The following is a 115,343-nucleotide window of genomic DNA, read 5'->3' as shown; positions in this document are numbered from 1 at the left end:
TCGTTAATAGAGTGTCATAAAAAGAGGCATACTTGAAAGACATGATATTTAACATAGTTTGAGCATGCTCACAGTCACATCGGGAAAGACTTAACTGTGTTAAGTTATAGCTAATTACTCCAGAGGAGTTTTTATAATGTTTACAACTTGTGAAAGAGGTGTGTAATTGAAACTTCCAACAATCCAATTCGGACATATTAAATCCAGAGTTCCTGTTATTCAAGGTGGAATGGGCGTAGGCATATCCTTAAGTGGACTAGCCGCTGCTGTAGCCAATGCAGGCGGGATCGGCACCATCTCTGGTACAGGGATCACTACTGAAGAGCTGAGAATGCATATTCGCAAAACAAGAGAACTCTCTAAAGGGATTGGCTATATCGGTGTGAATGTACTATTCGCAGTAAAGGATTTTGCCGAAAAAATGAAGGTTGCTTTGGAAGAAAAGGTTGACTTTATTATTTCTGGAGCCGGAATTTCTAGAGATATTTATGCTTGGGGTAAAGAATATGGTACTCCTGTGGTAACTATTGTTTCATCCGCCAAATTAGCCAGAATTTCCGAAAGACTTGGTGCCTCCGCAGTCGTTGTGGAAGGGTTCGAAGCTGGGGGCCATTTAGGTACAGACAGATCCATGTTTGATATCCTTCCTGAAGTCTTAGAGGCCGTTTCGATTCCGGTTATTGCTGCGGGTGGGATTCTGACAGGCGATGATATCGCAAAAGCCCTTCGGATTGGCGCATCTGGTGTTCAAATGGGTACCCGCTTTGTGGCTAGCCATGAGTGTGATGCTCCCTTAGCCTTCAAGCAAAAGTATGTAGATGCTCAGCAAGGAGATACTGTCCTCATCAAGTCTACAGTGGGTCTAGAAGGTAGAGCAATTCGGAATGAATTTACAGACCGGATCAGTGATAATGCCAAAATAAAGATAGTCAAATGCTATGATTGTCTAAAGGTTTGTTCACATCGCTTCTGTACAATGGAATCTCTGCTTACTTCCCTTAGAGGAGATGTTAAGAACGGTTTGGTTTTTGCTGGGTCCAGAGTCCATGAGATTAAAGAGATTTTGTCCGTCCAGCAGATTATCGACAATTTAATGAATGAGTATCAAGGGGCATTGAATCCGACAACTTAAGGTTGTTATAAGATATAAAAGCACGATTAACCACTTAAGCTTGGGATTTCCGAGCCTAAGTGGTTTTTTATTTCGCTTGATAACCGTGCCTGGCTCTAATGGGACTATGTTCATGTCTTCTGACATCGGAGGATAAGAACTTAGTTCCTTAGCCGATACCTGCTAATTATCTGCCATAAAAGCCCTTTTCAGAAATCGTTCTAATTACGTATATGCCCATGAAAAAAAGACAGCTAAACCAGATCGGTTCAACTGTCCAATGCTTTTCACAGGGGCGTGGTTAACTACTTCAGCGAATGTCGCTTTTGTTACCTGGTTGGACGCAAATCTTAGTGCAGAACTTAAATTACGCCATCTCCTCCAATAGCTGTCGCAGTAAATACTACTGGTCCAACTATAGTGATGAAGGTAGTGCCCGGATTCGAATTTTCAATACCCAATTGATAGTTTATAACGCCCAAAGGGGCACCATCAACCCATAGAACATTTATTTGCTTAATTTCAGGATTTGCTGTACCCACAAGTCGAATATGAGAGCGATATATTACTGTCCCAGCTCTGAGAATTACAACATTGAAATTATCAGGAGTTACAATCTGGTCAATGTTAATACTTCCTTTTAACTCAACTCTATTTGAGAAAGAAGCAGGATTTTCCGGAGGAATAACTACTGAGGTATCAAGTATCCCAATATTTTGCCCCGGTGGAATTGTTAATGCAACAGCTCCTAATGGATTTAACGCCTTTGAACCATAACTTATAATTGTTGCCATCTATCATTTCCCCTTCCAAGTTTTATACGTTATTATACGTAGAACCGAAATGAACGCTTGGACTTCATTCCTGGTAGTTATACACATTTTTGAGTTGAGCATTTGGCATAATTCATTTTCGAAGAATGCCTTGCTGCCTGATTCATTCGGCACTGGGTGGGGGCAATTCATTAACAACTAGGATAGGAACTATGACAAAAAATACCACAATACGGGTGGCTGTCTCGTATTGTGGTATTGAACGACTGGTTACACAAAATAATTGACAGACCTCAAAAATATTAACAAACGCTTATGTCATTTTATTACTCAATAAATTAGGAAGAGATTACCTTCTATACTCACCATCTATAAAAAATCTTCTTCATAAGGGTGATTCAATAGTGCTAGGTTTTCTTTTGTCATATACCATGTTCGGTAATCTAAATTACTATTAATAATCAAGTGCCCTTTAACTCTTTTCAATAGAGGGTACGTGGTGTGATCCTCAACAACCAAATCCAGATTGTTTAACTGCAATAATTTACCGATTTTTTCAAGTAGCTTTAACCATCCTATATCAAATGTACGCGTTATAAATTGAATACTAATAAAAACATTTGTATCTACACCATACGATTCAAGATTCGCCTTCCGATAACGTTCTGTATAGTCAACCTCATCATCTAAATTAATGCTCATAGAAAAATAAGGGCAGCCGATGCTCACATATTGAGTATCAGATTGATCCCTTACCTCTGCCTCATAATCAATTAATTGTACAAATAATACCTCGCATATCATATTGTAGAGCAAATTCCCCAATTTTTCTTTAGGCAAATTAGAACCAATATACAATGAAAACCTCCAGTACTCTCTAGTTACTTGACGACCTACAATGACTAATAGTTCATCTAAATGTTTTAAATCCTTGTGAGTTGGACTTAATATAAACTCAATAAGTTCAGACCTTTCTCCAACAGGATAATCATTTAAATTTAACACTATTCTTCTAGCTTGACCCGTAGTTTTATCTCTGAGCATTTTAAGAATGTTCGATAATTCACTGCTGTTTCATCCTCCCTATCAGAGCGGTGTATTCTACAGTTGCGAGTGAATTTGAAAAAACGCAAGAAAACGAAAATAACAAAAAAACAGATCAATCATGGTAACATCTAACCATAATCAAACTGTTCATTGTAACGGAATAGCGTTATTTAGGTTATACTTTTCAAGCATTTGATGTGCGTACAACCGAAATGGGGAAATCTTTATACGGGTATTACATGGGTTAGATGTGTTATTGGTTGAATGATGGGTTCATTCGTCACTGGGTGGGGTCTTTGATAGAGAGCCGCCCATATAGTGGCGGATAATTAAAGAACCACAACACGGCGGTTAGGTCGCATTGTGGCGTTGTTTGTATTGTAAGTTGTTTTATAATCCGAACAAATCCATAAATTAATCAACATGTCCATTGTCAAGTGCATCCAAGGTTTCATCACTTATATCAAGAGGTTCCCTTTTAACTCGATTTGCAAGCGAAAGAAAATCAGTAGCACCAGCTACATTCAAATAACCTGACCTAATAAAGAAATGGCCACCTCTTTCATATAGCTTTATTGCTGGCTCAAACAAATCTTTATTATCAATAGCTATTTGATTTCCTTCATCAATGAGTACGTTTAACTCTAAATAACTGGTAGCAATTTCTCTAACATAACTATTGTCAATCTCCATTAGTATTTGTAATTCATCAACACTCATTTGTGACTTAGTTATCGAATTTGAAATGATAATAAAAGGATACCTACAAGGACCAGGATAATATTGGAAAAATATTGATGCTCTTCTTAAGTATTCTTTACTCAAATAAACATGTGATCTTGCTTGCTTGTTTCCAATACAACTCCAATCTATTGCAGAAATACGCTTAATTGCCTGATTAAAATTTTCCATCAATTATTTCGCTCCATCTTCTCTATTTTTATTGCCCAAGAACTTTTTTCGAATAATATTCTTATGCTCCAGGGAGTTCAAATGAAAGTTGATCAGAAGCTACATCATGTGCACCAGGAGGATCTGAACCAAAATCATCACTATCTTTTTGATACGAACCAGGATTTTTATATGGGTAGCCTTGTTTCGTTTTTTCACTTTCAGTTAATTCATGTTTAGCTAACTCTTGAAACCACTTTTTTTTGTTTTGGATCCAGCTCACCTTTTTGTGCTTATTACCATATAAACCCAACTTCTAAATCAGGAGTAAAGTGGCCAACTCTATAACTTTGATTATCTAAAGGGATTTTACGTGTATCAAAAAACATGTGTTGTTTCATAGCCCTAATTTCTTCTATAGTCATACCAGTATTTTTTGCAACCTGTTCAATATCAGTCATACCAACACTTCTAATATCATCATAATCCTTTGATGCAGCTTTATATTATTTTTCTTGAAATTCATCCATAAATGTGGGTTTATAAACATCTACACGCTAGTATTCATTCAAATCAACCTTTTTAAGGGTAGGTATTGATTCAGGAACATTACCCGTCCCCTAAGTTGTAATCTGAAACTTGGGAATAAAGAAGGTGGCAACTGGATTACCAATTACCACCCATTATATCAACTTACTTGACGCTCTGTTAGAGTTACCGCCCGATACTCTGTCTTGTGCTTCATCATGCTGTAGATAATGTTTACAAGCCTTCTCATGACGCATATTAGGGCTTGCTTCTTGGTCTTTCCTTCTGCTAGCTTCCGTTGGTAGAACTCGTAGAACAAGGGATTACGCAGTGTCTTGTTCTTTCCTTTTGCAACTTGAATTTGCTGTACGGCGAGGTTATGGAAGATGGCATTCAGCACACGATTACCTTGTCCACTGGCTTGGTCTTTGCCCTTGCCGCCCGAACTAAAGCGGACAGGAGCAATTCCGGCGAATCGGGTTAGCTTGTCTGCATTAGAGGCGGATGTCTCCGATTTCAGCGACCAGTTCTGCCGCTGCAATGGTGCTAATCCCGTCCATCGACTCTAGCTTGTAATCGGTCGGTGCCCCTTGGAAGTTCCGCTTTGTCTCACCGTCCTGCTTCACCAATCCCAGTATTCCTTCTGCCTTACGAGTGGAACAGGTGTTATGACTCGCTTCACGTAAATACTCCGCTAGTTCATCCACCCCCACCGTTAACACTTGATGCGGAGCAGGATACTTCTCCCAAAAGGCAAGGGCGGCTTTACCGTCAATGTCACAGAAGAACTTATTATAGGACGGATAGTGATAGCTTAATTGTTGATGCATTTGATTCTTCAAGCCACTGGCATGTTTGACGATAACGTTCCGCCTTGCTACCAATTGACCTAATATCCAGTACAAGTCTTGCGGATTCGCATCCGGCAGTTCATCGAGTCTTTCAAGGAGTACCTTAGCGATGCAGAATGCGTCGCAACTATCGCTTGTAAACAGGATTTGATTATTTACATCTATCTAAGTCATAATATGGGTTAGAGATGTTCTCGCCAACTTATGCAATATTGAACTTTTGTTTGATTTCCATTAATCGAGCTTCAACCTCATTCTTAACAATTGGATTCCGTATTAAATAGTCCATACTTGCTTCATTTAGATACTGATAGAAAGTTGGGTAATCCAATACAATTGTCTGATCTTCCTGTACCGCAGGGTAGTCAAAAAAATAACAAACTCCCGCATCTCCGAAATAACCTTCTTCCCACTCATCTAACTCACCAGCAAAAACACACCAAACACTCTCACTACCACCAAACCCATTTCCATTGCAATAGTTTTTAAGTGCTTCTAAAAAATATTTCCCCTCAAGGTGTCGATAATATATTTCCACTAATTCTTTCTCTGTTAATTTGACACTCATCAAATCATCCTCCTAAAAATTATTCTGATATGGTCGGAAAGAAATTTGTCACTTTTCCATTTTCATCAAGGTATCCCGTGAATTTTAAACCATTCGATACTGTTCCTCGAATTTCCCTACCCACAATTTCTCCATTCGCCATCGCTTCTTTCCCCCCATAGTATTATTTGATCATTCGAGATTACACTTGGATCATATACAGTTTTAGGATGTGAGATATTTTATACTGATCAGGTATTACTTTCAATTCCCTATCAAGTGCTGGAAGTCTATACTGAATTTGATAGACTCCAGGAATTGTGGGGTGTGGCGTTTTGGAAACAATAAGGTCATCAAGATTCCAACCTTGATCTGTTAAAATCTTTTCGAACCATTCAAGTATACTTTTTTGAAAGTTTATCAAATGTTTTTATTTTTAAGTGTTTGGTTGTTAGTTGTATTATATGATCTTACTTTAAAGATGTATTAATATTCTTAAATATGTTTAACAAAAACTCTTCTCTATACCTTCTCAGTATCCTTAACAATACTTATAACACATTCTTTTTTTACAATTACAAACCCATTATTTACCTCTGTAAAAGTTATATCCTTAAATTGGTCATTTGATTTTTCTTTGAGTATTCGTAGAAGAGGCAATTCACTAACATATAAATATAGATTTTGAATAATTAAATGTTTTGCATCAATGTGCATTACAACTTTATTTAATTCATCATCTTCCCGTTCGATTTTTACTCGATACAACCATTATCTAGCGCATCCAAGGTTTCATCACTAATATCTAGTGGTTCCTGTTCATCCCAAGCAACATCTGCAATTATAATAGAAATACCATTTATATATATATATCCTTCCCTTCTATAGAAAAAGCCACCTCTTTCATATAGCTTTATTGCTGGTTCAATCAAATCCTTGTTATCCATAGCAATTGGATTTTTTTCATCAATAAGAGCGCATAATTCAAGATAACTCGTAACGAGAGCCCTATGGTAAGAATTATTTATTTCATTCACTATTTCAATCATCTCAATGTTTTCTTGTGGCTCAGTGATCGAATTTGAAATCATAATAAAAGGAGGTACACAAGTACCTGGATAATCTCTTAAAAATTTGGTTGCTCTTCTTAAGTACTCTCGACACAAATAACTATGTGACATAGTTTCCTGTTCTCCAAGACAGCTCCAATCTATTGCGGAAATACGTTTAATCGCCTGATTTAAATATCCCACATTTATTCTCCTTTTTCTTTTTCTAGTTGTTTTTCTATCTTACCTTGTTCTTTAAGATTATAGCTAAACGCCCCATCAAACTCACCTTTAGGTTGAGGATCAGCTGCGTCGTGTGCTCCTGGAGGATCAAAACCAAAGGAATTCGAGTCAGGAAGGTGGCGGATCAATCTTTTTCTTTTCTGATTTCGTTACTTTACCCGTACCCTCAGTTTTTGATTGCTCTCTTTCTTTTCTTTCATGTTCTTCTCTATCCTTTGGCTTTGATTTACCCGTCTCCTCAACCGACTGTGACGAACCCTCCGCTTTTGGTTTTCCCACTGTCTTGGCGTCATCTGCCCCTGCAAGACTCTTGCTCTTTGCTAGGTCATCCATCAAACCGTCATCTTTAACCACCATTTCATGGGGCAGGTTTGTTTTAAGTCTAGTAGCGATGTCCGGTTCGTTCGTCAACGCCTTCAAAGCATCATCCAGCGCCGCAATATTCTTGCGGTTCGCTATTTTATCCGCTGCCTTATACAAGCCGTGCTTGAGCAGGCCCCCTCCCCGAATTTTTTCATGAATTTCGGGCTTAATTAGAGGGCAGGTGGCTAGCCTTATACGTTCCCTGCCTGTTATATGTTAACTGCTCGTCAGCAGATTTCTTCCTTGCGCTGTAACAATCGCTGAACGGTTTAATTAAGTTGCGGACGATATGAAAAAACCTTCGTTTTAGCCGTCCTACTCTGAATAGTGGCGGTATCTATCTTAAAAGATGCAATTTTTCGCTACATTTCATCCTCCCTATCAGGGCGGTGTATTCTACAGTTGTGAGTAAATTTGAAAAAAAGCGTAAGAAAACGAAGATAACAAAAAACAGGTCAATTACGGTGGTATCTGACCATAATCAACCTGTTTGATGTAACGGAATAGCGTTTATTTAGGTTATAAAATTAAAGCATTTGATGTGCGTACAACCGATATGGAGAAATCTTTATACGGGTATTACATGGGTTAGATGTGTTATTAGTTAAATGATGGGTTCAATCGGCACTGGGTGGGGTATTTTTTTAATAGCCACCACTTATATAATTGTATTTTTTAGCATATAGTGATGGACAAAAAAGAAACCACAACACGACGGATAGCTCGCATTGTGGCGTTGTTGATTGTGTTGAAAGATAGTTATATGAAATATTTTACAATATTTACTTATTCGAAACATCTTTATCTATCTCATCTAGATAACTATCACTAATATCCTCTGGTTCAAACAAACTAGACTCCAAAGATACAAATCGCGAACAAGTTAATCCCCCAATAATCAACAGTCCTTTATCATATTGTATTCTGCCCCCTCTTTCAAATAGCTTTATTATGGGTAAATATAGCTCCTGAAACTGAACAGCGATCGGCACACCCTCCCCTATCAAATAAGCCCATTCCAAATAATGTATACACACTTCTCTGACAAAAATACCTTTTACATTTTGGAGTGATTCCGTACATTCATCTAATATATTTTTAGGTAATTGCATATCGATTAATTCCATAGCACTAAATACTATTATTCTCATCGAATCTTTGTGAAAATAATCATAGAATAATGAGCTTCTTCTCAGGTGCTCAGACAACAACACAACATATGACGGTCTCTTAAACTCAACATGGCTCCAATCAATATTTCGAATAATGCATTTAGCTTCTTCAAAAACCTTATTCATCTTTTCCCTCCATATTATCTAAAAACTTTCTTATTTTTTTACTAATATCTCCCAATTGGTTGTACTCGATCTCTGGAAAGTCACCTGGTTGAGGAGGTGCTAAATCATGGGCACCAGGAGGGTCTCCATCTGATGGTTTACCATTCTTAAATGACTCAATTTTACGGATAGGCATTCCTTCTTGCTTCAGTTTGCTTTCTGCTAATTCGTGATCGGCTAGTTCTCTATACCATGCCTTTTCAGCAGGTGATAGTTCAGTACTTAATGCTTTTCCCCATCCATACGCTACGTTAATATCTGGTGTGAAATAACCTTCATAATAATCCTTACCATTTTCATCTACTAAATTAGCATGCTTAGTTAAAAACAAATGCTTTTTCATTGCAGTAACTTCATCTAAACTTAATCCAGTGTTTTTTGAAATAGTTTCCAGTTCTTTCTTGTCTAAACCTGTTAATCTCATTCTATCATAAATATTTATAGCTATTTCCTCACCCTTAAATGCAGGAATAAATACATTGGGTTCGCCTCTTGGTTCAATAGGTTTTATAGGAGGAGCTTCACCCGTCCCCTTGTTCAACATCTCAAGAAGCTCCTTTTCTTTCTGTAAATACTTATCGAAATTAGAGGCTTCACGAGCTTTTTTACTTTCTTCAATGTTTCTTAGTATTTTCTCTCTATCATAAGGTGGCGGATCAATCTTTTCCTTTTTTGTTTTCGTTACTTTAGCCGTCCCCTCAACCGACCGCGACGAACCCTCCGCTTTTGGTTTTCCCACTGTCCTGGCATCATCTGCCCCTGCAAGACTCTTGCTCCTTGCTAGGTCATCCATCAAACCGCCATCTTTAACCACCATTTCCTGGGGCAGGTTTGTTTTAAGTCTAGCAGCGGTGTCCGCTTCGTTCGTCAACGCCTTCAAAGCATCATCCAGCGCCGCAATATTCTTGCGGTTCGCTATTTTATCCGCTGCCTTATACAAGCCGTGCTTGAGCAGACTGGCCAGGCTCACAAAGGCGATGCCAATCCCCAGTCCATCCAGCAGTGACTGGTCCATGCCGAGGAAGGTCGGATTCGTATAGGCGTTTCCGTTCTTGAGATCGTTCAGCTTCTCCACGTTGACCACGATCACGCCTACTAAAGGCGATGTCTGCAGCCGCCAAGAGATATAACGATCCTCCGGCTGTCGGAATCGCCGAGATGATCGCCACCACGCCGAATAAGAGGTTGAACTCCGCGACCAGCATTTGGGGGTCTAGGATTAATACCTGGAACGTATATCGAGATAAGTATACTGTTTTCTCCATTTTTTTGCTCAGATAATCTGGTTTCTGCGGCACGACATTCTGCAGCAGCCAGTCATCCAGCGCGGGCTCCAGGACAGGCTTCATCTGGTCCACCAGTTGACGTATTCCCGTTGCATCCAGCAGTCGTTCCATAACTCCCGGCTGCTTGTTTTTCTGAGGTGCGGCTGTGGTCAGTACTGGCGGCTTGATTGCTCTTTTTCAGCCATAAGTCATTCATTTTCGTTGCCCCTATTGAGTGTTCTGCCCTGTGACGGCAATGAAGCAGGAAAGGCGGCTATCCTGAAACGTATCCTTACCTATATATGTTAACTGCTCGTCAGTAGATTTCTTCCTTACGCTCTAACAATCGCTGCACTGGTCAGTTCTGTTGCGGAAAAAATTAAATGATTTCATAATCACCGCCCTTACTTTTAATTGTCGTGCTATCGACCATGATAGATGTGATTCATGGTTTCTCTACTTCCCTATCGTGGCGGAGTATTCTACAGCTGTGATGAATTTTGAAAAAAGTGGAGAAAAGCAAAGATAACAAAAAACAGGTCAATCATGGTGATAACTGACCATAATCAACCTGTTTGATGTAACGGAATAGCGTTATTTAGGTTATAAAACTAAAGCATTTGATATGCGTACAACCGAAATGGAGAAATCTTTATACGGGTATTACATGGGCTATATTTGTTAATGGTTGAATGATGGGTTCATTCGGCACTGGGTGGGGTCAATTTCATCAACCACCGCCATCCATATTAAAAAAAACGAAAAAAGACCACAACACGGGCGGTTAGCTCGCATTGTGGCTTGGTTAATAAGGTTATTGATAGGACTCAAAAAAATTGGAAAAACCTTCACTTTTCTTCTTCACTATCTTTAAAAAAATCCTCTTCTTCATAAGGATAATTCAATAGTGCTAGATTTTCTTTAGTCATATACCACGCTCGATATTCATCTAGCCTACTATTTATAAATAAACACCCGTCAATTCTCTTCAATAGTGGATATGAGGAATCATCTTCAACAACCAAATCCTGACTACTAAATTGTAATAATTTCCCGATAAGTTCAAGGAATTTTAACCAACCGGTATCAAAAGTACGTGATATAAATTGGATACTAATATCAACGTTTGTATCTACACCATGCGTTTCAAGATTCAGCTTACGATAACGTTCAATATATTCATCCTCATCATCTAAATTAATGCTCATTGAAAAATATGTACAACCGACTCTTACGCATTGAGTATCAGAGTTATCCCTTACTTCTGCCTCATAATCAATTAATTCTACAAATAATACTTCGCTTATCATATTATAGAGTAATTTACTCAATTCTTCTCTAGGCAAATTAAAACCAATAGATAGCCAAAAGTCCATTTACTCAAACCTCCAGTACGCTCTAGTTACTTGGCGATCTTCGATGATCAATAGTTCATCTAAATGTTTTAAATCTTTTTTCGTTTGACTTTTTATAAATTCAATAAGCTCAGTTCTTTTTTCAACAGGATAATCATTTAAATTTAATACTATTCTTCTCGCTTGTTTTGTAGTTTTCTCTCTGAGGGTTCTGAGAATGTTGTTTAGTTTCGTATCTATATCCGGCGCATAACAATCATAAACCTGCCTTTCAATAATGAAGTCTGGACTTTTACCAGGATCAATACCATAGCCGTTTCCATCAAATCCATTTCCATTGGGGACTTCATCAAGCATTGTCGTACGATATCCATTTTCCGCTAGTACATTCGCGGCTTCATTTTGTCTTTTTAATCCTCGGACATCTTTACCTTTAATAGGAGCATAATTTCCTTCTGGCTTTCCTCCTTTAGGCAGTGACGGCTTAGTGATAACAGCATTGGGTCTGATTTTAGGTGTATAAGGAATATACTTTTCACCATATAGCTTGTACTCAGAACTAGTTTTCCAGTCTACATTTTCATCGCCATATTTTGAACGGAAATACTCATCCCATTCTGGTCCTGTTCTAGGTATCTTAGCATCATTACCCGTCCCCTAAGTTGTTATCTTAAACTTGGAAATAAAGAAGGTGGCAACTGGTTCTTCCGACTACCATTATTATATCAGCTTGCTTGACGTTCTGTTAGAGTTGCCGCCGCTCGATACTCTGTCTTGTTCTTTCCTTTTGAAACTCGGTTGGTTTCATACTCCCGTTGCCGTCAAACTCAAAGAAATTCTTGCTGATGTAGGAAGTGTTCTCCTGTGTTGCTTCTGATGCGGAATTGAAATCCGCTGTATCTCCCCTAAAAGATGCGATTAACATTGCTATTTCATCTTTCTTATCGGGGCGGTGCGTATTCTACAGTTACATAGCATTTTGAAAATCCTGCGAGAAAGCGAACATAACAAAAAACAGGTCAATCATGGTGGTATCTGACCATAATCGACCTGTTTAATGCAACGGAATATCGATAATTAGGTTATAAAATTAAAGCATTTGATGTGCGTACAGCCGAAATGGAGAAATCTTTATACGGGTATTACATGGGTTATATGTGTTTTTGGTTGAATGGTGGGTTCATTCGGCACTGGGTAGCCCCCACCAACGTTTAAGCTATACAATACCCTTGATGTTCAGAATTTTTTTCATGTTTTCGAAATACTCTTGAAAATCTTGTTCATCCTCCTGTTTTTTTTCAATATATCTTTTCGCAGCTAACTCAAGATAATAATAAAAGATTTCATAATCAAGAATTACTGATTCACTTCCAAGTTCAATATGAATACCGTTAAACTCATCTTCATATAAAGCCTTGTCATATTCATCCAAATCGTTCCAGAAAGTAAAATCACCCAAATCAATACCGAAACCAACTTTAGTACTTAAATACTTCACAGCTTTTTTAAAAGATCCTTGATGATAACAAGCATTAATTAAATGATGAATTGGTGAATGCTCTATATTGACCAAATCAGTAGAATCTAATAAGTTTTTCATTCTTCTTCCTCCTATGGATTAGGTGTTGCCGGAAAAAACGAATCAATTTTGCCATTTCTAAAATATCCAATCCATGATACACCTTTTGAATCCACGCCTAACCAAACAGTTGGCAAGACTCCAGATGACTCCTTTGCCAAAGCATCCTCTGCAGCTTCCAATCCACTTCTAATGTACTCGCCATCTGATATTATCTCTGGATCATAAATGGTTTTCGTATTAGTTTTTTGATTATAGTTACCAGTCGGTTGTCTTGTTTTTGCATCCAGCTCTGGAACACTATATTCAACTTGTGTAATTCCCTTCACTTCTCTTCCATAAATATCGTAAACCTTATTTGAGTCTACAACTTTTACATCATTTTTGTAAAACTCTTTCTCGTTATGTGCACCAACAATCCCTTTTTTATTTTTGTGAGGTTCTCCAGTAGCAGGATCGTAAAATTCCCTATCCCTTATATGTTTTTCTAGTTCAGGTGTTGATGTGAATTTCCATTTAACATTCCCATCTCCGTACTTAGCTCGAAAATAATCATCCCAATCCTCCTTAAACATGGGCATCTTAGATTGCCATGGAGGTACACCATCACCCGTCCCCTCAACTGACCGCGACGAACCCTCCGCTTTTGGTTTTCCCACTGTCCTGGCATCATCTGCCCCTGCAAGACTCTTGCTCCTTGCTAGGTCATCCATCAAACCGCCATCTATAACCACCATTTCCTGGGGCAGGGTTGTTTTAAGTTTAGCAGCGGTGTCCGCTTCGTTCGTCAACGCCTTCAAAGCATCATCCAGCGCCGCAATATTCTTGCGGTTCGCTATTTTATCCGCTGCCTTATACAAGCCGTGCTTGAGCAGACTGGCCAGGCTCACAAAGGCGATGCCAATCCCCAGTCCATCCAGCAGTGACTGGTCCATGCCGAGGAAGGTCGGATTCGTATAGGCGTTTCCGTTCTTGAGATCGTTCAATTTCTCCACGTTGACCACGATCACACCTACGCTAAAGGCGATGTCTGCAGCCGCCAAGAGATATAACGATCCTCCGGCTGTCGGAATCGCCGAGATGATCGCCACCACGCCGAATAAGAGGTTGAACTCCGCGATCAGCATTTGGGGGTCTAGGATTAATACCTGGAACGTATATCGAGATAAGTATACTGTTTTCTCCATTTTTTTGCTCAGATAATCCGGTTTCTGCGGCACGACATTCTGCAGCAGCCAGTCATCCAGCGCGGGCTCCAGGACAGGCGTCATCTGGTCCACCAGATGACGGATTCCCGTTGCAGCCAGTAGTCGCTCCATAACTCCCGGCTGCTTGCTTTGCTGAGGTGCGCTTGCGGCCAGTTCTGGCTGTGCTGGTATCATCGCCTCGATCTCCGCTTGCGATTTACCTTCCTTTCTGCCTTGCTCTATGATCCTCTCCGCACTTTGATTCCAGGCATGAACCGCTGTCCGGTTCCGGTCCTCCACCTCATAGAGCTGCTGGTTCTTCTCCAGCTCCGCTTGTTTTTCTTCCTCGCCCTGCTTCTCCGGCTCGCTGGCGGGCGGCTGGCCATACCTCTTCTTATAGGCGCTCTGCTGCTCTTCCGCCGACTTCCCGCCCATCCAGCTTCGTGCCGCTTCTTGGGTACCCGGATTGCCGCTCGCTTCAGCCGCCACTTTGGAGCGGATATCCGCTCTTTGCCCTTCTGTTAATTGCGTGGCCGCACCTAATTTAAGGCTTAAATCTATTTCTTGCATCATGATTTCACCTTTGGCCAGTTCGTCAATATACAGCTCCTTCAGCTCGGCATCCGTCAGCAGCTCCATGTAATCTACTTCGACTTTCTGGAAGTCGATCTTGCTGCTATGGATCCCCACCCGCTTCTCGCTGACGACCATATAATGGGCGGCGTTCGTTTGCAGCGTAATCTGCTGCGAAGCCCGCATCCGGATGGATTCCAGTATACTCTTTCCGCCCCCGCTTCCCAGCTCCATCCGGTTGCTCGCCACCAGCAATAGATCCTCGCTGGCCTTAACGGTAATGTTCCCGCCATCCAGATGCAGGCTGACCGTCCCTTTCTGGAACAGGACGCCGTCGTCTCCCAACTGCATTTTCGCTTCGCCCGGCATCTCGAACACCTTCGTCGTCGGCTTCTGGAACACTGTCCGGCTCTTCATCTCCTCGCTTCCGCCGCGAACCGAGTTAATCGCCATCGCCTTCTTCTCTACCCCGCTTGGAAAATACACCTTGATCCGCGCACCTTCCTCCGGCAGACAGTGAAAGATATTGTTCCCTTCCCCGGAGTACGCAAACCACCAGTTCCCTTGTGCGTCATGCCCGGCATCGATGTCCAGGTGCACCTTCACCATATTGTTCGCCCGTTTCACGACCCGGCCTTCAAGGGATACCCCTTGAATCGCCTCGTTGCGCCGCGACTTCCTTCGCAGTGTCTGGCGTTTCACCAGCACATATTCATACTGCAGCAGCCCGGATTCATAGCTAATCACCGATTCGGAGACGACCCACATCTGATTCTTAAAAAGAACATCGTCTCCGACCTGACAATATTGACCGCTGACAACCCTGTAACGGACAAAATCCCCCTCATGGAACTGATCCCCTTCCGTTCCTTCCGCATGCGCCTTCAGCTCTTCATAGGCGGCCCGGTCCTTCATGACCGTATAATGCTTGGACTTCAGCTCCTCTCCCCAGGACAGGTCCGGCACGCCGAAATAGACGCGCGGCGCATCCAGTGTGACATCCGGCAAAATTACGGTCCCCACCCGGGAAGCCAGCCGTTTCATAAACTGCCAGTCAGTTTCACCGTATTGAATCATTAAGGTGCCCAGGGCGTCCTGCTTGCCCGTCGCCATATTGTGCGCATCCCCTCCGGGATAGTCCGCAACAAGCCCCGCAATGGCTTCCGAATAAGTCAGATGCTTATTCTGGTACGACCGGTTCTTCGGCACCATATCCAACGCATAGCTGCGTGAGAGCGCCTCGATTTGCACATGCGGAATCCCGTCTTCCATTTGGATATCTACATTCGTAATGCCGCCGGCGAACCAGCTCTCTACCCGCGGCTTGGCCGGTTTGCGGAAGACAAGGCTGTCCTCGAAGCTGCTTCTCAGCAGGCAGGCTTCCGCTTCTTCTTCCGTCATGACCGCCGTAAACGTGCACCGCGTATGTGTATTAAATTTCCGTTCAATCCGGAAACTGCGGATCGCTTTCAGCTCATAAGGCCACTGCAGCTCGTAGCCATCCCCTTGATAATCAGCTCCCATGCCCTCACCTTCACCTCTCTTCTTTATCTCGCGGAGAACTCAGGCGGCGCCGGGTCCATTCCATTCGTGAGCAACCGGATCTGACCCCCATACTGGCAAAATAAGCAGGACTTGCTGGTCAGCGCCTGTACCCCTTGAATTGAAACATTCGGACTGCCGTTGGTCCACTCTGTCTGAGCGCCTGCCAAGCGCTCCAGCAATGTGGTAAGCGCAGATACTGCACCTGACAGCTTGAATTGCGGCTCAGGGGATGGGCCTCCTGCAGATGAAGGTCCCAGCACCGTTGGCATCAGCTTGGGCGCACAAGGATAAATAAACTGGCCTGCGGTGGGTTCCTCCGGATCGGGGTCGACCATATACGAAGGATCTGTAAAACCCAAGGTTTTCTCAGCCGCCTTCAGCGGATTCATATCACTCCGGCAATAGCCGAACGAATAGAAGTTTCCATCGAGCTCCTGTCCCATTCGGTCAAAGGGAATAGCGCCCTGAATCGTTCCCGGTTCCGAGGTGGATGTCACACAATCCTTCACCGTCAACATCGACCTGCCATTTATGTACATACCGTTCGGGTCCTGCTTGTTCAGCACTTCCTCATGTGTGCCTCGCGAGCAATGCATATAAGCCCCGGCTGTCACATACGTATCCTCGCTTCGCCACGGGGATTCCAGGAGCTTGTTAAGCGTGCTTTTCGTCAACAGGGTATCCATAATTCCCATTTCAAGTTTTTTCTCCTCTCGTCAACCGGATAGGTCTGACACTTAAGCCATACAGACTTTTTCTTAGCAAGCTCTCAGCGATGTCCACACGTGCAACCAGTACACGACTCCGGTAATATGGTATTTGAAAAATTGCCGTTTCCTTTAATGCTTCTGTGTCTACCCAAAGGGTGTCAATCCGTCCGTTTTCCGTCTCTGTGCGGTCAGGTGCAAGACAAGGAATTTCCGGAAAGTCCATCCAGGCATAATAAAATTGCCCCTGCTGTTCCAAGTCCATTACGACCACACTTTTATAAGGAATGTCCGGTAACTGCTTGGTTACAGTTGCCTGCAGCTCCTCGCTGACCAGCAGTATCGGATGTTCGATCAGACTGCTGGCAGAGAGGAGATTTCCCGGCTTGGTATAGACGATTTCCTGCGGCCCGGCACACCCATAACCTTTCAGCATACGTTCCGGGAACGCCAGATTCACTCCATTTGCCGGCAAGCGCCGGTCATGCTCCAGCACGAAGTATTTCATGCTACTCATGCTGGGCCTCCCCCACCCAGATCATCGTGTCACGCTGTTCCTTGGTCAGTGTTACTGAAGCAGCATCCCGCTCCAGCATTCGGCTTCCTGTCAAGTCTGCGCCTGTGAAATCCGTCCCTTCCAGCTGCGCACCTGTGAAATCTCCGGCAATTCTCGCGCCCTGAAAGCTGGCTAGTGTCAGATTGGCCTGTTGAAACAACACGCCATTCATGCCGAATACCAAGCCATGTGCTTCTGCCGCCATGTCCCGAATTCCCAGCACATGATCGAACCTTGCAGAAGTCAGGTCACAATCGCGAAAGTCCGCATCCACCAGAAGACTCTTGCGAAAATCGGCCTGATCGCACACACAGCGCTCGAAGCGGGTACCGAGCATTCGGCTGCCCCCGAAATGACTTCCTGTCAGCGTCACCTCTTCAAACCTTGCATAACTCAGATCAACACCTTCGTAATGGCCACGGGACAAGTTGACCTTGGCAATATGTTCATAGATGTATTCCTGATCCGACCTATTTTCCAGCCACCCTTTGCAAGTAATGGAGGAACGTTGCCTTTCATTGATGCGATACACAGATTCACTGACCTCAGGGTCCCGAAATTGACCGACACGCACTTCAAAAGCACTGTCTTTCTCCAGGCTTTGAAAAGAAACAAGCTGCCGGACGGTATCCATGGCATAACGAACAGCATGTACCATATAGATGTGGAACGGATACAGCTGTCTGGCCTTCCAGACTTCGAACGAATGGCGGTGAATACGGCTTAAATAACGTCTGCGCTTCTCCTCACATGCTTGATCCCAAGCGTCCGCGAATCTATAGATCCAGCTTGCATCATAATGAAAAGGTGTCAGCTGCACCTTGCTTTCCGTGTCCCTGTCGCTGGCCTCCAGCATATAGACGGGTTTCCCTTCGTTCAGGCTCGTCCGCAGCAGGGAGAGATGAAGGTAGGCGCATTTCATTAATTGCCCCTCTTGCTGCTGGAGTCGTACCTTTTCGCAGAACTGGTCAAACAACGGGACGAGTTGGGCAATGATCTGTTTTTTATGCTGAACGTAATAGGTATGTAAGGATTTAATCTGCTCATTTCGCTGAGGCAGGACATCTTCTGCTATAAAATGGTTCCATATCTCCAGATCGTGCATCCCGTGCGCTCCTCTCTTCGGTGTGTTCTATTGATTCATCAGCACTTCGATGCCTTTAATCACTACCTGCCCCTGATCCATCGTAAAGCCGCCGTTTCCGTCCTTGGTGGACATTTCAATCTGGTTGGCAACCATCATAATGGATTCCGAGACCATTTCAATTTGCTTGCTGGCCTGCAGTGTAATCTTATTCTCACAATTCAGAATAATCGTGCCCGCACTCGTTAAAGTAAGAGTTGCGCCCCCGGTCGCACCGGTAATGACGATTTTATCTTCCTCGAACGTGATCTTCTGGCCGGTTGGTGTCAACAAGAACTTCGTGTTCGGGTTGGCCATTAGATCTTCCTTTACATCCTTGTCGTAATGAATAACAGGCTGCAGCTGTTCTTGCTGGATTACGGTCGTCGTCACATTTTGGCTGTGTCTGCCTGCAGCAGCAGATGTACTGCCCGGCTTGGATGCGGGAGCCATTGCTTCTTCCGGCACCTTTTTCCGCACAGAACTGAGTGCAATGCCTTCTGCTTCCTTCGCATTGGGGAAATAGATCCGGACAGCGTCGCCTTTTTCCGGCATACAGTACCATCCCGTCTGATCGTCCGAGGCATACATCGTGGAGTACGGAAAGGGGCTAGCGATCGCGAGGCTCCAGTCCTGATCGTAATCGAGCTGCACCTTGACCTCATCCCGGACCACTTCCATGACTTTTCCTGAGAGGGAAGAGCCTATCAGCTTGGAATTAGACCTCATGCGCCGGTAAGCTGCCCGTTTCAGACAGAGGGTGTAGTGATGTGTAAGCAGACCCTGCTTCATTTCGGTCCGTACCTCGAACACGTGAAGCTGCTGGCCTTTGAAGGTGACCTGATCTCCAAGTTCAAGCACCTGATTGTTCAGCATCACTTCATAACAAATATAATCCCGTTCACTAAGCCCGCTCTCTCCGTTTCCCGCCTCTTTTTTGAAGGCTAATATATCCTTGTACATCCGGTAATGTGTAGCTTCGATCCTGCCTGCGTCCCGATGATCTGGAATGCCCAAATACACGCGAACGCTGTCTTCCGTGGATACAGGAACCAGCACCGTGTGATAACGGGAGGCCAGCCGCTTCAGAAACTGCCAGTCTGTCTCCTGGTATTGAAGGGTATACGCATCCAGTCTTTTATCTTCCTCAAACGTATTAAAGCTTTGCCCATTGGGGTAGTACCCGCTGATCTTCTGCATTAAATCGGGAATGAGCGTAGAATTGTTCTGGTATGAACGCGTCTGCGGTTTGAGATCCATTGCGTGGGTATGAGAGATGGCTTCCGCTTCCAGCCAGTAGGCTTCCTTATCGACCTTGACACGGAGTTTGAGGATCGTGCCATGAAACAATCGCTTGCTATTTCCATTCTCGTCGGTATACAGAAGCTCTACCGGGGTATTCTCATCCGCCATCCGTACATAATGCTCTTCCCTATCTTCCGAGATCATGCCCGTAAACGTTAATTTGGCGTGGTCATTGATTTTCTTGACCAACGTCACATGATGCAGTCTCATCTCAAAAGGAAGTATATGCAAATGTTCATAGCTAACCGCTGACATTGCCATTGTGTCATCTCCTTCATGCAATTCCTTTAATTTACTGTATATCGACTTTTTCCCATGGAATTTTAATATATCACCCTTAATTTCTAAATTAAGTATGTGAAAGAATTTTTTATCAGCCAATAGTTTAGACTCAACTCAATTGGAAGTAGAAATAAATAATGTGGCGGATGATGCCCCCAAAGAATGAATCCGTGAGTCAGTTTCAAAGGACAGTGGACTGGGGGAAAGCACGGTATAAAAGTGGCAAAAGGAAGCGCGAGCAAAGGGATACGTATCTGGAGCTTTCATTACTCAGCGGACATTAATGGGCTGTGAAAGGCGGCACCGGCCGGAATTAATGCTGCTCTGGCTCCAATTGCGTGTATCCTTTCCCTGAACCGTTCCAGCTCCGCTTTTTTGCCGGAAATAACAGTCTGACCCTTGGAATTCAGATTCGATACTACGACATGGCCACGGTAGGACGGCTGACTGCCTTCCTCTTCCAGCCTCCTATTTATTTGTTGCAAAATGAACCGCGTGTCATTAAAATAATAATGACACGCGGTTCATTTTGGGAAATTAGAAAGGTGGCGGGTAAATGTCTCCCCGATTAACGGATCACCGTAAAGAACAGCGAAGCCGGCAGATATTGGATGCTGCTAAAAGCGTATTTATTAGAAAAGGCTACGGCGCGGTCTCGTTGAAGGATATTATCGAGGAAGCAGGCATGAGCCGGGGTTGGATTTACCTCTATTATCAAACGAAGGAGGAAATTTTTGAAGCATTGCTGGATCGTCAGGATCTTGAGTATGAACAGTATCTTGAATACTTGAAGGCTGCTTCATCATCTATGTGGCAAGTCATTATCACACTCTATACCCAGCAGCTTCATGATTTGGAGCAAATGGAGGGCGGTGGAATGATGTCTGCTTTTTACGAGTATTTTCTAGTCGGCTGGCGTGATTCTCCACGCAGAGAGCTGCTTGAAAGACGGTACGAAAGAGGCATCGAACGCTTTGCAGATTTGCTTCGGACGGGGGTAAGCCGCGGCGAATTTACTCCAGTCATGGATCTTAGTGAGATATCCAGGGTGGTCTCCTCCTTTCAGGAAGGTATTGTTACACATTCCATCACGGTTGGCACCAGGCAAGCGGATACCGGTATGCAATTCAATGCACTACTTCACTATCTGTACAGTCTGCTTCAACCGTCAGCCGGCCAAGCAATGGATTTCTTGGGTTTAAGGGAGGAGATTTAATGAAGTCACTTTTTCGCAATCCTGTGTTCTGCAAGCTGTTTATTGCGGCTTTTGCTTCCCAACTGGGTACGGTGGTCGGCAACATGGCATTTGCCTATTATCTGGTAGACCGGTTCAGCGAGCGCCCCTCCCTGGCAACGACCGCTGAGTTGATGTATTCCTTGCCTACACTGGCTGTATTCTGGATCGTCGGTGTTGTGGCCGACCGGTTCGACCGAAAGCATATCGCCGCATACAGCGATTGGATCCGTGCAGGATTGACCCTGCTGCTGCTGGTATTCGTGCATTACGATCTAATCGTGCTATGTTTTCTGGTCCTGTTTCTGCGCAGCTCGATCTCCAAATTTTTTGGTCCGGCTGAGATGGGGCTGCTGCAGGGAAGCATCGGTCATGACCAGTATGTTCAGGCATCAGGGTTGAACCAGATCGTTATGGGAATGTTCATGTTATTCGGGATGAGTCTGGGAGCGACCGCTTATCATTTTGTTGGAATTGAATGCGCTATCATCGTCGACGGTGCCAGTTTTCTAATCTCGGGTCTGCTGCTGGCCTGGGGGGATTTTCCCGAGAATGCCCGGATGCCTAACGGCAAGAGCCGTATTCGCGAGCTTCGCTTTTCGCACCTCATTACAGATTTCTGGCAGGGTCTTCGTTATATCACCGGAAATCGGCTGCTGCTCGTACTTATCAGCGGATTTATGTTCTTTGGGATCGTAAATGGTGTGTTTGCTGTGCTTCCGATTTTTGCAATGAAATATAAGCTGAGTCCGGATAATTATGTCGTCTATTCCTCGATGATTACCGTTTTTCTTGGCATCGGCTTCCTGCTGGGCAGCATTCTCGGTCCTCGTCTTATTGCCCGCTTCACCCGGACTCCGGTGCTTATAACGGGGTTATTCGCAGCCAGCCTGCTTATTGGGGGCCTGGGTTTTGCCGGTCGGGTCGAGGTATACTTAGTCATTATTCTGCTCGCGGGTATTGCAATTGCGCCAATCAATATCGTTCTTGGCAGCTGGATGCCCGAACTGGTTCCCGCCCGTAATATGGGCCGGGTTAATGCTTTGATTGATCCGGTCATGATGCTGGGCCACTCCATGGCACTGGGCATTGTCGCCCTGGCCTTTCCCGTCTGGCTTTCGGTGACTTGGCTGCACTATATACTCGCGCTAGCTACAGTAGCCGTCAGCTTCTTCTACCTTTTTTCACTTCCCTCCCTTGTCCGTAAGCTTGAGGTACAATCGGCCGCAGAACGCGAGGCATCGCAAAGTGAAACGGCTTGAGCCGTTTACATAACAGAGCAGGCGGGGGCTATACATGCGCTGCCCGGCATAAGCGTCCGCCAAATAAAAAGCACATAGCCGCGGCCCTGTGCTTTTATTACTCATTTCTATCCGTAAACTATTGAAGATGAAAATAATATTTATCGTGATTTTGAAAATGTAAGGTGAGTAGTGCAGTTATGAATAGCCAGGAGGAATTTGAAATCCCTCTGTCAATGACTCGCATATTTCGGCAAAGTCAATGGTGATATGATCCTTGAAATGCCCACTGATAATCTGGATTCCACAAGGTAATTCATCGTTAGAGCGGTTCAGCGGCAAAATTGTGGCAGGCAGCCCAAAGACAGTCGCGAGGATATTCCAGATTAAATGCTCGTTATATCCAGTTGCCCGTCCATTCACTTCCAGAATCCTTCTAGTTACCGCCTGCTGCATGTGGGGAATTGCCAATACCGGACTGATGGGAAGCAGCAGAACATCATATTCCTGAAGTAAGGAAGTGATCACACGGTTATATTCCTGACGCAGGCGGTCCGTTTCCTCTTGTTCCCCCTCACTCTGATTCATTGCCCGGTAATAGTCCTCTAGCCCTTCAGGAAAAGCCTTCGTCACCAAACGGGATGCCCGCAGGCCAAGGGAGGCCAGACTTGCAGTCAGACGCTGCCTTGAATTGAATGAGGTGCCGACAAGCCGTCCAGACAGCTTCATAGCCAGGTCGAACAACTTGTCCATTTGGATCTCAGGAGGCATTCCGTGGTGAACCTCCACCCCCTCCATCCTTGATAAACCTGCGGTAAAATCAGCATATCTGCGTTTAATACGTTCATCTATTTCATGCTCAGGAGCTTCAAACCAGGTCAGGACTTTAATCTTCGCTTGCTCCTTTAATGTGTTAGTGCGGAAATCAGGAGGGACAGGCACATCTACCCAGGGATCATACAGCACATCCATCATCAGCCGCAGATCCTTGGCGCTTCGGGCCAGCGGGCCAGCCGCCGACAAATCGGGTTCGCTTGGATCACCGGGAGGATTGCCGGGAACATGTCCTCTAAGCGACAGCATTCCAAGACTGCAGCGATGGGCATATACACCGGTATAATGCGCAGGAATCCGCAGGCAGCCGATCAGATCGCTGCCGAATTCCACAGGCGTGCAATCAGACGCCAAAGCGGCCGCACTGCCGCCAGATGAACCCCCTGGTGTCAAGTTTGTGTTCCATGGGTTGTTGGTCGTGCCGTATAGATCATTATAAGTCTGCCAGTCTGCAGTCATCACCGGTACGTTGGTTTTCCCCATAACGATCGCTCCGGCCTGAATCAATCGTTGCACCGTGGCCGCATGTTCTGTAGCAATGTTATGTTTTAAATGCGGGGCTCCAGAGGTTGTAAGCATCCCGCTGACATTAAATGACTCCTTGACCGTAAGCGGCAGACCATGCAGTGGCCCGTACCTCCGGCCTTCTTTTCTGTCCCGGTCGGCCTGATCCGCCTGGGCGTAGGCAGTTTCCCGCTGCTGCTGCACCACGGCATTGAGCCCTTCATTCACAAGGTCCATCCGGCCATAATAGTGATCCAGCAGTTGCCTGGAATTCACCTCACCCTGTTCAAGCAGCCGGATCACATCGGAAGCGGTAAGATAAGTTAAATTCAAGTTTCTTCCTCCCTGTATCCTTACTATTTGGCGATGTCGAGCAGTTTCGCGAACTTGCCCGGACTCATAATCTCGTGAGTGATGAACGTACCATTAAGAAACAGACTGAAGGTTGTCCAGACCGAAGGGGCGGCCTGGGCTTCCTCCCGGGTAGTCAGGAGATGAGCCGTAAACGGGACACCCCTCTCCTTCGCCACTGACCGCAAATCCTCCAAAACGCCAACGGCAAAAGGACATTGTGCTGTGTAATAGATACAAATCCCGTCGCCCGTGGCTGGCGCAGACTTCACGGAATGTGCAAAAGACGGGTGCTTCCCCTCATCGTTCCATTTGAGTACTGCCAACTCGAAATAAGGATCTGCTTCATCGGTGATTTGAAATCCCATATGCTCAAAAAAACGTTTATCGCTCAAATAAGGCATTTTCTTCTTGCTGACAATATGTACAATGCCATCCATGCCCAAGGCTTGGGCATCTGCCTTGCACTTATCCAGAAGCTGTTTGGAATGACCATTGTCCTTGTGTCTTCCAGATACCCACAGGCAGTTAATGTACATATAGTTAGGGGCATTAAGCGGGATCCAAGCCTTCTCGGCAGGCAAATATTCAATAAAAACCTTGGCCCGGTCATTCAGCCGGTACAAAACCAGCCCTTCCTCCATCCGTTCGCTCAGCCATTGCTTTTTGTCCCGGACCGCCTGCTCATATTGCTTCGCGCCCAGGGCGCAGCAGATATGTTCTTGTTTGATGTTTTCTTTGGTAATTTGCAAGTAGGTCATTGTGTCACTACCTCACTATTCTTTTTGAAATATCCGGGATAACCAAACGGTTGTTTAGGACTATCCCGGTAGAATTTGTGTCTAGAACCTGTGCTGGATCGAAAAGAAAGCTCCCTGCGGGTCTTGCAAAGTGGAACATGTCCCGCCACCCGGCACAGGCATTGGGGAGATTACCACAGCAGCTCCCAAGGCTACCGCTTGCTGAGAGACCTTCTCGCATCCGGAAACCTTGAAATATAATCCCCAGCCGCTGCTCATGTTCGCCATGTCCTGGGGAATTGCCTTCATGCCGGCTACATAGTCTGCTCCAACTTTGAACTGGAGATAACGGCCTGACGGAGTAGGCACTTCTTCCATTGACCACCCCAGTAGTTCAGTATAAAAATGAGCGGCGGCGTTCAGATCAGTTGTATACAGCTCATGCCAGTCGATAGAGTACGGTTCGTGCTGAACGCCCGATCCCAGATGCTCTGCCGCTTCCCATAAGGCCACCATCGCTCCGGTAGGATCACGGAATGCACACATAGCGCCCTTGTCCGCTATGCGTCTTGGAGCAATGAGCATTTCCGCTCCCAGTGACTGGGCCCGTTCAGCTGAGAACTCCACGTCCTGAACAGCAATGTAACAGCCCCAGAAAGAGGCCAGCTTAGGATCACCTAAGGAATACATGGCAGCCACATCTCGTTCGTCCGATTGGAATACCGTGTAGCTTCGCCCATCTTCCATAGTTGTCGTTTGCGTACTCCAAGGAAATAATGCGGTATAAAATGCAGCAGATGCTGCCGGATCACCGCTGCCCAGCTCGGCCCAGCAAAACGTACCTTCGTTATAATGCTTCATAGGTCTTTGAACCGGAGCTGAATTTCGGTAACCTGTTTACGGTAATCCTTCAGATCCTCATGCACATATACTTCCCGCGACGGTGATGTAAGCTGGACTCCTGTATTTTTAGCATATAAGTCCATTTGCGCCCAGACGTCACCCAGCGTATCCGGCGTTCCCTGGTGAACCACAGACAGGAAATAACCGCCTTCCAGCGTTTTGGTAACTATTGGAATCTTCTGGCCCTTGTATTCTATAGACTCGCCTTCCACAGCCTTGCTGACCGGAATGCAAATCTCTGTGTCATGTCCTAGTTCATAATTCTGCTCATAATACAAACTCATGCCTTGACCATTGATTACATCTTTCACTTTGCTGTCAAGCAGGGTAAAGACCTTGGTAATTTCCTCATATTGGCCGCGGTAACGGATGCTTGCAACCTGAATTGGGAAAATGTACTTTTTAACAACGGTGAACTCTGGTTTCAGATCCACTGCGGTTTTCGCCGGATTCCAGGCTGTTACAAGCCCAATCGCCTCCAGCGCCTCCAGTGGAACGAGGATGGCGGACTGGTGCTGTCTAGGGGCTGTATGAAGAGTAATGGTCTGCTCGTTGACCTTCATTTGCTTGCTGCCGATAACCAGTATTGCCGTCCGGGCAAATGTTGACAGGGTAAGCTTCTTTTCTTTGGCAGCCCATTGCAAATCTGCGCCCAGTTCTTCGGAGACAGGCCGGATCGGTACGAGCCAGGACTTGCCCTCCTGAACCGGTGAGGCCCCTGTAAAGGTAATCGGTGTTCCATTCCACGAGATCTTGACCGCTGGAGCGGCTGCCGATAAGGCAGTGCCACTCGGACAGGCCAGCAGCGCAATAAATAATAGCAGCATAAATTTCTTCATGTTCTGTTCCCTCCTGAATTTTGGTTGTTTATCGGCCTTGCCGCTGTTTGCCGGCTAACTGGGCCAGGGAACTGCGCCGGGAATCAGCCCGTTCACGCTCCAGGGGCAAGCCATTCTGCGGCGGTAAATCTGCCGCATCTTCCAGCAGAAATTCACAGAGATCTTTAATCGTCGGATACCTGAATAGTTCGATCATGGTCAGCCTGCTTCCATAATCCTCCTGTAATTCGCGGAAGAGCGCAACCATACTGATCGAATCACCACCAAGATCGAAGAAGTTATCTTGCAGGCCAATATCCTGGCGGTTCAGAACTTTGCGCCAGGCATCCGCAATCTGCTGCAGCAACGGAGCGGATCCAGAGGGGAGTTCGCCTGTCGTCATAGCGGCCGCTTCATCGGTTTCCGGGAGCTGCGGTGCCAGAAGCGCAAGCGCTTTGCGGTCTACTTTGCCATTGGCTGTCAGCGGGAAATTCTCCAGCTCCAGTATAGCGGACGGCACCATGTATGAAGGCAATTTCTCTTTTAAATAAACGGTTAGGGCTTTGCCGATGTCCGGTTTGCTCTCCTTGGTTGTGGTTTTGTTGGAAGAATAGAGGTTCATCTCTTCCACCTGTCCAGACAGAGTCATCTGCTCAGGCGTAATCCCGCCTCCAAGCAGGCAATGCAGATATACATCGTTACTACGCAGCCGGAACATTGGGCGGATGTGTTCGAAGCCCAGAGTACCCATTTGAATTAAGCCAATTCCGTGTTCAGGACCTTTATCTTCCAAGAGCTGCGAGATGATCCCGGCTTCCATCATCGAATAGCCCAGGCCATCCTTCTGTCCATACATAGGGACGATTGCATCCATGCAGCCGATCAGGAAAATCTGGAAGGCCGAAGCTTCAAAAACTTCACGGTTCCCCGGTGCATGAATGGCAGCATCCATCCTTGGATGTTCTTCGAGCAGTACAAGCTGATGCTCCTTGCGGTTGTAATAATACAGCCCGCCAGGCAGATCCTCTACCGCTCCAGGCTTCAGATGGAAGTAGACCTGGACTGGATACAGCCCGCCTGCAGAACCATATTGGAACTTGGGAAAAGGAAGACCATCGAAAGTCCTTTGTGACAAAGCGGACGTAAATGCCCCGAATTGCTGCTGGGAAATCGGTTCCTTCACAAAGCTGCGGTAGCTGCGCCGCCGCAAGAATGGATCGTTGCCTTCCGCTGCATCGCCCAGACTGTAGCTTTTACCGGATAAATTATTTCGCAATGCGGGTTCATTCAGCTTGAACAACATCCGGTCCACTGCCCCCGTAATCAATTCCTGCCCGGCCATCCCCGCGACACCGTAAGCCTGTTCACGGTCCACGGTCACATAGGCGGACAGCCGTTTGCGTTCGCCTTCCCCTTGGCTGATTACGGTAGCCTCCTTGATATACGGATGGGATTTCAGGGCAGCTTCGATCTCGCCTAGCTCAATGCGATGCCCGCGTACCTTAATCTGCAAATCCTCCCGGCCCAGGAATTCTATATTTCCGTCCTCCGCATATCTCCCGAGATCGCCGGTGCGGTAGAGCCGCTGGCCGGTCAGAGGATGACGGATGAATCGTTCCAGGGTTCGCAGTTCATCCTGCCAGTAGCCCATAGCGAGGCCTTCCCCCCCAATATACAATTCCCCGCATACGCCTATAGGGCACTCCTCCATCCGTTCATTCAGCACGTATACCCGTTGATTGGCGAGTGAACGTCCGTAAGGAATGCTGGTCCAGCCAGGCAACACCTCCTGAACCGTGTAAGCAATCGACCAGATGGCTGCTTCGGTGGCACCGCCTAATGAGACCACCTCAAGCCCTGGCTTCAACCGGCTGATTGCTTGAGGCAAGCCCAACGGTATCCAGTCACCGCTAAGCAGAGCCAGACGCAGCGAGCTGCAGACTGGCGAATTCGTATCTTTGACCAGTTCCGTAAGCATGCTGAGGAGTGCAGGAACTGTATTCCAGAGGGTTACGCCTGTCCGGTTCATCAGCTCCAGCCAATGTGCAGGGTCCCGGAGATGATCCTTGTCTGGCAGAACGAGTGTGCCTCCTGCAGAGAGCATGCCGAAGATATCAAACACGGACAGGTCAAAGTTCAGCGCAGACAAGCCGAACATGACATCATGCGGTCCAACTTTATAAGTGTGAAGAATATCTTCAGTGGTATTGAGAACAGAGCGGTGATTGACCATGACACCTTTGGGAACGCCCGTGCTCCCTGAAGTGAACATAATATACGCCAGGCGGTCCGCTGCCTCCGGGTCCTCTGCTCCGTATTTGCCGTCCGGCTTGCACTGTCCGTTAAGAACAACGGGCATAAGCTGCGGCCAATCGGAGTGATCCAAATCGGGCTGAATGACGGCATTTGCGACTTGTCCAAGCCGCAGAAGCTCAGCTATCCGGGCTTGGGGAAGCGAGGCATCCACGGGCAGATACGCGCAGCCAGCCTTGAGAATCCCAAGAACGGCAGCAATCTGCTCCCAGCCCTTGTGCATCACAACGGCCACCGGTTCGCCCGGACGGGTTCCATTTAGGATAAGCTGACCAGCAACGTAATCGGCGTAGTCATTCAATTCGGAATAACTAAGCTGCCCTCCAGGGGAGATAAGTGCCACTGCGGACGGTCGTTGCCGTACATTGTTGTGGTAACGCTCCAGCAGTGATCCAGGTGACGGATTAGGCAGTAGTGGCCGGGTATGGAATGTTGCAACCTCATGAAGACGTTCGCGGTGCGGCATCCTGCGCGAAAGCTCCATACTCAGGGGCAGTGGTTCATCCCAGACTTGTGCATCCTTAGCCAGCATGTCCAGCAGCTCGCAATACGCAGCGAACATCTCGTCCAGCATGCCGGCCGGGAACAGTTCATCTACAGAGTCCCAATTGAAATGCAGTTCCCCATCCCGTTCCAGCACCTGGTGATCCAGCCACACCTGAGGAGTCTGCGAGACACTGTAGCGATCCTCCTGCAAGGCCTGTGCGGGCTGGCCTTCGGGCGCAGCTTGTTCCGTCTGATTCAGAATGCTCGTGAAGATTACGGGTACAATCGCCTTCGATGGCTCTTTGTATTTGGCCAGCAGCTCCCTTGTCACCCGCACACCGCTGAAATAGCGGTGATCCATATCCTCAAGCAGCCTGCGCTGATGGCGCTGGGCCCGGCTGATGAAGGCACCCGGTTCGCGGTTGTCAATTTCCAGCAGAGTCAGGGAGGTGAAGTCCCCAATGACTTCGCCCACTTCGGGATGGATCGGCAGACGGTTGAATAAGGTCAGATTAAGGGCGAAATGCGCCTTACGGCTCCATAACGTCAGCACCTCCGAAAAAGCAGACAGTAAAGCCACCGTTGAGGTAATGCCATAACCTTCTGCTCTCTTTTTGAGCTGCTTCCAGTGTGGGGCGGAAATGACATGCTGCCGCCGTCTGAATTCCGGCTTCAGCACTTGGGACGGTTCCTTCACCAGTTCAAACTGCGGTCCCATTGGCAGGGAGTCCAGCCGGCCCTTCCAGTACGTTTCGGAGCGGCGGAATAATTCGCTTTTTTCAATCTCTGCAGTAGCCAGCACATAATCGCGGAAGGACAAGGTCAGCGGCTCAAAGACATGGGCTGGATTCAGATAAAGTACAGAGAGCTCGCGCAGCAGCAGCTCCAGGCTCCAGGCATCAGCGATTAGCAGATCGACGCTGATATGCAGCCGGACCCGGCCTTCTGGCAGCCGCGTCGCGCGGACATCAAACAACGGCCACTGGCAGCAATCCAGCACCTGGTGCGACATCTCTTCACGAATGGACCGCACATGGGCGCTTCGCTCCTCTTCCCCAAAAGAGGTGATGTCATAGGAACGGATTATATAGCTGGGAACTTGAGGCAGAATCTGCTGCTGCCCATCCGGAAGAATCACTGAGCGAAGCATGTCATGACGGTCAATCAGCGCTTGGAACGCCTGCTGGAACGTGCTTAGATTAAGGTCAGCGACATCATTTTCAAAATACATATGGGTCGATACATTTCCAAGCTCTAGGCCCTCCGAACGGCCGATCCAGTAGGCCTTTTGCACATCGGTCAGTGGAAAGGGATCATACCGCTCCGCCAAGGCAATCTGCACCTCGGGAAGATCAGTATACGCACTGATGCCTTGCCCGGCTTGCTCCGCTGCCAATGCAGCCAGATCGTCCACAGTAGGATGATCGAAAAATTGCTGGAGCGTAATTTCCGTTCGGAAGGTCTTGTTCATCACAAACAAAATTTGGGTCGCCAGCAGGGAATGCCCGCCCAGCTCGAAGAAGGTCTCCTGTCCATCCGCGATCTCGAGCCCAAGGCTCTGCTCCCAGATTTCTTCGACTTTCTGATGATAATAGTTATTGTCTGCCGTTCTGTTCCCTTGGCGGCTGTCACTCTCAACAGCTGCTGTGACACGTCCGCTGGAAGGGCCAATCCAGAATACATCTCGTTCAAAAGGATAGGTTGGGAGTTCCAGCTTGCGTCTGCGTTCTCCTTCGTAATACAGCGCCCAATCCAGTTCAGCGCCTGCCAGCCATAATCGGGCGATTTCACTTTGCAGCCAATATAGTCCGGGTGCTTGGCCTGCCGCTGCAATCTGCCCGTCGGATTGGCTGGGCTTGCCCAGGTTCAGGACATAGACCTGCTCTACCTGCACAGGCGCATGACCTGAATTATGATCCTTGTCGTCGCTGTAGAGCTGTTGTAAAGCATCCTCCAAGGCGCATTCGCCCTTCAACACCAGTCTGACCCAGTTGCCTATACCTGTACCAACGATGGAAGAGGCTTGGATGCCCCAGCCAAGGAACAGGCGGCTAAGCGCCAATTGCAACGCAAACGACAGCATTCTCCCGGTAGCGGAAGAAGCTTCAGGTGCAAGGGCGGACCGAACATAATGTCTCAGGTCGAGTGGATACGAGCGGCGGATTTGGTCGGACAGCTCACTAATCAACTGCTGAAATGACGTATTTGATTCGTATAAATCGCGAGCCTCATCTGCAGAGAGCACACAGCTTTGGGAGAAGCTTAAACAAACTACCAGCTTGCCCTCCGCTGCAGAGCCCTGACGTGTAGTACCCGTTACACTCGCAGCCCTTAGCTGCTCCAGCAGATCGGTGCGCCCGCGAAAAACAATAGCTTTTGAAACGGCAAATACCGCCCGTCCTGTCTTAAGGGTATAAGCCACGTCGCTTAGATTAAGCTGCGGGTGTATTTCTATATGGGCCGCCATATTGGCGCACATCCGCTCCAGCGCACTTGCTGTCTTGGCCGACAGGACCAGAAGCTCGCAGCGGTTCTCCGCATCCCCTTCCGCCTGAACCGGTGCTTCCGTAAGCACCAAATGGGCATTGATTCCACCTAGTCCAAAGGAGCTGACTCCGGCATACCGCCCATGTGCCCCGGCATCCCAGTCAGCAAGCATATCATTCACGTAGAAGGGGCTACTATACTCTTCAAGCTTGGGATTCGGTGTCTCAAAATGAAGGCTTGCCGGAATTTTCCGGTGCTTGAGCGCCAAGGCTGTTTTGATCAGACCGGCTGCCCCAGAAGCCATCTCGACATGGCCGATGTTGGTTTTGGCTGAACCAATTGCACAAAAACGGTTGGAGTGCGCCGCTGCAAACGCTCTGCTTAGCGCCTCAAGCTCAATATCATCTCCAAGCGGCGTGCCGCTGCCGTGAGCTTCAATGTAGCTGATTGCATCCGGCTGGACTTGGGCGATGCTCATGGCTTCAGCAATGACCGCCGCCTGGCCATCTACACCGGGAGCAGCGTAGCCGATCCGGTTAGCGCCGTCGCTGTTAATTGCCGAACCTTTGATTACGGCCTGGATCATATCTCCGTCCCGGAGTGCATCTTCAAGCCTTTTCAAGACGACGATTCCCAGGCCATTGCTGTATACAGTCCCCGTAGCCTCTGCGTCAAAAGCGCGAATCATCCCATCTGCTGCGGTCAGCCCTCCTTGGCGATGCAGATAGCCCGGAACTTGCGGGAATTTGAGCGTCACGCCCCCTGCCAGTGCAAGGTCGCATTGTCCGCTGAGCAGACTTTCACAGGCCAGATGCGTTGCTACGAGAGAAGTCGAACAAGAAGTTTGTACGGCAACGACAGGTCCGCAAATATTTAGGCGATAAGCAATTTGGGCGGTCATATGGTCCTTGTCATTGGCGATCATAAGCTGCAAATCACTGACGGATTCGTTCCGGTCCCTGTCCGCAAGCAAGTGGTTAATCAGGTAAGTACTGGTGCTGACTCCCGCGAACAAACCAATCAGTCCGGGATAATTCAGCGGGTTATACCCTGCCTTCTCCAGTACCTCCCAGGCGCTCTCCATAAAAAGCCGATGCTGCGGATCGGTGATTTCGGCTTCCCTGCTGGTCAGCTTGAAGAAGGCAGCATCAAATTTCTCAGTGTCCTTCAATGAAGTATTCACCGGAATCAGACCTTCGCTCCCCAAGCGGTTCAGGGGTTCTATGCCTGGTCCTGCCGGTGCGGGGCTTAGCTGAAGCGCATCCGTCCCACTAGCTAGAAGCTCCCAATACTGCTCCACGGTATCCACCCCGGGGAACCGGCACACCATGCTGACGATGGCGATATCATTGCTTATATCCTGCTCCGACTGTTCCTTGCTCACTGTGTTTCCTCCCTTATGTTCAAAATCATCTGCGGCGCGTCTGTCTTGCTTGAAACCGTCTGTCCGCGCGGTCCACCGCTTTTTGCTCCATACCTGTAGGGGACTTGTCCACTGAAGCACTTCCGAAAAATTCAACCAGCGCTGCGACGGAGGTATGCCTGAACAGCTCGATGATAGGAATCTCGCGGTTCAGCATCTCCTGCAGCTTCAATTGCATTTGAACCAGCTTGAGCGAATTGCCGCCAAGGTCGAAAAAATGCTCATCCCTGCCGATATGCAGACGGTTCAGCAGTTCCTTCCAAATGGAGATAATACCTTCTTCCAGTACGGATTGCGTCGGTCCCGCTGCGGGTTCAATCGTCTCAGGCAGAATGGCCAGGAGTGCTTTGCGGTCAGTTTTGCCGTTGGGAGTCAAAGGGAAATCTTCGAGAATGCTTATGCTGTAAGGAACCATGTAGCCTGGAAGCCGGGAGCGCAGATGGGAACGCAGTGCAGCCGGGTCCGGCAAGGGTTGCCGTTCCGAACCGAGAACCACAAAGGCGCGCAGACGTCTCGCGTCCTCCTCTCCATCAGCAAGCACAGTAGCCTCTTGAACGCCGGGACAGGTCTTCAGGGTGCTTTCGATTTCGCTTAACTCAATGCGGTAGCCGCTGATTTTGACCTGGAGGTCGTCGCGTCCAAGGAATTCAATGACCCCGTCTGATCCATAGCGGCCCCAATCCCCCGTCCGGTAGAGGCGTTCTCCGGTGATAGGCGACATGACAAAGCGTTCAGCAGAGCGGATCTCATCCCGCCAGTAGCCGCTGGCAACACCCAGACCGCCAATATATAACTCTCCCGGCACCGATACTGGACATTCTTCCATCCGTGCATTCAGCACATATACACGCTGGCCGGACATGGATAGACCATAGGGAATGTTGGTCCAAGCCGGATCGACAATGTGAACCGGGAACTGAATCGACCAGATCGCTGCTTCGGTTGCCCCGCCAAGCGCAATAATCTCGGCCTGAGCACTCAGGCGGCGAATAGCTCCCGGAAGAGTGGAAGGAATCCAATCTCCGCTCAGCAGGCACAGTCTGAGGGAATTCAGCCGTACTTCAAATGCGGCATACATCAATAGCATGTTCATGAAGGCGGGAACGCTGTTCCAGACCGTAACCCGGTGCTTCTGCATCAGCTCCAGCCAGTGTGCTGGATCGCGCAGCCGATGCGGCTCTGGCAGCACAAGTGTGCCTCCTGCCGCCAAGCAGCCGAAGATGTCGAATACGGACAAATCGAAGCTCAGCGAAGAAAGGCCAAGCACGACATCCTGCGGGTTCAGCCCCTGGCTGCGGTTAATATCGGTCAACGTATTAACCGCGGCTATATGGCTGATCATCACCCCTTTAGGCGTTCCTGTACTGCCGGAAGTGAATAAAACGTAGGCCAGTTGCTCGCCTATTCCGTCCGCATTGCCTCCATATTCCGGCGTCTCTTCGTTTCCGGTATTTTCGCTGACCTCTATGGTCTTAATACCGGTAGTGGCCCAATCACCTACAGGGACAGAGGACTGGACCAGTACCATTTGAACCTGTCCGAGCTCCAGCAGCTCTCCAATACGGTAGGCAGGCAGACCTGCATCTACCGGCATGTAGGCCGCTCCGGCCTTTAAGATTCCTAGGACCGCCGCCACCTGCTCCCAGCCTTTTTCCATCACTACGGCAACCAATGTCTCCGGCTGTATGCCATACGCCACCAACTGATGCGCTATAGCATTGGCTTTGCGGTTCAACTCTCCGTAAGAGAACGTATATCCGCCTACAATCAGGGCCGGAGCATTGGGCTGAGTGCGGGCCATCCGCTGAAATCCATGATGCAGGGCAATGTCATGCGTCTCCTGTTTGTGTTGGTGCCGTGTGTCAATTTCCGCCAGTCTAAGGCGGTGTGCGAATCCGGTTGAACCCGAATCGGCCAGCGGCAGGGCCTGCTCCCAGGCCTCTTCTTCTTCTGCCAAACGGCGCAGCAAGCTTCCATAGATGGCAAACATCTCATCCAGCACTCCCGGCGGGAACTTGCTCAGGGCCGCGTCCCAGTTGTAGTGAAGCTCGCCGTCCCTTTCAGCTACCTGGTGATCCAGCCATACCTGAGGTGTCTCCGACAGACTGCGTGCTTCCGTCTCGGATTCATTCCTCCGCTGGAAGATCTGATCAAATCCGGCTGTCGTCCTCTCCCTGTCAGACAAATCCAGCAGGCTTGTGAACACCACCGGAACCGGTTCACTCAGAATGCTGTGGGCCATAAGCTGTTCTGTCACACGGATGCCACTGTAAAGGCGGTGATCGAGATCGGTCCACAGACGTTTCTGGAGCTGTTCAGCCCTGCTGCCAAAAGGAAGAGGGTCACGGTAATCGACCTCCAACAGGCTGATGGTTGTGAAATCGCCAACCAAATGTTCCATTTGCGGATGCAGCGGGAGACGGTTAAACAGCGTTAGATTCAATAAGAAATAGGGCTGCTTGGCATACAGCGCAAGTACTTCCGCATAACAGGCGAGCAGCAATGCGGAGGAGGTTAACCCCCGTCTGCGTGCCGCCGCTGACAGTTTTGACCAGAGACTGGCCGGCAGAACGGCCTTCCAGCGCTTAAATTCCTGCCGCTTCAAGCCTTGAGAAACCGCAACAGGCAACTGCGGACCGGCCGGGAGGCGGGGAAGTCGCTCTTGCCAATAGGTCTGCGCCATACTATAACGGTCTACAGAGGTTACGGACAGCAAGGACAGCACATAATCACGAAAAGTTGCTTCCAGTGGTGGCAATTGGGCTGTTCCGGCATACAGCGTAGCCAGTTCCTCCAGAATAATCCGAAAACTCAGCGCATCGGCGATCATAAGGTCAAAGCTAATATGCAGCCGGGTCAGTCCTTCGGGCAGCCGGGTCGCTTTAATGGCGAACATTGGCCAGCTGCCGGTATGAATGGTCTCCGACATCACTTGACGAATGTCGTCCAGCCGTGAGACTCTCTCCGCTTCGGAGCAGCCGCTTGCGTCTGCCATTCTCACCGGGTAAGGCGGGACCTCTTCCAGAATCTGCTGCATGCCGTCCGGCATGACCATTGCCCGCAGCATAGGATGCCGCTTTACAAGCGTCTGGAAGCACTGTTCGAAACGTTCAATATCAAGACCCGCAAACTCCATCTCCTGATAGACATGAGTGGCGGCACTGCCTGTCCGTCTTCCGCTCCAATAGGCCATCTGTACTTCGGTCAAAGGAAAAGGTTCAAAGGCTTCTTGCGGTGACACTGTAAATTCGGGTAAGTCCACTCTGGCTGAACTTCCCGTCTCTGACAAAGGTGTCACCACAGCCGCATCCAGTTCAGTTGCCATGTTGGCAATGGTGGAGGCGATAAGCAGTTGGCGGAGCGTCAGCTCCACCTGCATCCTGGAGCGGATTTCAGTCAGCAGCTTGACAGCCAACAAAGAATTACCGCCCAAATCAAAAAAATGATCGTGTATTCCGACGCTGGTCAGGTTCAGCACCTCCCCCCATACCTCGGCGAGCCGGATCTCAGTTGTGCTTCGCGGCGCTGTGTAACTGCGGGTTAACACCGCCTTGTCCAGTGGCAGCCGTGCAAGGGATTGCCGGTCTACCTTGCGGTTTGGTGTCAAAGGCAGCTCAGCAAGCTTAATGAAACGTGCCGGGATCATATAACTGGGAAGCACCTCGCGGAGTGTTTCCTTCCATTCTGTTTCGTCAGGAATGGTCTCCTTGTCAGAGGCTGAAGGGGACGGCACCCAATACGCAGCCAGCAGGTGTTCTCCCTGTCCGTCGTCGCAAGCGACTACGGCGCTTGCCGCAATCTCTGGCTGAAGGTTCAACTGCTGTTCAATCTCAGAAGGCTCGATGCGGAAGCCCCGCAGCTTGAGCTGCTGGTCTTTACGGCCGAGATAGACCATTTCTCCTCCAGGCAGCAGCCGGACCCGGTCCCCCGTATTGAATAGCCGCCCTCCCGCCTGGTCCAGCGGGTTCATGATGAACTTCTGCGCGGTCAGCTCCGGCAGACGGTGATAGCCGTCCGTTACGCCGTCACCTCCGATGTACAGTGTGCCTTCGGCTCCGAATGGCACAAGAGTCAGCGCTTCATCCAGGACTAAGCAGGTTGTACGTCCGATCGGTCTGCCAATCGGGACTTTGTGCAGGAGGTCATCCGGCGTAAGCTTGTGGGCCAGAGACCATACCGCCGTTTCGGTGGGACCGTACAGATTCCATACCGCTTTACCCCGGTGCAACAATTGTGCAGCAAGCTCCGGCTTCAGTTCCTCACCACCGCAGAGTACAGTCATGTGCTCTGAACCCTTCCAGCCCTCTGCCAGCAGCAGCCGCCACAATACCGGTGTTGCCTGCATAAAGGTCGGCTTATAACGATTTATATTCTCCATTAGCAGTCCTGGATCGCTGCTGCTTCCCTCCTGTGGGAAGATCACCGTTGCCCCTGCGGATAATGGCAAAAACAGTTCGAGCAAGAAAATATCAAACGAGCATGTCGTGACAGACAATAGCGAATCCTCGGATGTCACATGCAGCAGATCCTGCATGGCATAGAGGAAATGGACCGCATTCCGGTGAGTCACGGCTACCCCTTTGGGCTGGCCTGTACTCCCGGAGGTATAAATCATATAAGCGTGATGCGGTCTTTCAGATGCCTTGGAGTCAGATAGAGCACGATTAGTCTGCCAACACGTGCTGCCTGGGCTGATGTCGCAGCAGCGATGGTTGCCGAACCGCTCGGCTTCCGCAGGATGATCTACCAGAATGCAGTCCAGTTCGGCGTGGCCCGCGATGTATTGCAGCCGCTGCTCTGGAAAGGCCGGGTCGAGCGGAACATAAGCGCTGCCGCTGATCAGAATGCCCAGGATGCCTGCCGCCAGCTCGAACGAAGGACGGGCACAGATGCCAACGCGGTGGCCCGGCCCTGCGCCGACTGAGAACTGCAAATAGGCTGCTAACCGCTCTGCCGCCCCATATAATTCGGCATAAGTATAGGAACGAGGGCCGCATACAATTGCCACGGCTGACGGATTGGCTGCGGCTTGCCGCTCCACCAGTGAATACAGTGTCGATCGCTCCGGGTAAACAACACCCGGGCCGATGCCTGCCTTTTGCAGCTCCGCTTCTTCAAACGGGGAAATCAATGGAAGCTGCGGGAGCGTCTGCTGCGTTTTCGCCGGCAAATTCCCAAGCATCCAGACATAGTTGGCGAGCAGACCTTCTGCTATTCTTTTGTCATAGAGATCGGTGTTGTATTCCAGCATTACATCCAAATGGTGGAGATGTTCGATAACTTCCAGTGTGATATCGAATTTAGCAGACGGCTGAGTCCACTTCTGCGGCGTGCAGACAGCACCGTCCAGTTGATCCAATGACATGCCGCCTTGCTGAAAGATAAAAAAGAGCTGGAATAAAGGCGAATATGCCATGTCCCGGGGCGGATTCAATGCATCCAGTACATGCTCGAACGGGATTTCCTGAGCTTTCAGGGCTCCAAGCACTGTCTGCATGGTCAGTTGTAGGACCTCTGTGAAGCTGCCTGCTTCGCGGATATCCGTTCTTAACACCACATTGTTCACGAAGCAGCCCAGCATTTCTTCGGTTTCTTCCCGGCATCTTCCCGCCGTCGGAGTGCCGACCACAACATCTCCCCTGCCGGTATATCTGTACAACAGCACGTTGAAGGCAGCCAGTACAGTCATGAAGAGTGAGGCGCCTGCAGACCTTGCGAGAACTCTGAGCGCTTCAAGCTCCTCCGCTTCGATCCGCAGCGTGCAGCTATCTCCGCCCGAGGTCAGCAATCGCGGGCGCGGGCGTTGGGAAGGAATTGTATAGAAAGGATCTGCGCCCCGCAGCTGCTCCTTCCAGTAATGCAGACCTTCCGTCAGCATCTCTGCCTGCATCCATTCTCTCTGCCAGCAGGCATAATCGGCATAGTCGTATTCACGCTGATTATGCGGTGGGCTTTGACCTTTGCATAATACGTTATAGAGCTGCACCCATTCTTCTGTAAGCAATCTAAGCGACCAGCCATCGGCAACAATATGATGAATGACGAACACAAGCATGTGGTCATCCTCTGCCAGCTCGTACAATCCGGCGCGCAGCAATGGCGGCTTGCCGAGATCAAACGGCTGCGTAAGCAGCGGCTGAGCCGCTTGTTCGACCTGGCGCAGCCGCTCCGCTTCTGATGCTCCTGTGACCTTGACCTGCAGCAGCGGAATGTCGCTGTCAGCGGCGATGTGCTGCTGCGGCTTCCCCTCTGTGGCGGTGAATGAGGTCCGGAAGCTCTCGTGACCGGCCGCCAGCAGGCGCAGGCTGGCTTCCAAATGCCCCTTCTTAAGAGCGCCGGTAATTCGGATTGCCTGATGCAGATGATAACTGGAGGCGGTGCCGCCGAGCTGTTCCATCAGCCATAAACGCTCCTGGCTGTAGGACAACGGTAATCCATTGCCATCGCGTGTTTGTTTTTCCAATGGAATTTGCAGCACGGGAATGCCGCGTTCACGCATTTGCAGCCGGAACCATTGTTTTTGCTCTGGCGACAATGAGGATAAGGCTACTTGTTCGGCCATTACCCCTTCCCTCCGCTCGGTTTGAGTTTGTCATCTGCAAGGCTGCTGGCGATTTCGCCACTGCTCATAGCAGCTATTTCCTGGAACAAACTTACAATGGATTGCTCTTTGCGGGTCCCTCCGGAGGTGTTCTCCAGCACTTGAGTCATTCCGCTTACGGTCGGGTGCAGAAAGATGTTCTCGATGGACAGTTGTACGCCCATAGCTTGCCGAATCCGGTCAAGTACCTGGGTGGCCAGCAGCGAATGACCTCCCAGTTCGAAAAAGTTATCATCTGCACCCACCGGTTGAATATGAAGCTCCCGTTCCAAAATCTCCACAAGCTGTTGCTCAATGCTCCCCTCCGGCGCACGGTACGCTGCCGTTACCTTTGGTCGGGCATGGCGTGATCCGGTTTGACGTTGCTCGGGAATGGAACTGAACGGTACGGATATCCCGGATGCTTGTGTCCCTGACGTAACCGTAACCGAGGCATTTGAGCCGGACGGGGCAGCTTCGGGATATACCCAGTAGCTCTGCCGGGAGAACGCATACGTTGGCAGCGGAACCCGTCGGCGCGTTTCATTTCCGAAATAAAGCCCCCAGTCCAGATCTGCACCACATACCCATAGGTTGGCTATAGCCTGTGCCAGCACCCGCGTGTCCTCGTCCTGTCCGTGGACAGAACGCAAGGCGGGCACCCACACACTGTCTTCAGCCGCCTCCGGGTTCTGCCGCCCCAGCCCACATAATGTGGAGCCTGGTCCTAATTCCACAAACAACCGGTTTCCTTCGCGCAGCAGGGCCCCAAGTCCATCCATAAAGACAACCGGTTCGAGAATATGCCGGGTCCAGTAGTCGGGATCGATAGCTTCCTCAGCCTTCAGCCAGGTACCGGTAAGACAGGACATTATTGGAACAGAGGGTTCCTTTAACTCCACCTGCATCAATAACTCACGGTAAGCGGCGGCCATCGGCTGCATCAGCGGCGAATGGAAGGCGTGAGAGGTGGATAGTTTTTTATTAAAAACCCCTTCTTCCGTCAGCCGCTGCTCCAGTCCGGCAATGGCGGCTTCTTCTCCCGATAACACGCATAGACCTGGGCTGTTGACCGCTGCCAGCGTAATTCTCTCTTGTAGATATCCGTTTACAGCCTCACGGCTGAGCCCAACTGCCAGCATCGCTCCTCTTTCGGTCCGGGACATCCACTCTGCCCTGCGGCAGACCAGCATAACGGCATCTTCGAGACGGAACACACCTGCGATTGCGGCTGCGGCGTATTCTCCCAGACTATGGCCGATCATGGCCTGTGGGCGAAGTCCCCGGCTGATCAGGAGCTGGGTCATAGCATACTCAACAGCAAATAACAGCGGCTGGGTGAGCGCGGTCTCGTTCACGTCCAGTGTTAGCTGGTGATTCTTAACGGATTGCATCAATAGCTTGATATCCATCCCCGTCAGGCTTTGGATCTGCACTGCGCAGCGGTCGTAATACTCGCGAAATACCGGTTCAGCAGCATATAGGCCTGCCGCCATCCCCATATATTGCGAGCCTTGCCCCGTGAACATAAACACCAGAGGACGGTTCCTGGACGGACTTTCTCCCTGGTATACCGCTTGCGGGTCGGCCGCTTCCATTGCCAGGACAGCTTCTTCCTGCGTGGAGCAGACCACAGCCGCCCTGATCCCAAAAGCCTGCCGGCCAACCGACAGTGTATATGCTACATCCGCTAATTTCGTCTGCGTCTCTTCGCGTAAATAGTGTTGCAGCCGGGACAGATTACCAGCCAGGGAGGTCTCGGATTTCGCCGATACTGGAAGAATACGCCACTCTAGAGCGGCTGGTGCACTGTACATTCGTGGACCCTCTTCAAGGACCACGTGGGCATTGGTGCCGCCCATACCGAGCGAGTTCACTCCGGCGCGGCGCGGGTAGGCTTGCTCTGGCCAATCCGTAAGCCCTGTATTTACGAAAAAAGGACTGCCGTCAAAGTCAATCGCCGGATTAGGGCGCTCATAATTCAGCGTCGGCGGAATTTGCTTGTGGTGCAGCATGAGCGTCGCTTTGATGAATCCGGCAATGCCGGCGGCAGAATCGAGATGCCCTATGTTCGTCTTGACCGAACCGATCGGGCAATACCCGCGCTGATTCGTGCCAAGGCGGAACGCTTGGGTCAACGCCTCTATTTCAATCGGATCTCCCATTCGGGTGCCGGTGCCATGCGCTTCAACGTAACCGATCGTCTGCGGGTGAACCTCTGCCAGCGCCTGGGCCGAAGCGATGACTTCGGATTGTGCGCCTACGCTTGGCGCGGTATAGCTGATTTTATCCGCTCCGTCATTGTTGACGGCAAACCCCTTGATGACAGACCAGATATGATCCTTGTCGCGGATCGCTTCATCCAGCCGTTTCAGCACGACAAGACCGTAACCATTGCCCGGAACAAATCCGCTGCTGTTCTCGTCAAAAGCGCGGCAGTGTCCATCCGCCGACATAATTCCTCCAGGCTCAAACAGGTAGCCTGCACGTTCAGGCGGGCCAACCGTGATGCCACCAGCCAGCGCCATGTCACATTGATAGGTCAACAGGCTCTGTGCTGCCATGCAGACGGAGACCAGAGAGGTGGACGACGAGGACTGCACCGCCATAGACGGGCCTTTGAGGTTCAGGCGATAGGAGATCGTTGTAGTCATACTGTCCTTGTCATTGCCGATGGCTGCCTGCAAATTGCCGGTGGCCAGCATTTTTTGAATATGAGGATAGAGGTTCAGGAACAGATATGAGCTCATGCTTTTTCCGGCAAAAACGCCTACGGAGCCTCCGCATTCCGAGGATTGGTAGCCAGCATGCTCCAACGCTTCCCACGCACATTCGAGCATCATCCGATGTTGGGGGTCCATAAGCTCCGCATCCTTGGGATTGATCCCGAAAAAAGCGGCATCGAATGCATCGAGCTGGCCGATTTCCCCTTTGGCCCGGACATAATTTGGCTGACTCAGTATTCCGGGGTCAATGCCTGCCTCCTCCAGTTCCCGGCTGGAGTAATGGGAAATACACTCTTTTCCCTCGGTCAGATTCCGCCAGAAGGCCTCCAGGTTCTCGGACTGAGGGAACCTTCCCGCCATGCCGATGACCGCAATTTCATTTCCGTTATAAGGATACTCAGGATGACTCATAGCATCTATTCCTCCTTCTCTATGGTGCTGCGAACCGCTACGGAAGAAGCTGTTTTCCGGTAACGGAGAAATGCGTTTTTTTGCTTCGCGGCCGTCTCGTAAATGTCAGTCCCCAGAGCATCGCGCGTGCCTTCGCTGAGATATCCGGCAAGTGAACGCACCGTCGGGTATTTGAACAAATCCACCAGCGTCAGCGGAACGGGAAATTCCCGGATGAGCCGGTCATGCACTTTGGCGAGCAGCAGCGAATGTCCGCCCAGATCAAAAAAGTTGTCTTCCACGCCAAAGTGCCGGAGCTGAAGAATCTCCTCCCAGAGCTTTGTGATGGTTTTCTCTGTGGCGGTCTGAGGCTGTTCATAGGCGGCCCCGTTACGGGCAAGGCTCTCGCCAGGCTGTGGAAGGGCAGAAACCTCCAGCTTGCCATTGGCATTGTAAGGAATACGCTCCAGTTGAATATAAGCAGCTGGCTTCATATATGAAGGAATCCGCGACTCCAGCCAATGTGCCAATTGCTGGCCGATAATGCTCGCTTGGCTGCGCACCGTATAATACGCGATCAGCCGCAGGTTGCCTTCAAAATCGGGCTGAGGATGCACGGCTGCCTCTTCGACTTCCGGAAAAGTGCACAAATGCCGCTCTACTTCACTTAGTTCAATCCGGTACCCGCGGATTTGGACCTGCCGGTCGCTGCGGCCGATAAAGGCAAGCTCGCCGCCGGGGAGCAAATATCCGGTATCCCCTGTCAGAAGCAGCCGCTCGCCTTGGCGGAATGGATGGGGAACAAATGCCGCTTCGGTCAAGTCACGGCGATTCAAATATCCACGGGCCAATCCGTGTCCAGAGATGCAGATTTGTCCCTTGACCCCAATCGGAACCGGCCGTAGATGAGAGTCCAGCACATAGACTTGCTGATTGGCTACCGGTCTGCCCAGTGAGGCGGAAACGGCTTGCTCCCCACCCTGGGCGGGCTTCAGTAACTTATACGTACTGCACACGCCTGATTCTGATAGTCCATACCCGTTGGCAATGTCCATTCCGCGCAGCCTGTCCACATGTGTGGGCAGCAGAGTCTCTCCACCACTCAGAATGAGGCGAAGCAGGGAAGAGGTTCCGCCGTCGCTATTCAAGCGCCGCACCATAGAGGGTACGGTGCTGAGGATCGTAATGTGATGCTGCTCCATGTAGGCCCGCAGCTTGCCCGGGTGCAGCACTGTTTCGGTATCCGGCAAGACGAGAGTCCCTCCGGCAGCCAGAATCGGCAGCGACTCTCCGATGAAACTGGCTGAAGCAACCGATGTAATGGGCAGCAGACGATCCAAGTCCGTCGCCTGGTACGATGAAAGAAAGGAATGGACCAGATTGTCGATGCTGCACCGCTCCAGAAGGACTCCTTTAGGAACCCCTGTCGAACCGGAAGTAAAGATGATAAAAGCGAGCGCCTGCGGCGATAATCCAGTGTCCGGTCCCCGCTCGTCCTGCTCACCGAACACGGGGATCTGCTCCTCCAGCAAGATTACTCGCTCGGGCGGGAGCGGCAGCAACGTGGAAAGGACGGCATCACTAATTGCATACACGTCGCCAAGCTCCTCCACCATCTGCCGGATACGTTCCCGGGGCATCGCAGGATCAACGGGCACCACGGCTCCTCCTGCTTTGGATATGGCAAGTGCAGCCGCTACAAAACGTCCCGAGGAGGGAAGGCAGACGATCACCGGCGTCTCCGCGTACAGACTCTTGTCCATAAGCTGTGCCGCAAGACGGTTCGCCCACTGGTTCAGGCCGCGGTAACTAAGTGGATGTTCTCCCTCAAGCACCGCGCATTTCTCTGGAGATTGGACAGCTCTGCGCTCGATCCACCTTACAAATCCATGTTCCGGTACTGGTTGCTCGGTTTCGTTCCATGTCCGTAAAATCATGTTCTCTTCTGAGGCCTCCAGCAGATTGAGCCGTCCAAGTGTCTCCTGCGGATCGTCCAGAGCTGCCACCGCCAGCCGGACAAAATGCCCGATCATTCGTCTCATCGTTGCTCTTGTGAACAGATCGGAGCTAAATTCAAAAGTCCCCCGTAGTGCTCCGTCCTCCTCCCAGCAGGATACGGACAGATCATTCTGGGCAATCCCGATATCCAGCGGGACGGCTGATAAGCGGAGACCTTGCGCTTCCATAACAGGCATCTCCAGATTATCGAGCTGGAACATGGTCTGAAAGACGGGCTGTACACTTCGCTCGCGGTCCGGATTCAGTCTCTCGACAAGCAGATCGAACGGCAGGTCCTGATGGTCAAAAGCCAGCAAAGCCTCTTTCTGAACGCTCCTTGCATAGTCTATAAAAGACAGGTCGTCCCGCGGCTGCGTTCGGACTACCACAGTATTCACGAACATCCCTATCAGCGGCTCCAGCTCGGTTCTTGTCCGTCCGGCTACCGGCGTGCCGACAAGCAAATCTTCTGCTGCACAGTACCGGAAGAGCAGCGTCTTGAAGACGGTCAGCAGGAAGTGAAACACCGATAAGCGTTCCTTCCGGCAAAAGCTGCCAATTCTCTCATACACGTCAGGCTCTATCCGAAACGACTCCATCCCTCCCAAGCCCGACATGGAGCTTGGCCGTTTAAAATCGGCGGGTATGTCCAGCATAGGAGGCGAACCTTCCAGCTTATCCAGCCAGAATGCCAGATCCCGTACATAAGCCGTCTCTTCGCTCCGGCTCTCAAGCCACCGAACATAGTCCCGGTACTGGATCGCAAGCGGCTGCAAGTCTGGAGCTGTCCGGTCCAACTCTGCTTCATACAGACGTGTGAAGTCACGAAGGAGAATCCCCTTGGACCAGCCGTCCGCTACAATATGGTGCATGCGGATGATCCAGATATGCTCCTGCTCACCCACATGCAGCAGTGTAAAAGAAATTAGCGGATCATGCTCCAGGTCTATCGGACTGCCTGCAATGCGTGTGATTTCGGCATGCAGCCATTCGGAAGAAGTGGCTTTGCCACCGCCCTCCGCTCCCACTACTTCAAAAGCTAAGTCTCCTGCGTGAGGACAGGCGCATGGTTCGCCCTGGTGCAGTCTGTAATTTACGTTCAGCAGTTCGTGGCGCTCCAGCAGGGAGCGCAGTGCTGCCCGCATGCAGTCTGTGTCGAGGTTCCCTTCGATCTTCAGCACCGCGCTGTTATTGAAGGCGGCGCTGCCCGGATGCAGCTGCTGGAGGAACCAGATCCCGCGCTGCGCGGGGGACAAACCGAAGGAACCAGCCTCTCCTGTACGGGGAATCGCCGTGTGCTTGTGCCCCGGAACTGAAATGCCTTTGTTGCGCAATAATCTGTCATACAGCTCATTGTTTATCATCTTCCATTCCGCCCCCTTAGCTTTGTGCGGCCTTACCTCCGTGGATGGCAAGCAGGAGGCTCCGGTCTGCCTTGCCGTTTGGTTTCAGTGGAATTTCATCCATCCAGATGATCTCTGTCGGAATCGCATACGCAGGCAAATACAAAGCAAGCTCGGCGCGCAGCGCCCGCAGCTTGTCCTGTTCCGGAATGGGCTCCGCGTCTGCAGCCGCAACCACAAAGGCGGTTAGGAATTGTTCCCCGGCATCACCTATGCGCACCCCGGCAACGGCGGCTTTTACCTGGGCTGCACGGAGCAAACAGCTCTCCACTTCACCCAGCTCAATGCGTAGTCCCCGAAGTTTGATCTGATCGTCCTCCCGTCCGGCGTACATGACCTCCCCCTCCATAGTCCATGAGGCGAGATCGCCTGTACGGTACATGCGCTGTCCGGGTTCATAGGGGTTGGGCACGAATCTCTCCAGCGTTAGCTGTGGCTGGTTCAGATATCCGCGTGCCAGCCCCACTCCTGATATATATAGCTGTCCCGTCTCTCCAATAGATGCATGAGTCAAATCATCCCTCAGAATATACAAGCGGATGTTGTCAATGGGGCGTCCGATGGGAACTGGCTGGTCCAGAGCATCCCGCTCGCAGACATGATAGGTGACATCAATCGCCGCTTCCGTAGGACCATAGAGATTGATCAACTTCACTTCTTGTCCGGGTGGGAAGGTATGATAGAACTGACTGACCAGCGGGACGGTCAACGCTTCTCCGCTGCAAAAGACATAACGCAGGCTGCGCAAGCGTTCCAGTGCAAAATCGCTGCCGATATATTCAAGGAACAAACGCAATACGGAGGGAACAAAATGAATGACAGTGATCCCTGTTTTCTCGATCAGTCTCACGAACACGCGCGGATCATTCTCTTTGCGAGGCTGCAGAAGACAGACCGCAGCACCTGTGGTTGACCACCAGACCAGTTCCCAGACCGAGACATCAAACGTATACACTGTTTTTTGGAACAAGATATCTTTGTGGGTAATGGGTAAGGTTTTTTGCATCCATTCGATCCGGTTGGTCAAGGCATCATGTTCCACAAGCACACCCTTGGGGTTGCCGGTGGAACCGGAAGTATAGATTACATAAGCCAGGTCACCTGGCTCTGGTCCGTCCGGCAGATTCGTCTCGGGCAGATCACGGTCTGCCAGACTATCTAGCGGGACCCATTCTACTGTTGCAGGCAGCACAGACGGACGGGAAACGCCTCCCTCCGTAATGACCCAGCCCGGGGCGCTGTCAGACAGCATGGTCTGCAGCCTCATAGGCGGACTCTCCAGATCCAGCGGCAAATACGCGGCTCCGGCTTTGAGTACACCGTATATGGCAGCCAGCATGTCAAAAGAACGCTCAAGCATTAAGGCGACAATCGACCCGTTTCCGGCACCGCTTGACCGCAGCGCATGAGCCAGCCGGTTCGCCGCACGGTTCAATTCCCCGTAAGTGTAGATTGCCTCCTTCACGTATACAGCAGGTGCGAGCGGCTGCTCCGCCACGCGTGCTTCAAACTGCTGGACAATGGTGGTGTCCTGTGAATAAGGCGCAGCGGTATCGTTGAAGCCGCGCAGCGTATGCAGCAATTCGTTCTCTACAGTAGGCAGACTCATTCCGGTTCCCTCCTTGCAATGGCAGTAATCTCTGCTTGCCGCTCCACACCGGTCTTTTCCTTGATCTGCAGCCATCGAAGCTCCCGTTCACTGTCCGGGGTACGCTTATCTTCAAACACAGCCTGCAGCATGGATATTGCCAGGGCAACATGCTCTGCTCCAAGTGCTATTTCCCCTTGATCCAGCTCATGCTTCATCCGTTTGACTTGCGTATACAGCTCCAAGGACGGCATATCCGGAACACCAGCCTGGTTGTTATTCCGGGTGGTCATGGCATGGGTGAGACACATGCTTATTGCTTTAAGCCGCAAATCTGCGGCAGGCGGGCTTGTCTCAGCCTTGTGCCTGTGCACAGGAGTGGCTGAAGAAGCGGCTATGTGATCTCTAATGGTCATCCGGTCCACCTTTTCATCATGGGCATATACACGGGTCTGCTCAGAAATTTCGGGCATCAGTGTTTTGAGGATGTTTTGCGGACCCATTTCAATGAATGTCTGAACACCGTTCTCCAGCAGATACATGATGGAGTTCTGCCACAGCACCGGTTTGTATAGCTGCTGCGCCAGCAGCCCCTGCATCTCCTGGATAGATGTATAAGGCCGTCCGGTTACATTGGACAGAAGCTGACATGCCGGAAGGCTCCAGTTATACTTGAGCAGTTCCTCCGTCATTTCAGCCGCTCTCGGCTGCATTAGAGCACAATGATAAGGGGCGCTTCCGATCAAGTGGCTGATCTGTGCATAATCTGACGCTTCTGTTACCCGCTGCTCCAGCTCTGCCAGTGCAGCGTCTTGACCGGAAACTGCGATCTGGCTGCGGGAGTTCTGACAGGCAATGCTGACCTCCCGCCCTTCGGCTTGCAGTTTCAGGCACAGCAATGCGACTTGTGCAGGATCAACCGATTTCATAATACTCATGGCGCCGCCCGTGGCCTCCATAACCTCTTCCGCCAGTCGGGCACGGAAGCGGACCAGCATCAGCCCGTCCCTGAAGGACAAGGCACCGCTGCAAATTAGTGCGGAATATTCGCCCAGACTGTGTCCCGCCATGTAGGCTGGAAGCGGTCCGCCTTGCTCCCGGTATAGGCGGTAATGGGCAACACTCGCCGCACAGATAGCCGGCAGCATATGCCCGATCCGGTTCAGCTTGACCGTACTGCCCTCCATCATCAGCCGGGATAATTCAAAACCGAGAATGTCATCTGCCTCATGCAAGGTGTCCTGCACCCTGCGCGAGGATTCATAGAGGCTTCGCATCATTCCTTTATATTGGGCCCCTGATCCAGGGAATAATAAAGCCAGGTCTGCTTGATTGTTCATCCGATCCTCACCCTTCTGCCAAAGATGCGGCATAGTGTCACAAACGGAAGGTGCGTGCTATTTGCAACTCATGCATCTGTGAAGTCCCCTCAATAATCTCCATAATCTTGGCATCCCGGTAGAACCGTTCTACCGGATTGCCGCTCATACAGCCTGAAGCGCCGTGTATTTGCAGGGCATGATCTGCTGCATGGACAGCCGTTTTGGAAGCATGGTACTTGGCGACCAAGGTCTCTGTGATGGCCGCCGGATCACCTTGCTCCCGCAGTCTCCCGGCGGCGGCACACAGCTCGCGGGCGGCTTTGGACTCGGTAATCATTTCGCTGAGCATCTTCTGCACAAGCTGATGCTTGCGCAGGGGTTCACCGAACTGGAACCGCTCACCGGCATACTGGATGCTCTGCTCCAGACAGGCCTGTGCCAACCCGACGCTGCCGCAGGCGGTGGTGTAACGGCCTTCGTCCAGCGCATAGTTCGCTACATGGGTGAAGCCGAAGCCGATTTTGCCAACCAGATTTTCCACAGGCACACAGCAATGCTCGAAAGTCAGCTCGGCAACCATATTGGCCCTAAGCCCCATCAACCCCCGCAGCGGATCAATCTGCAAACCGGGAGTTCCCCGTTCCACCAGTACAGCGACCCCGCGCCCGTTCAAGCGGGCGAACACCAGGAACAAATCGGCGATTTGCCCGAGCGTGATGTACTTTTTGCGGCCATTCAGGATGATTTGGCCATCTTCCTGCACCGCTTCCGTCTCCAGCTTGGCAATATCGCTGCCCACCATCGGTTCGGTGATTGCAATCGCCGGAATTACCCCGCCAGCCGCGATGGCGGGCAGCCATTTAAGCTTCTGGGCTTCCGACCCAAACCGCGCCAGCGGTTTGCAGACCATGCCGAACACAGTACAGGCATTCTGCACCGAGGCATATCCGCGGCCCAGCTCCTCATGAATGGCTCCAAGTGTGGCGTAGTCGACGGCAGTTCCCCCATATTTTTCTGGAATCGCAAGGCCTGTAAGTCCTTCGGCTGCCATCTCAGTGAACAATGCGCGCGGAATCTCCTGCTCCTGATCCATCTGGGCGGCCTGCGGCAGGATGTGCGTGTCAACAAACTGGCGGATGGCAAGGGCGGTAGGGACGGAGGTCGCTTTTAGTGGCGTAGTCATTAGACTTCAGCTCCCGTAGGTTGATGGCGTTCAATCAGAACTACCAGATCGCGGACTGTCTTGATATTGTCCATATCCAAATCCTCTTCTTCCAGCTCCAGATGAAAGGTCTTCTCGATGAACATAATCAACTGGATCATGAACAGGGAATGCACAAGGCCCAGCTCCAGGATGTTATCGTCCTCCTTAAGTTCCTTGGTACGCAGCGAGCGGGTAAGAAATGTAGTCACCTGTGCTTTGATTTCCTCATGATTCATAGGGATCAGCCTCCTGTAATCAATTGTAAGAATAAAAACCCTGACCGGATTTCATACCGTGAAGCCCGGCATCGACCATTTTTTTGAGCAAGGGACAAGGGCGGTATTTACTGTCGTTATAGCCTTCGTAAAGTACATCAAGTGACTTGAGAATGGTGTCCAGACCAATGAGGTCGGCTGTCTGCAAGGGGCCCATTTTGTGCCCGAAACACTGTTTGAACAAAATATCAATGTCCTCCGAGGAAGCCACCTGCTCCTGCACCATGAAGATGGCCTCATTGACAAAAATCATCATCGCCCGGTTCGTCACAAACCCGACCGAGTCGTCAACGACTACACTTTGCTTGCCGAGGGTTCCCAGCATATCCTGCGTCATCTGCAGGGTCTCCGGGGTGGTATGGTATCCTTTGATGACCTCAACCATAGGTTTGAGCGGCACCGGATTCATGAAATGAATCCCGACAACCCGTTCGGGGCGTTCCACCAATGCAGCAACTCGGGTGATTGAAATCGCCGACGTGTTGACCCCCAGAATACAATCCTTCGCGCAGACCTTGTTAAGCTGTTCGTATACCGCCTGCTTGATTTCCCAGCTCTCGGTTACATTCTCAACCACGAACGAACACGCAGCGAGCGCTTCGATCTCCTGGGTGAAGTGGATGCGGTCCAGCACCACCTCGGCACGTTCCCGCGGGGCCACACCCGTCATCATTTTCTGAAAACGAAGGCTCTCCCGGATCTTCTCCCGGGTTCGGCGCATCTGCGCTTCGGATACATCTACAACTACCGTGTCGTACCCTCCTTGAGCGAAGACCTGGGCTACGCCGCTTCCCATCACACCTGAGCCTACAACGCCAATCCTCTGTTCCATCGTTCTTCCTCCGTCCTGATTTCTGCTCACTGTACACCTTCATAGGTCAGCCGTTGATATTCCCGGTAGGCATCTGCAATGTCCGCTACGGTTCCGGCATCTCCCCACTCGATCACCAAGCTGTGGATCATCCCTTCCACTGTTGGATTCTCCATCACGGTACGAAGCGGCAGTTCGGCGCGAAACACATCCTTGATTCGTGACAGGAGTCGTGTCAGCAGCAGCGAATGTCCACCCAAATCGTAAAAATGGTCGTCCACACCCACCGGATGTACTCCAAGCAGTTCGGCGATAATCTCACAGATGATAACCTCCTGCTCCGTCACTGGAGGTTTATATGCCCCAAGATAAGCCGGGCGCTCACGACTGCCCGCAGCATCGTAAGGCTGGGCGGAGGGATGGGATTCCGCCGGAAGTGGCTGTCCCTCTGAGGCGATCTTCAACCGGAATGTTGGAGGCTGAGCAGAGATGATAGCCCGGCTGATCTGTCCCCGGATTGGCCATAGTTGCTCATATAAGGCATATTCCTGTTCCCGGGTAATGCCCGGACCCGGGGCTGCCGTGCTGCGGATGAAATCCCGGCTCAGCGACAGCCAGGGGATATTCCCGCTGCCCGCATCTTCCGCAGCGGCATCAAGCACGCCTGCTGCCGCTGCCAGTTCGGTGAGGCCCAGTCCGCCAACTACGGAAGACAAGGAAGATAATAGCCAGCCAAAACCGATCTCAGCACCGCAGCTCTGCAACAGCTTGTTCAGTTCCTGGAAGGTGCGGGGCGCCGGAACCTTGGGGTTCGCCGCCGCAGACAACGCCGCAAGTGTCCGCCATTCCAAGGCTTGCAGCTCCGGTTCGTATACCACCCCGTCAATCCGGCCGCAGATTCCAGCCGCTGCCGCAATGGCCTGGCGAAGCTGATCTGATCCGAGACCTTCGGATGCTATGACCTCCACACCAGGCCGGGCTGCCAAAAAGCTGCGGATCAACTCCGCGCCACCAGCGGGAGTGACAACCAGATAAACCTCCCCGGGTGTTGCTGCCGCTGTTTCGGAGAAGTTAGCAGGCTCGCCCAGTTGAATTGGAGCTGTAAATGGTTCAAAAGCCTGCACCAGCCGCGTCCCGCCCCGGTAAGCGGCTACTATCGAAGTACCGGGGGGCGACATGAGCTCCAGCCAAAGCTTGTCTGTCAGACGTCTTTCGGGCTCCTCAGGCTGGAAGTCAACCAGCCGGCCCTGCCAGCCGGGCTGCTCCTGGCCCAAGGTCAGGATCGGCCCAAGTATGGCCCGTCGTTCCGCCTCACCTCCTCCTGCTCCGAAGATCGTAAAGATCCGGCTGGCCGCCACCGTTAGCTGGACTTGCGCTCCGCAGAGATCCTTATCCAGGGCAGGGACTAGATGAATGAGCGACAGGTATCCGCGCTCTGCTGCTGCTCCCGTCATCTCTGTAGCAGACGGAATTCCGGGCTGCGGCTGCTCTTCCAGCATCCAGGCATGGAGAATGCGGTCGATGACAATGCCGTCCCTTCGCAGGTCACCGGCGAGCCGCTGGTAATCCCCGGCAAGGACCGGATTCAGCTCGATCAGATCCGGTGCGAGCCGTCGATACTGCGCGGCGGCCAGCACCTCGATACAGCGGTCTCCCTGTTCAACAAGCCGTTTTTTACATCGCTCGACTGCCCGGCTTTCTTCCCGCAGAATGAGCCAGGTTAGAGGATGCGAACGGGTATTACTTGGTGCGTCCGGGAGCGGCTCCTGCTTCCATGCCGGCAGATAGAGAAAGGAAATGTCCGGCTCCGCCGTTGCCGCCCGGAGCGGCCCTGGAAGCGTTGGCCGAGGCAGGTAGGTCTGCCGGTCAAAACTGTACATAGGCAGGGGCAGCCGCCGGCGGGACTGCGGCGGATAGAACTGCTCCCACTGAACGGGTACCCCGGCCAGCCATAGCTGGGACAAGGTCTGCACGAAAACGACTGCTTCACTTGTTGCTGCCGTGGTCCCCAGGCTGGACAGCACCAGCCGGTCACTTCCGGTCTGAGCTTTTGCCAGACGGCATAACGTCTGGCCTGGGCCTATTTCAAGGAAGACATTGTCCTCATTGGCTAGACAGCCGCTGATCATCGCCGAGAAGTTCACCGTCCCGCGAAGCTGCGCGGTCCAATACTCGGGATTCACTGCCATCTCGCTAGTGACAGGTTCCCCGGTCAGACAGGAATAGAACGGCAGCTCGGGTGGATTCAGGTGTTTGGAGCGGAGCACTTCGCCGAACGGCTCCAGAATGGCATCCATCCGTGCAGAGTGGAACGCGTGAGAGGTGTTCAGCCTTGCCGTGAAAATCCCCGCTTGGCTCCACTCCTCCTGTCGCTGGCGCAGCTTTTCTTCGTCGCCTGAGAATACGCATAACCCCGGCTGGTTAATAGCTGCGAGCGATACGTCTGCACTGACATACCGGCCTGCTTCAGATGCAGAAATCGCTGCGGCTAACATCATCCCACCAGGGGCGGACTGCATCAGTCGTCCGCGGGCCACAACAATATCGAGAGCATCCTCAAGGGTGAAGACCCCGGCGAGTGTTGCCGCAACATATTCCCCGATGCTGTGTCCCACCATGTGGGAAGGGCGGACACCAAGCTTCATCCAGGCACGGGCAAGCGCATATTCCAAAACGAACAATGCGGGCTGAGCGAGCCAGGTCTGGTGCAGCTCCGAATCGGAGGAAGTGCCGGCAAGATTCAGAGCTTCTGCCTCCGCCACGCCGATATAGCGGCGGATATCAAGGCCAAGCTTCGGCCGCAGCAGCTCCGACAGCCGGTCCACTTCCTGGCGATAGGACAGATGGCGCTGGTACAGCTCTGCGCCCATCCCCATGACTTGCGAGCCTTGGCCTGTGAACATGAATACCACCGGACGGTTGATACGCTCCTGAGAAGATCGAATCATTCCAACACCTTCAGAACCTCTTAGAAGGCGGACAGCCTCTTCCGTCTGCGCTGCAGTACAGGCTAGCCGGTATTTGAATTGCCCCCGTCCCATTTGCAGCGTGAACGCAACATCGGCCAGCGGTACGCTGCTTGACTTGTTCTCCAAATGATCTGCCAATTCGCCTTGCATCCGCTCCAGGGCAGCAGGGCTTTTGGCCGAGAGAAGCAGAACAGCCGGAAGCTCCGCCGGCTCACTGCGCGCCCGGATTGGCGGCTCCTCGAGAACCAGATGGACATTGGTGCCGCCAACGCCAAACGAACTGATGCCTGCGCGGCGCGGCAGCTTCCCTCTAGGCCACGTCACGGGTTCCCGGCTGAGGTAAAAGGACGACTTCTCCATCTCCAGCAGCGGATTGGGTTCAGCATAATTGGCTGTCGGCGGAATCATCTCCCGTTCCAGAGACAAAGCGGTCTTGATCAAGCCGGCAATCCCGGCTGCGGCATGAAGATGTCCGATGTTGCCCTTGACCGAGCCGATGGGCCGGTGCTGGCTTTCCTGCCCGAACACTTGCTGTAAGGCGGTAAATTCAATCGGGTCACCGACTTTGGTGCCGGTACCGTGGGTTTCGATGTAACCGACGGTATCCGGTTCAATATCTGCGAGGTTCCAGGCCGAGCGGATGACCTCCTTCTGGCCCTCCAGGCTGGGGGCAGCAAAGCCTACTTTTCGACGCCCGTCATTGTTGCTCGACGAGCCTTTAATCACAGCATAGATATGGTCGCCGTCATCTATAGCTTCCGAGAGGCGTTTGAGCACCACCGCGCCTGCGCCTTCTCCGAAGATGGTGCCATCGGCCCGGCTGTCGAAAGGGCGGCAAACACCACTTTTGGAATAAATAGTGCCCTCCTGGTAGAGATAACCCGACTTGCCCGGCTGCTCCAGCGTCACCCCTCCGGCAACGGCCAGATTGCAGTCTCCAAGCAGGAGACCCTGGCAAGCCAGATGGACTGCTGCGAGTGAGGTTGAACAGGCGGTGTACAAGGTGTAGCTGGGTCCCGTCAGATTGAGCTTGTAGGAGATCAGTTGGCTTAAGAAATCCTTGCTCGACACGATGCCCGACTCCAGCACATCTTCTCCGTCTCCGTGACGGGACAGATGATCACTCGTCCATTTCAGGTCGAGCGGGGCTCCGGCATACATGCCAATTTGGCCGTCATAGCGGTCGGGGTGATAGCCCGAATTCTCTAGCGCATGATAGACAATTTCGTGGAACAGACGGATCTGGGGGTCCATGTTCTCGGCTTCCCAGGGGGCATATCCGAATAAAGAAGCATCAAAATCGTATACGTTGCCCAGGTAAGGCTTCGCATAGACGTAATCGGGATGGCTCAAACGTTCTGGAGAAATCCCTTGTTCCCGAAGCTCTTCGAAGCTGAATTGGGTTACGGAGGATGCACCCTGCATCAGCAGATTCCAATACTCCTCGATATTATCCGCGCCCGGAAATTTACCGCTCATGCCAATGATGGCAATCTCAAGTCCGGTCTCTGCGGTCTCTTCACTCATCACGTCACCTTCTTCCCTTGATGGACTCCAGCGTTTTCAAGCGGCTTGCCTTTCTTTTGCGGTCTTCGGAATCTTTGAGAACCTCGCTCTTTTCCGTCTGGTCTTCCCTGTCCGCGAACAAATAGGCATCCAGCAGATGAATCGTCGGGTAGGAGTACATTTTGACAATCGAGGTATCTTTGACAGACAAAGCATTGATTTGGGCATTAATCTGAATCAGGTCAAGTGAGCTTGCTCCCGCTTCGAAAAAATTGTCATGCAGCCCGATCGCCTCCAGCTCCAGATAGTCCATGAACAGTTCTGCCAGCTTCTTCTGCGTCTGAGTAAGCGGTGGTGCATATTCGGTGCTGTTAGCCATCCGTTTCCGCTTGCGTCCCGCAGGAAGAGGCTTATTAGCAGGTCTTATCCCCTCCGGCGTGTTGGCCTCAAGTAAGGAATACCGGGTGTTCAGATCGGTCGTTGACAACAGCCACTGAACGGGAGACAACTCTGCACTCATGACTTTGGTTAAAATATGCTCAAGCACTTCCATTCCTTCAGCATTGGTCATTCCACCCTGGAGCTGCACCGTCTCCGGCTTTTGAGCTGCAGCATGTTCCTGGGTAATGACGATTTTGCCGATATGCTTGGCCGATGCCATATACCGGAAAGCCTCTTCCGTATCTGCGAACCGGTAGGGGATCACAGGCAGCGGTGTAAAAGTGCCGTCTTCCACATGCCGGGCAATCTCGCGGAAAAGCCTTGTGTAGCCTGGCAGTCCGCTGTCCATGCTGATGGCTGACACAGAAATACCTTTCTCGAAAATCCGCATCCCCAGATTGCTGTTCTCCATAATGTCCTTTACGCCCATTTCCAGAAATCTGCCATGCGGGGCCAATAAGGAAAGGCCTTTTTCGACAGCCTCTCCCGTCAGGGAATTCAGAACCACATCTACCGTTCCGGCAGACTCACGGATTTGGTCGGCAAAATCAAGATCCCGAGAGGAGTACACATGGGAGATACCCAGTGAACGCAGGTAGTCTCGTTTCTCTTCGGTGCCGGCCGTTGCATAAATCTCCGCTCCAGCCCATTGGGCGATTTGCACGGCTGCCAGACCCACACCGCCTGTTGCCGTATGAATCAGCACTTTTTCGCCCAAGGAGAGCTGTCCACGGATAATCAGCGCGTAGTATGCTGTCATAAAGGCAATTGGCAGGGTTGCCGCTTCAGCAAACGATATCCGGGAAGGCTTGCGCACCACCGAGCTTGCCGGCACTCGCGCGTATTTGCCCAAACTTGCTCCGGCTATCGCCATCACTTCATCTCCAGGCAGCCAACCGGTTACGCCTGCCCCCACCCTCGTTACCGTCCCGGCGCATTCCAGGCCGAAGCTGAAACCATAGGTATCCGGCAGCTTAAGCACACCGAGTGCATACAGCACTTCCTTAAAGTTCAGGCCGTTAGCCGCCACTCTTATCTCTACCTCATCCGGTCCCGGAGGCAGCCGGTATTCAGACAGGATATGCAGGCTGTTCAGTTCACCTGGTACGGCTAATCCCAGCCGATAATTGCCGACCGCAGGCAACGTTCCTTCGCGTTCCAAAGGCAACTTGTCTGACAGCGACTGGTCACGGACTTTTCTCATGACATATTCTTCAATCTCCATGAGTACACTGCCTTCCAGATCAGTAATGAGGCAGGTATACGTCCGGGCTTCTTCACTTTGTTCCCCCTCTTGCACAATGGTGCAGAGTTTAGCAGGAAACGGCCGGAGAATTCGGAGGTTCTTATACGCAAAAGGCAGATAAGCACGGCTGTCCTCCGTTTGTCCGCCCAGCAGGCTCGTTGCCCGGTCCATGAGAGCGGGATGAACTCCGTAATCAGCCGAGTCCCTTGCCAGATCCTCTGGCAGTGACAATTCGGCAACAGCTTCATTCTCGTTTCGGAAGAACCGGCGCATATTGTTCCAGTGAGGGCCATATTGCATGCGTACCTTCGTGCCCTCCTCGGATCGCTCTGCTTCTACAGGAACCGTTGCTGCCAGTAGGCAGTTATGGAGCTTATTGAGCTCTGTGTCGCTGAGTGTCCGATCAGTCTGCTCTTCCAGGCGCTCCGCGCAGCCTTTGGCATGTTGTACCCATTCTCCTGCCGCTCCTATGGAGGACATGGTGAATTCCCAGCCGCTGCTATTTTTGGACCATACGGTTCTTAGCTCACACATCTCTTCAACCACAAGCGGCTGTACAAAAAACAGTTCTACAATGTTCAGGCCCATATCGCCGGTTAACTCTTCAAACGATGCCCTCAGAATCTCTACATAACCCGTTCCCGGTAAAATGGAGGAACCGAGCATCCGGTGGCCGTCCAGTACCCAATGATGCTCTGCCGACAATCTGGACACATAAACAGTCTGCGTCTTCCCTGCCGTCTCACTTTTGGAGGTCAGCAGCGGGTGGGTAATGCGCAGCGGAAGGTCCGTACGCCCTTCTTTGTAGACTGGGGTATCCAAATTGTCCTTGCCGGAGCTGTTATATCGGTTCACAGCCTCAATAGCCATCCCCGTCTCCTTCCAAGCATCCCAATCCATGCTGACTACGCGCATTCCAGACGATTCCCCGGCATGTGCACGGGCGAATCCGTCCATAAAGGCATTAGCCGCTGCGTACCCGCTCTGCCCAAAAGCACCGAACGTGCCGCTGATCGAAGAGAACAGCAGGAGAAATTCCGGCTGCTGCTGCATATCTGCAAGCACCTCATATAAGGCTGTGGTACCTGCGATTTTGGGCCGCAGCACCGCTGCGATTTGTTCTCTTGTTGCGATGTGGATCATGCTTCCAGCCGGCACTCCTGCGGCATGGAATACTCCGTCCAGCGGGCCGAAGCGCTCCACCGCTGCGCAAATGACGCGTTCCATCGAAGCTCGGTCAGCGACATCGGCATATTCCACATGCACCTGCGCTCCCTTGGCACATAGCTGTTCCAGCCGATCCTGTACTAGATGCGGCTTGCGGCTAACCAGCACAAGCTTGGCCTGATATTGACTAGCCAGATAATCGGCGAGCGCAAGGCCGATTCCGCCAAGGCCGCCAGTGATCAGGTACACCGCTCCCTTGCGCAAAGCGCCGGACGGAAGGGTTCTACGGGGAAGGGGCACCCGGATGAAGCCATGCTCATATCGGTGTGAGGACCGCAGCGCCTGCCGAGTGGGAAACGGGCAAGCCTTACCCTCTGATCCTTCGAAAGGCAGTGTCAGCAGAAGTCCGGGATTCGCGGCGGCGGACTCCTTATCGAGATCCAGCGTATGCACCCGGATATGCGGATACTCCAGCGGGATAACGCTGGCTACTCCAAGCAGGGTAGCTTTTAGCGGATCTACGATGTCGTTCGAATGGACCCGTTCCATTTGATTTGTGACCAGCGTAAGATCCAGCGGCTTCCCTTGCGCGGCCACAGCGCCCGCACGAACCAGTTCCAGTACACTGTACAGGCAGCGGTTAAGCACCTCAATGTCGGCAAGATTCTTCCCGTTTCGACCGGACGCTACTTGGGCCTGAACCAAGGTTTCGGCTTGTTCCAATCCGAGGCTCCACAGATGAATGATTCGTTCGGGCGCCAGTGTCCCGGCTTCGGCAAGCACATCAAACAATTGAGCATAATGGGCCGGGTTGCCGGGATCAAGGGTGTACTCAGCAGCAGACTCCCTCTGAAAGCTCCCTTCGGGGTAGACCTTGATCCAGCGGGCCCCTTGCTCCTCCAGTAACCCTGCAAGCTGGTCAGCGAGAAGGCTCCGCTCAGTGAACAACAGCACCGTCTGTCCGTTGCAGGCAGGACGTTTGTCTTCCGAGCGGCCCTCTTGCTCACTCCAGTCCGGGGCATAAGCCCATTCAGAAACCGGACGTTTGCGGGAAAGCGAGCTGTCCGGTTGGATATTCTCTGCCTTCCCCTGCTGATATTTCCAGTAATATTGTTTCTCGAACGGGTATACCGGCAGGGAAACCCGCCGTCCTTTGCGGTTCTCAAATACTTTCTCCCAGTTGATAGCCACTCCGCTCATCCATAGATCGCCCAAGGCCTGAAGCAGATGAATACCTGCGGCCTGTGCCTCGGAAGCTTTGGGTACTATGCTAAGAATCTTACTGTTACTGCTGATACCCGGGTTGCGGCGGATCAGTTGTCCCAGCGTCCGGCCCGGGCCGACTTCCAGAAATACAGGCTCAAGCTGTTCCGCCAGCGTTGCCACACCTTCCGAGAACCTGACGGTTTGCCGGACATGATTCACATAGTATTCAGGGTCCACTGCTTGTTCGGCTGTGATAAACTCACCCATAACATTGGAGATATACGGAATTGCCGGAGCCGCCAATTTGATTTCTTGGAGCGCTTTGCTGTAGGGTCCGAGCATCGGCTCCATCATTGCGGAATGAAAGGCATGCGATACCTGCAGACGGAACGGCTCGTGGCCGTTTTGCCGCAGCTCGGCTGACAGGGCACGAATGGATGCGGGCGGTCCCGAGACCACTGTGAGTTCCGGGCTGTTGGTCGCAGCAACGGACAGTTCGGGCCATTCGCCCAGCAGTGGAAGCAAACGCTCATGCCCGAGGCCAATGCTAATCATCTCGCCGTGTTCCATCTGCTGCATTAGCGAGGATCGGCGGATCACCAGCCGGATAGCCTCCTCCAGTGTCAACACGCCTGCGATGCAGGCCGCCGTGTATTCACCGAGGCTATGCCCGATCATAGCCGCCTGTGAGATGCCCCAATGCTGCAAAAGCCGGGCCAGCGCATACTCCACCATGAACAGCAGCGGCTGGGCAATTTCGGTCTGGTCGATAGCCTTCAAAGTCGCTGCCGGCAGTGTTGACCCTCCCGAGTCCGGCCCCTGCTGCGGCAGCCAGATGGACCGCAAATCGGTCGCCATGATCGGTGAGGCCAGCTCCAGGCAGCGATCCATTTCACGCCGGAATAGCGGCTGCGTATCATACAGGTAACGTGCCATTCCTGCATGCTGGGTTCCCTGGCCCGGGAATGCGAATACTACATGCACAGCCTCCCGGATACGGGCAATGTTGCGTGTTCCGCTCTGGAAAGCACGCAGGCCGGCAGCAAGCTCAGCTGCATCCGCGGCAATCCATGCCACCCGGCAGTTCAATTCTTGACGGCCTGTATTCAGCGTATAGGCGATATCAGAAAGCTGTTGCTCTTGACCTTCTGCCGAACTGAGATAACAGAGCAAGTCTTCTGTTTTTTGCAGCAAGGCTTCTTCTGTCGCAGCGGATAATAGGAACAATTCGGGTGATCCCTCACTCCGGTTCTGTCTGTTCCCATGATCTGCGGCAACGGAAAGCGGGGCCTCCTCCAGGACGACATGCGCGTTGGTTCCGCCGATTCCGAAGGAGCTTACGCCGGCACGGCGCGGCGAACCTTCCGGCGGCAGCCAATCCTGAAGCGTTGCATTGACATACAATGAACTTTTGTCGAAGCCGATGGCTGGATTTGCCTGCTTATAATGCAAGCTGGGAGGCAACTGCTTGTGATGCAGTGCCAGCACTGTTTTGATGAATCCGGCAATTCCCGCAGCAGCATCGAGATGTCCGATATTGGTTTTGACTGACCCGATGGCTGTTCCAGTTCCATTGGAGGCGGGGAACAACCCGGACAAGGCCTCGATCTCGATGGGATCACCCAGTGGGGTGCCCGTACCATGTGTCTCAATGTAACTGATGGATTCCGCAGGGACGGCTGCGGCTTCCAATGCAGCCGTCACAACCTCTAGTTGTCCCTGAACACTAGGTGCCGTGAATCCAGCCTTGCGCGTTCCATCGTTGTTAATCGCAGATCCTTTAATAACAGCATAGATATGATCGCCATCCCGAACAGCATGATCCAGCCTTTTTAACACCACAAGACCCGCACCGTCGCCGCTGACTGTCCCTTTGGCATCTGCATCGAAGGCTTTGCAGTGCCCATCCGGCGATTTAATCATGCCATCCTGGTAGGTGTAGCCCGATTTCTTGGGTACTGAGATCGACACCCCTCCTGCCAGCGCAAGATCCGATTCTCCTCGCATCAGGGAATTACAGGCTAGATGTACCGCTACAAGTGACGAAGAACAGGCGGTTTCAACGGTTAGCGACGGACCTTTCAGATTGAGCTTATAAGAGATGGGCATGCTCAAGGAATGTACATTAAGATTTGCTGCCCGCCAGCGTTCTGTATCGTCCTCCAGCGAATCGAACAGGCGGTTTACCCAGTTCAAATGGACCGTTGCGCCCACAAATAAGCCAATGGCATCCCGGTACCGCATGGGATCGTATCCGGCATCCTCCAGGCTCGCCCAGGCAAGTTCATGCAGAATGCGAAGCTGCGGGTCCATAAGTTCGGCCTCTTGCGGACTGTAATGGAACAATTCCGCATCGAAGTATTCGATATCCTCAAGCATCCCCTTGGCCTTCACATACCTGGAGTCACGCAGCAGCGTCTCGGCAATTCCGGCAGCGCGCAATTCTTCATCGGAAAAGAACGAAATGCTCTCCTTCCCCTCCCGCAGATTGCGCCAAAAACTCGTCGGATCAGCAGCACCTGGGAACCTTCCGGCAAGTCCGATGACAGCAATATCACTGGTTGTTGCGGAAGCACCTTCCATCGGATGTTGCTCTTCTTGGGAGGTAACAGCTACATGATCAGTGTCGTTCTTCGGGCTCCCTTCGGTTTGCTTCGCGGCCATGTACGCGGCGAGCTCTCTGACCGTTGGATATCGGAATAAATCGGTTACCGACAGCTCAATACCGGTGGAGGCATTCAGCTTATCGCTGATACGGATCGTCAGGAGCGAATTCCCGCCGATATCAAAAAAGGGGTCATCAAGTCCAATCTGTTCCACCCCTAGTGCTTCCTTCCAGGCTTCCAGCACCGTGATTTCCATAATGGCCAATGATTTTGCAGGTGTACCTCCAATGATTGAGGAAGGGAACGGCAGGTTGCGCAGCGCCTTCTTATCAATTTTTCCGTTGATCGTCAGCGGCAGCGCAGCAAGCTGCATGTAACGTGTAGGCACCGCATAGGATGGCAGCCGTTCCAGCAACGCTTTTCTTAGCGAACCTGCTTGCAGTGTGTCACCCGCTACAAAATATGCAGCCAGCTCCTTCTCCCGGTCAGATGACTGAATAATAATAACCGTACAGTCTTCTATTCCGGGCAGCCGGCTTAATTCATGTTCGATTTCTTGCAGCTCAATCCGGTATCCCCGAACCTTCACCTGATTGTCGGCTCTCCCGAGAAAATCAATATTTCCATCGGGAAGCCATCGGGCCAAATCCCCTGTTCTGTACATCCTGTACTCTGGATAAAGCGGATCGGGAATAAACTTGGCTTCGGTCAGCTCAGGGTTGTTCAGATACCCTCTTGCCACGCCTTCCAGCCCGACACATAGTTCACCAATCGCTCCCACAGGCAAAAACTGTTGATCCCGGTCCAGAATATATGCAGTGGAGTTCGAGACAGGTCTGCCGATCGGGATTCTGGTCTCATATTCCCGTTCAATCGCAAATGTGGTGGACAGCACCGAATTCTCGGAAGGACCATAGCCATTGACGAGTACCAAAGCCGGGCAGGCCTGTCTCACCTTGTTAATCTGTGTTGGCGACAACGTATCACCACCAATAATCAGATAACGCAGGGAGCGGAACAGCGAAGCATCCACACTGGCTAATTGATTGAACAGCGGTGTAGTCATCCACATCAAGCTTATTTTCTGCTGGAGCAGCGTTTCTTTTAATACCTGAGGCATCAGCAGCTTGTCCTGAGCCATCAGGTACAGTGACGCTCCGTTCAGCAGTGCCCCCCAGATCTCGAAGTTGGAGACATCGAATTCAAACGGACATGTCGGCAAAATCACATCGCTGGTGCTGAAATTCACAAACTCTGTATGCTTGACCAGCCGCACGATCCCTCTATGCTCGATCATTACACCTTTGGGCCTTCCGGTAGATCCGGAAGTATAAACAATGCAGGCTAGACGGTGTCCGCCATCATGCGGAGAAGGGAAGCTGTCCAGCGGTGCTGGGTCTTCTTTCACAAGGATATCTTGGTAACACAGGGTATCTACATTCATGGAATTCATAAAAGAAAGCCGGCTATCTGTGTCTGACAGCATAAGCCGCATTCCTGAATCTTCGATCATGAACCTGATCCGCTCTTCGGGATAATCCGGGTGCAGAGGCACATAAGCCGCCCCGGATTTCAGAATCGCGAGCAGTCCCATGATCGTCTCCGGGCTCCGCCGAGACTCGATTCCAATGTATTGCTCAGGCCCGGCTCCAAGACGAATCAGTGCAGCGGCTACCCGGTCAGACATCCGATCAAGCTCAGCATAGGTCCACTTGACTTGCTCATGAATTATGGCAATGTTCTGGGGATGGCTCCGTGCCATCGTGGTGAACCACTGCGGAATAGATTGTTCACGGAACTGCTTCAGGGGTTCGGCGGCGTACAGCAGTCCGTTCATTTTTAGTGCGTCAGGTTCCGCGATCCTAATGTCTGACACCTGTACCTCTGGCTGCGCGACAAGATTGTGCAGCAGTTGCACAAAACACTGTGACATCTGATTTACCACAAAATACTCATAGCGTTCCTGATCATAGATGAAGTCTATTTCGAAACCGCTGCTCTCCCGAATGAGCAGAGTAAGCGGATAATGAGTGTGCTCCACCATTTCAAAGGAGCTGATCGACAAGGGAGCTTGCCCGGTTAGACCTTCCGGTGCGGAGCCTGCCATCGGCTGCTCCAGCAGCACCTTATCCAGCGGATAGTTCTCCATGACCAGTAAGGTATCAAATAACTCCTCTGTACCTTGAATCCCAGCGTATTCCCGGATCTCGGACAGACCAGCCATTTCATATGGACGCCTGGCCGCGATTGCTGAATGAACGCCCGCAAAATACTCCTGAACACTTTCCCTCTTTCGGCTGGAAAGACGCAGCGGCACCGTATTGATCAACAGCCCGACTATACGCCCGATGCCGGTAAGACTAACGCCTCTGCCGGATAACGTCGAGCCAAATACAATATCATCGACGTGTTTGAAGCGCTGGAGCAATATGCCCCACGCACCATTCATCAAGGTGGCTACCGAGATGCCATTGTTTTGGCAAAATAGCCGCATTCCCGCCGCTGCCGTTTCCGGTATGTTCAGGGATACCTGTTTGAATCCCGAGCGCCGCGGTTTGTAGAACGGCTGTATCGTTTGCTTTATTTCATAATCCCGCAGGCAATCGGCCCAATACACCGCTTCCCGTTCCGGTTCGCGTGAGCTTTTGACAGCAGCCAGATAAGCCTTCATTCCCGGCTTTGCCGAAGGGGACACTTCCTGATCTTCAGCGAGTGCCCGGTAGGCATGAAGCCATTCTTCCAGCACAATGCCGAGACTCCAGCCATCCAGCACAATGTGATGGTACGTAAGGAACAATCTGCATTCCCCATCGAACTTACATAATACGATTCTTAGGGTTTCACGGGTCAGGTCGAAACGCAGCGTACGGTTCCGTTTGCCAATGATTTCTGCAGTTAGCTGTATCCGTTTTTCTTTGCTCTTCGTCTGCTTCAGAGCCTCTTGATCATCACTGGAAAAGACGGCCTTAAATTCATCAGGGATAATTCCGCCCGTGAAATCATAGATTTCCGGCAACGGTTCACGGCTCCGAAGCACCACCTGCACAGGTGACCGGAGACCCTCCCATTTGAAAACGGACCGCAATGCGTCATTCGCACGGTAGACAGCGAGCCAGGCCTCATTGAACAGCCGGTTATCGACTTGCCCCTGCAGGCTAAGGACAAGGTGCTCCATGTATTCACTTTTGGATTCCCCCTGCAAATAATGAAACAGCATCCCTTGCTGCAGCGGCCGCAGCGGCCAAATATCTTGGACGTTGTTTTTCTCAACCTTCATCATGGGCCTCCTCACTTATGAACGGCAAGTGCATCCTGAATGGCGGCGATCACATCATCCTGCCGGTCATGAATGAAAAAGTGGCCGCCAGGCAGATTTTTGATCACCATGCTCCCGCTGATATACTGCTCCCACTCTATCCCGTTCTCCGCAGGCATCAAGGGGTCATCGGTGCCGAGCATGACCGTGCAATCCACCGGAAGCTTCACGCACCGGCCGTTACCGGCATATAACTCGTAGATTCTATAGTCCGCTTTGATGATCGGCAAAAAAACTCTCATTAGCTCCGAGTGATTAACCAGTTCCTGAGCGGTACCGCCCAGCTTGATGATTTCTTGAAGGAATAGCTCGTCCGGCAGTTTATGCAGTTGCTCCTCTCCATAACGCAGGTGCGGGGGATTACAGCCAGAGAGGAAGATATGTACCGGAAGCGCCTGTCCGCTCTCCAGGAGCCGCACACTCAGTTCATAAGCCGCCAGTCCTCCCAGGCTGTGTCCGTACAGCGCATATGGACTCCCCTGGAGCTGGCTGCCAATATGCTGTACAAGATCGTCAATCAATTCCTCCATACTGCCGCATAGCTTGGACCCGAACCGTTTGCCTCTGCCTGGAAATTCAAGGGGTACCACTTCGATATTTTCCGGCAGCAGGGTCCTCCATTTCAGGTAAATGGCCGCTGAGCTGCCGGAATACGGAATTGTAAAAAGCTTGATAGTCATAAGGAAGCCTCCTCTTGAATCACTTGCGGCTGTGTCCGGCGGTCCGTTTGCACCTCCGGGTGTAGCGGGAACCACATTTTTAACAGTCTTAAGGCTGAGAACATCGTTCCTGTGATTGCGATCAAAATCATAGCCGGGACTATCGTAAACGGTGCCCAGACGACAATAAATCTCCAAGGATAGCCCCAAAAAAGAATTTTGGGTATATACCAGGCTACGCCCACGATAAAAGCGGCTAGGATAACAAAACCGGATGTCTTGAGGTATAGAGCGAAAGAAGATCCCCTGCGCATCCGTCTGCCATTGCGGATCAAGCGCAGATCCTTGACCCATACGTAGATCATCCAGAGGCAAAGAGCCGCACAAATGATGATAATGATCCGTCCTGCGAGATTCGCCGTGTCCATAGTATCCATTGGTGCAGCGGCAGGTTTCAGATCTTGCTGCAAGGCATACAGTCCCTCACAGATGGCGTAAGTCGCCGTCGTATTCCGATTCCCCAGGACAGCAACTCCGAGTTGTTTTACTGGATCAAACAAGACGTAAGAAGAGAAATTGGGATTATTGCCCCCGTGTGAAAAGAGGGTATGATCTCCTTTGTTAAATACAAGCCAGCCACCGCCATAACGAAAAGGTGTCGTGTACGGAGGGGTTTCTGTTGCCCTGACCGTTTCATCGGGAATCTGCGCACGGGCAATGGCCCCCCTAAGCTCTGAAGACGCTGCTGCCGGGTTCATCTGCAGATTCAACCAGCTGGCCATATCCTTAGCGCTTGACAAAATGTAGCCTGCGGGTGTATTCCCGCGGTAGACGGGGGCTTGATACTCTCTGTTGCCGATAAGTCCAGGCTTGTAGCCTTGGGAGATTTCCTTGCCACCTTGCAAGATCGCTCTTCCTGCGGATGTATGCTCTAAACCCAAAGGCTGCAAAACTTCAGCGGACATATAGGATTCATAGGACATCCCGCTCACAGCTTCAATAATCGCACCAAGCACATCATAATTTCCGGTGGAGTACAGAAATTGGGACCCCGGTTTATACCAGAGCGGGTTCTCGCTTAGTCTGCGCACCGAATCCTGGAGTGCAGTGTCTTCGGTAGACGGATCAATCAGCGCAACGGAATCACTGCCCACTCCACTGGTCTGGTGGAGGAAATGCCCGACCGTTGGTTCGGCAGACTCCCCCTTCGCCTGCAGTGCTAACCATGGCAGATAGCGGGTTACTGGCGCTTCCAGGTCTACAAGCCCTCTTTCGACAAGCAGCAGCAGACCTACGCCGGTGAAGGCTTTACTGTTGGAGCCAAGTTCGAACAAGGTGTCCGGGGTTACCGGTATATTCCGGCTGGCGTCAGCTTTGCCATACCCCTTAACATAAGTCTTGTCACCGCGAAGCACAGCTACAGAGACACCGGGAAGATCCATCTGATCCATCAGCCTAAGCACATATTCGTCGACGGACTCAGCCGAAATCCCGCTGCCAGCAGTATTTGCCGAAGCTGGCGGCAGCGCAGCTATACCAAGCAGAATACAGGCACAGAGCATTTTGATTAGCAAGCGGTTCATGACATCCCCCCTGTTACTTGAATAACGAATCCAATTCCTCCTGCGTCATATCCACCGCATCAAAATCGGCGGGTGTCCAGTTTGGCTCCCTCTGAACCGGCGGTAGAGTGAGAAGTTCCACAAAGAGGGCTTCATACCGCTCCATCCACTGCTCCATGACCTTGTCCGGCATACTGGAGGGATAACGTAACTCCAGATACAGTCTGCGCTTCAGAATATAAGCGTTGATCTCCAGTACGAATGGTGTTGCATTGTCTTCGGCCATATCCGGTCCTGTTGGCTCATTCAGAACACGCAACAGCCCGTTCCCGTATTCCTCCTGAAATTCCCCGAGATAATTGAACAAAATCCGGGGAACAGCCGCTGTAATCTGCCCCAATCCATAAGCTAAAATGCCATATCCCAGACCTTTACGGGGCACCGCCCTGAACTGTTGGAGGATGTTATCCCTCCTCTCGATTACACCTGTACCTGCCTCAACCGTAATTCTGACCGGATACAGACTGGTGAACCAGCCAGTGGTACGCGAGAGATCAATTTCAGGGAACAAGGGCTCCCGGCCATGTCCTTCCAGCCAAATGACCTGCGTCTGCCAGTCCCAGGTATCATGAAGTGCCAGGGCAAGTGCAGTCTGCAGCAGCTCATGGGGCTGCAGACCGTTAATCTGCTGGCACTGTACAAGCAATAGCTCCGTTTCAGTAGGGCCGAACGTCAGCGTACGAAGCGTCGTGCGTCCACTACCCGGTTGCCCTAAACAAAGCCAATGATCATCTGGGAGGTTGTAATTTCCGCTCCAATATTCCCGCTCCCGCTGGACCAGGGGTTCAGCGCGTTCGCTCAGCGCCAGCGCCCAGCGCTTGAACGATGATGTTTTGGGCAGACACTGGCGTTCTCCCTGAAGCAATCGTCCCAAATCCTCCATAATAATCCGCCATGAGACACCGTCTATGCAGACATGGTGAGCCGCCAGCAGCAGACGATTAGCACGTCCCGGCTCCATAATCAGACAGGCGCGGAATGGGAAATGATCCTGCTCAGTAAGGCGTATGCCTGCCTTCAGTGCGGAGGTATATGACAGGAACTCTTGAGCGCGTTGTTTAGGATCAAATCCGCTCAAATCAAGTACATTTAGCTTGAACTCACGAACAGAAAGGTCGTTGTTATAGGATAGCTGCCGCTGCACAGAGTCATAATGTAAGCGCAAGGAGTCATGTAGCCGGACCAACTGCCTTAAACTGTCTTCAAGGGTATGCGTGGCAACATCTTCTCTGATCTCCAGCAGCATCGATTGCAGATAGTAGTCTTCATCCTCAAGCTCCCGGGAGAAAAACCACGACAGGATCGGTGTCAACGGGACGATTCCCTCCGGCGGACCCTGCGGCTGAACCTCCTTATCTTCCGAGAGATGCAGCAGCATTTCGCTAATGAGGGGATGATCCAGAATATCTGCCGCGCTGAGTTGAAGTCCTTGGTTTTTAAGCAGGCTTGAAATCTGAATCGCTTTGATGGAATCCCCGCCCAGATTAAAAAAACGGTCCTCCAGGCTGATTTCCCTACGCTCCAGAACGGTCCGTAGTGCGGATAAAAGCCGTTCAGTTTGAGTCCCCCCTTCGTACTCCTGGACCTCTGCAGGGGCGGCATTTAAATCTCGTGCAAGCTGCCTCCGATTGGTCTTCCCATTAGCAGTAAGCGGAATCTCTGTCCTAAAAATGATGCGTCCCGGAACCATGTATCCAGGCAGGATGCCTGCCAGACGGCTGCGGATATCCAACGCTGTAGAGCCTCCGACAATACAGGCGACCAGCTCCATGCCGGGACCTTCACCCTCCGTCAAGACAACTGCATTACGGATGCCCTCCATCTCCAGCAGGAAATGTTCAATCTCTTCCGTCTCGATTCGGTAGCCTCTAACCTTAAGCTGGGTATCGCAGCGGCCGATATATTCCATCACTCCGCCTTCACCCCACCGGACCAGATCCCCCGTACGATACATCCGGTTGCCCTTGTTCACTGAATCCGGCAAGAATCGTTCCGCCGTCAGCTCGGGTTGATGGACGTATCCAGCCGCAACACCGGGGCCGGAGATGTAGAGTTCTCCCCTCGCGCCTGGAGGCAGCGGCCGCAAATCCCTATCCAATATATATAGCTTCGCATTTGCAGCAGGTACTCCTATGGGAACCGCCACTCCCTTGTCTTTTATGGGATCATAACGGTAAATCATACAGCCTACGGTCGCTTCCGTTGGCCCGTATTCGTTATAAATAGCCAGATTGGGCCCGAAGGCTTGCTGAACGGCTGCTGCAAGGCTGGTCTTGAGACTCTCCCCGCCCACAATCAGTGTGCGCAAGGCAGCATCCGGCCTCCGTTCTTCCCCCATAAGCGCAAGATGGGAAGGGGTAAGCTTGATTACTGTAGCTCTGTTCTCGCTCAGAATCCGGCTCAAGGTATAGTCCTCGCCGCTGGAGGGGTATATCCTCAACTGGGTGCCGCTGACCAGCGGTACGAACAAAGATGTCAGCGTCAGATCAAAGGCGATTGAGGAATAAAAGGCGAACACTTCGTGTTCCGAGGTCAAGTATTCTTCTGCTGCCCAAGTGATATAGTTGGCCAGGTTAGAATGAAGAACTTTAACCCCTTTGGGCGCTCCTGTAGATCCCGAGGTATATAGGATGTAAGCCGTTTTTTCAGGCCTCGACCTCTGCTGTTCCCCCGCAGACAACGGCCTATGCCGGAGCAGATGCCGGGGATTGCGCGTTGGAATAGGCCAGCCGAATGCCGGTTCCTCTGGCAGATCGGTCAACAGGCAGATTGCTCCCGAGTCTCGGAGTATATATTCCGCTCTGGCGGCCGGAACTCCGGGGTCCAGCGGGAGAAAAGCCGCACCGCACTGAAGAATCGCTAGAATTGCAATGACCAGTTCGGGAGAATGATGCATCCGTACGCCTATAACGCCTGACACTTGCGGAAATTCTGCGGTCAGGGCTGCCGCAAGGCAATTGACCTGCTGCGCCAATTCTGCAAAGGTCAGCTTCTCATCTGCACAGCTCACGGCAATCCGATTCGGATGGAGCCGAACCTGATCTGCGTATAGATCCATAACCGTCTTTTCAAGTGGATAGTTATGGATTGAATGCTGGTTGTAATGAATCAAAGTTTGTTCCAATTGTCTTTCGGTAGACAGCGTCAGTTCCTTCAATGGGAGGTCTGGAGTATGCACCATCTGGTTCAACACATGCAGGAGACATTCCACCAGCGACTCTGCCTCTTCCTTGCCAATTATCTGAGTCTGGTAGTCCAGAGTGAACAATAACGTGCCATCCTCGGACCAGTCCTTGATCATCAACTGTACGGGATAAGCCTGCTCGCCGGAGTAGAACTCCTCATTGCTAATCATCATGTTGTCCACGGTTGTCAATAGGTGGGTATTATAATAATTCACAGCGGCCTGGTATAAGCTGCCATGCCCTTTTTTTCGCAACTGAAGATGTTTTGCAAGGAGATCGAACGGATACTTGTGATTGGCGAGATTACGTGAATATTCACGGCGTACCCGCTGTAAAAATGTCCGTATGGACAGGCCTTCCTTAAGATGCAGCGACAGAGGCAGATTGCCTGTGAACATGCCAACTGTTGCCTTGGTGTGTGCAGAGCGGTTGGACACGGGTATGGAAAGGATTAGATCTTCTCTCTGGTAATACCTGCCTAGTACCAACCCGAATGCGGCAGATAAAAATAGGGGCAATGACACATTAAGCTCTGGCAGAATACGGGTAACCTGCTCTGTGGTCTGCTTGTCGAGCAGGCGGGTATAGCGGCTGCCGGCCGGAGTAGTGGCAGTTTTGTCGAACAGCGGTTCGGGAAGAACGTCAAATTTGTTCTCCCAGAATTGTTTGTTGCTCTGACAGCGCTGAGAGCTCAGGTATTGACTTTCGAGATCAAGATAAGTCAAATAGGAGGGTTCGGACACGGCACGGTCAGAGATGTCTTCCCTGCCCAGCGATTCATAATGTCCGAGAATTTGTCTGGTCAGCAGGTCCATTGACCAGCCGTCGCAGATGATATGATGGGCTTTCAGGAGAAAACCATTATCCTGCTCCCCCACCTTGAAGGTAGCGATGTGGTATAAAGGAGAATCGAAAAGTTCAAATCGTTTTGCCGCCTCTGCCTTCACCCACCTCTCATAAGCCGTTTGGGGATTGGCATATGAGCTGAAGTCGTAGCGGGGCAACGGCTGTAGCGAAGTAGTATCCGCTACATATTGTTGCGGTTCACCGTCTTGTGCCCGCAAACGCAGGCGCAGGCCGTCATGAGACTGAATCACATTCTGGATCGAAGTTTCCAAACGGGGGAAGTCGAGCGTTCCGTGAATACGGACACAGCCACCAATATGATGTACGGCTGTCTGGGGATGAAGGCATTCGGTATACCAAATTCTCTTTTGGGGATGGCTTAAACGATGCAATGCCTTATTCACAAGATCCATGTCAGTGTCCGCCTTTCGCAGATATAGAATTCAATCTCCAGGATTCAATGGATTCGGCTAATCGGGCTATCGTCTGCTGCTCCAAAAAAACTTCAAGTTTAAGCGTCACGCAAAACTGTTCACATATATGTGCATGCAAGGAAGCTGCCAGCAGCGAGTTGCCTCCCAGTTCATAATAATTGTCGTTGATTCCGATCGGGGCCACCCCCAGATACAGCTCCCAAGCTGCAACCAGGTCACGTTCAACCTCTGTTCTTGGTGCGATGTATCCATCCAACTGCTCTGGCCGCAAGTTGACGGGTTCCGAAATGGGCTGAAGCGGCCCGGTAGTATCAAGTGCAGAATCATCACGCTCCACCCAGCAGCGTGTTCTTTCAAAAGGATAGACAGGCAATTCAATGCGGCGGCGGCGTTCCCCTTGATAATAAGCCTTCCAATTGACAGGGCAGCCTTCCATCCAGACTTTGCCGAGAAGAAGGTAAACGCTCTTCCATTCTGTTGTTCCATGACGTTCCGAAGGTTCACCGAGATTCATATCAAGCACCAGCCGATCTATTTCATTCTTGCTGCTGGTCTGTAATGAGGCTCCGTCTTCCAGGGCATCCGTCAGATACGCTGTCCAAAAATCGCTGCTTCTCCACTCCGTAGGAGTCATCGGGTCCCTTCCCGGCGATGCTGCAAGTGGAACCTTCATCGCCCCCGTTTTCAGACTCGAGACATGTTGCCGGTACCTTCGGACAAAAGTACCCCGCGCCTCACCCGAAGTTGCGAGAGCGGCTGTAAAGGAGCTGCCAAGATACATAGCATCCGCATGAGTCAGGAGGCCACAGGCATAAGCGGCGGCAAATAAGCCGCTGCCCGTACCTTGGCAGCCCGAGGGATGGATTCCCCAGCTCTCCCAGAGTTTGAATAAGGAGATCTGCACGGTTAATGCGTATGTGGCTTGTTCCCGCAATGCCGAATCTCTCTTGCCGAACCATTCCTCTGCCAGTTTCTTAACCTGCACGAAGTTGTTGTAGAATACCGTTTCCTCAGTGATCCAATCCCCAAGCTCAGGAGCCTCGAAATTGGATAGGTCCGGAAAGTGGAACAAGGGCATGCCCGCAAGATCGGGGTTATCCTTCTTTCCAGTCTCCCGTTCCATCCATTCCGTCTCACCTCCGCAGCCGTATAAACAAATTGCCCGGTGCTCAAACAGCTTCCGTCCGGTTTGCAGTGTATAGGCTGCATCCGCTAACAGTTCTTCTGAAGCAGAGCTTAGAAATTGCTGCAAGGATTGCTTTTGCCTCTTGAGCGCCTCTGCACTTTTGGCGGAGAGGACGAACAATTTGCTGCGCCGTAAGGAAGGTTCCTTCGGCAACACCGGCGCTTCTTGCAGGATAACATGTGCATTGGTGCCTCCAAGCCCAAAGGAGCTGACCCCAGCCAGACGCCGCTGATTGGGGCTGCTCCACTCCAGCGGAACAGGATTCAGATAAAACGGGCTCTGGCCCGTCATTAACCTGTCATGTGGTGTATCTGAGTGAATAGCGGGTGGCAGTATCCTCTCTCGCAGGGCCATGACTGTCTTGATTAACCCAACAATACCTGCGGATGGCCCCGTATGACCGACGTTAGATTTAACCGAACCCAAAGCACAAAAAGCGTTTTTTTCAGTATGTCTGGCAAATACCTCATGCAGTGCCTCAAGCTCAATCGCATCTCCTAGAGGAGTGCCGGTACCATGAGCTTCTATGTAACAGATGTCCTCGGCGCTTACGTCTGCGTTCATCTGTGCGCGTTCTATAACCTGAATCTGGCCTTTGACTGCGGGAGCTGTATATCCGGCTTTGAGGGCTCCGTCATTATTGACGGCAGAGCCTTTAATAACAGCATGAATGGTGTCGCCATCCTCAAGGGCATCACTGTATCGTTTCAGTACGACGCAACCTGCCCCGTCGCTGTACAAGGTTCCAGTAGCCTGCTTATCAAACGCCCGGAGATGCCCATCAGCGGACAACAACCCGTTGTCTTGATAGTAATAGCCGTTAGCTTGGGGAATGCCGAGTGTTGCACCTCCACATACCATCATGTCACTGGAGTAAGTGAGCAGACTCTCGCAAGCCAGATGTACAGCAACCAGCGAGCTGGAACAAGCAGACTGAACATTCAGCACTGGTCCGGTAAGGCCTAGCTTGTAAGCAGCCATCGTCGCTGCATGGTCTTTCTCACTTGCGATCTGCATTTGGAGTTCGGAGGCTGCTCTGTTGCCGTTGAGAAGCGGCATAAGGTTGAACATTTGATAATAGTTCGCGTACACGCCCGCATACATCCCGATAAGACCGTCATAGGTTCCCGGATCATATCCCGCTGCCTCCAGCGCTTCCCAAGCCATCTCCAGAAGCAGACGATGCTGCGGGTCCATCAAGGACGCCTCTCTTATGTTGAAATTAAAGAAAGCAGCATCAAAATTCTCAATGTTCCGAATATTGGTGTTTGTGCGAATAAAGTTTGGCCTTCCCTCCGCAGAAGCAACTTCTGCTTTATCCTGCGGGGATGTGTTAGCAACCACCTCTTCTCCACCCAGGATTGCTTCCCAGAACTGTGAAACGGTATCAATGCCAGGCAGACGGATGGAGAGGCCAATAATGGCAATATCCGCCTTATTATCTTCACATTCATTCTCCAATGACATGATATCACTCCCGTAATATTGCTTTCATTCAATAATATTGTAGTATTAAAACTGATTTTGACGATGTCTTGATAATACCAACTATACTATGAAAATATTTAAATAAATACCATTCTTTAGGACTATATAACAATAAAGATAATTAATATAAATTTAAGTAAGTTAATAGAATGGCGCATATATCTGCAGCATTCGACGTCCTATTATGTCGTAAAATGCCAGCAGTTCAATAATGTGCAAATTTCGGAAAGAGCTATTAGTACCAATTTAGGTATGGAGTGAGTTCAAATAAATATGCTAGAATCGTATAGCTGTCCTGTTTAGAGAACGGACTTCATATTTCACAATATTCACAATAACGAAAACAAATTAAAATCTCCTAAGACAGGTGTTGTTTATGTCCAAAATTCTTGCTTTTAAGCTCCCGGAGCAGCTAAGTCTGGAGAGCTATGCTTATTTTACAGCACAGGTATCGGAAGCCCGGCGCGCACGTCTCGCCCGGTTTTTCCATAAGGAAGATGCATATCGTTCTTTATTTGGCGAGATACTGGTGCGGTACATCCTCTGCAGCCAGCTCGGTCAACGGAATGGCAATATTCAATTCGAGGAGAATCCATTCGGCAAACCGGGGGTGTCTGGGCTGCCTGATTTTGAGTATAATGTGTCTCATTCAGGAGATTGGGTGCTGATGATCTGGGGAATGAATGAGGGTTCACTCGGAGTAGATATTGAGCAGATACGGCCCATAGATATTCAAATAGCAGAGCGTTTTTTTTCTGTGGAGGAGCGAGAGGCGTTACAGGGCAAGTCTGCCGGGGAGCGGCAGAATTTTTTTTATGACTTGTGGACATTAAAGGAAAGCTATATCAAGGCGATTGGCACCGGGCTGTCCCGGCCGCTTGATTCATTTACGGTACAACAGCGTGAAGATGGCAGCTTTAGTCTGATCACACAAGCGGAATCAATGTACTTACAGACCTATACTATCGCCCCAGACTACAAAGCCGCCGCTTGTTCAAGCTGCTGCACACTGCCGGAAGCTGCCACTTTTATTAAGCTCAGTGAGCTCTATATGTGGTAAATGGATTTCATATTTCCATCACCTGTCCGGTCATTCGATACCTCAATTCACAATTGGTTGTACGCAGGCATGGCCGGGTATCCCGGTTGTTGAGGCGACGAGTCTACGCATCCCAGCCAAAGCACAACCTACCAGCCTGCAATTTCAACTGTACCCTGCTTCAGGACTTAATCTCCAGCTGGGCCGAGGGTTACCTTCCAGATTTCACGAAGAGACCGTGGTAAACACGGAGCAAGCCCCTTCTTTCTCACTTGAGAGATGGGCTTTTTTCGTCTACACATTCAGCTATACTTTCTGAAAAAATGTCACATTCCTACTCCATCATTCGTTGAACACATTGAAAGGGGGGAGAAGCCTTGGAGGATGAAGTACTGCACAATACTATTAACGAGGTGCTGGGCGGCAATATTGATAAGTTTGAGAGTATCCTGCTTCTCTATCAGAAGCCGATAGTTCTTTACTGTTATCATATGCTAGGGTCTTATCCAGAAGCAGAAGACAGCGCCCAGGAGGTCTTTCTCAAAGCTTACCGTTCCTTGTCCACCTACAAACCTGATGTGCCATTGTTTACCGTTATCTTAACTATCCTTCATTTTAGTATTAGATTCATTTCCGATTATTTTTCACAATGACAATGACAAGGACTAGCAAGAATGAGCCGGCGGTACACCATACAACTTTTCCCCAATCAAATATGGAACCGGCATATTCACCCTCATAATTAGCTTTAATGAATGACCCATCATTTATCTTTATCGCAATTGCCTCATTTTTGTCCACGTCTTTGATATTGTAATATTCAGTGCCCTTCGGATAGTGATTCGAAAAATTACCTGAGTATGTGCCTTCCTTGTCTGAAAATGATGTAACTTTGCCTATTATTGAACCGATTTGTTCCTTTTCCACTCGATTGTCAGAAATGATATAGGATTTACCGTCGTTTACAACAAAATTATATGCCCAATCCGCATGAATTGGCCAAATTGCAAAAAAAGTACTTGCCAGCCAGAGCGGAATCATCAAAAACAGAAATTTTCTCAAACTATCCCCCCTTTCGTCGTTTACGAACAGTGCCAACTATCCACAGCAGGAACGGGATTCCGATCAGCTCAAACGGCATTACGTAACGAACGCCCAGATAAAGCTGAATTTGGGAATCGTACAGAACAGCTTGGGGACTCTTCCATGCTATAAGATACACTGCCGGTGCAATCAACCAGATTGAATTGGTCCAACGTTTTAATCCTAACCATTGGGACATTCCATAGCATGTTATAAATAAATATAAGCTCAGTTTGATAAACACACTGAAGAACCATAAAACCGATGAAAAAATTTCGATATTCTGTATGAACTCCATAAGGGAGACGAATCGCATCAACTCAAATGTTGGAATCAGCATCTTTGCCGCTAACGCTGAACCGAAAATTGATAGAGCAGTCAAGGTCATTATAGAGGATATGATTGAAACGGCCGCGACGCCCCAAACAGCAAATTTCGTTCCCTGACGGGGGTTCTTCATGAATTTTGTCACCATCAACAGGAAAACGGTGTCTCCCAGCACCGAGGCGGGCGCTAGACTTCCTCGCATAATCGTTCTAACGCCTGATTCCGAGAAAATAGGAAGAATTTGCTCGAATTCATAATTGTTAAAGCTCAAGAAAGTGACCACAACGACAATCACCAAAATTAAGGGTCCCATCATTTGGCTGCACCGCCCAATCGCCTCGATTCCTCCAGCCCAGACCAAGCTTACTACGATTACCATCATGAGTAACATCAGCACGCTTGAAGGGGTTCGGTCAAACAAGATCATTTGGAAGAAATCCGAAAATTGGCGAAGAAGCGTTCCCGAAGTGATTATCCACACTATAAAAAAGGGAATAACTATTATTTTCCCAAGCCAGCGGCCTAAAATTTTCTCACTGAATTCGCCGAGTGTCTGCTCGGGGTACATAAGGGACAAGGCCCTGGACAGGAGAGTGATCCCGCATGCGATAACACCCCCGATTAGGAAAGAAATCCAAGCATCCTGCTTCGTCATCTGAATGACAAGCGATTGGGTCAAGAATAATGTTATTGCACTCTCCATCGAAAACGTTATCCAAAACACTTGAATGTTAGAAATTTTAGTCGTGTTCATGGTAGCGTTTCCTCCTCCTGTAAATGCAGGGCAGGTCCCGTCAGCCCTATTTGGGTTACCGTCAAATCAGCTTTCACATCGAATTCTGCCTCTGTAAAATAAAAATTCCAGTTATTTTTTAATTTCCTCCAATACGACGGACTTCTTTGGTGAAGTACCTCACCAAACCCGAAGATATCCTCATGGAAAGTCTTCTGAATTTTAAAGATGGTTTCTTTAACTCTCTTTGCTGCTTCAATTTCTAGAGCTTGCTTGACCAATTTGACATTGGCAGGATTACGAAGATCCAACCGGCCTTGGTTCTCCCTAATTAATCCTTTGCCGATCAACTTGACATGAATGACAAGCTTATCTCTTTCGTATTCTGACCAAATTTTTCGACTCATCCGGGATAGGTGTAGGCTGACTCTCCCTTGATTTTTAGGCACGAGCGTTGTTACTGTTGTGCTGTTTAGCACACCTGTAATCCAATTCACATTCAATGCTTCCATTTGGCTGATATAACCTTTTAATTTCAACTTTTCTTTATCAAAAATGGCTATGCCATTCATCCGAAAAATTTGTTGCTGTGTCACTTCCTGATTCTCGTCACCTTTCCGATCTAAAGAAATTACGGGTAATGTCGGGCTAACACCATCACTGCTAGCTGCTCTTAAGAATCTCATTAATGTCGCCTGTTTCAGGCCACTTGTATATTCGAGTTCTTTGTAAGCGCCAATCGCGGGTATCTTCTCTAAGGGGTACGAAGATTTGAGCAGTTCAAGGGCGGTACCACCTTTCACGATAAAGATATCGGACCGCAACCTGACCTTCGGATTCCGGGAATGTTCATCCAGGATGTCGGCGATCCCGTCCTTCGCGAAGTGTTCTCCTACAAAAACTACCCTGCGGTGGCTGGGAAATACTTCTCGGGAAAGACTTCCTTGTAAATCGGCTGCTGCCTGACTGACACTCTCCCCCTTTCCCGAAACAACGAAATTACCTATGCCCTTGCCAGAGGAACCTCCTTTTCCTCCGGTTTCACCCTGTTGACCCGGTATCAAAACTTGGCCACTCAAGACGATATCCCCTCTCTCGTTCCTGTCGAACCCAGAGGCGATCCAGAGGGACCGGTTGCTAAGCTCCTTCTGGTCCCAGCATGCAGTTGTGAGCGATAGAATCAGTACCAGGATAATCCCCGATTTTAGGTACATGAGCTGTCACCTTCCTTTGAAATAAAGACAGGAGCTTATCATGAAATTCGTTTACCGTTACTCCCTGTCGTGTTTTTAGGACGATAACGTAAGCTCCATCTAGGAGCGCGAAAGATGAGGTCTTTAACATAGCCTGCCGTTTCGGATGATACGGGTGTGAGGTAAGGAACACCGAATGAACGCAAGCATGACAGATGGATAAGGATCGCCGTAATGCCGATCAAGATACCGTAAATTCCTATAAATCCAGCTAGCAACAACATGGGGAAACGTAGAACACGCAAAGCAGTGCCGAGATTGTAGCGGGGTATTCCGAAGGAAGCGACCCCCGTCGTTGCCACGACGATGACCATGGGAGCTGAGATGATGCCAGCTTCTACAGCTGATTGTCCGATAACCAGTGCTCCCACAATACTAACGGCTGAACCGATTGTCTTCGGGAGCCGGACGCCCGCTTCGCGAAGTGCCTCGAACATAAATTCCATCAGGAAGGCTTCCATGACGGCAGGAAAGGGGACACCTTCTCTTGCTGCTGCGATGCTGATTAGAAGGACTGTCGGAAGAATCTGCGGATGAAAAGTAGTTAAAGCCACATAAACTGACGGAAGCAGCAGGGCAATCAGGAACATGAAGTACCTAACCCACCTTACAAGTGTTGTGAAAATGGCTCTTTCGTAATAATCTTCTGATGCTTGAAGGCCGGACCAGAATGTCATGGGAACGATAAGCACAAAAGGAGTATTTGCCGTGACAATTGCCACTTTGCCTTCCAACAATGCAGCACAAACAACATCAGGACGCTCTGTATTCTGAATTTGAGGAAAGGGTGAGTATGGAGCATCTTCGATCATTTCCTCAATATATCCCGATTCTAATATTCCGTCTATTCGGATTTCACCGATGCGTCGAGTTACTTCTTCCACGATGGAAGCTTTAGCGACCCCTTCTAAGTAGAGCATTTCTACTTTTGTTCCGGTTTTTTCTCCGAGCTGGAACGATTTGTTGACCAATTCGTGGGTGCAGAGCCGCCTACGGATCAAACTCGTATTTACTCGAAGAGACTCAGTAAAGCCATCTCTAGGACCCCTAACGACGGGTTCGGTCGAGGGCTCTTCAACATTACGCTGCTGATAGTGCTGGAAGTCCGCTATCTGGGCCTCGGATTCTCCTTCGGCAAGGAGAGCCACGTATCCTGCCAAAACGCCCTCGACAACTTCTCCAGCTTTCGTTGCCGAGGATTTATTCAGCACCGGAAGCATCAGTTGTCTAAGCGTGTGTGTAAACGGAGGCCCTTCACAGTTATCACCCGGAAGTCCTCGGTACAAAAATGGTTTAAGAATGATTTGTTCCACTAAATTAGTATCACATAATCCTTCCACGTAAATGAACAGAAGGGTTTGACCATCTGTATGCAGCTTCCGAAACATTACATCAGATGAATTATGGAGAAGCTCCCGCAGAATTGCCTCACTATCCTCAAGATCCGTTGTAAGAACCTTCTCCATCAATGTCATGAGCACCCCTCCTAAGTTCATCTTTTATTTTGCCTTTGGAAGGTTTTTTTATTCAATACTTAGAGAGTAACAAGGTTCCTGAAATATAATAAAACCCTGATATTATCAAGGTTTATCGTACGGTGTATCTTGTTGTTTAGATATTGATCAAATTCCATACTTACAAATATGGGAATGACAACATGGTATTCAGCACCATAACCGTTCAAAAGGAAAAATTGCAGCTATTTGTGTACGGTCAGTGCATTCACGTTGACCTGCTGCCATAGCTTGTGCAGACCTTCTGCAATCGGCGTTATGACTTTGCTGCTTGTGAGGTAGCGATTGTGGCATAAGGGATTCCAGCTGTCGATCAGCGTTCCGACGTTGACGTCACGGTCTTCACTAACAGCCTTGTCGTATTCAGGGTGAACGCTTTTCAGCGGATAGCCCAGAACATCGTCTTTATCATAAAAGTTGATCCATTCGCCTGGGATATCGGGATATTTGGCGGAGAAGCCCTCGCTAGGCACTTGAATTGGCTTGTCAAACGTGGTGTAGCGCAGACTATGCGAAATAACGCAGAGCGGAGCATCCGTTCCGGCTTCAGTACATAACTGGTTCAATTGCTTGCTAATCGTCCGATGAACCGCTTCATAGTTCTGGTCGCCGCCTTCCACGGGCTGGTATGCGACAGCATCCGTCAGATAGTGAATCATGAATTCTCTTAGTTCTGTATATCGCAGATTGTACGGAGCGCCTACCAGCTTCTGTTTCAATTTTTCTTCCCGATCAGCGAAGACAGAGGCCCACCACACCGGCTTGATCACTATTCGCGCCTCCGGGTTTTTCTCACCGCTGAGCCGGGAGAAGGTCTTGTGCAGATCCTTAATGAAAGCTGATGCAAAGTCCTTATGCTGCTTGCCTAATCCGTGAATAACGATGACCGCCAGTTTTTGTGTCATGTGATCTCCTCGCCTTCTTAATTTGTTATATCAAAAAAGGAGCCAACCCATAAAGTTGGCTCCTTTTAGTTTGCCTTAATGAACAGGCGTTAATTCGGCCACGAGTTGAACCGCCCGATTGGCATCAATGCGGCCAAAGCCGTAGCGATCAAGTATGCGGCCCGAGTCCGTCGGCGGCCGTTGTCTCCGATGACAAAGAGGCCGCCCGCTGCGCCGCCGGCGCCGCTTGCCGTTGTGCCCACCCCTGCTCAGATGAAAAGCTGCAATTTTCGCCTGTCCTACTCTCATTCAAACAATTGCTTATGCTTATTGAAAAATCGATAAAAAAATTGTACATTGTCTAGTTCAAACCATTCAGCTGTTTGAAGAGGCTTGGCATCCAGATTATAAATTTTTGTATGTAACGTGCCTAAAACAAAGGGAGAATGCGTGGCAATAATAAATTGACAATCAAAATATCGTGCCAGCTCATTTATTTGTTCGGCCATCCGTATTTGATTGGCAGGAGAAAGTGACGTTTCCGGTTCATCCAATAAATACAATTGCCCAGGTAGCAGATATTCCTCAAAAAACTGCATGGACGTTTCTCCATTAGAATATTTTTCTTGAGAGAATTGAATGTTCTCCAGCTTCTTCTTAAACGCATACGTAGCTTCATATTGTGATGCCTGAGCCTTGCTCATCCCATTGTTAATCTGCTCATTTATTATTCCCTCACGCAGCACGGAAGATTGCTGTATCTTCTTGATCTCATATAAAATATCCTCTGATTTCAGATATCGGCTTTCTTTTGGAAGTTGCCTGATTTCATGCTCGTGCTCATCATGCCCAAGCTGATAGCTACTCAAATCAAGGAATCTCTGAGCATAAATACTATGCCCATAGCTTGTCATTCTTTCAGCCCCCGAGATTCCTAGCTTGTTGGAAATTACATTGAGTAAACTGGATTTTCCGCTACCGTTATTGCCATACAACACAGTAATTCGATCAAACAAAAGCACCTCTCCAGCCAAGTGCTTAAATACATTATCAGGATATATGTTGGGATTTCGATCCGTATAATCAGAAAGCTTAAAGCTTCTTAAATAAATCATTGCCGCACTCCTTCTACCTGGCTTAAAAATATATATTCTATATTACCAGAAAAAAGATAATGTATTCTTAGGGTTGCAGCCGATTTCTCCCACCGTCCCACTACTAATAATCTATTCCGTTCCCCCTGCCTGTTTACATTCATCGGGAAGAGGGTCTTCTCACCACGCAGCCTGGATAGCTGATGCAGCTGCCTTCCCTGGTTCTAGAGTCAAGTCAACATTTAATTCAACAAAAAAGAGGAGTTCGCCGCTCCTCTTTGCTATTTCCGTCAACAACTCAGATTTATTTATCCTTCCTTACTAACAGTGAACAGCACCGCGGCTTGGGCGTGATGGAAATGTAGCCTGTTTCGGGATAATTCATGCCCACGGAAATCTCCCGAGCTAATACCCACTCTGTACACGAAAGTACTGATCACATCGGAGTATTCCCTCCTGCATATCATTGTCCATGGGTCACTTAATGGAAATAAATAAACGTCAATCATATAGCTTGGGAGTTATCATAAATAAAGAGCCGACAACTGTGATTTCACTCACGGTTATCGGCTCTGCGTCTTAGCGTCGGGCTCTTTGATAACTGACATATTCAGTTCCTTTACATTGATTATCGTTTCCTGTTTACACTTGGGGCAAAATAGCGGAAAGTTTTCAAGTACCGTATCATTACGTACCTTGACCCGTGTTTTGTTGGCACAGACCGGGCATAATATCCATTCGTCTTTACACACTCTACCATCCCTTTTACTTGAAGTTTTGTTAACCACTCTCATTTTAATGTCTGCAAACATTAAGCTGCTTTCCGTTTGTATACGCGCATTGCAAAAAGATATGCGACGATCAATATCCCTAAGCACCACGCGAGTGCAACCCAAATGTCATTCCCGACAGGTTGCCCCGACAGGAGCGCGCGGATGGCTTCCACTATTGAAGTTACTGGCTGGTTTTCGGCAAAAGCGCGGACAGCTGACGGCATCGTTTCGGTAGGCACAAACGCCGAACTAATAAACGGAAGGAAGATAAGCGGGTAGGAAAAGGCGCCTGCGCCGTCCACCGATTTTGCGGACAGTCCGGCAATCGCCGCGATCCATGTCAAGGCCAGCGTAAACAGCGCAAGTATACCGGCCACGGCAAGCCATGACAATACTCCTGCCGGCGAGCGGAAGCCCATAATGAGCGCTACGAGAATGATGACAGCAACCGAAATCGCATTGGACACCAATGAGGTCAGCACATGCCCCCACAGCGCGGCCGAACGCGCAATCGGCATGGAGTGGAACCTTTCGAAGATGCCGCTTTGCATATCTATAAACAGACGGTAAGCCGTATAGGCAATGCCGCTTGCAATCGCAATCAGCAGGATGCCGGGCAACAGGTAATTCACATAGTTATCCGTGCCGGTTTGAATCGCGCCGCCGAACACATAAACGAACAGCAGCAGCATCGCGATCGGAGTGATGGTGACAGTAATGATAGTATCCATGCTGCGGAAAATATGGCGCATGGAACGCCCAAGCATAACGCCCATATCGCTGAAAAAGTGTTTCTTAATCGTTTCCATTTACTTTTCCTCCTTTTTGCCGATGATTGCGAGGAATATTTCCTCCAATGTGGGTTGTTTTTCAACATACTCCACCTTTTCGGGCGGAAACAGCTTTTTCAGCTCCGCGACTGTGCCGCTCGCGATAATCCTGCCCTCATGCAGAATGGCAATTTGATCTGCAAGCTGCTCGGCTTCTTCCAAATACTGCGTGGTCAGGAATACCGTCGTGCCATTATTCGCAAGCTCTTTGACTGTCTTCCAAACCTCGTTGCGTCCTTCGGGGTCAAGCCCGGTGGTCGGCTCATCGAGAAAAATAAGCTGCGGTTTTCCCACAAGGCTCATGGCAATGTCGAGCCTGCGGCGCATACCACCCGAGTAAGTAGACACCTTGCGGTTGGCGGCTTCGGTCAGGCCGAAGCGGTTCAGTAAATCATCCGCGATCTGAATCGGATTTGTCAGGTGCCGGAGCCTGGCGATCATGATCAGGTTTTCCCGCCCGGTCAATATCTCGTCCACGGCAGCAAACTGTCCTGTCAAGCTAATCGACTGACGTACATGGTCGGGCTTTGACGCGACGTCAAAGCCGTTTACGAAGGCGGTGCCTCCATCCTGTTTAAGCAGCGTGGTGAGGGTTTTAACAATCGTCGTCTTGCCCGCGCCGTTGGAGCCGAGCAGGGCAAAAATTTCACCGCGCCGCGCCTCGAAATTCACTCCCTTTAGGACTTCCGTGGTCTTGTAGGATTTTTTTAAATCCTTTACTTGAATTGCGATGTCATTCATTTAGATTCGTCCCCCCTTCCGAGTTTGTTCATCATGTCGCGGTTTAATTTTTTGCGAAAGTTATCGGTCCACATTTTCGTGCCGCGCAGAAGCTCGTCGCAAAACCCGACAACATCTTCGCCCGTCACGTCGAGAACGTGTTTGCTGTCAGCCGCGCTCGCTTCAAACAACTCGATCAATTCGTGCTGAATTTTCAACATATCAGAGCCGTCTCCTACTGCGAAACTCCACATGTATCCATGAATTTTTTCAAATACGAACCGATAGTCTTCAGGTAGCGCTTCTACCCTTGCCATTTGCTGCTTATACTCTTTTTTATCCCCGATCATTTTTTTGATAAGCTCCAGCATAGTTATTGCTCCTCCTTATTAAATTTTTCCATAATCTCTTTGTTTAGTTTTTCCCGCACTGTTTCGGTATTGGTAACCGACGCGCGCATAAACTCATCAGAAAACTTGCCGACGTCACTGCCTATGACATCAAGAACCTGCCTGCCCTCTGCCGCACTTGCTTCAAATAAATCCACTAAGTCCTTAAACATCGTCAAGTCCGTAAATATCGTCATGTCACCGCCAAGGGGGCCAACACTAAACATATAATGTTGAATTTTGCGAAATGCAAACCGATAATCTTTCGGCAAGACGTCAACCCTCTTCATCATTTGTTTATAGGCCCGTTTTTCTTCCATGTCACCTATTATCAATTTTATGATTGAATCAAGCATTGTTACTACTCCTCCTTTAATTGGTTGATTTTCGACGCAACAAACCCCCATTTTTCCCAGAACCTCCGCAGCTCCTCACGCCCCGCATCGTTGAGCGCAAAAAACTTTCGCGGAGGACCCATGTCGGAGGGCTTTTTGGTGGTATCCACCAGCTTGCTTTTTTCAAGCCGGATCAGGATGGTGTACACCGTTCCCTCCACAACATCTGTGAAGCCGAGGGCGTTTAGCCGCCGCGTGATTTCGTAGCCATAGGTTTCTTTGCGGCTTATTATTTCAAGGACACAGCCCTCAAGCACGCCTTTGAGCATTTCCGTCAGATTTTCCAGCACAATCACCCCTTGCTATTCTGTATGACTGGTATTCAGTATTACTTACTACCACTATATAGTAACACAAAGTAGTGGTTTGTCAATAGCGGTTGTTCTGATAATGCCGCTTTATATTTATAGTTGAATCTATAACCTTGGTCCCTTAAAACAAAAAAAACCGCGTGGGGCGCGGGTTCTCAAAGGATTATGTTCTTGTCCTGTGACATCCATTGAGCTGCCGCGGCAAGCTGCTCCATGAAATAGTTTTGTTTTTACTCCATGCGTTATTTAACAAAAACTAGGGTTTTATTTGCCCCTGCCCCATTCATCCGTTACAAAAGTAACAAAGTATCCAACGTCAATTGAGATTCCGTCAACCGTTTCAAACATTTCAGCATAGTCAGCAGCAGCAGTCTTATAGTTTGAATTCTATTTTATCTTCGCCGCCCTCTTTGCTATTGCCGCCAATACATCTCCGATTTAATAAAATGGAAAGCATTAATCGCTACTTTGTTAGAAGCTTAAGCAGGAATGATTTTAAATCTATGATCCGCAAGTATTGCGGCTTTTGATCTGTTCCACTAAGGATAAGGGGAACCAGCGATTCCGCTTGTCCAAAAGAGCCGTGACCTCCACCTCCTTTGTGCGTCGGTGAGCTTATGTCTGCCAATTCATAACCTGGCTTTGCGGTGACAATCAAAAATTCTCCAGGGTGAGAATGTAAAGCTCCAGATAACCTCCTGAGCACATCAGGATACTCACCATATTGTAATGAATGATGTTGAGTATCTATTTTCAAATCTAACACCTCTACATCTTGCTCGACCGCCCATTTTTGTTGATAATCATCGATCAGTTTGCCATTGGCTTTAAATCTGAGCTTTTTGGAGGTTGCACCTTGAATTGCGTAGATCCACTCCTTTTCTTTCCATGAAATTACATCAATGCGAGGATCAGCTTTTAATAAATAGGCAATGTCTTTTAGCTTGTCCGCTTTAAGAGTATAGACATAGGCCATAGTTTCATTGACAGCGAGAATGATTTCAGTATCATCCGTTACTGACTCTTCCTGACGCAACACTTTATAGTCGTTGAAAAAGGTAGCCAAATCGATAACCGGGTTATCTTGGACAGGCAAGATTTTGGTCATCCCACTATCTCCAACAATAATAAAAACCGCCTTGTCCAAAGCTTCCTCCGGCGAACCAAAGCTTTGCAATAATGATTCGAGCTGTCTATCTACTTCCTTGACTCCTTTTAACTCTGAAGGACCCTTTTTATGAATTTTTTGATCCAAATCAGGTAGATAAACATACAAAAAATCCGGTAATTTATTTGCCTTTATTAGATATTGGGCGGTTTCAACGGAATGTTGATTGTTAAAACCGATGCGACGGGTTAAACCGTCAGGCAGTTTTTGAATGCCTTCAAGCGGATCTGACAATGAACCCAGCGTTAAAAAATCGGGGCCCTTTACAGGAATTGTTTTAGGTAATGAAGTAGGACCTTGAATCCAGAGAGGAATGGATAAAGTATGATCAACGGTGCCCCGGTATATCAAACCGTTAATACTGCCGGATTTCATCCCGCTTCGGGCCAAGTCTTCGTAAATGGTGGGCATGTTTCGGTTTAAGTGACGGTCGTTCAAGTTGACTAACGCATCAACCAATACACTGTCAGCACCAAGTTTGATGATCTCCATCGGTCCGGTACCATAATTGATAAGTTTTTTTTCCTTCGCCGAATACCATGTCAAACCAGGCACATGATGTACATCCGGATATGTTCCTGTAATCAGAGAACTGTCAATCGTCACTGACATGGTAGGAAAAGAACTGACAAGGTTTTTAAAATATTGGCCGTGTTTGATCAGAAATTGTATAGTGGGTAGTTGCTCTATGCCTTTATCAATTGCTTGAGCCATTAATGAATCGATCACCAGTAAAACGACTTTCTTTGTGTTTTCACCGTTTATGGATTTCACTCGGACTAAATCTTGTTCTTTATGTCTCAATTCCTGACTTTTGCATCCCGAAGTTACAATTAATATAAAGATCATCAGCAGAAATAGACTCTTTTTTTGTCGCATGAATGAAGATCACCAACCTATCCATAATGTGCGTATTATGTGTATGTTGTTCCATAAACAATCTTTTATACATAAGAAATTCCAGTTATATAGAATAAGAATGATTTATGATTAGACATCCATTAATGCGGAATAGTACCAAGTTTTGTCCTTTGCTCGGGACAAGAACTTGATACCTTAAAAAAACAAAAAAAGCCGCCAAGTTAGCGACTTTGAATGGTACTATGTTCTTGTCCTTCGACACGGACATTTTTACATTTCTCGGAGAAGATTTTTCTTCAGATCAATCACGTTTGTTCTCAACAGATTTCATACGGTTCTGATCGTCAGGCACCCGGTCAATACTGAATTCCTGGCCTGCTTCTAACTCACCATGGCCGCAAACACTTCGGGAGAAATTTGTGAACTGCCTTTTTTGCTCATCCATCTCGTGTTTTCGCTTAAGCAGCTCCTGCGGATCCTGATTTGTCATAATCTTAACCTCCTAGGAAATCAAAATAAGTCTCCAAACATGGAATCATGCTGTTTATTCGCACTACAGAAGTTTTCCATAATAGAGCGTTGCTTATGCAAGGAATTCAATATCCCAGCTTGTATAGAACTATTGCTCTTTATCCCGGCCGAGCAGCCCGCTGAGAGCCTCTGTCACGTTCATACCGGTAAGCGACTGCGTCAATTCAGGAATCTGGGCCATGATTTTGGCGATATCGCCGGTAATTTTGTTCACGCCGGATGATGCTCCATCCTGGGAAATCACTGTAATCTTATCGACCTTGGCCAGCGGGGAAGCGATTTTGTCAGCCAGCTCTGGCAGAACCTTCAAGAATTCCACTATAAGTGCGGCTTGCGTGAACTGTTTGTACGCTTCAGCTTTCTTCTCCAGTGCCCCCGCTTCCGCCGCTCCGGCCAGTTGAACAATTTCTGCGTTGGCTTTCCCCTTCGCCAGCTCTGCTTCCGCTGTTGCCAGTCCCCGTTTGGTCATTGTGGCCGCCTCTGCTTCCGCCTCAAGAATTTTCCGCTGCTTGGCTGCTTCCGCTCTCATGATAGTAGCCTGGTTCTCCGCCTCAGCAGGCTTAATCACCGTTGCCTCCAGCTCCTTCTGTTTCAGCTCAACTTCGATTTCCCGGACGGTCCGGTTGGCCTCCGCTTCCATCTGCGTGATCTTGACCTGTTCGGTAACCAGCGACTGCTTGATTTTGTTCTGCTGCAATTCGTACGCAAGATCCGCCTGTGCTTTTTTCACTTCAGTCTCCAGCTTAAAGTCCGCCTGCTTAATGTTCAAATCCTTCTCAAACAGAGATTCCTTGGCGCGGGCGGCGGTTCCCGCTTCAATGGTGGCCTGATGTGCATTGGCTTTGGCAATGGCGGATTCCTTCTCCGCCTCGGCTTGTTTGATCTGAATGTCGCGTTCTGCTTCCGCCTTGGCGATGCTGGCATCACGGCGGATGCGCTCAATTTCCGGAACCCCCATATTGTCGATATACCCTTTGTCGTCAGTAATTTTCTTAATGGTGAAGCTGACCACCTCAAGCCCCATCTTGTCGAGGTCTTCCGAGCAGGTCTCCCGCATCTTGCTGTTGATTTCGTCAGGTGTCTTTAGAATGGATTCCACCGTTAATTGTCCGATCAAGCCGCGCAGATGGCCTTCCACCGAATGCAGGATAATCGTCTCACGGTCTTCTTCCGGCCTGTCGATAAACTGCTCACTGGCAGTCAGAATAGCGGTAGGATCGCTTTTAATCTTAATCTGGGCTACCGCCTCCAGGTTGAGCTTGATGCCCTGCCGGGAGAACATCGCCTGCGCCGGGATGACATCGAAGCTCATCAGCATCATGGAGATGGTCTTATTGTTCTGGAAGCCGGGAATGACGAACGTCCCGCCGCCCTGAACCACTCTTTTTCCGCCGAGGCCGAATACAATCATCGCCTGATTGGGTGGAACCTTTTTATAAGCGTTCACGATACTGAACAAAGCCAGCAGGATAACAACAACAATTGCCGAGATTAAATAAAGAATAACCATTCGGTTCGACACTCCCCGTTATTTATAATTGTTCGTTTTCCCTCTCGAAGAGGGTGACTACCGCCATTCCTTTATCCACCTTCAAAATAATCACCCTGTCACCCTTGGCGAGCTGCTGGCCGGTTTCTGCCCGCACTCCAATGGAACGCATCGTTCCATGCAGCACATATTTCATCTCTCCCACTGCTCCATCCACTGCAGAAATGCTGATGTACCCGAGTTGTCCCGCCTGCTCATAATCCATTTTATTCATGCTATTATCATACCGAGTCATCACCCGGGCCAGCACCGCATACATCAGACAGCCCAGCAGCAAGGCAATCCCGGTGCAGATCAGCACCACTGCAAGCATTTTCATTCCGCTGAACCGGGTAAGCACATAACCACTGCCGCCCCAGACCGTGACAAACACCATCAGAGGGAGTATGGGCACAAAGCCCGGACCACCAGCATCGCCACCTCCCACATGCAGATGACCCGCCAGGCCATGCCCATGAAATCCGCCGCTGAGGAGAAGCAGCAATCCAACCCAGAAGCACACGATAAATACAGTAACGATAACAATCCCCCCTTTAAAGCATTTTAGATAGTGCCTAATGACTCTGATTATCTTTGTTATAAGATTTCTAAACACTTATACAGATCATCTTTCCTTTCTGCATGCGCAGCAAAAAGACCACAGAAGCGTCAGGGCTCTCCGTGGTCGGTTAATCGATCATGGCGCTCATCCTCTCTCTTCGAGGCTTACGGGGTTAGCTGACGGATTCGGGCAGCGAGATTGCCCTACCTTGTAAGAAGCGGCTTTTCAGCACGCAGCAAGGATTCACCCCAAGTGAGCGGCAGCTATCTGAGCAAAAGCCGCATTCACCATTGGTTCCCCCGTTCCCATTATCGGAATTCAGCCATTTGAGAACAGTTAAAATATATTCGGTTGTTGATTTGAATCTTACGCCTGTGACCATTTAATGTAAAACGTTGCGGATGGCAAAAGAAGCTTAAAATGCCACCACTTCACGAATGAAGGCGCATTCTTTGGTTTTACTCTTAAGCGATCGATGATTTGCTCATTTTTGCTCCACTTCATGTCCCTAGGAAAACAAAACAGAAACCTCTGCTGCTCAACATCATCCGCCGTATTCTTCTGCATCACACATTAAAGCTCCCGTCAGGAATATTCTGCAAATCATTCGGGAACGTTAACAGCAAAACTAATCGAAAGTTGAGCGCCTTATAATGACTAACCAAACTCAGACCTCATTTCCTTCGGTAGATCAAAATTCTGATTATATCGAAGCAGCACTATTCTATACAAGTGACCTCAAAAAAAGAAGCTTATCCTTTCAGGGAAGGGAAGGAATGGTCTTTTATCTGGAGTCCCTCACTGACACGGAATTGATTGAACGAAACGTGATTGTTCCTTTTAGCCGTAATCAGGACAAAGACCTCTCTGAGCTTTTCACAGCACTTAGTTTCAGTTTGGAAACAGAACTTAACCAAGGTATTCAGGGACTTCTTGAAGGAAGCTGTGTTTATTTTTTAGAAGGAATGTCTGAATTCTATGTCCTCAACACTCCTGCCAAATACGAACGAAGCATTAGCGAACCTGAGAATGAAGGGGTTATACGCGGACCTCATAACGGTTTTATTGAAGAGATGAAGGTTAACGTATACCTGATTCGAAAACAAATAGCCTCCCCAAACCTTATTGTCCGCTACTTCACACTTGGGAAATTCGCCCCCAAACAGGTAGGCTTAGTCTATATGGAGAATATCGCCAACCCTGAATTGATAAAGATTGTAGAATCAAGAATAAAGAAAATTTCGCTCGATTGGATAATCTCCACTGGCTTTATTCAGGAATTAACGGAGGATAACTCCTTCTCCATATTTCCGCAACTAATCAATACGGAACGTCCGGATCATACCTCAGCTTATTTGCTGGACGGATATGTCGCCATACTGCTGGATGGGGACCCCACAGCTCTGATATTGCCGGCGAGCTTCTTCAGCTTTTATCAGACACCCGATGACTATAACAATCGATGGATGATCGCTTCTTTTGTAAGGTTTATCCGTCTGATCGGCTTTGTAACAGCATTTCAGTTGCCAGCGCTCTACATTGCCACCGTTTCTTTCCACTCCAATGTCCTTCCCTTGCAATTGTTCTTTTCGATTCAAGGTTTATTGACCCGGGTCCCTTTTCCTCCGCTGATTGAAGCGATGCTGCTTGAACTTATATTCGAACTGCTGCGGGAAGCAGGGCTTCGTCTGCCCAGCCGTGTAGGTCAAACTATTGGGATTGTTGGGGGGTTGGTCATCGGGGATGCAATTGTTAAGGCGGGATTGGTTTCTTATTCGATGATCATTGTTGTAGCGTTGACTGCCATTGCTTCTTTTCTTATCCCTTCCAACGAAATGAGCTCTGCTATCCGGTTTATGCGGTTTCCATTGATGATTGCTGCCTCATTATTCGGATATATTGGGATATCATTTGGGTTAACACTCATTTTCATACATTTGTGCAAGCTAGAATCGTTTGGGCAACCCTACCTGAGACCCTTAAGTCCGTTAAAATTTCAAGGCCTGAAAGATACCTTCGTACGCTTTCCAATTTGGTCCATCCGAAAGAGTTCAAGCAACCCAAAAACGGATAAATGATCATTAATTTACATAGTACTTACAGGAGTTGATACGGTGGCTCAAAAAGAAAAAATGATCACAAGGGGACAACTCTTCCTTTTTATTATTCAAGCCCAAATCGGTGTTGGTATTCTGTCTCTTCCTAACAAACTTAACGAAACTGCCAAAGGTGGAGGTGGACTTTCTGTTTTAGTTGCAGGGCTTATTACCCAACTTGTCATCATTCTTCTGTGGGGCCTGCTGAAGAAATTCCCCGGACTTAACCTATTCAGTATTTGCATAAAGCTTGCAGGCCCGATTATTGGCAGTCTATTGATTATTCTGTACATCGGTTACTTTATTCTGCTTGGCTCCAATATTATGCTTAGTGCCGTTGAGGTGCTCCGGAGATGGATGCTGCAAACTACGCCAAGATGGGCTGTACTAGCTCTTTTTTCTATCATGACTATCTACCTCGCAAGAGAAAAGCTGACAGTATTGGCAAGATTCTATACGCTGGCTTCCGTGCTTTTTATTCCACTATTTTTATTTATCATCTATGGATTAACTCAAGCCCATCTGGATAATATGTTACCACTATTGGAAAAAGGCTTATGGAATATCGTAAAAGGAGCAAAGGAAACAACCATATCTATGTATGGTTTCGAATTAATGCTGATCATCTATCCGCTGTCTGAAGGTACAGATAAACAAAAATTGATATCGGTCAGTCTCTCCAACTTGTTTGTGACCCTGTTCTATTTCTTCGTGGTCTCTACCTGTCTGATGTTCTTTAACTCCGAGCAAATTAAAATGATTCCCGAACCGGTCATTTACTTAATGAAATCTCTAAGCTTTTTCATTGTAGACCGTGCAGATATCTTGTTTTTGCCGATCTGGACCATAACCCTTGTATGTTCTATCGTAAGCTATTGCTATGCAGCGTCCATTGGGCTCAGTGTTTTATTTAGGCGAAAAAGCCATCGGAAATTCACTCCGTTTGTGAAGATCATTACATTTATGATCGCGCTTGCGCCAGTAACTTCTGTTGGTATTCATCTACTGGATACAGCCTCTACATATGCTGCCTATCTCTTTATTGGTGGGCTCCCGCTGGTAATGTTAATCATTTCTCTATTTGTAAAGAGAAAAGGAAGTGGCCTTGCATGAGATGGCGCGTGAAATTAGGAACGGTTGCCCTGTCGGTACTACTTATTCTTTTCCCCCTCAGCCTCACCGGATGCTGGGACCGGGAATATTTGAAAGACTTGCATCTGGCCTACAGTGTGGGGTTTGATCTAAGTGAAAATGGAATGATTAAAGAAACTGTGGAATTAATCATTCCACCTGATATTGAGCAAAAAGCCACTACGAACGAAATTCATACGAGTTATGGACATAACCTACGTAGTGCCAGCAATGAGATGCGTAATCGAGTGAGGGGAAACATAAGATTTCTTAAAAATGGTTTTCAATTACTCGGAAAGTCAGTGGCAGAGCAAGGCCTGTATTCTAAATTGGATGTGAACTTCAGGGACCCAACCAACCCGACATCCAACGTTAGGGTAATTATTGCGGAAGGAAATGCCTCTGACATTCTTGAACAAAAAATGGTTGGGGAATTAAAGATTGGCGATTTCATTACACAAAAGATTGAAAGTCTTGAGGAAATGAGTGTATTCCCAAAAGAAACGTTAGATACCGTGTTCCGATTCCTGAAGGATCCTGGGCAGGACTTTGCACTTCCATATATAGCAATAGAAGGCAATGAGATTATAACGAAAGGATTGGCCCTTTTTAATGATCAGTATTATAGTGGGATGCTGAACCCGGATCAGTCAATATTACTAGTCCTACTGAAGGGCCAAAAGGGGAAAAATGCGCGATTCACAAAGAAAATTGTTCTGGACTATCCGGATAATATACAAGAGTACATTACCATTAATGTAGGTTTAAAAAAAGTGAAACGGAAATTCAAGGTATCGGTTTCTGCCGACGAAAGTGTTGTTGTCAATTTGGAGTTAAAACTTCAAGCCATCGTAGAAGAGTTTCCCGGAGAGCATTCGCTAAAAGAGAAAGATCTTCAAAAAATAAATCAAGCGCTTTCGGACATTCTCACAAAGGAAGCCGAATCGGTTGTGGAAGAAGTCCAAAAGGCTAACTGTGATATCTTTGGTGTGGGGAGAAAGCTTATTGCTTATCATCACAATGTCTGGAAGGAGAAAAATTGGTCTGAGGATTATCGCAAAGTGCAATTCCACCCTAAAGTGGAGGTTAAAATTGTAGATACCGGGATACTTGAGTAGAGATGTTCCCAACCTTCTAAGGTGAATATCCGCTAAGCTCATGAGCTAATATTTGCCGGCCCCCGGCAGCTGCAGACGTAGTCCGGCAGTGAAGAACAGCCGGTAAATGAGTACGCTAAGCAGTATGCTCGTAATGGCAGCAGATGACGTGAAAGAGAAGACGATGAGTATCTGATATCGCACGGCTATGACCGGATTGGCTCCAGCAATAATCATCCCGGTCATCATCCCGGGCAGTTGTACAAGCCCTACAGTCTTCATGCCGTCAATCGTAGGGATCATACTGAATTTCACAGCCCTGGCTCTGACGGTCTGCATTGCCTGCTGAGCGGTTGCACCCAGGGACAGCAGTGTTTCAATTTCCCCTTTATTCTGTTGAACCTCATGCTTAAACTGGTTAATGAATAGGCCGGAGACGACCATAGCACTTCCGATTGTCATTCCACTGATCGGAATAATATATTGCGGTGTAGCATCAATAATATTCAATCCGAGCAGTATTCCCATCATCATCAGCTCCGAGGCGGAAATAGCCACCGCAATCCTCCATACCAGCCCCGGCAGCCCTTTGCCTCGCTTGGCGGCATTAAATGAAGCAACACCAATGATAAAAAAATGATTAAAATGACAAAGGCCATATGCTCCGCCTGAAAAATAAACTGCAGCACATAGCCTACCGCCAGCAGCTGAACGGCAGAACGGATCGTGCCTATGGCTATGTCCTTTTCCAACCCAAGCTTTTGCCAGATGGAGATCAGCATCGTTCCGATGACAAACAGCAGTGTAAAGCTAAGCGCGGTCAAGCTCATCAGTGCCCTCCCCCTTCCGTACTCTGGATATATTTCCGGGCCAGTTCCGCTACCGGTGCCTTAAATAAGCAATCACTGCTATGATCCTGCAGGCTATTTTGGCTCAAAATCCATGTTCTGCTGCTGATTCTGCGGGCCTGTTCCAGATCATGCGTTACCCATACGAAGGAGGTGCCTTCCTCCCTATGCCAATTTAACAGCAGCGCTTCAACCTTCTGTGAACTGTTCATATCCAGTGAAGCTGTGATTTCATCCAGCAACAGTATCCGGGGACGGAGCAGCAATGAACGGAGCAGCGATATCCGCTGCTTCTCTCCGCCTGAGCAGTCTGCCGCTTTCTTCCCGAGATCCAGATAATCGAGACCGAGCTGCTTTATGAGCTGTGCGGCAAGAATCGAATCATAAGGAGTACCATGCAGCCGGCTGACCAGCCGTAAATTGTCCTCCACACTGCCTGGCAGCATTACCGCTTGCTGCGCTACATATGTTACTGCCATGCGCCATTGCCGGGGATTTATATCCTTGAACGAGACACCTTCTACGATCAAATCGCCTTCATCGGGAGAGTCCAGCAGCGCCAGAATCCGCAGCAGCGTGCTTTTCCCTTGGCCTGAAGCACCTATGAGGGCAATCCGGTCCGGCTCCGGGAGTTGAGCAGAGATGTGTGAGAACAGATATCTAGAAGCATGATTTCCAGTGTCCCAATGGTATTTGGACAGATTAGATATTTCGAATAATCCACTCAACGCGAATCCTCCCTTCCGCCAAAAAGCTTGGCCATAAGCAATTCATCTATTCTGTCACTTACATGTTCTCAATATTGAAATCTTTGAGTTTTATTAATTGTTTCTTCCCTCTATTTCCCCGCTCCGTCGTCATCTTCCCATCTTCATTTGTTTTCTTAATATAATCTCCAGTTAGTAAGTTATAATCTTGTTCATCTGCTTCTTCTTGAGTTGCATTTCCAGAAAAGTATTCTCCCATCGTCGCCCCGATCAAATACCATTCATTATCTTGAAATCTAAATCTATATTTGTTGTACCATCTCCAGTTACTTCCTCCATAATCACTAACGACAACAGATCCTCTATCAATTGAAAGAGATTCAAAAGGGTCTCCCCAAATGCCTCCTTCATCCGATTTTAAAATGACTTTGTCTGCAATTATTGATAACAAGTAGGAATCATTTGTTCCAAAAGCTATTAGTAAGGACCGTTCAGGAGCCTCTTCTGTATTAGGTTGTAGTTGCTCAATTATCATTGCAACATCCGTAATTCCATCTTTATTTAAATCACCTTCTGTTGTAACAGGTTCATCATCTTGAATTAGTAATCTCCATCCAGATGGTATTAATGTATTAATATCCTTCGATGGTTTTTCTTCTACTTTCACTTCTTCTGAAAGTGGCTCATTGGTGTGGTTTGCTACCACATCGGATTTGGAAGAAGGAGGGTCACTGGAATTAACATTGCTACTATTACAAGCAGATAAAAGGGAAATATTAAAAAGTATTATTAGGATGTGTCTGAAAACTAAAAAACATGGTAAGATTTGAGAAAACGAATGGGGCGTCAAGCATGATTCAAAGACGGTACGAAATAAGCGATGAACAGTGGGAACAAATTAAGGGCATGTTTCCACCCTACAAAACAGGACGTCCGTCAAAATTAAGTGAAAGAACCATGTTTAACGCTTTTCTATGGATCGCTCGAAGTGGTGCTGCCTGGCGCGATCTACCGGAGGAACGCTATGGTTCATGGAAAACGACCTACAGTCGCTTCTGCAAGTGGCGAGATACCGGACTGCTTGTCGCGATCTTCCAAACTCTTCAGGTCGAACCTGACTTTGAAAACTTGAGCATTGATTCTACATCGGTCAAAGCCCATCAACATAGTGCCGGTGCTAAAAAAACGCCCCAGGACACGAAGTGAATCAGCACATCGGCGTCAGTCGTGGTGGAAAGACAACCAAACTTCATACCGTCGTCGATGGATTAGGAAACCCCCTCGCTTTTCTTCTGACGGGTGGTCAAGTCTACGATTCCGTTCCAGCGATTGATTTACTTCAGAAGCTTGATATTACAGGAAGTCATATTCTTGGCGACAAAGCTTATGGCTCAGAAGCGATTCGGAATTGGATTACAGCTAAGCAGGCATCCTACACCATCCCGCCTAAAACGAATAGTCAAAACCCATGGAAAGTTGATTGGTATCGCTACAAAGAACGCCACTTAGTGGAGTGCTTTTTCAATAAAATCAAACACTTTCGCCGTGTGGCTACTCGTTACGACAAGTTGGCCAAGTCATTCCTGGCTTTTGTATACGTAGCTGCCATTTTCAAATTGACTCAATGAAGAGTTTTCAGACACGATCTAGTACATAACCAATCGTTCTCATAAAGACTCCCCTTAGTCGGTTGAATTACTTGACTCGAATACAAACTTTACTCTCTCAGTTTTACCCCACTTTTCTTTAATATCTTCATAGTAAACATCCTTATTATTATAGATTATATCTTTGTAAGTCTTAATTAAATGAGGGTAATGATTGCCGATGAAACTTTCCAACCTTAGTGCTGGTCTAGTGTTTCGTTTTAATCTAACCTTATCTAAAAATACAGGAATGTCTTGATCTATTGCGCTAATCATTGAATCTATATCTGTAATACCAGGTAAAATCGGAGTAATAAATACCCATACAGTAATTCCCATTCGGTGTAACTGATTTGCTGTCTGTATATTACTCATAAGAGTATAATCATCGATTTCACTCAACTGTTGCAGGTTAGATAATCCTAAAAGTAAAGTGAATTTGTTCCCCATAGGTTTTATTACATCAATATCTCTAAAGATAAGTTTTGATCCGGCTTTAGTTGTAACCATACATTTCAAGTTTAACTTACTTAATTCAAGTAAACATTTTCTTGTTAATTGGTATTTCCGTTCTATCTCCATATAAGGATCACACTTACTACCCAAGTACACAGTATCTTCTTTGTTCCATTGAATAAGTTCTTTTTGCAAAACATCTGAAATATTAACTTTAACATTCAAGTCAGTATTCCAAGTCTCATCTTCTAATTGGAAACAATAGGGACATCCAATTGTACATCCATCATACGGGTCTATAATCGGTACTGTCCCCCCATCCGGGGGATATTCATAAGTCATTGCACTCTTAACAAATATTTCTTTAAGCATTTTTACCATCTCCATTCATCATCTTATAACAAGATGGTAAAGTAATTCTCAAAAAAAATATAGACTTATAATTGCTGATTTGCTATGATGTTGAATAAGGTCTTGAAAAAAAATGACATACGAATCCATGGGTCATATCTGATCTATGGTTTTTTTATGTTTTCGTTGATTTCAGCTATCGTACTTGCGTTCACGAATCCTTTTGAACCCCTGCAGTTCCGTATGTATTATTTATTGCACTTTCGTATTCAACCCACTTAAAATAAAAAGGTCCTATATGGATACGTTTATTGTCAGGTTCCAGTTTGAAGTCCTGCCATATAACAAGATCTCCTTCTCTCTCGATAAAAACTGAAATAAAACCACACTCTTCATCACCGCACCAAGGACATACTAGAATTGGATATCTGTAGTATAAATATGGATGTGTTTGTTTTAGCAAAAAATAATCGATCATTTGTCTTTGATAACCTTCACTGCCCCAACCAAGAGACGGAACCATATCATACTTTTTAAGCATTTGATAAAGCGAACTACCATCAATTATTAGATCAGCAAATTTTGTGTTTTTATTTCCATCTTGTTCCGGATCAGAGTCATTGTATCGGCTTGAAGGATTTGTTTGTAAGTGGTTGATGTTTTTCATTTCTCCTCCTATAGTTCTTATAGAGATTTCACTCCCCCGAACTATCTTCTGGCAGACCAAGGGCCGTTGGCTATCGCTTCTTCGAGTCTTCTCCCCGACATGTCCTAAAACCATTTCTCCGCGTCTTGTTCACCCAAGTTATAATTGAGCACTACGGCCAGCTGATATGCAATGGGGATTCTTTAGGCATATTTCTTTATCATGGCACTTAGAAACTCTCGAAAATCTTCAACATATGTTTGAGGCTCTATGATTTCTAATTCAGATCCAAAACTAGCTAAAAACCGGAATCCGATATGGTTTTGCGGCACAGCTATTGTGGCTATTAAAAATTCAGAATTATAGACTCCAATCCTTTTCTGCCCATATCTTTCAATAAAGTGATCTTTTATGCTATGCGAGATCAATGCTTTAATTGTAATTAATTCCGGTTGATAATGTTGTTCGGCTTTTTGCTCAGTCAAAAAATCTCTAGGAACAAATGTTTTGATATCGATATTAAGATTATCCGTTCTGGACAATTTAAAAGTCCGATATTCCATTCGATTTAAACAAAACCCCTTCAAATACCAACTCATTTCACTAAAATGAAGCTGGTATGGCTCGATCATTCTATTCGTCTTCCCTCCACTTCCATCTACATAGTCGAAGCTAAGTAATCTTCCTTGTACTATTGCTTCTTGACAAGTCTTTAGTATTTGAAGAATTTCAGAACGACCGTCCCAGTCATAAAATGACAGTTGAATTGAACCTTTCCAGGTTGCTGAGCCTATCATTGATTCGATTTTTTTAAGAGTTAGCTCAACTTCGTCACTAAATAGAATTTGTCCCAATCCGCCCAATGCGGCTAGGATATTTTCTAAGTCTTTACTGCTTAAAAGTCGTTTGTCTAATTTGTATTCATCCATAATCCCGTATCCGCCCTTAACTCCATTTATAGAATAAATAGGTATATTAGACAAACTGAGAGTTTCCATATCACGTAGAATCGTTCTTTTGGACACGTTAAATAATTGTGCAAATCCGGTTGCGGAAACAACATTCTTTTGCAGCAAGATCATTACAATAGATATTAGTCTTTCAATTTTATTCATATTGTCCCTCCCTGATAATCCTTTTAAGGTGAAAAAAATTATCCCAAAGCTATAATAGGTGACAAAATAGCTGTCACCTATTATAGCTTATACTTCATGTATTACAAGGAGGAGGTTTTTTCATGTCAGTTATTGCATATTTAAACTTTGATGGGAATACAGAGCAGGTCATTGAGTTTTATTCAGAAGCTCTGAATTCAAGTAAAGTAAAAAAAGTGAAATTCAAGGATTTTCCACAAGATCCAAACTACCCTATGCCAGAAAATGAATTGAACATGATTATGGAGTCATCGTTAGAATTCGCTGGTGGACAAATAATGATGTCGGATATTCTGCCTTCGATGAAGAAAGTAACAGGCGAGTTTGTTAAAGGCAACAATATACTGATTAGTATCGTTATTGATGATAAACAGGCACTGGAAAATTACTTTTCCAATTTGTCTGTGGGAGGTTATATTATTATGCCGTTATCAGAAATGCCTTGGTCTTCCTGCTTCGGAATGTTGGTTGATAAATTTGGTGTTGTTTGGAAGTTTAATAGCGACGCTTATAAGTTCCTTGATCGTTTAGCCGTGTAGCTTTCGCTTGCCCGCAATCTGCTGAAAAAGCACAAAGTGGATGAAAAAAATAACCGGACCAGATAGGGATAATCCCCTGCCCTGTCCGGTTTTCACTTTTTTTACGCAAAAGATTGTCTAATGGTCGAAGAAAATCTACTTTAAGGACATCCTGCTCCTTTTGAGTCTTGCAAAAGGCTATTAATTCAGTTTCATATTGTTGTTGCTTTTCCAATTGAACTTCGTTTTCTTCCCACCATGCTTTCATGGCTTTTGGGTCCTTTCCATCCTCATTGTGCGCGTGTCACTTATAATCACCAACGGCTACTTGATGTTCGCTTCCCAGTAGTCGCCGACCAAGCCTTCTATAACACTTCCGCTGGCCCAAGCCATCAAACAGAACCAGGTACTTGCCGGAGAACCGTCGCTGTAGCTCTCCGTTACCAGCCCTTCAGAATGGCAAAATCTCTCGGACATCCAGCCCGTTTTGCCATGGTCGAATTCCTTATCAAAGCGGTTGTAGGTCTGGCACCCCCAGCCGACCGTATCCAGCATCCGCTGCCGGACGTATGAATCATCTCGCTGCTGTACGAAGTAGTACAACTCATCCACAATATTACTGGACATCGGATGAATATGCGGATTGGCGACAGAGGTAACGCTTCCCCCGCAGCTAGACCAGCCGATCTTGCTTAGCGGAGGTACCTTAACCGGTGAGTTGTAAGCAAATTTAAAGGTGAATTCGTAATCAATTGAATCCCTCATATGATCGAGATACAGATCATCGCCAGTGAGGGCGTGCAGATATCTGACAGCCTTGATGTATGCCAGAATTCCTTCGGAATCTACTGCCTTATCCGCATCTAGCGGAGCCCCATAACATTCCATCCGTTTCACATAGGTTTCATAATAATGTTTTTCGCTGCGCTTCAGGCTATCCAGATGCGTTCTGTCCCCGGTTAGCCAGCTGTAGTATGCCATAGCCGCCATGCACCATGTTCCGCTGAAGGAATCATATTCAAGTCCGGCACCGGTTCTCTCGGATAGAATGGTCGGGTATTCTTCATCCGAATTTTTGCTTTTCTCCAATACGAGGAGAACCTCCCTTACAAAGATCATCCAGTCCTCATGAAGGCAATCTTTAATCCTTTTTTCAAATTCATACGCCTTCATAATATAATACATAGCCTGCGCGCACAGATAGGCAGAATGCCCTGGAGTACGCATCCCGTCAAACCACCAGCCGCTTATACTCCATTTCCCATCCTGATATGCCTCATAAGGAAGCCCGGAAGCGGGATTTAAGGAATTCTCGATGATATTCTCGATACAGGAAAGCGCCTGCTCGCGCATGGACTCATCCCCAAGCCTAAGCGCGGCTATCAGAACCGGGGTGGCTACAGACAAACCGTCTGTCCAACTGATCGAGATTATTTTATTGTAGCGGTAACCGCCTGTTTCCTTGTTTTCATAAACAAATGTGGAATAACTCCGGTCCTCAGGCAACCACGCATATTGATAAATAGCCTTTGACAGGTCAGCTGCAGCCGTCCGGATATCACTGCCCTGTCTTGGATGCTGATGATAGCGGTAATAGATGTCTTCCAGCGCAGCATTGATGCCCAGCTCAGACTCGGTTTCGTACTCATACAAATCCATTGTGAACTCCACCGACTCAGCAGCAGCCAGTTCAAAGCAATTCTTATCAAGAGGAGCCCGTTCCTTGACCAGACGAGATTTTATGAATAAAAGCGGTGCATTCTCATAACCAAGCGTATACCCGACCGTTCCTTTGGCAAGCGAGCACGTATAACCTCCATACTGGTAGAACTCACCCGGCAGGTCCGGTTTCCACTGGGTTTTGACCCCATTCTTGTTTATAAAATAAGGGCTGGCACAAAGTCCATATATTTTGCCCGTGTCATATACAAGAGCCGCTGGATGTGACAATCGGTCGCTTCGCACCATCCACCAAGGAGAAGAAGGACGTGAAGGATTTCCTTCTCTCAACCTGGGGAACTCATTCGGAACATTCTGCGGAGCTTCACCGCGGTTTCGGCCGTACATAAATGCCGGCAGGAAGAACCGCGGATTTACTTTTGCAAACGGCAGCTCCATATGAATGACTCCTGACCACGTTGAACTGCTTAGATTTCTTATCCGTACCACTGCCTGAAATGGCTGCTTGGCGCTACCGCTACCGCCTGTTATCTCTACAGATGAACTTAGTCCGTGCCTGTCTAATCCGGTATATTCGGTATCTTCTTGAAATTTGCTTCTTGCAGTTATAATAAGTTCCATGATAATACCCTCCAGTCTGTTGTATACAAAAAAACGCTTGTCATATTCACCCTAACGTGCTAGGATAATGACATTTTAAAGTAGTTTCAGAGAATAATCATTGCAAATTCCGCTATAATTATTGCGCGAATAGATCAGGAGGTAGCAGATGAACGAGCCTTTTGAGCTTCGTTATGATCCCATCCAGAAAGATTTCCTCTACCTGCACAGGATTACTACTTATAACCTGGGGACCTTCTATCACCGACACGAAGCCTACGAGCTGTACTTGTTTCTGCGCGGCAACGTCAACTTTTACATTGAGAACAGCTGTTACCATTTGGAACCTGGTGATTTGCTTGTAATAAATCCGGAGGAAATGCACCGTTCCTTTAGCCTCGATGAATCTGAATATGAACGGATTACGATTAACCTCCAGAAATCTTATTTGCATCGCCTCTCTACTCCGGCAACCCATTTATCCGGGTGCTTCGACTACCGCCCTAAGGGGAAAGGAAATATTGTGCATTTAGAGGAAGCGCAGTTGAAGCGATTTTTGCAATTAACAGGCGATCTGGAGGAAGCACTAGCTTCTGATGCGTATGGAACAGATATTCAGGCCAATTGCTGTATCGCTCAATTATTAGTCCTGACCAATACTGTTTTTCACAATGCAAGCTTTATTCCTACCGATATCATGCCGGAGCTAGTTCGTAAAACTATGGATTATATTGAAGTACATCTTGCGCAGGACATCACACTTGAACAGCTTGCCGGCATTTTTCATTTGAATAGCACTTATATCAGCCGCCAGTTCAAAAAACATACGGGGTTAACGCTCCGTTCGTATATCGTAGACCGCCGCATCGCACTCGCCAAATCCTATCTCTATGAGGGGCTCAGCATTACCGAAGCATGCTATCAATCCGGTTTCAGCGACTACGCGAACTTTATCCGCAGTTTTACCAAGATCGTAGGAATATCACCCGGCAGGTTCGCCAAAAAAAACGCAAGCCTTCCAGAGTAGAAGGCTTGCGTTATAAAAGATGGGAATCACCCTGTATCCATCGGACCAGCACCGTTCCATTCCTCGTATAGAGGATGCTGTCCTTCGGGAGCGTTAGCTTTTTATAAGTTCTGTAGGGTTCATACCGGTTATTTTTTTGAACAATGTGCTGAAGTAGGGAATGTTCTTATAACCGACCCTTTCTGCCACTTCATACACCAGCATATTCCGCTCCATGAGCAACTCCCGAGCTTTCTCGATCCGAACCCGGGTCAGGTAGTTATTGAAGGTTTCTCCAGTAATATTTTTAAAAATAATAGACAAGTGGTTCCGCGAAATGAATACCTTATCCGAAAGCTCGGCGAGTGTCAGCTCTTCCGCATAGTGCTCATGAATGTAACTGGTCATGAAATCGACAACCTGCCGATGCTTGCTGCTTCCTTTCCATTGCCTGTTGCTGCAGATCTTGGTGATTTTGTCTATAAGCCAGCTTGCCAGCTGGTCCGGTACGATCAGGCTGCTGATCTCCTTGGCAATCTGGTCATTAGTGAACAGTTCATCCAGTACAAAGCCGGATTCATACAACGAATAGGTTATAATTCCCCATAGCTCGCTTCCAAGCATTTGTACGTATCCCTGTGATATCCCCTCTTGCCTTTTCATTTCAGTTATATATTCCAGCACAAGCTGATGGGCTTCCGCTTCCTGAGATGCCTTCATTGCTGTTGCCAGCTTATACGAGAACTTGACCGGAAAAAGGGCGACACTTCCCGGTTCGCTGCTGCTGTTCTCCCGGTACATATACACTTCATGTGCGGAAGCGACCCGTAATGCTCTTTGATCCATCGCGCGGAAAGCTTCCTCGGTCGAGTCGGAAAGCTTGGTCCATGTATCCTTCACTCCCCCGATTCCTATACGTGTAACCAGCTTGAGATAGCTGCCGATGCTGTCAATCAGCCTGATTCCCAGCTCTTCAAGCTTGTCTTCTAACTGTTCGAGCTGTCCTGCATCCGGATGAATAATCAGTAATGTTCTGGTACTGTGCAGCTCTGTGTATTCCAGATCCGGGAACAGCTTACGCGCTACTTCACAAGCAATATTGCTGACCGCAAACCGGAAAAGGTTCCAATCGGAGACGGATAGACATCTGGCTCGTTCATCACGGATCAGCTCGATCCCGACAGTGACATGCTTGCGTTCCTGCCAAAAAAGATATGACGGGGGAAGAGGTGTGTTGTCTCTGTATGCATGACCCAGGGTACCGACAGCTGCGGAGCGAACCCACTCCAGTTCAACAAAAGGCTCATACATCGTCATTTTAAACTCAATCTCCCACTGCCTGATTCGCTTCTCTTCCGCTTCCTCAAGTTCCTGTACGACATTGCTTAGAATTGATTTTAACGTCGGCAGACTAATTGGTTTAGAAACATAGTCGGTCACATGAAACCTTAGAGCCTGTCTCGCATGCTCAAAATCTGAATAACCGCTCAGAATAATGATTTTACCTTGGAATCCTTCCTTCCTAAGCTGCTCCATCATATCCAGACCGCTCATCACGGGCATATAAAGATCAGTGATCACAATGTCCGGCAGGGTACGGCGGATTACCTCCAGTCCGTCCTCTCCGTTCATAGCCTCTCCAACCCACTCAGCTCCCAGTTCATCCCAGGGAATCGCCTTTTTCATCCCCTTCAGGACTTGGCGCTCATCATCAATGATTGCGATTTTCCACATTACGCTTACCTCCTTAACTCCTTAAGTACGAAAGCACGGCTGCTTCTCATGCCAACGGAAGCGCTTACCAAAATAATATGTGCGTTTGTATATTGACCATGGAACTATCTCTTAGGGATCAGTCCTTTTTGGTTAGAGGATCTGTCAGCAGCGGGAGCGATATTTCCACTCTTGTTCCACCTTCTTCACGTTCTCCTAGTGCAATTCCATAACTCTCCCCGAAGTAACCGGAGATTCTCTCTCTCACATTGCGTATACCGTAGCCTCCTGTATGACGGTTATGGGACCTGTCTTCAGGCTGCTTGAGTCCGGCACCATTATCCTCTATGACAATATGCAGAGTATCTTCCATTCTCTCCATTACGATAGACACATAGCCGCTTTTCTGTTTGTTGAATCCATGAACGATAGAATTCTCCACGAACGGCTGTAGTGTAAGCTTCGGAATGTATAACTCCTGTAGCTCAGACGCTGCCTCAATTCTGTATTCAAGCCCTTCTCCCCACCGCAGCTGCTGGATTTCCAGATAACACTCTATATGCAGCAGTTCATCTGCTATTGTGATAAAGCTGTTGCCGTTGGACAGGCCGATCCGAAACATACGGCCCATTAGCTCCAAAATGCGGCTAAGTTCATCTTGTCCGGCATCAATCGCCATCCAGTTGAGCTGATCCAGCATATTATATAGGAAATGTGGATTGATATTAGCCTGAAGCGCCTCAATCTCGGCTTTCCGCTGCTGTTCATAACGGCGCTCCAGAGAGAGATACAGTTCTTCAATCCGTTCATTCTGCTTCCGGTAACCGGAGAATAAATAACCGAATTCATTCTCATAATCCACCGGAAGTTCTACATTGTCGCCTCCTACGGAGTACAGCCGCATCGCAGTTACAAGTTTTTTGATCGGCTTGGTAAATTGCTTGCTTAAAAAGTGGGTCAAGAGCAGTACCAACAGCACTGCAGCAATACCAATTAAACCGATCCATTCTGCCAGCTTCAGGCTGCTTGCCGTGATCTGTTTCCAAGAGGTGAATTCGATTAGGGTCCAGATGGAATTATCCATTCTGGAGTAGACGAGCAGTGTATCACGCGATCCATCCTTTGCCGGAATATGGACATACCCGGATTTGTTACTTTTCAGATCAATCCACTGGGACCAGTCGTTCTGATCCAGCGCATCGCCTATTTTTATAATTTGCTGGCCTTCGCTGCTTGCCATGATCCGGTTAGATCCGTCAGAATTTCCGGCTAACAGTTTCCGGATCTCGTTGGCCTTGATGTGGACCTTAAGGACTCCCAGATAGTCATTCTCGTAGACTATTTTTCTGAAAAAGCTAAGAACAGGGATATCGCCTTGCGCACTGGGGTAATTATACTCTTTGGACCAGCAGAAATCGCTCTTCGCCAGACATTCGGCCCCTTCCTGCTTCTTAAGATCCGTAAGATTTCGGAACTGAATGTAGTTATGCTGCTCACTTAGGATAGGGTTATCCATATACAGGTCAATTCCTTGAATCAGAGGAATGGCATAGGTCAAATTCGCGAGTGCGCTTTCTACACTCGCACGCCTGCGATACCTCTCAAATTCATCCTGCCTGTTCAGAAGAAAGTTGATCAGCTCACTGTCACGGGAGCTGGACAGTGAAATCTGTTCGATCATGACCAACCTGGTCGTAATTTCATTATTCAGCTCATCAAGCAGCTGTTGCTGGTAATGCGAGGTGGTCTGTACCAATGCCTTTGAAGAATTGCTGTAGCTTGTCCATGCGGTAACACCAATTACCGCAATAAGCACTACGGCAAAGCTATGAAAGAACAGACGGTCAATTCTATATTTTTTATAAGGATTGATCAAACACTCTACCTTCCTTCAACTCCGGTTCAGACACAATAAACGGTAAAGCTGCGAAGGGTATTCGAAGCTTTACCGTTAACGGACTGATGTTTTTTAAAAAGATAAGAATTTATATGTTTCACGCTATAAATTATCCTTCTATTTCTCGCTGAAACAGATACCGTCCTTTTGAGGACGGCAAAGCCGTTTCCACTTGCATCTTATCCTTTAATTCCCGTTGTTGCAATCCCTTCAACGAAATACTTCTGAAGGAACATGAAGACAATAGTTGCTGGAAGAATTGACACTAGTGACATGGCAAGCAGTTGCCCCCACTCCGCCGCTGATTGCGAGTCATTGATCATACGCAGTGCGAGTCCAACAGTATACTTGTCCACGCTGTTGATGTACAGGAGATGACCCAGGAAATCGTCCCAATTCCACAGGAAGCAGAAAATTGTCACCGTAACAATTGCAGGAAAGGCGAGAGGCATAACAACCCTCCAAAAGATACCGAACCAGGAACACCCGTCAATTTTGGCCGATTCATCAAGTTCTCTTGGAACACCGCGTATAAATTGAATCAGCAGGAAGACGAAGAAACTGCCGCCTGCCCCACCGGCAAGCAAATGGGGGACGATAAACGGGAGATACGTATTCACCCAGCCAAGCTGGTAGAACAATGAGTATTGAGGGATGATTAGCACTTGTCCAGGCATCATTAAGGTCAGCATCAGGATGGAGAACCAGAAATTCTTCAACGGAAAATCCAATCTCGCAAAACCGAAGGCAACCAGTGTGCAGGATAACAGCGTTGCGACGATTACGGCAAATTCAAGTCCGAAGGTATTAAGATAGAAATCCGTAAAGGTGTGTCCGGGAACCGAACTCCAGCCTTTTGTGAAGTTGCTCCATTGCGGGACAGCCGGGAAAATCGACGGCGAGCCAAGCTCTGTACTGTGTTTCAGTGAAGCACCGATCCACCAGAGAACCGGGTAAACCATAATGAAACTGAAGAGTATCATGAACAGATGGCGAAACGCAGGCTTCAATTTTAGTGTTGTCATTTACGTTTTTTCCCTCCAGTGTCTGTTTCATAGAATACCCAATACTTCGAGGTGTAAGAGATCAGTACAGTGGCTGCAATAATTCCGACCAGCATAATCCAGGCAAGTGCTGAAGCATACCCCAGCTCGTAACGGCTGAATGCCCTTTCATACAAGTACATCGCATACACATAAGTGGAGTTCATCGGCCCGCCGTTCGTAATCACAAATGCGGAAGTGAACATTTGGAAGGCTCCAATAACTGCCATAATCAGGTTGAAGTAAAGAATCGGTGAAAGCATCGGCAGTGTGATTTTGAAGAATTGAGTTACTTTATTGGCCCCATCCACAGAAGACGCCTCGTACAGATCATTAGGAATTTGCTTCAGACCGGCCAGAAAAATAACCATGGTGGAGCCGAATTGCCAGACCGTCAGCAGAATCAGCGTGCCAAGTGCCGTATCGGGACTTGTAATCCAGCCCTTTCCTTCAAAGCCGAAGACGCCAATCAGTTTGTTAAAGACCCCGTCTACACCAAAAATGTTGCGCCAGAGCAGCGATACCCCGATACTCCCTCCGATAAGTGACGGGAAATAGATCGCCGTGCGGTAGAAGCTTATTCCTTTTACCGCCTTGCTGAGTATCATAGCGACAAAGAGAGCCGCTATAAGCTTTAAAGGTACTGAAGCCAGCACATAAGTGAAGGTTACCTTAGCAGATTGGATGAATTTAGGATCCGCTGTAAAAATACGCTCATAATTGCGGGTCCCAATCCACTTCATAGGCTGCATTAAAGTGTAGTCGGTAAACGAATAGTACAGTGATAAAAATAACGGATACGCCGTAAGCGCTAGAAACCCGATCAGCCAGGGCGAAATAAATAAATAGCCTGCAAGCGGAGCGTTCCATCTGCTTCGAAAGTATGAGCTTTTTTTCGTCTGCGCAGCAGATTGGGCTATAGTGGCTGTGGAACGGTTCATCTGTGGTCACCTCTTGTGGTTAATTTTTATACTTTAAGTATATAATCCGCTTATCATCCGCTAAAGGAGGGGAATGCTCGAATTCTTTCAAAATATAACGATAAAAAAAGAAGCGGTATTCACCGCTCCCCATTTACATGAATCATTAATATATTGTTCTTCCCCATTGGTCAGCAATGCCGCTCTTCCGGAGGAAGTACGTATTGATTCTATCCCGCCACTCCTTAGCATGCTCAGCCTGCTCCGCAAGACGGTTTGCTACATGCTGGTACGCCTCTTCATCCACTTGTCCCTTCACTAGCTTCCAGGCATCTAACAATCCAGCTGCCCGCTCCGCGCCTTCAAAATGTGTGTCATAAATATGCTGAATCACAGTTTTGCCAGAATGAAGCACATGGTTATATGGGACATGGTGGAAGAAAAGCAGCAGTTCATCCGGGCAGCTCTCGAGCGACTCGTACAGTTCCATGTTAATACGGGCATATTGGGAGGTATACCCGGTTCCTGTTGCTGTAGTGCGGTCCACACCCATACCATAACAGTCTGCGAAGTGATAAGTACCCCACATTGAATATTCATATCCATCTACATTAGGGCCGTAGTGATGGTCAGGATTGACCATAAACCCAACGCCCAGCGGGGCTGTATACGATTCATAAATCACCCAGGAGTTCATAAGGATGTTTAGTATAGTCTGAACCAGCAGCTCATTGGTGCCAAAGGTGAGCGTAATCCATTCCATAGCAATTTCCTCGGCAGACATCTCCGGATTCCAGGCCAGACGGCCGTAACCATACAAATTAGCCTGTGCCAGCAGATGTCCCGTCCAATTGGTGTCATTACCAATGTTGGAGACTGCTGCAAAGCCGCTGTAAGGATTGCCGTGAACATCTCCTTCCACAATGCGCTGGATAGTTGTTCCTTCTCCTTGGAGCTGCGTATCAAAGTCCATTATCTTTTTCCACTGGGGTATCAGGTAGCACACATGACGCTGCTGGCCGGTATACTCCTGGGCAATCTGAAATTCGATTACCTGATTCGTCTTCGGCATAGCACCTAGCAGCGGCGAGACTGGCTCTCTCACCTGAAAGTCAATCGGTCCATTCTTCACCTGCAAAATGACATTGTCCATGAAGCGTCCATCCAGCGGCTGGAAATGATCATAGGCTGCCCGCGCCCGATCCGTGGTACGGTCGCGCCAATCCTGCTTGCAGTTATATACAAAGCATCGCCAGATTACAATTCCGCCATGCGGCTTCAGCGCTTCAGCCAGCATATTGGCCCCGTCGGCGTGATCTCTTCCATAGGTGAACGGTCCCGGCCGGTTCTCCGAATCGGCCTTTACCAGAAATCCTCCAAAATCAGGAATTTCTGCATATATTTCTGATGCTGCGGTCCTCCACCATTCTCGGACGTCTGAATCCAGCGGATCTGCCGATGAGAGACCGCCAATCTCAATAGTGCTGGCATAATTGACGCTCAGGAACAGCTTGATTGCATAGGCGCGGAAGATTGCTGCCAGCTTCGCCACATCCGGCAGGAATTCCGTTAACAAACGGCTCTCCACCCGGTGGACATTCACATTATTAATGGCGATCGCATTGATTCCGCTGGAGGCCAGCAGGCGGGCATAATCCTGGATACGCTGAAGATTGCTTGTTACCCGGTTATCTTCATAAAAAATTGATTTCCCGGCATACCCCCGTTCCACACTCCCGTCCATATTATCCCACTGGTTGATCATGCGCAGCTGATTGACAGGGTTCTCTAGAATATTCAAATTATGAACAGAACCCCCTGTACCCATGATTCGCAGCAGATGGAACACTCCATATAATACACCTGCGGGAGTAGCTGCTCCGATGGCAATATTACCGGTAATGCTGTCCGTTTGAAGCGCATAACCCTCCGCTTTAACAGCATCGCTTACACCGGTGCTGAATGATTTATCTATCGCTAAGCCAGTTCCGAAGGTTCCTATAATGATACTGGGAGTTGTCTCTGTTTTCCCGGAGATGGAAACTTTTCTCCCTGTGATTCCCTCCATGCCTTGAGTCAGCTCGTTCACTGCAGAACGAATAACAACATCATCCTGCTCAGTCACAACAAGATGATTGTATGCCGCATATTGATCAACATTTGTTCCCGCTGTGATCCGGCGGTACTGCAGCCAGGCCAGATACCCGTCTCCGGGGTGATACAACACAGAATTACTCATGTATACTCCTCCCTATGCCTCAAACTCCACTTGATCTTTTTATGTCCCAGCGCCAGCGTGGCCTGAATATTCGGTACAGCCTCTACACAGAAATAAATTCAAGGCCCGGAACAAGGCTGTTCCGGGCCTTGAATTATTTTTCGTAAGATTGTGCTGCTTCTTTCAACTGTTCAAAGGCTTTCTCCGGTGTGACTTTTCCAAAACTAAGCTGATCCCGGACAAGCACCCAGTCTTTGTCAATAAAATTCGTCCAGCCTCCTGCTCCAGCCGACCAGGTCTGACCATCCTTTTCAGTAGCACGGAGGAGTTCTAGTCCAACCTTATCCAGATCGCTCATGTTTGCTTCCAGGGAAGTGGAAATATCCTTGTTAGCCGGCAGACCGCGGAATGTTTGCAGAATCTTACCTGCCTCCTGATCATTCACAAACCAATTGATGAATTTTTTAGCTTCTTCAGCATGCTTGGAGTTTTTGGAGACGGACAGGTACATGGATGGTTTCAGCCATCCGCCTGCTTCTTCTGCACGCGGCATGGTTACAAGTGCGTAAGCACCTGGTTTAATGCTGTCCCAAGTCCCCAGGTTATTAGAAAAGCTATACCGGAATAAAACTTTGCCAGCTGCCATCAAGTCCATTTGCGGATCATTTTCCTTGTCGGATGCGTTTACATCCGCCGGAGGAACCAATCCTTCCTTCCGCAGCTCTTCAAATTTCTTGGTCCATTCCAAGTAAGCAGCTTGATCTACGTTGAAGTGACCATCATCAGTGATGACCTGGCCTTTACCTTTGGCGTATTGGTAGGCCGAATACATAAAGTAGTTACCGGCATAGTCCAAGGTGAAATATTGCCCGCTTGGCAGCTTGGCTTTGGATTCCTTGGCCAAGGCGAAGAAATCATCCCAAGTCCAGCCATTAGTCGGATTCGCAATCCCGAGCTTATCCATAGCAGCCTTGTCATACACCATACCAAACGCTACCGAACCCAGAGGAACAGCATATTGCTTCCCGTCAAGTTGGCCTCCAGCCAGCAATTTCTCATCAAATTTACTTACATCGACCTCAGGAGCCAGCTCAGCCAATTGGTTACGTGACATCCAGTCCGGCGTCCAGCCCGGATCAAGCTGAATGATATCAGGTGCGTTACTAGCCGCAGCTTGAGTCGATAATTTGTCCAAATATCCATCCATACCGGAATACTCCGGCTCAAACGTAACATTGGGGTTGTTCTTTGTGTACAAGTCCAGCGCAGCCAGGGTTGCCTCGTGGCGCGGCTGGGAACCCCACCACATAATGCGCAGTTTGACAGGTTCATTGCTTGGTGCACCCTTATCGGCAGTATTTGTGCTAGCAGGCTCTGCAGATGATTTTGCATTGTTATTGGTTCCGCCGTCTCCGCATGCCGCCATCGTTCCCAGCAAGGCTGTCATGGCCAAAACTGTAAGAGAACGCTTCCATTTCAACATCTTTAACCCTCCTAATTTAATCTGTATTGTCTTGCTACACCGTTATAGTAACAATTATGAATGGAAGTTCATATGAGGGTGATGCACGATTTATTTTAAAATCTCACGGAAATACCACATCTATTGATATGTTATAACGGAAGTTCCTTTATATTAAATTGCAAAAATCGGGATGGAATTTCTCCATCCCGATTTATATAATACAATATTAGATCACCGGAATCACAAGTATACAAAGGGTTCCCTTGTATCAACGAACGAAACCGGCAGGCCGATCACCAGCGGCTTCCTCACAGACTATTGCTTGGCTGTACGGAGCTATTAAATGAGATGAGTAAGAGGATTAGGCAATGATATGGCATGAATGATATAACAATTCCTTTATCATCTGGAGCATAATAAGTATGTAATGG

General features: G+C 48.9%; 82 protein-coding genes, 1 pseudogene and 1 riboswitch. Of the genes and pseudogenes, 11 read left to right on the top strand and 72 right to left on the bottom strand.

The genetic code is table 11. From position 1 onward, the window contains the following. The first annotated feature begins 166 nt into the window (after positions 1 to 166). Positions 167 to 1,132, top strand: coding sequence for an NAD(P)H-dependent flavin oxidoreductase (locus tag MHI45_RS01835; RefSeq protein WP_076110831.1), 966 nt, complete (start codon positions 167 to 169; stop codon positions 1,130 to 1,132). Positions 1,133 to 1,473: 341 nt separating this feature from the next. Here MHI45_RS01835 and MHI45_RS01830 read toward each other — a convergent pair whose 3' ends face one another. The 22 genes from MHI45_RS01830 to MHI45_RS01725 all read right to left on the bottom strand — a co-directional run bounded on the left by MHI45_RS01830 (position 1,474) and on the right by MHI45_RS01725 (position 20,702). Continuing rightward, entirely contained in the window at positions 1,474 to 1,905 is a 432-nt protein-coding gene (locus MHI45_RS01830; protein ID WP_076110832.1) for a hypothetical protein, read from the bottom strand. Between the two features lie 348 nt (positions 1,906 to 2,253). Next, complete coding sequence (locus MHI45_RS01825) at positions 2,254 to 2,937, bottom strand: hypothetical protein (protein ID WP_256718113.1); 684 nt, start codon at positions 2,935 to 2,937, stop codon at positions 2,254 to 2,256. A gap of 408 nt (positions 2,938 to 3,345) precedes the next feature. Next, positions 3,346 to 3,843 carry a hypothetical protein gene (locus MHI45_RS01820; RefSeq protein ID WP_076110833.1) on the bottom strand — a complete coding sequence of 166 codons (498 nt, stop codon included), beginning with the start codon at positions 3,841 to 3,843 and terminating at the stop codon, positions 3,346 to 3,348. A 61-nt stretch (positions 3,844 to 3,904) separates the two neighbouring features. Next, on the bottom strand, positions 3,905 to 4,105 hold the full coding sequence (locus MHI45_RS01815) for a hypothetical protein (protein WP_144024319.1): 201 nt from the start codon (positions 4,103 to 4,105) through the stop codon (positions 3,905 to 3,907). 13 nt (positions 4,106 to 4,118) lie between these two features. Further along, a complete protein-coding gene (locus MHI45_RS01810; RefSeq protein ID WP_179091746.1) occupies positions 4,119 to 4,283 on the bottom strand; it encodes a hypothetical protein in 165 nt (54 codons plus the stop codon). 227 nt (positions 4,284 to 4,510) lie between these two features. Next, the gene (locus tag MHI45_RS01805) at positions 4,511 to 4,891 is read right to left on the bottom strand and encodes a transposase (protein ID WP_076110834.1); all 381 of its coding nucleotides are present in this window, start codon (positions 4,889 to 4,891) and stop codon (positions 4,511 to 4,513) included. After that, a complete protein-coding gene (locus tag MHI45_RS01800) occupies positions 4,845 to 5,180 on the bottom strand; it encodes a hypothetical protein (protein WP_179091747.1) in 336 nt (111 codons plus the stop codon). Before MHI45_RS01800 ends, MHI45_RS01805 begins: the two co-directional genes overlap by 47 nt. A 223-nt stretch (positions 5,181 to 5,403) precedes the next feature. Beyond that, the gene (gene cdiI / locus MHI45_RS01795; protein WP_076110836.1) at positions 5,404 to 5,769 is read right to left on the bottom strand and encodes a ribonuclease toxin immunity protein CdiI; all 366 of its coding nucleotides are present in this window, start codon (positions 5,767 to 5,769) and stop codon (positions 5,404 to 5,406) included. A 734-nt stretch (positions 5,770 to 6,503) separates the two neighbouring features. Further along, positions 6,504 to 7,001, bottom strand: a complete 498-nt coding sequence (locus MHI45_RS01790; protein ID WP_076110838.1) for a hypothetical protein — start codon at positions 6,999 to 7,001, stop codon at positions 6,504 to 6,506. Between the two features lie 2 nt (positions 7,002 to 7,003). Beyond that, on the bottom strand, positions 7,004 to 7,168 hold the full coding sequence (locus MHI45_RS01785; protein WP_179091748.1) for a hypothetical protein: 165 nt from the start codon (positions 7,166 to 7,168) through the stop codon (positions 7,004 to 7,006). Continuing rightward, positions 7,149 to 7,520, bottom strand: coding sequence for a hypothetical protein (locus MHI45_RS01780; protein ID WP_341118887.1), 372 nt, complete (start codon positions 7,518 to 7,520; stop codon positions 7,149 to 7,151). Before MHI45_RS01780 ends, MHI45_RS01785 begins: the two co-directional genes overlap by 20 nt. A 665-nt stretch (positions 7,521 to 8,185) precedes the next feature. After that, on the bottom strand, positions 8,186 to 8,701 hold the full coding sequence (locus tag MHI45_RS01775) for a hypothetical protein (RefSeq protein WP_076110840.1): 516 nt from the start codon (positions 8,699 to 8,701) through the stop codon (positions 8,186 to 8,188). Further along, entirely contained in the window at positions 8,694 to 9,815 is a 1,122-nt protein-coding gene (locus MHI45_RS01770) for a hypothetical protein (protein ID WP_341118886.1), read from the bottom strand. The genes MHI45_RS01775 and MHI45_RS01770 overlap by 8 nt, the downstream gene beginning before the upstream one ends. A gap of 1,038 nt (positions 9,816 to 10,853) precedes the next feature. Then, complete coding sequence (locus tag MHI45_RS01765; protein ID WP_076114665.1) at positions 10,854 to 11,381, bottom strand: hypothetical protein; 528 nt, start codon at positions 11,379 to 11,381, stop codon at positions 10,854 to 10,856. Continuing rightward, entirely contained in the window at positions 11,382 to 11,717 is a 336-nt protein-coding gene (locus MHI45_RS01760) for a CdiA C-terminal domain-containing protein (protein ID WP_341118885.1), read from the bottom strand. A gap of 859 nt (positions 11,718 to 12,576) precedes the next feature. Beyond that, entirely contained in the window at positions 12,577 to 12,960 is a 384-nt protein-coding gene (gene cdiI / locus MHI45_RS01755) for a ribonuclease toxin immunity protein CdiI (protein WP_083675982.1), read from the bottom strand. Positions 12,961 to 12,971: 11 nt separating this feature from the next. Then, positions 12,972 to 16,223: an EndoU domain-containing protein gene (locus tag MHI45_RS01750; protein WP_341118884.1), complete on the bottom strand. Its 3,252-nt coding sequence runs from the start codon at positions 16,221 to 16,223 to the stop codon at positions 12,972 to 12,974. A 23-nt stretch (positions 16,224 to 16,246) separates the two neighbouring features. Next, entirely contained in the window at positions 16,247 to 16,939 is a 693-nt protein-coding gene (locus MHI45_RS01745; RefSeq protein WP_076110842.1) for a PAAR-like protein, read from the bottom strand. 1 nt (position 16,940) lies between these two features. Continuing rightward, complete coding sequence (locus MHI45_RS01740) at positions 16,941 to 17,468, bottom strand: hypothetical protein (protein WP_076110843.1); 528 nt, start codon at positions 17,466 to 17,468, stop codon at positions 16,941 to 16,943. Further along, positions 17,461 to 18,612, bottom strand: a complete 1,152-nt coding sequence (locus tag MHI45_RS01735) for a pentapeptide repeat-containing protein (protein WP_076110844.1) — start codon at positions 18,610 to 18,612, stop codon at positions 17,461 to 17,463. Before MHI45_RS01735 ends, MHI45_RS01740 begins: the two co-directional genes overlap by 8 nt. A 27-nt stretch (positions 18,613 to 18,639) precedes the next feature. Then, positions 18,640 to 20,196 carry a contractile injection system protein, VgrG/Pvc8 family gene (locus MHI45_RS01730; RefSeq protein WP_076110845.1) on the bottom strand — a complete coding sequence of 519 codons (1,557 nt, stop codon included), beginning with the start codon at positions 20,194 to 20,196 and terminating at the stop codon, positions 18,640 to 18,642. 287 nt (positions 20,197 to 20,483) lie between these two features. Continuing rightward, positions 20,484 to 20,702 (bottom strand): hypothetical protein, encoded by a 219-nt coding sequence (locus tag MHI45_RS01725; RefSeq protein WP_144024320.1) that lies wholly within the window; start codon positions 20,700 to 20,702, stop codon positions 20,484 to 20,486. A gap of 71 nt (positions 20,703 to 20,773) precedes the next feature. Between MHI45_RS01725 and MHI45_RS01720 the strand changes: the two genes are divergently transcribed. Together MHI45_RS01720 and MHI45_RS01715 are read left to right on the top strand one after the other, a co-directional pair. After that, entirely contained in the window at positions 20,774 to 21,433 is a 660-nt protein-coding gene (locus MHI45_RS01720; protein WP_076110846.1) for a TetR family transcriptional regulator, read from the top strand. After that, positions 21,433 to 22,713, top strand: a complete 1,281-nt coding sequence (locus MHI45_RS01715; protein WP_076110847.1) for an MFS transporter — start codon at positions 21,433 to 21,435, stop codon at positions 22,711 to 22,713. The genes MHI45_RS01720 and MHI45_RS01715 overlap by 1 nt, the downstream gene beginning before the upstream one ends. A gap of 177 nt (positions 22,714 to 22,890) precedes the next feature. Here the strand turns inward: MHI45_RS01715 and MHI45_RS01710 are convergent, their stop codons facing one another. From MHI45_RS01710 to MHI45_RS01620, 19 genes are all read right to left on the bottom strand, one after another. Beyond that, complete coding sequence (locus tag MHI45_RS01710) at positions 22,891 to 24,363, bottom strand: amidase family protein (RefSeq protein ID WP_076110848.1); 1,473 nt, start codon at positions 24,361 to 24,363, stop codon at positions 22,891 to 22,893. Positions 24,364 to 24,386: 23 nt separating this feature from the next. Beyond that, positions 24,387 to 25,142 (bottom strand): GNAT family N-acetyltransferase, encoded by a 756-nt coding sequence (locus MHI45_RS01705; protein WP_076110849.1) that lies wholly within the window; start codon positions 25,140 to 25,142, stop codon positions 24,387 to 24,389. Positions 25,143 to 25,223: 81 nt separating this feature from the next. Further along, positions 25,224 to 25,982, bottom strand: a complete 759-nt coding sequence (locus tag MHI45_RS01700; RefSeq protein WP_076110850.1) for a VOC family protein — start codon at positions 25,980 to 25,982, stop codon at positions 25,224 to 25,226. After that, positions 25,979 to 26,863, bottom strand: coding sequence for a stalk domain-containing protein (locus MHI45_RS01695; RefSeq protein ID WP_076110851.1), 885 nt, complete (start codon positions 26,861 to 26,863; stop codon positions 25,979 to 25,981). Before MHI45_RS01695 ends, MHI45_RS01700 begins: the two co-directional genes overlap by 4 nt. A 28-nt stretch (positions 26,864 to 26,891) precedes the next feature. Next, complete coding sequence (locus MHI45_RS01690) at positions 26,892 to 33,512, bottom strand: non-ribosomal peptide synthetase (RefSeq protein WP_076110852.1); 6,621 nt, start codon at positions 33,510 to 33,512, stop codon at positions 26,892 to 26,894. A 25-nt stretch (positions 33,513 to 33,537) separates the two neighbouring features. Next, positions 33,538 to 40,113, bottom strand: coding sequence for a non-ribosomal peptide synthetase (locus MHI45_RS01685; RefSeq protein ID WP_076110853.1), 6,576 nt, complete (start codon positions 40,111 to 40,113; stop codon positions 33,538 to 33,540). Further along, positions 40,113 to 43,268: a type I polyketide synthase gene (locus MHI45_RS01680; RefSeq protein ID WP_076110854.1), complete on the bottom strand. Its 3,156-nt coding sequence runs from the start codon at positions 43,266 to 43,268 to the stop codon at positions 40,113 to 40,115. Before MHI45_RS01680 ends, MHI45_RS01685 begins: the two co-directional genes overlap by 1 nt. A 5-nt stretch (positions 43,269 to 43,273) precedes the next feature. After that, the gene (locus MHI45_RS01675; protein ID WP_076110855.1) at positions 43,274 to 46,609 is read right to left on the bottom strand and encodes a non-ribosomal peptide synthetase; all 3,336 of its coding nucleotides are present in this window, start codon (positions 46,607 to 46,609) and stop codon (positions 43,274 to 43,276) included. Between the two features lie 16 nt (positions 46,610 to 46,625). Next, complete coding sequence (locus MHI45_RS01670) at positions 46,626 to 48,257, bottom strand: non-ribosomal peptide synthetase (RefSeq protein WP_179091749.1); 1,632 nt, start codon at positions 48,255 to 48,257, stop codon at positions 46,626 to 46,628. Next, positions 48,254 to 49,576: an ACP S-malonyltransferase gene (locus tag MHI45_RS01665; RefSeq protein ID WP_076110856.1), complete on the bottom strand. Its 1,323-nt coding sequence runs from the start codon at positions 49,574 to 49,576 to the stop codon at positions 48,254 to 48,256. Before MHI45_RS01665 ends, MHI45_RS01670 begins: the two co-directional genes overlap by 4 nt. Before the next feature lie 37 nt (positions 49,577 to 49,613). Then, the gene (locus MHI45_RS01660) at positions 49,614 to 50,741 is read right to left on the bottom strand and encodes an acyl-CoA dehydrogenase family protein (RefSeq protein WP_076110857.1); all 1,128 of its coding nucleotides are present in this window, start codon (positions 50,739 to 50,741) and stop codon (positions 49,614 to 49,616) included. Then, positions 50,741 to 50,998 (bottom strand): acyl carrier protein, encoded by a 258-nt coding sequence (locus MHI45_RS01655; RefSeq protein WP_076110858.1) that lies wholly within the window; start codon positions 50,996 to 50,998, stop codon positions 50,741 to 50,743. The genes MHI45_RS01660 and MHI45_RS01655 overlap by 1 nt, the downstream gene beginning before the upstream one ends. A 19-nt stretch (positions 50,999 to 51,017) precedes the next feature. Continuing rightward, positions 51,018 to 51,869, bottom strand: a complete 852-nt coding sequence (locus tag MHI45_RS01650; RefSeq protein WP_076110859.1) for a 3-hydroxyacyl-CoA dehydrogenase family protein — start codon at positions 51,867 to 51,869, stop codon at positions 51,018 to 51,020. 26 nt (positions 51,870 to 51,895) lie between these two features. Next, positions 51,896 to 56,344, bottom strand: coding sequence for a type I polyketide synthase (locus MHI45_RS01645; protein ID WP_076110860.1), 4,449 nt, complete (start codon positions 56,342 to 56,344; stop codon positions 51,896 to 51,898). A 4-nt stretch (positions 56,345 to 56,348) separates the two neighbouring features. Next, positions 56,349 to 66,266, bottom strand: coding sequence for a non-ribosomal peptide synthetase/type I polyketide synthase (locus MHI45_RS01640; protein WP_341118876.1), 9,918 nt, complete (start codon positions 66,264 to 66,266; stop codon positions 56,349 to 56,351). A gap of 11 nt (positions 66,267 to 66,277) precedes the next feature. Continuing rightward, a complete protein-coding gene (locus MHI45_RS01635; RefSeq protein WP_076110862.1) occupies positions 66,278 to 66,985 on the bottom strand; it encodes a thioesterase II family protein in 708 nt (235 codons plus the stop codon). After that, a complete protein-coding gene (locus tag MHI45_RS01630; RefSeq protein ID WP_076110863.1) occupies positions 66,982 to 68,547 on the bottom strand; it encodes a serine hydrolase domain-containing protein in 1,566 nt (521 codons plus the stop codon). Before MHI45_RS01630 ends, MHI45_RS01635 begins: the two co-directional genes overlap by 4 nt. Positions 68,548 to 68,560: 13 nt before the next feature. Continuing rightward, the gene (locus tag MHI45_RS01625) at positions 68,561 to 73,030 is read right to left on the bottom strand and encodes a non-ribosomal peptide synthetase (RefSeq protein WP_076110864.1); all 4,470 of its coding nucleotides are present in this window, start codon (positions 73,028 to 73,030) and stop codon (positions 68,561 to 68,563) included. Between the two features lies 1 nt (position 73,031). Further along, positions 73,032 to 75,704 (bottom strand): type I polyketide synthase, encoded by a 2,673-nt coding sequence (locus tag MHI45_RS01620; RefSeq protein ID WP_076110865.1) that lies wholly within the window; start codon positions 75,702 to 75,704, stop codon positions 73,032 to 73,034. A 397-nt stretch (positions 75,705 to 76,101) separates the two neighbouring features. On the opposite strand from MHI45_RS01620, the gene MHI45_RS01615 reads away from it, so the two are divergent. Continuing rightward, on the top strand, positions 76,102 to 76,785 hold the full coding sequence (locus MHI45_RS01615) for a 4'-phosphopantetheinyl transferase family protein (RefSeq protein WP_076110866.1): 684 nt from the start codon (positions 76,102 to 76,104) through the stop codon (positions 76,783 to 76,785). A gap of 356 nt (positions 76,786 to 77,141) precedes the next feature. Beyond that, complete coding sequence (locus MHI45_RS01610) at positions 77,142 to 77,417, top strand: RNA polymerase sigma factor (RefSeq protein ID WP_076110867.1); 276 nt, start codon at positions 77,142 to 77,144, stop codon at positions 77,415 to 77,417. On the opposite strand, the gene MHI45_RS01605 is transcribed toward MHI45_RS01610, so the two are convergent. From MHI45_RS01605 to MHI45_RS01525, 17 genes are all read right to left on the bottom strand, one after another. After that, positions 77,392 to 77,826 carry a hypothetical protein gene (locus MHI45_RS01605; protein WP_256718112.1) on the bottom strand — a complete coding sequence of 145 codons (435 nt, stop codon included), beginning with the start codon at positions 77,824 to 77,826 and terminating at the stop codon, positions 77,392 to 77,394. The two genes, MHI45_RS01610 and MHI45_RS01605, sit on opposite strands and share 26 nt — an antisense overlap. 1 nt (position 77,827) lies before the next feature. Next, complete coding sequence (locus MHI45_RS01600; protein ID WP_076110868.1) at positions 77,828 to 78,928, bottom strand: GerAB/ArcD/ProY family transporter; 1,101 nt, start codon at positions 78,926 to 78,928, stop codon at positions 77,828 to 77,830. Next, positions 78,925 to 80,121 carry a Ger(x)C family spore germination protein gene (locus tag MHI45_RS01595; RefSeq protein WP_083675641.1) on the bottom strand — a complete coding sequence of 399 codons (1,197 nt, stop codon included), beginning with the start codon at positions 80,119 to 80,121 and terminating at the stop codon, positions 78,925 to 78,927. Before MHI45_RS01595 ends, MHI45_RS01600 begins: the two co-directional genes overlap by 4 nt. A gap of 38 nt (positions 80,122 to 80,159) precedes the next feature. Next, entirely contained in the window at positions 80,160 to 81,635 is a 1,476-nt protein-coding gene (locus tag MHI45_RS01590; RefSeq protein WP_076110869.1) for a spore germination protein, read from the bottom strand. Positions 81,636 to 81,859: 224 nt separating this feature from the next. Then, positions 81,860 to 82,579, bottom strand: coding sequence for a hypothetical protein (locus MHI45_RS01585; RefSeq protein ID WP_076110870.1), 720 nt, complete (start codon positions 82,577 to 82,579; stop codon positions 81,860 to 81,862). Positions 82,580 to 82,863: 284 nt separating this feature from the next. Continuing rightward, positions 82,864 to 83,673, bottom strand: a complete 810-nt coding sequence (locus MHI45_RS01580; protein WP_076110871.1) for an AAA family ATPase — start codon at positions 83,671 to 83,673, stop codon at positions 82,864 to 82,866. Positions 83,674 to 84,215: 542 nt separating this feature from the next. Then, positions 84,216 to 84,446 (bottom strand): cysteine-rich KTR domain-containing protein, encoded by a 231-nt coding sequence (locus MHI45_RS01575; RefSeq protein ID WP_445667516.1) that lies wholly within the window; start codon positions 84,444 to 84,446, stop codon positions 84,216 to 84,218. Positions 84,447 to 84,463: 17 nt separating this feature from the next. Then, positions 84,464 to 85,234: an ABC transporter permease gene (locus tag MHI45_RS01570; RefSeq protein WP_076110872.1), complete on the bottom strand. Its 771-nt coding sequence runs from the start codon at positions 85,232 to 85,234 to the stop codon at positions 84,464 to 84,466. Beyond that, a complete protein-coding gene (locus MHI45_RS01565; protein ID WP_076110873.1) occupies positions 85,235 to 85,996 on the bottom strand; it encodes an ABC transporter ATP-binding protein in 762 nt (253 codons plus the stop codon). After that, a complete protein-coding gene (locus tag MHI45_RS01560; protein WP_076110874.1) occupies positions 85,993 to 86,346 on the bottom strand; it encodes a DUF1048 domain-containing protein in 354 nt (117 codons plus the stop codon). The genes MHI45_RS01565 and MHI45_RS01560 overlap by 4 nt, the downstream gene beginning before the upstream one ends. Before the next feature lie 2 nt (positions 86,347 to 86,348). Then, the gene (locus MHI45_RS01555) at positions 86,349 to 86,720 is read right to left on the bottom strand and encodes a DUF1048 domain-containing protein (RefSeq protein ID WP_076110875.1); all 372 of its coding nucleotides are present in this window, start codon (positions 86,718 to 86,720) and stop codon (positions 86,349 to 86,351) included. A gap of 5 nt (positions 86,721 to 86,725) precedes the next feature. Beyond that, positions 86,726 to 87,028 carry a PadR family transcriptional regulator gene (locus MHI45_RS01550; RefSeq protein WP_269322569.1) on the bottom strand — a complete coding sequence of 101 codons (303 nt, stop codon included), beginning with the start codon at positions 87,026 to 87,028 and terminating at the stop codon, positions 86,726 to 86,728. Positions 87,029 to 87,533: 505 nt separating this feature from the next. Next, positions 87,534 to 89,117: an alkaline phosphatase family protein gene (locus MHI45_RS01545; RefSeq protein ID WP_076110876.1), complete on the bottom strand. Its 1,584-nt coding sequence runs from the start codon at positions 89,115 to 89,117 to the stop codon at positions 87,534 to 87,536. A 283-nt stretch (positions 89,118 to 89,400) separates the two neighbouring features. Then, positions 89,401 to 89,589, bottom strand: coding sequence for a hypothetical protein (locus MHI45_RS01540; protein WP_076110877.1), 189 nt, complete (start codon positions 89,587 to 89,589; stop codon positions 89,401 to 89,403). 129 nt (positions 89,590 to 89,718) lie between these two features. Next, positions 89,719 to 91,140, bottom strand: coding sequence for a flotillin family protein (locus tag MHI45_RS01535; RefSeq protein WP_076110878.1), 1,422 nt, complete (start codon positions 91,138 to 91,140; stop codon positions 89,719 to 89,721). A gap of 22 nt (positions 91,141 to 91,162) precedes the next feature. Then, positions 91,163 to 91,774: a hypothetical protein gene (locus tag MHI45_RS01530; RefSeq protein WP_144024322.1), complete on the bottom strand. Its 612-nt coding sequence runs from the start codon at positions 91,772 to 91,774 to the stop codon at positions 91,163 to 91,165. Positions 91,775 to 91,866: 92 nt separating this feature from the next. After that, a riboswitch (cyclic di-AMP (ydaO/yuaA leader) is annotated at positions 91,867 to 92,054 on the bottom strand. 32 nt (positions 92,055 to 92,086) lie between these two features. Then, positions 92,087 to 92,290: a hypothetical protein gene (locus tag MHI45_RS01525; protein ID WP_144024323.1), complete on the bottom strand. Its 204-nt coding sequence runs from the start codon at positions 92,288 to 92,290 to the stop codon at positions 92,087 to 92,089. Between the two features lie 83 nt (positions 92,291 to 92,373). On the opposite strand from MHI45_RS01525, the gene MHI45_RS01520 reads away from it, so the two are divergent. The 3 genes from MHI45_RS01520 to MHI45_RS01510 are packed head-to-tail and all read left to right on the top strand — an operon-like array spanning position 92,374 to position 96,065. Next, positions 92,374 to 93,798, top strand: coding sequence for a spore germination protein (locus MHI45_RS01520; RefSeq protein WP_076110881.1), 1,425 nt, complete (start codon positions 92,374 to 92,376; stop codon positions 93,796 to 93,798). A 36-nt stretch (positions 93,799 to 93,834) separates the two neighbouring features. Further along, the gene (locus MHI45_RS01515; RefSeq protein ID WP_083675643.1) at positions 93,835 to 94,929 is read left to right on the top strand and encodes a GerAB/ArcD/ProY family transporter; all 1,095 of its coding nucleotides are present in this window, start codon (positions 93,835 to 93,837) and stop codon (positions 94,927 to 94,929) included. Beyond that, positions 94,926 to 96,065, top strand: coding sequence for a Ger(x)C family spore germination protein (locus MHI45_RS01510; RefSeq protein WP_076110882.1), 1,140 nt, complete (start codon positions 94,926 to 94,928; stop codon positions 96,063 to 96,065). The genes MHI45_RS01515 and MHI45_RS01510 overlap by 4 nt, the downstream gene beginning before the upstream one ends. Positions 96,066 to 96,110: 45 nt before the next feature. On the opposite strand, the pseudogene MHI45_RS01505 reads toward MHI45_RS01510, so the two are convergent. The 3 genes and pseudogenes from MHI45_RS01505 to MHI45_RS01495 all read right to left on the bottom strand — a co-directional run bounded on the left by MHI45_RS01505 (position 96,111) and on the right by MHI45_RS01495 (position 98,266). After that, positions 96,111 to 96,874 (bottom strand): annotated as a pseudogene (locus MHI45_RS01505) (ABC transporter permease). Then, positions 96,874 to 97,620 (bottom strand): ABC transporter ATP-binding protein, encoded by a 747-nt coding sequence (locus MHI45_RS01500; protein ID WP_083675644.1) that lies wholly within the window; start codon positions 97,618 to 97,620, stop codon positions 96,874 to 96,876. The pseudogene MHI45_RS01505 and the gene MHI45_RS01500 overlap by 1 nt, the downstream one beginning before the upstream one ends. A 58-nt stretch (positions 97,621 to 97,678) precedes the next feature. Then, the gene (locus MHI45_RS01495; protein ID WP_341118864.1) at positions 97,679 to 98,266 is read right to left on the bottom strand and encodes a hypothetical protein; all 588 of its coding nucleotides are present in this window, start codon (positions 98,264 to 98,266) and stop codon (positions 97,679 to 97,681) included. A 185-nt stretch (positions 98,267 to 98,451) separates the two neighbouring features. Between MHI45_RS01495 and MHI45_RS01490 the strand changes: the two genes are divergently transcribed. Next, a protein-coding gene (locus MHI45_RS01490) for an IS5 family transposase (RefSeq protein ID WP_341118863.1) occupies positions 98,452 to 99,227 on the top strand; the annotation gives its coding sequence in 2 pieces (ribosomal slippage) (positions 98,452 to 98,779 and positions 98,779 to 99,227; 777 coding nt in all). A 54-nt stretch (positions 99,228 to 99,281) separates the two neighbouring features. On the opposite strand, the gene MHI45_RS01485 is transcribed toward MHI45_RS01490, so the two are convergent. The 3 genes from MHI45_RS01485 to MHI45_RS01475 all read right to left on the bottom strand — a co-directional run bounded on the left by MHI45_RS01485 (position 99,282) and on the right by MHI45_RS01475 (position 101,813). After that, complete coding sequence (locus MHI45_RS01485) at positions 99,282 to 100,073, bottom strand: SPL family radical SAM protein (protein WP_076110884.1); 792 nt, start codon at positions 100,071 to 100,073, stop codon at positions 99,282 to 99,284. 190 nt (positions 100,074 to 100,263) lie between these two features. After that, a complete protein-coding gene (locus tag MHI45_RS01480) occupies positions 100,264 to 100,719 on the bottom strand; it encodes an oxidoreductase (RefSeq protein WP_076110885.1) in 456 nt (151 codons plus the stop codon). A 182-nt stretch (positions 100,720 to 100,901) separates the two neighbouring features. Then, positions 100,902 to 101,813, bottom strand: coding sequence for a helix-turn-helix transcriptional regulator (locus tag MHI45_RS01475; RefSeq protein WP_076110886.1), 912 nt, complete (start codon positions 101,811 to 101,813; stop codon positions 100,902 to 100,904). A 122-nt stretch (positions 101,814 to 101,935) separates the two neighbouring features. On the opposite strand from MHI45_RS01475, the gene MHI45_RS01470 reads away from it, so the two are divergent. Then, complete coding sequence (locus MHI45_RS01470; RefSeq protein ID WP_076110887.1) at positions 101,936 to 102,391, top strand: VOC family protein; 456 nt, start codon at positions 101,936 to 101,938, stop codon at positions 102,389 to 102,391. Here MHI45_RS01470 and MHI45_RS01465 read toward each other — a convergent pair. Together MHI45_RS01465 and MHI45_RS01460 are read right to left on the bottom strand one after the other, a co-directional pair. Then, positions 102,348 to 102,638: a hypothetical protein gene (locus MHI45_RS01465; RefSeq protein WP_144024324.1), complete on the bottom strand. Its 291-nt coding sequence runs from the start codon at positions 102,636 to 102,638 to the stop codon at positions 102,348 to 102,350. The genes MHI45_RS01470 and MHI45_RS01465 overlap by 44 nt on opposite strands. Before the next feature lie 56 nt (positions 102,639 to 102,694). Then, the gene (locus tag MHI45_RS01460) at positions 102,695 to 104,671 is read right to left on the bottom strand and encodes a hypothetical protein (protein WP_076110888.1); all 1,977 of its coding nucleotides are present in this window, start codon (positions 104,669 to 104,671) and stop codon (positions 102,695 to 102,697) included. A 148-nt stretch (positions 104,672 to 104,819) separates the two neighbouring features. On the opposite strand from MHI45_RS01460, the gene MHI45_RS01455 reads away from it, so the two are divergent. Beyond that, positions 104,820 to 105,677, top strand: coding sequence for a helix-turn-helix domain-containing protein (locus MHI45_RS01455; RefSeq protein WP_076110889.1), 858 nt, complete (start codon positions 104,820 to 104,822; stop codon positions 105,675 to 105,677). Positions 105,678 to 105,770: 93 nt separating this feature from the next. On the opposite strand, the gene MHI45_RS01450 is transcribed toward MHI45_RS01455, so the two are convergent. From MHI45_RS01450 to MHI45_RS01425, 6 genes are all read right to left on the bottom strand, one after another. Next, a complete protein-coding gene (locus tag MHI45_RS01450) occupies positions 105,771 to 107,390 on the bottom strand; it encodes a response regulator transcription factor (protein ID WP_076110890.1) in 1,620 nt (539 codons plus the stop codon). A 118-nt stretch (positions 107,391 to 107,508) separates the two neighbouring features. Beyond that, complete coding sequence (locus MHI45_RS01445) at positions 107,509 to 109,245, bottom strand: sensor histidine kinase (protein ID WP_076110891.1); 1,737 nt, start codon at positions 109,243 to 109,245, stop codon at positions 107,509 to 107,511. Positions 109,246 to 109,445: 200 nt separating this feature from the next. Next, positions 109,446 to 110,291, bottom strand: coding sequence for a carbohydrate ABC transporter permease (locus MHI45_RS01440; protein ID WP_038592367.1), 846 nt, complete (start codon positions 110,289 to 110,291; stop codon positions 109,446 to 109,448). Continuing rightward, a complete protein-coding gene (locus tag MHI45_RS01435) occupies positions 110,288 to 111,250 on the bottom strand; it encodes a carbohydrate ABC transporter permease (protein WP_076110892.1) in 963 nt (320 codons plus the stop codon). Before MHI45_RS01435 ends, MHI45_RS01440 begins: the two co-directional genes overlap by 4 nt. A 145-nt stretch (positions 111,251 to 111,395) precedes the next feature. After that, positions 111,396 to 113,468 (bottom strand): alpha-glucuronidase family glycosyl hydrolase, encoded by a 2,073-nt coding sequence (locus tag MHI45_RS01430; protein ID WP_076110893.1) that lies wholly within the window; start codon positions 113,466 to 113,468, stop codon positions 111,396 to 111,398. 133 nt (positions 113,469 to 113,601) lie between these two features. Then, a complete protein-coding gene (locus MHI45_RS01425) occupies positions 113,602 to 114,930 on the bottom strand; it encodes an ABC transporter substrate-binding protein (protein WP_076110894.1) in 1,329 nt (442 codons plus the stop codon). Between the last annotated feature and the right edge of the window lie 413 nt (positions 114,931 to 115,343).

It is taken from the genome of Paenibacillus sp. FSL H3-0321, assembly GCF_038002865.1.
Lineage (GTDB): Bacteria > Bacillota > Bacilli > Paenibacillales > Paenibacillaceae > Paenibacillus_AQ.
The sequence above is the reverse complement of the archived record's forward strand: the minus strand, read 5'-3'. Positions and strand labels throughout refer to the sequence as shown.

Bases quoted from the DNA above. Each gene is read 5' to 3' on its own strand.
- MHI45_RS01830 (WP_076110832.1), bottom strand. From the start codon at position 1,905: ATGGCAACAATTATAAGTTATGGTTCAAAGGCGTTAAATCCATTAGGA.
- MHI45_RS01820 (WP_076110833.1), bottom strand. From the start codon at position 3,843: ATGGAAAATTTTAATCAGGCAATTAAGCGTATTTCTGCAATAGATTGG.
- MHI45_RS01810 (WP_179091746.1), bottom strand. From the start codon at position 4,283: ATGACTGATATTGAACAGGTTGCAAAAAATACTGGTATGACTATAGAA.
- MHI45_RS01800 (WP_179091747.1), bottom strand. From the start codon at position 5,180: ATGCATCAACAATTAAGCTATCACTATCCGTCCTATAATAAGTTCTTC.
- cdiI (WP_076110836.1), bottom strand. From the start codon at position 5,769: ATGAGTGTCAAATTAACAGAGAAAGAATTAGTGGAAATATATTATCGA.
- MHI45_RS01775 (WP_076110840.1), bottom strand. From the start codon at position 8,701: ATGAATAAGGTTTTTGAAGAAGCTAAATGCATTATTCGAAATATTGAT.
- MHI45_RS01765 (WP_076114665.1), bottom strand. From the start codon at position 11,381: ATGGACTTTTGGCTATCTATTGGTTTTAATTTGCCTAGAGAAGAATTG.
- MHI45_RS01760 (WP_341118885.1), bottom strand. From the start codon at position 11,717: ATGCTTGATGAAGTCCCCAATGGAAATGGATTTGATGGAAACGGCTAT.
- cdiI (WP_083675982.1), bottom strand. From the start codon at position 12,960: ATGAAAAACTTATTAGATTCTACTGATTTGGTCAATATAGAGCATTCA.
- MHI45_RS01750 (WP_341118884.1), bottom strand. From the start codon at position 16,223: ATGGGAGCTGATTATCAAGGGGATGGCTACGAGCTGCAGTGGCCTTAT.
- MHI45_RS01745 (WP_076110842.1), bottom strand. From the start codon at position 16,939: ATGGGAATTATGGATACCCTGTTGACGAAAAGCACGCTTAACAAGCTC.
- MHI45_RS01740 (WP_076110843.1), bottom strand. From the start codon at position 17,468: ATGAGTAGCATGAAATACTTCGTGCTGGAGCATGACCGGCGCTTGCCG.
- MHI45_RS01735 (WP_076110844.1), bottom strand. From the start codon at position 18,612: ATGCACGATCTGGAGATATGGAACCATTTTATAGCAGAAGATGTCCTG.
- MHI45_RS01730 (WP_076110845.1), bottom strand. From the start codon at position 20,196: ATGGCAATGTCAGCGGTTAGCTATGAACATTTGCATATACTTCCTTTT.
- MHI45_RS01720 (WP_076110846.1), top strand. From the start codon at position 20,774: ATGTCTCCCCGATTAACGGATCACCGTAAAGAACAGCGAAGCCGGCAG.
- MHI45_RS01715 (WP_076110847.1), top strand. From the start codon at position 21,433: ATGAAGTCACTTTTTCGCAATCCTGTGTTCTGCAAGCTGTTTATTGCG.
- MHI45_RS01705 (WP_076110849.1), bottom strand. From the start codon at position 25,142: ATGACCTACTTGCAAATTACCAAAGAAAACATCAAACAAGAACATATC.
- MHI45_RS01700 (WP_076110850.1), bottom strand. From the start codon at position 25,982: ATGAAGCATTATAACGAAGGTACGTTTTGCTGGGCCGAGCTGGGCAGC.
- MHI45_RS01695 (WP_076110851.1), bottom strand. From the start codon at position 26,863: ATGAAGAAATTTATGCTGCTATTATTTATTGCGCTGCTGGCCTGTCCG.
- MHI45_RS01685 (WP_076110853.1), bottom strand. From the start codon at position 40,113: ATGGCCGAACAAGTAGCCTTATCCTCATTGTCGCCAGAGCAAAAACAA.
- MHI45_RS01680 (WP_076110854.1), bottom strand. From the start codon at position 43,268: ATGAGTCATCCTGAGTATCCTTATAACGGAAATGAAATTGCGGTCATC.
- MHI45_RS01675 (WP_076110855.1), bottom strand. From the start codon at position 46,609: ATGATAAACAATGAGCTGTATGACAGATTATTGCGCAACAAAGGCATT.
- MHI45_RS01670 (WP_179091749.1), bottom strand. From the start codon at position 48,257: ATGAGTCTGCCTACTGTAGAGAACGAATTGCTGCATACGCTGCGCGGC.
- MHI45_RS01665 (WP_076110856.1), bottom strand. From the start codon at position 49,576: ATGAACAATCAAGCAGACCTGGCTTTATTATTCCCTGGATCAGGGGCC.
- MHI45_RS01660 (WP_076110857.1), bottom strand. From the start codon at position 50,741: ATGACTACGCCACTAAAAGCGACCTCCGTCCCTACCGCCCTTGCCATC.
- MHI45_RS01655 (WP_076110858.1), bottom strand. From the start codon at position 50,998: ATGAATCATGAGGAAATCAAAGCACAGGTGACTACATTTCTTACCCGC.
- MHI45_RS01650 (WP_076110859.1), bottom strand. From the start codon at position 51,869: ATGGAACAGAGGATTGGCGTTGTAGGCTCAGGTGTGATGGGAAGCGGC.
- MHI45_RS01645 (WP_076110860.1), bottom strand. From the start codon at position 56,344: ATGAGTGAAGAGACCGCAGAGACCGGACTTGAGATTGCCATCATTGGC.
- MHI45_RS01640 (WP_341118876.1), bottom strand. From the start codon at position 66,266: ATGAAGGTTGAGAAAAACAACGTCCAAGATATTTGGCCGCTGCGGCCG.
- MHI45_RS01635 (WP_076110862.1), bottom strand. From the start codon at position 66,985: ATGACTATCAAGCTTTTTACAATTCCGTATTCCGGCAGCTCAGCGGCC.
- MHI45_RS01630 (WP_076110863.1), bottom strand. From the start codon at position 68,547: ATGAACCGCTTGCTAATCAAAATGCTCTGTGCCTGTATTCTGCTTGGT.
- MHI45_RS01625 (WP_076110864.1), bottom strand. From the start codon at position 73,030: ATGGATCTTGTGAATAAGGCATTGCATCGTTTAAGCCATCCCCAAAAG.
- MHI45_RS01620 (WP_076110865.1), bottom strand. From the start codon at position 75,704: ATGTCATTGGAGAATGAATGTGAAGATAATAAGGCGGATATTGCCATT.
- MHI45_RS01615 (WP_076110866.1), top strand. From the start codon at position 76,102: ATGTCCAAAATTCTTGCTTTTAAGCTCCCGGAGCAGCTAAGTCTGGAG.
- MHI45_RS01600 (WP_076110868.1), bottom strand. From the start codon at position 78,928: ATGAACACGACTAAAATTTCTAACATTCAAGTGTTTTGGATAACGTTT.
- MHI45_RS01595 (WP_083675641.1), bottom strand. From the start codon at position 80,121: ATGTACCTAAAATCGGGGATTATCCTGGTACTGATTCTATCGCTCACA.
- MHI45_RS01590 (WP_076110869.1), bottom strand. From the start codon at position 81,635: ATGACATTGATGGAGAAGGTTCTTACAACGGATCTTGAGGATAGTGAG.
- MHI45_RS01585 (WP_076110870.1), bottom strand. From the start codon at position 82,579: ATGACACAAAAACTGGCGGTCATCGTTATTCACGGATTAGGCAAGCAG.
- MHI45_RS01580 (WP_076110871.1), bottom strand. From the start codon at position 83,673: ATGATTTATTTAAGAAGCTTTAAGCTTTCTGATTATACGGATCGAAAT.
- MHI45_RS01575 (WP_445667516.1), bottom strand. From the start codon at position 84,446: ATGAGAGTGGTTAACAAAACTTCAAGTAAAAGGGATGGTAGAGTGTGT.
- MHI45_RS01570 (WP_076110872.1), bottom strand. From the start codon at position 85,234: ATGGAAACGATTAAGAAACACTTTTTCAGCGATATGGGCGTTATGCTT.
- MHI45_RS01565 (WP_076110873.1), bottom strand. From the start codon at position 85,996: ATGAATGACATCGCAATTCAAGTAAAGGATTTAAAAAAATCCTACAAG.
- MHI45_RS01560 (WP_076110874.1), bottom strand. From the start codon at position 86,346: ATGCTGGAGCTTATCAAAAAAATGATCGGGGATAAAAAAGAGTATAAG.
- MHI45_RS01555 (WP_076110875.1), bottom strand. From the start codon at position 86,720: ATGCTTGATTCAATCATAAAATTGATAATAGGTGACATGGAAGAAAAA.
- MHI45_RS01550 (WP_269322569.1), bottom strand. From the start codon at position 87,028: ATGCTCAAAGGCGTGCTTGAGGGCTGTGTCCTTGAAATAATAAGCCGC.
- MHI45_RS01545 (WP_076110876.1), bottom strand. From the start codon at position 89,117: ATGCGACAAAAAAAGAGTCTATTTCTGCTGATGATCTTTATATTAATT.
- MHI45_RS01540 (WP_076110877.1), bottom strand. From the start codon at position 89,589: ATGACAAATCAGGATCCGCAGGAGCTGCTTAAGCGAAAACACGAGATG.
- MHI45_RS01535 (WP_076110878.1), bottom strand. From the start codon at position 91,140: ATGGTTATTCTTTATTTAATCTCGGCAATTGTTGTTGTTATCCTGCTG.
- MHI45_RS01520 (WP_076110881.1), top strand. From the start codon at position 92,374: ATGACTAACCAAACTCAGACCTCATTTCCTTCGGTAGATCAAAATTCT.
- MHI45_RS01510 (WP_076110882.1), top strand. From the start codon at position 94,926: ATGAGATGGCGCGTGAAATTAGGAACGGTTGCCCTGTCGGTACTACTT.
- MHI45_RS01485 (WP_076110884.1), bottom strand. From the start codon at position 100,073: ATGCTTAAAGAAATATTTGTTAAGAGTGCAATGACTTATGAATATCCC.
- MHI45_RS01480 (WP_076110885.1), bottom strand. From the start codon at position 100,719: ATGAAAAACATCAACCACTTACAAACAAATCCTTCAAGCCGATACAAT.
- MHI45_RS01475 (WP_076110886.1), bottom strand. From the start codon at position 101,813: ATGAATAAAATTGAAAGACTAATATCTATTGTAATGATCTTGCTGCAA.
- MHI45_RS01470 (WP_076110887.1), top strand. From the start codon at position 101,936: ATGTCAGTTATTGCATATTTAAACTTTGATGGGAATACAGAGCAGGTC.
- MHI45_RS01465 (WP_144024324.1), bottom strand. From the start codon at position 102,638: ATGAAAGCATGGTGGGAAGAAAACGAAGTTCAATTGGAAAAGCAACAA.
- MHI45_RS01460 (WP_076110888.1), bottom strand. From the start codon at position 104,671: ATGGAACTTATTATAACTGCAAGAAGCAAATTTCAAGAAGATACCGAA.
- MHI45_RS01455 (WP_076110889.1), top strand. From the start codon at position 104,820: ATGAACGAGCCTTTTGAGCTTCGTTATGATCCCATCCAGAAAGATTTC.
- MHI45_RS01450 (WP_076110890.1), bottom strand. From the start codon at position 107,390: ATGTGGAAAATCGCAATCATTGATGATGAGCGCCAAGTCCTGAAGGGG.
- MHI45_RS01440 (WP_038592367.1), bottom strand. From the start codon at position 110,291: ATGACAACACTAAAATTGAAGCCTGCGTTTCGCCATCTGTTCATGATA.
- MHI45_RS01435 (WP_076110892.1), bottom strand. From the start codon at position 111,250: ATGAACCGTTCCACAGCCACTATAGCCCAATCTGCTGCGCAGACGAAA.
- MHI45_RS01430 (WP_076110893.1), bottom strand. From the start codon at position 113,468: ATGAGTAATTCTGTGTTGTATCACCCCGGAGACGGGTATCTGGCCTGG.
- MHI45_RS01425 (WP_076110894.1), bottom strand. From the start codon at position 114,930: ATGTTGAAATGGAAGCGTTCTCTTACAGTTTTGGCCATGACAGCCTTG.